Genomic DNA, 110,761 nt, shown 5'->3' with positions numbered 1-110,761 from the left:
GGGAAGTCCTTGCGGAACGGATGGCCGATGAAGCCGTAGTCGGTGAGGATGCGACGCAAGTCGTCATGCCCGTCGAACAGGATGCCGTAGAAGTCGAAAGTCTCGCGCTCATACCAGTTGGCGGCGGACCAGATATTCATGAGCGAGGCCACCAGCGGCATGTCGTCGTCCGGCGCAAAAACCCGCACGCGAACGCGCCAGTTATGCGTCAGCGACAGCAGATGCGAGACCACCGCAAAGCGCGGACCGTCCCAGACGCCGTCGCCGTACGTCGAGTAGTCGACGCCGCACAGGTCCATCAATTCTTCGAAACGGGTATCGGCGTGATCGCGCAGAACGCGCATCGCCGAAAGATAATCGGCGGACTTGACCACTACCGTGATCTCGCCCAAAGACACTGTCAAATTCTGAAGATACCCTCCAAGCGCGTTGCGCAAGGCAGCTTCGAGAGTTTCCAATTTTGTCGTCATACTGACCCTTCCACTCTCTTAGCGCGCAATGGTATTGGTGCGCTTGATCTTATTTTGCAGCTGGATCACGCCATACAGCAGCGCTTCGGCTGTCGGCGGGCAGCCTGGAACATACACGTCGACCGGCACGATACGGTCGCAACCGCGCACGACGGAATACGAATAGTGATAGTAGCCGCCGCCGTTGGCACAGGATCCCATCGAGATCACCCAGCGCGGCTCGGCCATCTGGTCGTACACCTTGCGCAGCGCCGGCGCCATCTTGTTGCACAGCGTGCCGGCAACAATCATGACATCGGACTGACGCGGCGACGGGCGGAACATGATGCCAAAACGATCCAGGTCGTAACGCGAGGCGCCGACGTGCATCATTTCAACCGCACAGCACGCCAGACCAAAGGTCATCGGCCACATGGAACCGGTACGGGTCCAGTTGATTACCTTATCCAGCGAGGTGGTAACAAACCCTTCGTTTAATACGCCTTCAATTGACATGGCTCACTCCCAATCCAGGGCACCCTTTTTCCAGATGTACCAAAAACCGACAACAAATTCAGCGATGAAGACCATCATCGTGATGTAGCCAGACCAGCCCAGGTCGCGCATGGAAACGCCCCACGGGAAGAAAAATGCAGTTTCGAGATCGAACAGAATGAACAGGATGGCGACGAGGTAATACCGCACATCGAACTTCATGCGGGCATCTTCAAAAGCTTCAAAGCCGCATTCGTAAGGAGAGGTCTTTTGCGCATCAGGCCGGTGAGGCCCGAGCAAACGACCGAGTAACTGAGGAGCGACACCGACACCGATGCCAACTAGGATAAACAACAGAACTGGAAAGTAATTTTCGAGGTTCACGATTTGGCGTAGGTTTGTTGATAATTAGCGGAATGATTCTCAATATCAAACAGCTTTTTCCTCGACAAAAAGCCAGCTCGGGACTTGGTCCTTTGCTGGCTTTTCTCGGTATTTCATGGTGCCGACGACGAGACTCGAACTCGTACAGCTTTCGCCACTACCCCCTCAAGATAGCGTGTCTACCAATTTCACCACGTCGGCTTGAGACTGCAATTGTAACCCGTTTTGATGCTCTTGTTCAATGCACAATCACACTAAAACTTCACAATCTGCTTTAAGTTTTGCGCATTATTACACTCTGCGCAAAAGACTATTTCGGAATCTGATTTGATTGATCTGCAGGATTTGCAGGAGCTGCTGCAGGAGCGCCCGATGCAGCGGGAGTTGCCGGAATTGCGGCAGCCGGAGCAGGCAAATTATCCATAACGCCACCAGATTGCGAAACATGATGATTGCCGACGAATGCCAGCGCAAGAGTCGCCGCAAAAAAGATCGCAGCAGCGATGCCGGTCGACTTCGACAAGAAGTTGGAAGAACCCGTGGCGCCGAACAAGCTGCCCGACGCGCCCGAACCGAACGCAGCCCCCATATCCGCCCCTTTGCCGTGCTGCAGCAGAACCAGACCGATGATAGTCAGCGCCGCGAGCACCTGAATCACAACAATAACAGTAAATAAAGTATTCATATAGCCATCTTAAATTAAAACAACAAACAATCAGTTGCCCTGGGCAGCCTGGACAATCGCCAGGAAATCCGCTGCTTTCAGAGCCGCGCCACCGATCAGACCACCATCAATATCCGACATGGCCAGCAGTTCTTTGGCGTTATCGGGTTTCATGCTACCACCGTAGAGGATTTGCACCCTGACGGCGGCGTCAGCATTTTTTGCGGCCAGTCGCGCGCGCAACATCGCGTGCACATCCTGCGCCATGTCGGGCGTGGCCGTCTTGCCTGTGCCGATGGCCCAGACCGGCTCGTATGCCACCACAATCTTTTGCACGTCGGCCGCATCCAGCGCAGCCAGCACGACATCGAGCTGGCCGCCGACGACGGCGTTGGTGCGCCCTGCCTCGCGTTCGGCCAATGTTTCACCCACGCAGACGATAGGCGTCAATCCGGATTTCAGCGCCGCAGCGGCCTTGGCCGCAACCGCCGCGTCGTTTTCGCCGTGATAGGCGCGACGCTCGGAATGGCCGACGATGGCGTATTTGCAAGCGAATTCGGCCAGCATGGCCGCCGACACTTCACCGGTGTACGCGCCGCTTGCATGCGCGGAGACATCTTGCGAACCCAAAGCCAGCGCGGAGCCGGCAACAGCCGCCTGCACTTGCGCCAGGTAAGGCGCCGGCACGCACACGGCGACGTCGGCATTGACGCCGACGGCAGCCAGACCGGCTTTGACATCGGCGACCAGCGCGGCGTTGGCGGCGAGGCCGCCATTCATTTTCCAGTTACCGGCAACTAATTTACGGCGCATAAAAGGGAGAGCCAAAGGACGAATTAAGGGGAGAATTCTGAATAACCCCGCATTCTATCGCGCCGCGGCAAACCCGGTCAAACCAAACACCCCGGCATCTGGCGCCTGCCCGATATTCTTCAGTCCAGCGTCAGCATGATCTTGCCGACATGCGCACTCGATTCCATCAGTGCATGGGCCTCTGCCGCCTGCCCCAGCGGGAACGTCTTGTAGATCACCGGCTTGACCTTGCCGCTGGCCAGCAGCGGCCAGACGCGCTCCTGCAACTGCTGCGCGATGAAGGCTTTGAACTCCACCGGACGCGGACGCAGGGTCGACCCGGTGACGGTCAGGCGGCGACGCAGGATCTGGCTCATGTCCAGCTGCCCCTTGGCGCCGCCCAGCAAGGCAATGATGACCAGCCGGCCATCGTCGGCCAGGGTCTTGATTTCGCGCGGCAGGTAGTCGCCGCCGACCATGTCCAGGATGACATCGACGCCGCGGCCTTCGGTGGCGGCCTTGAGGACTTCTTCGAAATCTTCAGTACGGTAGTTGATGGCGAGCTCAGCCCCCAGCTCTTCGCAGGCGCGGCATTTGTCATCCGAGCCGGCGGTAGCAAAGACACGATGCCCCAGTGCGGCTGCGATCTGGATCGCGGTCACACCGATACCGGAGGAGCCGCCCTGCACCAGCAGGGTTTCGCCCGGCGCCAGTCGCGCCCGCTCGAACACGTTGCTCCAGACGGTGAAGAAATTTTCCGGCAGCGCCGCCGCCTGCAACGCGCTCAGACCTTGCGGCACCGGCAGGCATTGCGCCAGCGGCGCTGCGCAATATTCCGCATAGCCGCCGCCCTGCACCAGCGCGCACACCAGATCGCCCTTTTTGAAGACGCTGCCGCTCAGATCGCCGTCGACGATTTCGCCGGCCACTTCCAGCCCCGGCAGATCCGAGGCGCCCGGGGGCACCGGATAATTGCCCTGGCGCTGAAATACGTCTGGACGATTGACGCCCGCCGCATGAACCTTGATCAGGATTTCGCCGGTTTTCAGCTGCGGCAGCGGGCGTTCGCACAACTGCAGCACTTCCGGCCCGCCGAATTCGGTAATTTCGATTGCTCGCATGATTTTCCCTCTGCGCCCCCAGTGGGAGACGCCGTCGATGGCCGACGGTTGCTTACAACGATGCGGCCGCGCGCGCGGCGGTATCGTACAAACCGGAGGCGCTGCGCAACAATTGCGCGGCCTCGCCGATGGCCTGGTTCTGGATGCCGCTGTCGACCTGCACTTCGATCAGGCAGCGCTCGCGCACTTCCTTGTAGCGCATGCACAGTTGCTGGCCTTCGTCGGTGGTCGAAAACAGCAGTTCCTTGCCGGCCTTCTCGCTCTTCACGTAACCCGCCTTGACCAGTTTCTTGAGCGCATAGGTGACAACGTGCGTATCCTCAATATTCAGGACAAAGCAAATGTCCGCGAGTTTCTTTTTGCGCTCGCGGTGGTTCACGTGATGCAACAAAGAGACCTCGATTGCCGTCATATCTTTGGCGCCTGCGGCCATCATGCAACGCATCATCCAGCGATTGAATGCATTACCTGCCATGATGAGGGCATATTCCAGCTCCGACAGCTCGGCGCTGCGCTCGGAAACGAGATGATTGGAGGAGACGATTTTGGTCGGAGATTTTTGTGTCACGGCCTGTTCCGGCGTGTTTTTCAAGGATTTGTCACTCATAAGCTTTTTTCTGTCATGAAAATGTTCGTACAACTACGACACTATATAGCAATCTTAAATAAATAATTTATCTATATATTGTCTATACCTTGTCCGAAATGTATGATCCCTCGGGATTAACGGGCGCAAGCCTTCCAGCCAGATCCGGATGACAATGATTCAACCTCAACTCCACTTTCTCGGCGACGGCGCACTATTGTGCAATCTGCCGCCGCCGGCCACCCTGTCACATCAGCAGCGCATCTGGAGTCTCGCCGACACCGCCGCGGACTGGCCCGAAGTTGCCGAAGTCGTCCCTGGCATGAACAACCTGACGCTGATCCTGCGCCGCCCCATTGTCGATATGGATGCCGTCTCAAAGCGCATCCTCGACAGCTGGAAATACCTCGACGTAGGCCAGCTGAGCGGCCGCAACATCGACATCCCTGTCGTGTATGGCGGCGCCGGCGGTCCCGACCTCGACGTCATTGCGCGCCATACCGGCCTCTCGACGGCGGAGGTCATCCGCCGTCACAGCGAAGGCGAATACGTCGTCTACTTCATCGGCTTCATGCCCGGCTTCGCCTACATGGGCGGCCTCGATCCGCAACTCGCGACACCGCGCCAGGATGAACCGCGCCTCTCGATTCCCGCAGGCTCGGTCGGCATCGGCGGTGAACAGACCGGCATTTATCCGCTGGCCTCGCCGGGCGGCTGGCAATTGCTCGGACGCACCGCGCTGCCGCTGTTCGATCCGACGCAAAATCCGCCAACCCTGCTGCGCCCGGGCGACCGCGTCCGCTTTACCGTGGAACGGATCGCCAAATGATCGATATCATCCAACCCGGCCTGCTGACTTCGGTGCAGGATCTCGGCCGCCCCGGTCATCGGCAGCTCGGCATCAATCCAGGCGGAGCACTCAATCCGCTGGCGCTCAGCACTGCCAACCTGCTGGTCGGCAACGACGTCAATGCCGCTGGCCTTGAAATCACCATGGGCGCCTGTGAGCTGCGGTTCACCACCGACACGCGTATCGCGCTAGGCGGTGACGATTTCGACGCGCGGATCGACGACAAACCGCTGGCGCCTTACTGGAGCACGCCGGTACGCCCAGGACAGACGCTGCGCCTTGCCCACGTCGGCCGCAGCGGTGCGCCAGGCATGCGCACCTGCCTGGCCGTCGCGGGCGGCATTGACGTTCCCGTCATCCTGGACTCGCGCAGCACTGACCTCAAGGCCGGCTTCGGCGGCCACCAGGGGAGGATCCTGCGCAAGGGCGACCGCCTGCCGCTGGGCGACGCCGGCGTCAAAGCGACCGGACCGGCCTTCGGCGTACGTTCACCGCAATGGAGCGGCCTTAGCGCACAGGCCAACGACAGCAGCAAACTGATCACGCTGCGAGTGCTGCCCGGGCCCGAATTCGAACAATTCACGGTCGCCGCCCGCAACACGCTGTGGCACGACAAGTGGCGCATCACGCCCAACAGCAACCGCATGGGCTACCGCCTGGAAGGTCCTGAACTCAAGCGCAAGCAAAGTCGCGACCTGCTGTCGCACGGCGTGGTGCCGGGCGTGATTCAGGTGCCGCCCTCCGGCCAGCCGATCATCCTGATGGGCGATGCACAGACCACCGGTGGTTACCCGAAGATCGGCGTGGTCATCGCGGCGGACATGTGGAAGCTCGCGCAGGCGCCGCTCAATGGCTTGCTGCAACTGCAACTCTGCGATCTGGAACAAGCCTTGCATGCATGGGAAGAACAACAGCGCTACCTCGCCCATGTCGAACAAACCGTCGCTGCGCTCGATTGGTCACGCGCGACGCAATACCGGAAATAAGGACAGCTCATGCACATCGATCTCAACGCCGATCTCGGCGAAGGCTGCGACAACGACGAGCTGCTGCTGACGCTGGTCAGCTCGGCCAATATCGCCTGCGGCTGGCATGCCGGCGACGCCAACACCATGCGCCAGAGCGTACGCTGGGCGATCCGGAATCAGGTCGCCATCGGCGCGCACCCGAGTTTTCCAGACCGCGAAAATTTCGGCCGCAGCGCCATGAATTTGCCGCCTGAAGAAATCATCAGCGGCATGCTGTATCAATTGGGTGCGCTCGATGCCATCGTACGTGCCGAAGGGGGTCGCATGGTGCACGTCAAGCCGCACGGCGCGCTGTACAACCAGGCCGCCAAAGATGCCGTGCTGGCGCAGGCAATCTGTTCAGCGATACGCACCTTCAATCCGGAGCTGGCGCTGTTCGGCCTGGCCGGCAGCGAACTCATCAGCGCAGCAAAACAGGCTGGCCTGACTGCCGTTGAAGAAGTGTTTGCCGATCGCGCCTACAACGCCGACGGCAGCCTGGTCAGCCGCGCGTTGCCCGGCGCCATGATCGAGGATGAAGCGCAGGCCATCGCGCAAACGATTTCATTCGTCAAGGACAAGCAAGTCACCGCCATCGATGGCAGCGTTGTGAAGGTCAACGCGCAGACCGTCTGCCTGCACGGCGACGGTGCGCATGCATTGGAATTTGCACGCCAGATCCGTGCTCGCCTGAGCAGCGAGCACATCGGCATCCGCGCCCCGTCCTAAGTTCATTTTGCCGTCCGTTCTTTTTGATTTTCCGTCGTCAGCAGTCAATTCACAATAACCATTCCTACTTGGGAGATAGTCCATGGATAGCTCGATTTTGCTACCGTTGATCGGGATTCCGATCGTCGTTGCAGGCTTTGCATTCCGCTTCAATCCGCTGTTGGTCGTTACCGTCGCAGGCCTTGCCACCGGACTTGCCGTCGGCATGGATTTCGGCATGCTGCTGGAAACCTTCGGCGAGAAGTTCATCAACAGCCGCTCGCTGGCTGTGTATGTACTGATCCTGCCGATCATCGGTCTACTGGAAAGCTATGGTCTCAAGGAACGCGCGCAAGACTGGATTTCCAGCATGGCCAGCGCGACCTCCGCACGCATCCTGATGCTGTACTTCATCCTGCGCCAGGTGTTTGGCGCGCTCGGCCTGACCTATATCGGCGGCCAGGCGCAAACCGTGCGGCCCTTGCTCGCCCCCATGGTCGAAGGTGCTGCGACAGCGCGCTATGGCGACCTGCCGCAACATATCCGCGACAAACTGCGCGCGCACTCCGCTGCCTGTGACAACATCGCCGTGTTCTTTGGCGAAGACATCTTCCTCGCCTTCGGTGCAGTGCTGCTGATCGACGCCTTCCTCAAGGAAAACGGCATCACCAACATCGAGCCATTGCATCTCGGCTTGTGGGCCATTCCGACCGCGATTGCGGCGCTGGCCATTCACATGTTCCGTCTGGTGCGTCTCGATGCCGGGATTCAGCGTGACGTCAATGCCTGGAAAAAATCAGAAGGAAAAGAGGTGGCAGCATGAGTACCCTTATCACCATCAACGAAATCTACTATCTCATCGGCGTCATCGTCATGCTGCTGGTCGGCATGACATTGCGCGACAAAGGCAACCCCAAACGCCTGACCACCGCGCTGTTCTGGTTCTTGTTCGGCGCGGTGTTCCTGTTCAGCGATCTGCTGGTTTCCTCGCTGGGCAAACCGCTGGCTTATCGCATCATCGGCGTCGTGGTCATCCTGATCTCGCTGATTGCCGGCTTCGGCCTGCTGTCGCTCGGCACGTACAAGCAGCGCAGCGCCGAGCAACGCCAGGCATCGGCCAATCAATACGGTAACTGGATCTTTGTCCCAGCCATCCTGATTCCGGTCGTGACCGTGTTGTGCACCATCCTGCTCAAGGGCGTGGCCATCGGCGGCATGTATATCCTCGACCAGAAACAACTGACGCTGGCGGCGTTGTGCGTCGGCTGTATCTGCGCCATCCTGGCAGGCTGGAAACTGACCGGCGGCACGCCGCTGCATGCCGTGCGTGAATCGCGCCGGCTGCTCGACGCCATCGGCTGGGCTGCGGTGTTGCCGCAAATGCTGGCGATGCTCGGCGGCGTTTTCGTCGCAGCCCAAACCGGCAAATCGGTGCAGCAGGTTGTCGGCCTGTTCGTCAATCCTGAAAATCGCTTCATGCTGATCGTGATCTACTGTGTCGGCATGGCGCTCTTCACGATGATCATGGGTAACGCCTTCGCGGCCTTCCCCGTCATGACTGCCGGTATCGCCCTGCCCTTCATCATTGTCGGACAGCACGCAGATCCTGCGCCCCTGGTCACCATCGGCATGCTGGCCGGTTATTGCGGCACGCTGATGACGCCGATGGCAGCCAACTACAACATCGTGCCGGCGGCGCTGTTGGAGCTCAAGGACAAGTACCAGGTCATCAAGGTGCAGATTCCTACCGGCATCGCGCTGTTGGCGGCCAATATCCTGCTGATGTATTTCATCGTGTTCCGTTAACTGTTCCGTCAATGTACGTCGCGGCCGGCGCTTCTGCACCGGCCGCAAACACGCTGCAACAACGCTGATCTGAAAACCGGAAAATTCTCATGCAACTCACTATCGAACTGGCCGCCGCATACACCGAGATGCCGCTGACCTACCTCCGCCAGGAATATCCCAATCACATCATGCACGTGCTCCACAGCGCCAACGACGTTTTGTCGCCACGCGCCATGCATCCGGTGTTTTACGGTTGCTACGACTGGCACTCGGCCGTCCATGGCTACTGGCTGCTGTTGCGCTGCGCGAAGCTGTATCCGACGCTGCCGACGCAGGACAAAATCACTGCGATCTTCGACGAACACTTCACGCCGGAATTGATGGAGCAGGAAACCGCCTACTTCCAGGTCGGCGGCCGCGCGTCTTTCGAGCGTCCTTACGGCTTCGGCTGGATCCTCGGGCTGGCGCAGGAATTGGCTGCCTCGTCGCATCCGCGCGCAGCCGCCTGGCACGCTGCGATGCAACCGCTGACACTGGAAATCCGCAAGCGCCTGCTGGAATACCTGGGCAAGCTGACTTACCCGATTCGCGTCGGCACGCATTACAACACGGCGTTTGCGCTGGCATTGGCGCTCGACTACGCCCGCGCCGCAAACGATGACGAGCTGGAAAGCGCCATCGTCCAGGCGTCGCTGGGCTACTACGGCAAGGACGTCAACTATCCGGCGCATTACGAACCGGGCGGTGACGAATACATCTCTGCGGCGTTGACGGAAGCGCTGTTGATGAGCAAGGTCCTGGACACAACCGCATTCCCGGCGTGGTTCGATACCTTCCTGCCGCAGATCGACAAGATCGAACGCCTGATGCAGCCGGCACAAGTCAGCGACCGCACCGATCCCAAGATCGCCCATCTCGACGGCCTCAACCTGAGTCGCGCCTGGTGCATGAAACACATCGCGCGGCATCTGCCGGCCGCTCACCCGGCGCAACCGGCATTGACTGGCGCGATCGAACGTCACCTGAAAGCCAGCGTTGATCACGTCGTCGGCAGCCACTACAGCGGCGGCCACTGGCTTGCCAGCTTTGCGCTGCTGGCGTTGGAAAACTGACGCGGCGGAACGAACCGCAAACAAAAAAAGCCGGCATATTGATGCCGGCCTTTTTATTTCGCAAATCAATTACTGCGTCGGCGCTTCATCATGCTTGTCATGCGGCTTGGCAGGCGGCGTGTTGATCGCACTGGAGATCACGCGTGCGCTGCGCTTGAAGGTCAGGTAAGCCCACGCCCAGTCCGTCATTACCATCAGGCGATTGCGGAAGCCGATCAGGAAATAGACGTGGATGAACAACCAGAACAGCCACGCCGGATAGCCTGAAAACTTCAGCTTGCCGACCATCGCCACGGCGGCCTTGCGACCAATCGTGGCCAGCGATCCATAGTCCTGGTAGACGAAGTTTTCCGGCGTCTTGCCCGCCATGTGGGCGAGCACATTGCGCGCAGCGACGCGGCCCATCTGCTTGGCCGCCGGCGATACACCCGGCACCGGCTTGCCGTCGGAAGTCGCAGCGGCAAGATCACCGATGACAAAGACTTCCGGATGGCCGGGAATCGATAGCCCGCCGCCCACCGGCACCCTGCCCGCACGATCGAGCGGCACATTGAGCGCCTTGCCCAGCGGCGACGCCGCCACGCCGGCCGACCAGATCACGGTGCGTGACGCCAGCCGTTGCTCGCCGTCCTTGTCGGTGTAGCGCACGCATTCTTCATCGATGTCAGTAACGCGGCTGCCCGTACGCACGTCGACGCCGAGCTTGACCAGCTGCGTGCGCGCCTTTTCCGACAGGTCGGGTGGAAAGGCCGCCAGCACGCGGTCGGAGCCTTCCAGCAACACCACCTTGGCATGGTGCGGATCAATGCGGCGGAATTCCCCGCTCAGCGTATGTCGGGCGATTTCGATCAGCGTGCCGGCCATCTCGACGCCGGTGGCGCCGGCGCCGATCACGGTGAAGGTGAGCCATTCGGCGCGGCGCACGGGGTCGTCTTCGCGTTCCGCATATTCGAACGCCATCAGGATGCGGCGGCGGATGTCGAAGGCGTCTTCCAGCGTTTTCAGTCCGGGGGCCAAGGATGCCCATTCGTCGTGACCGAAATAGCTATGGGTGGAACCTGCGGCAACGATCAGGTAGTCGTAGGCAATTTCGCTGCCGTCTTCCAGCGCGACCGTCTTGCGCGTCACATCGATGTCGGCGACCGCCGCCATCAGGCTGGTGATATTGCGTTGTGTCGCAAGGATGCTGCGGATCGGCGCGCTGATGGCGGGCGCCGACAAGCCGGCGGTGGCGACCTGGTACAGCAGCGGCTGGAACAGGTGGTGGTTGCTGCGGTCGATCATGGTGATGTCGACCTTGGCGTCGGCCAGTGCGCGAGCTGCGGCGAGGCCGCCGAAACCGCAACCGACGATGATCACGTGAGGCATGGAACTCCTTTCAGATTCGAATGAAATGACGCTCCCAAATTGTCCTGAATAGTTTGCGCCTGCATTGTCTCAAACGACTACCCCGAGGGTAATGCCAGTTGCAGGCATGGGCAAGGTGTACAGACGCGAATCGGCGCGCGTCCGACAGCTGCATGCGGCGCTTTCCGACAAACCAGGCAAAGCAAGGAAGGACAAGACACGCCAAAAACAAAAATCCCCCAGGACTTTCGCCCTGAGGGATTCGACACTACCTGACTGCAGCTGGCGAATGAGGCGATGCCTGCATCCGCCATGCCAATACGGCGATTACTGCGCGTCTTGCGAAGCAGGCGCTTCCGTGCCTTCTTGCGCTGCCTTCATCGACAGTTTCAGACGGCCGCGGTCGTCGGTTTCCAGAACCTTGACGCGGACTTGCTGGCCTTCCTTCAGGTAATCGGCAACGGCGTTGACGCGCTCGTTGGCGATCTGGCTGATGTGCAGCAAGCCGTCTTTGCCTGGCAGGACCTGAACGATCGCACCGAAGTCCAGCAGCTTCAGGACGGTGCCTTCGTAGACCTTGCCCACTTCGACGGAAGCGGTCAGTTCTTCGATACGGCGCTTGGCTTCCTGGCCTGCACCAGCGTCAACGGAAGCGATGGTGACCACGCCTTCGTCGCTGATGTCGATCTGGGTGCCGGTTTCTTCGGTCAATGCGCGGATGACTGCGCCGCCCTTGCCGATCACGTCACGGATTTTTTCCGGATTGATCTTGATGGTAATCAGGCGTGGAGCGAAATCGGACAGTTCGCCGGCGCCGGCTGGAACGGCTTCCTGCATTTTGCCCAGGATATGCACGCGGCCTTCCTTGGCTTGTTCCAGTGCGACCTGCATGATTTCCTTGGTGATGCCCTGGATCTTGATATCCATTTGCAGTGCGGTGATGCCGTTGGCAGTACCCGCCACCTTGAAGTCCATGTCGCCGAGGTGATCTTCATCGCCCAGGATGTCGGTCAGGACGGCGAACTTGCTGCCTTCCTTGATCAGACCCATGGCGATACCGGCCACGTGTGCTTGCATCGGCACGCCGGCGTCCATCAATGCCAGGCAGCCGCCGCAGACCGAAGCCATCGACGAGGAGCCGTTGGATTCAGTGATTTCCGACACCAGACGCACCGAGTAGCTGAATTCTTCAGCTGGCGGCAAGGCGGCGATCAGTGCGCGCTTGGCCAAACGGCCGTGACCGATTTCGCGGCGCTTTGGCGTACCAACGCGGCCGGTTTCGCCGGTTGCGAACGGAGGCATGTTGTAGTGGAGCATGAAGCGATCGGTGTACTCGCCCATCAGCGCGTCGATCTTTTGTTCGTCGCGTGCAGTGCCCAGGGTCGCGATGACCAGGGCCTGAGTTTCGCCGCGGGTGAACAATGCCGAACCGTGGGTGCGTGGCAGCACGCCGGTGCGGATGCTGATCGGACGGACGGTGCGGGTGTCGCGGCCGTCGATGCGTGGCTCGCCGTCGAGGATCTGCGAGCGGACGATCTTGGCTTCCAGATCGAACAGGATGCCGCCGACTTCTGCGGAGTCAGCTGCCGATGTACCTGCCGCTGCTGCATCTGCCGCCAGCGCTGCGTTGACTTCGGAAGTGACGGTCTTCAGCTTTTCGGTACGGGCTTGCTTGTCCTTGGTTTGATACGCAGCGCGCAGCTTGCCGTCAGCCAGTTCGGTGACGCGTGCGATCAGCGGTTCATTCTTGGCAGGCGCAGTCCATTGCACTTCAGGCTTGCCGCCGTCGCGCACCAGTTCGTGGATCGCGTTGATGACAGCCTTCGATTGATCGTGACCGAACACGACCGCGCCCAGCATGATTTCTTCGGACAATTGCTTGGCTTCCGATTCGACCATCAGCACGGCGGTTTCAGTGCCGGCGACAACCAGATCCAGTTGCGAAGTCTTCAATTGCGTTGCGGTTGGGTTCAGGACGTACTGGCCGTCAATGTAACCGACGCGTGCGGCGCCGACCGGGCCGTTGAATGGAATGCCGGCGATCGACAGAGCAGCCGACGCACCGATCATTGCCGCGATGTCCGGATCGATTTCCGGGTTCACGGACAGAACGTGAATGATGACCTGGACTTCGTTCAGGTAGCCTTCAGGGAACAGCGGACGAATCGGGCGATCGATCAGGCGCGATGTCAGTGTTTCCTTTTCGGAAGGCTTGCCTTCACGTTTGAAGAAGCCGCCGGGGATGCGACCCGCAGCGTAAGTCTTCTCGATGTAATCGACGGTTAGTGGGAAAAAGTCCTGACCTGGCTTGGCATCCTTGCGGGCCACAACCGTTGCCAGCACAACAGTGTCTTCAATCGAAACGACGACTGCACCGGAAGCCTGGCGAGCGATTTCGCCGGTTTCCAGAGTGACCTGGTGTTGTCCATACTGGAAGGTTTTAGTAACTTTATTGAACACGGTATTTCCTTTCTATATTGAACCTCCGCGTTGCCTTGCTTGGCGGGGATTCTTTTTTGCCGACAGATTTTCAGGCGCTGTCGTTCACCTCACCACGGATGCTTGTCACCGGCAAAAACAGCACCGCTGCAAGACATCTTACGAATCACGATCATTGGATGGGATCGCGGTACTGCAAAGAAGTTTTGCGAACCGGGAAAACATCGAGAACCACACGAAGCGGAATCGCAAAAAACAAAATGCCCGCGTCAGAAACTGACGCAGGCATTTTGGCTATGAACCCTGAACCTGAATGGTACGAGGGAACAAAATTACTTACGCAGACCGAGTTTTTCGATCAGTGCGCGGTAACGGTCGGCGTCCTTGCCCTTGAGGTAGGACAGCAGGCTCTTGCGACGGTTAACCATCTTGATCAGACCACGACGGGAGTGGTGATCCTTGCTGTGTTCTTTGAAGTGACCATTCAGGTCGTTGATGCGTGCTGTCAGCAGCGCAACTTGAACTTCCGGGGAGCCGGTGTCGTTTTGACCACGGGCGTTATCAGTAATAATGGCAGCCTTGGCTGTTTTTTCGATCGACATGCTATACCTTTCACAAGCGGTATGCGGAGTGGCTACCCTGCATACCGTGAACAAAAATAAAAACTGGCCGAAATGACCAGAGGCGCAAGTATATAGCAAAAGACCAGCAGATTCAAATACTTACCTGAAAAGCGTAGAATCACAGACCTCTCGGGATATTTTTCTTACAAACATCTCTCCAACTGCTCATGAAACGACTCCTTCTCCCAGTTTTAGCTGCGGCCGCCTTGTCTTTGAGCGGCTGCGCCAGCGTGTTCGCCCCGCCGCCAGCCGCCGGCGACTCCGAAGAACAGGTCGTCACGCGCCTGGGGCATCCGACCGCCGTCTATCCCGACGGCAACACCCATCTGCTTGAATATGCGCCAGGTCCTTTCGGCCAATACTCTTATATGGCCCGTATTGGTCCGGACGGACGCCTGATTTCCTATGAGCAAGTGTGGACAGTCCAGAAATTCCAGTCAATCAAAGTCGACCAGGCCACCAAGAACGATGTATTGCGTATCGTCGGTCAGCCGACCGAAGTAACGCGTTATGCGCGCATCCCTTACGAAGCCTGGAACTACGGCTTCAAGGAAAGCGGCGTCTGGAACTCGCAGATGACGGTCTACTTCGATGGCAACGGCATCGTCCGCAAAGTCGAAAATGGTCCCGATCCGCGTTACGACGACAGCCGCATGCGCTTCTGATCATTCACGCTCCAGCCTCGCCATAAAAAAAGCCGCTTGAAAAAGCGGCTTTTTTCTTGGATCTCATAGAATTCAGACAACTCAGACCACGGTCGACAGCGCCAGCGTGAACAACAGGGCCAGCACCGAGATCAGCGTTTCGCAGACGGTCCACGTTTTGAAGGTTTGCGGCACAGTCATGTTGAAGTACTCCTTGACCAGCCAGAAACCGCCGTCGTTGACGTGCGACAGGATCAGCGAACCGGCGCCGGTGGCCAGCACCATCAATTCCGGACGCGCGCCGCCGCCCGCCATCACGATCGGCGCCACGATACCGCAAGCGGTAGTCATCGCGACAGTAGCCGAACCCGTCGCTACACGAATCAGCGCCGCCACGAACCAGCCCAGCAGCAACGGCGACAAATGCGCATCGGTCGCGATACCGACGATGGCCTTGGACACGCCGCCATCCATCAGGATACGACCGAAACCGGCACCCGCGCCCACCACCAAGGTGATGCTGGCGATCGGGCCCAGGCATTCGTTGGTGAATTTGAGGATGGCTTCGCGGTTGAAACCGCGCATTTTCCCGAAGGTGTAGAAGCTCACCAGCGTGGCGATCAGCAACGCGATCACCGAATTGCCGATCAGACGCAGGAAGTCGTTGGCGAAGGTCTTCGGTGTGAAGAACACGTCCGCCCAGCTGCCGATCAGCATCAGCGCCACCGGCAACAGGATGGTGAACAGCGTGATGCCGAAGCCAGGCAGTTCACGCTTGGTCCCACCATTTGCGCCTTGATCGACAAACTGGCCGATCAGGGGATTGTCCGGATTGGGGATCACCACTTTGGACATCAGCTTACCGAAGATCGGGCCGGCAATGATGGCGGTCGGAATACCGACGATCAGCGCGAACAGGATGGTGCGGCCGATGTCCGCGTTATACGCGGTCACCGCCAGCAGCGCCGCAGGATGCGGAGGAATCAGGCCGTGCACCACCGACAAACCCGCCACCATCGGGATACCGACCAGCACCATCGACGTGCCGGTGCGCTTGGCGACGTTGAAGGCGATCGGAATCAGCAGCACGAAACCGACTTCGAAGAACACCGGCAGACCGACGATAAAGGCCACCGTCATCATTGCCCAGTGCACGTTCTTTTCACCGAAGGCGTCGATCATCGTCGTCGCGATGCGTTCGGCGCCGCCCGACTCCGCCATCATCTTGCCCAGCATGGTGCCGAGACCGACCACCAGCGCGATGTGACCAAGGGTGTTGCCGACGCCGGTTTCAAACGATTTGACGATCGCGCCCATCGGCATGCCGACGGCCAGACCCAATATCAGCGAGACCACGATCAGCACGATGAACGGATTCATCTTGAATTTCGCGATCAGCACGATCAATGCGATCACCGCCACCAGTGCGTAGATCAGCAACATGCTTCCTTGTACTGCTTCCATTTCCTTCTCCTCACCCCAATTCGGGTTTCATTCAACCCCGGGTTTCATTGAACCCCGGGCCTCATTCAACTCAGCGCTTGAACGCCACGCAATCCACTTCAACCTTGCAGTCGACGACCATTGCCGACTGCACGCAGGCGCGCGCCGGCGGGTTGGCGCCGAAGTATTCCTTGAACACTTTGTTGAAGGACTGGAAGTCGCGTGTGTCGTCAAGCCAGACGCCGCAACGCACCACGTGCTCAGGGCCGTAGCCGGCCTCCTTGAGGATGGCCAGCACGTTCTTGATGGCTTGGTGCGACTGCGCCACGATGCCGCCGTCGATCACTTCGCCATCAACCATCGCCACCTGGCCGGAGACGTACAACCAGCCATCCGCTTCCACTGCGCGGGCGAAAGGAAGATGCTGTCCGCCAGTACCTTTGCCGCCGTCGACGCCATATCGTTTGATGCTCATTGTGTTTCTCCTTCAAGAAATGAAATCGGGATACTGCTCGACCATCGATGCATCCCGCTATTGCAATTGTTGGTTGTGAATTATTTGTGAATTACTTCTGAATTACGCCGGGGCGGTGTCTTCCGCCTGAATCCGCTGACGCGCCAGGAAACGACCGGCGCGTTCGCCGGTGGCCTTCTTGCCGTCGCCGCGATAGGACAGCACGCCGTTGACCCACACGGCATCGATGCCGTGCGCCGGCTGCATCGGATCGGTGAAGGTAGCGGCATCGCGAATGGTGGCGGCGTCGAACAGGACCAGATCGGCCCAGTAACCGGTTTTGACCAGACCGCGTTCGTGCAGGCCGAAACGCTGCGCCGACAAACCGGTCATCTTGCGCACCGCCGCCGCCAGCGAGAACAATTTCTGCTCGCGGCTGTAGTAACCGAGCACGCGCGGGAAAGCTCCCCACAGACGCGGATGCGGCAGCGGATCGTTGGGCAAGCCGTCGGAACCGATCACGGTCGCCGGATGACGGAGGATGCGATTGACGTCATCGTCGGCCATGCAGTGGTACACGGCGCCTGCCGGCATCAGGCGGCGCGCCGCTTCCGTCAAGTCGACCTGCCATGCCGCGGCGATGTCGGATAGCAGCTTGCCGCCCTGCTCCGGATGCGGTTCGGACCAGGTGACCTGGATGGGGTAGGTATCGGTGACTTGCTTCAGATCCAGCGTTGAGGAGCTGGCGGTATAGGGATAGCAATCGCAGCCGACGTGCTGATGTTTTTCGGCCTGTTCCAGCGCGGCCAGCACCTCGCTGCTGCGGCCCCAGTTTTCGACGCCGGCGCATTTGAGATGCGAGATCACCACCGGCACGCGTGAATGCTTGCCGATGTGGAAGGCTTCGTCCATGGCGTCGAGGATGTCGGCGAATTCGCTGCGCAGATGGGTCGCGTACATCGCGCCGTACTCCGCCAGCGGCTCGGCCAACGCCAGCACTTCTTCAGTCGGCGCGTTGATGGCATTGCCGTAGGCCAGGCCAGTGCTCAGGCCGAGCGCGCCATGCTCCAACGCTTCGGTCAGCTGGTCGCGCATGCCGGTGATTTCAGCATCGCTGGCGGCACGGTCGAGGCGGTCCATGTGATTGCTGCGCAAGGCGGTGTGCCCGACCAGCGCGGCGACATTGACCGAGGGCTGGGCGGCATCAATGGCGGCGACGTAGCTGGCGAATGTCGGGTAGGAAAATACCGCCGACTGACCGAGCAGATTCATCGGGTCCGGCGGATCGCCCCTGAGCGTGACCGGCGAGGCGCTGATGCCGCAGTTGCCGACCACCACGGTGGTGACGCCTTGCGACAGCTTGGGAAACATGTCCGGCATGCGGATCACGTTGGTATCGTCATGCGTATGCACGTCGATGAAGCCGGGGCTGAGGACTTTTCCTGAGCCGTCAATCACCTGCTTCGCCTGCCAGCCATCCAGCGTGCCGATGGCGGCGATGCGGCCGTCGGCAATGGCGACGTCGGCGACAGCAGGATCGCCGCCGCTGCCGTCAACCACCAGAGCCTGGCGGATCAGGGTGTCGCAGGCGCCTGCGGAATTTGCAACGCCGGATGCGTTGGAAGTGTTCGGGGTGGTCATATCAATCTCCCAGCGGCTGACGGTCGCCGCCGCCGCGATGCATGTCGAGCACATACTTCAGGCGCCGCAACTGCTCCTGGCTGCTATCTTTCTGCAGCAGGGCCAGCTCCAGCACCAGCATGTCCAGCGCCATCATCATGGCGTAGCGCGACGATGACGGTTTGAAAATAAAATCGGTTTCCAGCGCCTTGATCGGCAGCAGCACGTCGACCATCCCGGCCAGCGGCGAGCCCAGTGCGGTGATGGCGATCATCTTGACGCCATATTCCTTGGCGACTTCGCAATTGGTCAGCAACTCAGGCACGTTACCCGTGGTCGAAAAGACCAGCAGCACATCGTTCTTGTCCAGCGTCGCTGCAACCATGCGCTGCAACAACGCGTCATGGTAAGTCGCCACCGGGCGGCCCAGCCGCACCAGGCGGTAGCGCGCTTCGTCGGACATCATGGTGGAACCGCCGCCCATGCCGAATGAATAAATCATGCGCGCGTCGCGCAGCAGTTCGGCGGCACGTGCCAACGCGTCAGTGTTGATCAGTGCGCGATTGACTTCCAACACCGCGTGGATATCGTTGTAGACCACGTCGATCAACTCCGGAGGTTGTCCGGACGGAATGGTTTTGACGCCATCGAAGAAGCGTTGTCCGACCGCCACGGCCTGCGCCAGCATGAATTTGAATTCACGCACGTCGCGGCAACCCATGGCCTTGGCAAATCGCGTCACGCTCGCCAGGCTGACACCGGCCTTCAACGCAAGCTCGCCGATGCTCGCGCTGGCGGCAAAGGACAAATCGGTCAAGATCGCCTCGGCGACCTTTTGCTCCGCCAAGCGCAACTGACCGCTGCGCTCAGTAATGCGTGAAACGATGTCGAAAGCTTGTGCCATGGCTGTGGAATGAAGTCTCGAATTGTGAATGAGATCCTGACCGGAATCGCCGTTAAAAACTTACTGTCAGGTGCATCATAATTTTTTCGTGTTAGTTTATAACACACTTCCAACATAGTAAATTCAGGACTATGATTACGTCAAATCAAATTTTTGAGGAGAAATTCAAGATGAGTGATACAAACTACCAGAAAGAATGGCAAAGTGGCATCATCGATCCGCTCAACAAGGGAATCGGCACGCTGGCAGCCCCGCTGGCGCCGGATGCCGCCAACGCCCTGCCCTGGAATCTCCTCAAGGAAGACCTGAGCCTGCCGACCGCCGTGCTGTATGAAGAACGCCTGACGCATAACCTCGACTGGATGCAGCGTTTCGTCACCGAATACGGCGTCAAGCTGGCGCCGCACGGCAAGACGACCATGGCGCCGAAGCTGTTCGCGCGCCAGCTCGCCACCGGCGCCTGGGGCATCACGCTGGCCACCGCGCACCAGACCAACGTTGCCTATCACCACGGCGTGCGCCGCGTGCTGATGGCCAATCAACTAGTCGGCAAACAGAACATGCAGATCATCTCGCGCCTGCTGGAAGATCCTTCGTTCGAATTCTTTTGCCTGGTCGACTCCGCCGATCTGGTCGATCAGCTCGGCCGCTTCTTCTCGGAAAAGAAACAAACCCTCAACGTCCTGCTCGAACTGGGTCCTGTCGGCGGCCGCACCGGCGTGCGCGACAACGAACAACAGGCTACCGTACTGGCCGCCATCAAGCGCTGGGAAGGCAGCATCGCGCTGTCCGGCATCGAAGTGTATGAAGGCGTGCTCAAGGAAGAAGCCGATATCCGGCTGTTCCTGCAACGCGCGGTGCAATGCGCCAAGGACCTGGCGCAACAAGGCTACCTCAGCCATCGCACGGCGCAAAAGCCGGCGGTGCTGACCGGCGCCGGCTCGGCCTGGTACGACGTGGTCGCGGAAGAATTCGCCGGCGCCGACATCGGCGTACCGCTGGACGTGGTGCTGCGCCCGGGCTGCTATCTCACGCATGACGTCGGCGTCTATCGCGCCGCGCAGGAACAGATCCAGACCCGCAATCCGGTAGCACGCAAGATGCGCAGCGAACTGCTGCCGGCCCTGCAACTGTGGGCGTACGTTCAATCGATTCCGGAAGCCGACAAAGCCATCATCGCCCTGGGCAAGCGCGACGCCGCCTTCGATGCGGGCCTGCCGCTGCCGGTCAAGCGCTTCCGTCCGGGCCAGGACGCCACACCTGCGGACTCTCCTGCGCATTGGGAAGTGACCGGCATGATGGACCAGCACGCCTATCTCAAAATTGCCCCGGGCGACGACATCCGCGTGGGTGACATGATCGCCTTCGACATTTCGCACCCTTGCCTGACGTTCGACAAGTGGCGCCATCTGCCGGTGCTGGACGCTAAATTCAACGTTCTCGACATCGTCCAGACCTTCTTCTGAGCCTTTAATACATTGACATCATGAGCAAGAAAATCCTCGCCTACGGCGAAGCGATGGTGGAATTCAACCAGAGCATCGAAGACCCTCGCTATTACCTGGAAGGCTTCGGTGGCGACACCTCCAACTTCTGCATCGCTGCGGCGCGCCAGGGCGCCGACACCGCTTACGTCAGCGCGGTCGGCGACGACCATTTCGGCAAGAGCCTGCAGGCGCTCTGGAAAACCGAGCGTGTCAGCGATGCCCACGTCAACGTGGTGCAAGATACGCCATCAGGCGTGTATTTCGTCACGCACGACGATGCAGGCCATCACTTTACCTACCTGCGCTCCAACTCCGCCGCCAGCCGCTACACTTCGGCACAACTCCCGCTGCAAGCCATCGCCGACGCCAAGGTGCTGCACCTGTCCGGCATCAGCCTGGCCATCAGCGAAAGCGCCTGCGATGCCGGTCTGGCTGCCATGGCGCATGCACGCAAGAACGGCACGCTGACCTCGCTGGACACCAATCTGCGGCTGCGGCTGTGGCCGCTGGAACGCGCCCGCGTCAAAATGGCCGAAGCCTTTGCGCTGTGTGACATCTGCCTGCCGAGCTGGGAAGACGTCAGCGCCCTGACCGGTCTGGAAGACCGCGACGCCATCGTCGACAAATTGCTGGGATACGGCGTCAAACTGGTCGCGTTCAAGCTCGGCAAGGAAGGCTGTTATGTCGCGACGCCCTCTGAACGACGCATGGTGGCAGCCCATACGGTGGACGCCATCGACGCCACCGGCGCGGGCGACTGCTTCGGCGGCGCTTTCATTGCGCAACTGGTCGACGGCAAGGATCCGTTCGAAGCGGCACGTTACGCCAATGTAGCGGCAGCGATCTCCACCACCGGTTACGGAGCCGTCGCGCCGATCCCGACTGTGGAACAGGTGCGAGAAGTATTGAGCCGCCTGAACTGATGTGACTGCTAATCAGATGGACGCATGAGATGTAGAAACGAAAAGAGCGGCGAGGCTGAGGCCCGCCGCTCTTTTTTCGTCTGCCGTTTTGCGGGCAACGCTATGCTTTTTTCGCCACCACCAGCACGCCTTTGACCGGCTGGCGGATCTCTTCGCGTAGCGTTGCCTCAGTCATGCTGACCAGAGTGAGTCCGGCGTCCGCCAGGCAACGCATGACATAGTTGGCGCCGTGACGGTAACGGCCGCTCGGGTGCAACTGAAAACCATCGACTAGCCCTGCTTCCGGCATGACGGCCTCCACCGTGAACACGAAATGGCCGGCGCTCCTGAGTGCGACCGCCACGGCACCGAACACCTTCTCCAGGCCGCCAAAATAGATCATCGTGTCCGCCGCCAGCACGAGGTCGAACGCCTGCGACTCCGACGCCATGAAGTCGGTGATTTCCTGCTTGATCAGCCGGTCATAACCACCGCGTGCCCGCGCTTGATCAAGCATCTTGCCGGACAGGTCGACGCCGGTCAGCGAGCGCGCGTGCGCCGCCACGATGGGCGCGCACAATCCCGTACCGCAGCCGAGATCGAGTACGTCGTACTGTTTGCCGGCGGCGCCGATGATGTCCAACCCCTGCCCCATCAGTTGCGGACCGCGATAGCCGAGGCTGCCGACCAGATTGGCGTTGAAGGTCTCGGCATAGCGGTCGAAGTGTTTTTCCAGATAGCTGTCCGACGCCCGGCCGGGCACTTCGATCTGCGAGCAAGCGGCATACATGTGCGCAGCGATCGGATTGTCGGGTTCGTCTTCCATCCAGTCGCGATAGATGTCGGCTGCCTCTTGCAGGCGGCCGAGGAAGTAGAACGAAATGCCCAGCATCTCCTTGGACTTCCCTTCCAGCGGCGGCAGTACGAAGGCGCGGCACTGATAGTGCGAACTGGTCATCTTGTCGCCGGCGGCGTCGTAGATATTGCCGAGGTGGATCAGCGCCGGACCGAATTCCGGAGACAACGCGACGGCTTGCTTGAACGACGCGATCGCGCCTTCGCTGTCGTTGTGCTGCAGTTGGGACGAGCCCAGGTTGTTCCACACCACATGGTCGTGCGGATCAGCGTCGAGCGAGGCCTGATAGGCTTCGGAAGCTTCTTCGAATTCGCGCAGCGCAAACAGTACGTTGCCAAGGTCGTTGTGCCAGGCCGCGTTGTCCGGCTGCAGCGCGCATGACAGGCGGATGCTTTGCACGCCTTCGTCATGCTGACCGTTCTGATGCAAGAAAATGCCGAGGTAATGCAGGGCGATCGGATGCACCGGGTCCTGCGCCAGCACTTCACGATAGATCCGCTCGGCCCGGGCCAGATCACCGGCAGTATGAAAACTGATCGCCTGCTGCAGCAGCTGCAACAACGCCGCGTCCGCCCCGCCCTGAGAAAGAGACTGCATATGCTGTTCCTGTAATTTGTTTAGGAATACGCCTGTCCGGCAGCGACGTGGAAATCAGCACGGTGCGCCGGTCGGCAAGTGGTGCTTTGTCGCGGGGATCGAACGCAATCTTACAAGTTTTCTTCAGGGAAGCAAAAAAAAGCTTTCCGGCAGCAGCGGGAAAGCCTTTCGTCAATCGCATGCCGATGCCGTCAGCCGGGGAGGCGCTCGACAATCCCGCCCAGCTTGCGCAGAGCCTGATCCAGCTCGTGCGTAAACGGCTTGCCGCAGCACAGGCGCAGATAGTGGTCGAAACGGTCGGAGTTGGAAAAGATCACGCCGGGCGACACGCCGATGCCCTGATCAAGCGCGGCGGCAAACACGGCTTTTGACGACAGCCCGCGCGGCAACTCCACCCACAGGCCAACGCCGCCGTCGGGCACGCTCAGACGCGTTTCCGCGGGGAAGTAACCGGCGATTGCTTCCGCCATCTGCTCGCGCTGCTCCTTCAGGCTGCCGCGCAAGCGCCGCAGGTGACGGTCGTAGGCCGGCGAGCCCATGTAGTTGGCGGCAGTGATCTGGGTCCATTCCTCATTGGCGCGGGTATAGGCGAACTTGAGCATCTTGACGCGTTCATGCCATTTTCCGCTGGTCATCCAGCCCAGCCGCATGCCCGGCGCCAGCACCTTGTTGAGCGAGGCGCAGTAAATCACATTGCCGCTGCGGTCCCATACCTTGGCCGCGCTAGGCGCGACGTCGCCGTCGGCCAGTTCGCTATAGGCGTCGTCTTCGATCAGCGGCACCGCGCAGCGCTCGCACAGCGCCACCAGGCGTTCCTTGTGGCTGTCCGGCATGATGCAGCCGAGCGGATTTTGCAGCGTCGGCACCACCACGACCGCCTTGATGTTGCCGTAAGTCTGGATCGCCAGTTCCAGCGCCTCGATCGAAATGCCGGTCTGCGGGCTGGTCGGAATTTCCAGCGCGCGCATGCCCAGGCTTTCCAGCGTCTGCAGCAAGCCGAAATACGTCGGCGACTCCACCGCGATCGTGTCGCCCGCCTGGGCCACCGCACGCAACGCAAGATTGAGCGCCTCGATGCAGCCGTGCGTGACCACCACGTCATCGGCGCCGATACGAATGCCGGCATTGAGCGCCCGCCTCGCGACCACCTGGCGGAAGGTGGCGTTGCCGTTGATCGGCATCGCACTGGTGAGCAAGGAAGGCTGCTCGCGCAAGGCGCGGATGGCGGCGTTCTTGAGCGCTTCGACCGCATACAGCTCGGGCGCACAGGTCATGCCGCTGAGGTCGATGGCGGGCGCCTGCAACTGCCGGCGTGCGATGAAATCGGAAACCTGCTCATGGATGCCGACATATTGCGCGGGATCGAGCGGCGCCAGGATGTTAGGCTCGCCCACCGGGCGGATGGCGGCGCGACGCGGCTGGCGCACGAAATAGCCGGAGCGCGGACGCGCCTCCAGCCAACCGCCCTCTTCCAGATGACGCAAGGTCTGCAACGCAGTCGACAGGCTGACATGATGCTGCCGCATCAGGTCGCGCACCGACGGCATGCGGTCGCCCGGCGCCAAGGTGCCCGACTGGATCGCCGACAGGTAGTGTTCGGCCAGGCGACGATAGATCGGCAAGGCCGGGGCCGGTGGCACCGGTGATATTGGCGACACTGATGCGATGGCCGCAGCAGCAGCGTTAGAGAAAGGGGGTGGTTGCATGTCCATGGGTGAATCTTCAGCTTTCCGCTGTGGCGGCGATAGATACAGAGCAGTCGAAAACAGACGATAACAGATCAAAAAAAGACACGCTGTTTCGATTCACATGGCAACCGCCTGTGCCTGTTTCGTAAGGCCGGTCCTGCCTAGACTATCCCTACGCCAACCAACAGGGAAAACATCATGCGCACAACCGACAGCCCTCAGACCGCCCCGACCCGGATCCAGCTCAGCGCCGGCCAAAGCTATTACTTGTGGAGCCGCCGCGATGCCGTGCTGGTGGTGGAAGCCGGCAGCATCCGCCTGCGCGAGTCGCCCGAATGGCTGTCCGACGCCGTGCTGAGGACCCTGTCGACCGTGCACGAAGGTCAGCACTACCAGATTGAGCGCGGCGGCTGGACTTGCCTGCATGCAACACGAACGGCTGAAGTGTTGCATTACGCCAGTGCGCCGACGCGTTACTTTTCGCTGGAATCCCTGGTTCGCCTGGCGACGGCGCCGGCCCGTCGTTTGCGCAACATGGCGGCGCAATTGCTGGCGCCGCGGTAGGAATTGCACGCGTCAAGCTGCTTAGTAAAATTGCATAATTTTCATCAAAAAATCTGCAAATTGACCTTGAAGGATGTGGGTGCATTGCATTAAAGGCATTACACTTATGCGTCACCCACCTTTCTTCACCGTTATGCAGAATCAAAGCAGCCCCCTCGACAATGCCGCCACCGACGGCGTCGGGTTTGTCAATGCGGAGATGTTTGAGCTGGCTCCCGTCTCCATGTGGCTGGAAGATTTCAGCGGCGTCAAGGATCTGCTCGATGCCTGGCGCGAAGCCGGCGTCACCGATTTGCGCAGCTACCTGCAAGCAGACTTGTCGCGCGTCCATGAATGCACCTTGAACATCCGCGTCCTGCAAGTGAACAGCAAGACGCTGCAATTGTTCGAGGCCGACAATCTCGATCATCTGATCGCCAACCTCGGCAAGGTATTCCGCGACGACATGCTGCACACGCATATCGAAGAGCTGCTGCAGGTATGGGAAGGCAAGCACGAATTCTCCAGCCACAGCGTCAACTACACGCTGTCCGGCAAGCGCCTCGACATCCAGCTGAATGCACGTATCCTGCCCGGCTACGAAGACAGCTGGGGGCGCGTGCTGCTGGCGGTGGAAAACGTCACCGAACGCGAAACTGCAAGGCGCAAGCTCACGCACAGCGAAGACTATGCTCGCGGGCTGTTCGAGTATTCGCCGATCTCGCTGTGGGTGGAAGATTTCAGCGCGGTCAAGCGCCTGTTCGGCGACCTGCGCCAGATCGGCATCAAGGATTTCCGCGTGTTCACCGATGTGCATCCGGAGTTCGTCGAACGCTGCATGCAGGAGATCCGCGTCATCGACGTCAACCAGCAGACGCTGACGATGTTTCACGCGCCGGACAAGCAGACCTTGCTGTCGCGCCTGAGCGAAGTGTTCCGCGACGACATGCGGCCGCATTTCAACGAGCAGCTGGGAGAACTGTGGCACGGCAATCTGTTCCACCAGCGCGAAGTGGTGAATTACTCGCTCAATGGGGACCAGTTGCACGTGCATCTGCAATTCTCGGTATTCCCCGGCCACGAAGAGAACTGGGACCTGGTGCTGGTCGCGCTGACCGACATCACTGCTCGCAAGAAGGCCGAAGCCTATCTCGAATTCCTCGGCAAGCACGACGAACTGACCAAGCTGCACAATCGCGCCTTCATGGTCGATGAAATGAATCGCCTGGAGCGCAAGGGACCGTTCCCGGTCAGTATCATCATGGCCGACCTCAACGGTCTCAAGGAAGTCAACGATCAGCTCGGTCACGCAGCCGGCGACGCCCTGCTGCGCCGTATCGGCGAAGTGCTCGGCAAGGCGGCCGACCGGCCGGTGCATGCGGCGCGCATCGGCGGCGACGAGTTCGCCATCCTGATGCCGGCCACCGACGAACGCGGCGCCGTCGCCATGATGGAAAACATCCAGAGCCTGATCGACATCAACAACCAGTATTACTCCGGCTCGCCGCTGAGCCTGTCGATGGGCAGCGCCACCAGCCAGCACGGCGAACGCCTGGAAGCCACGGTGCAACGCGCGGACGCGCTGATGTACGAAGACAAGCGTTCTTATTACGCCAAGACGCCGGGCAACGAACGGCGGCAAAATTCGCCTGAATGAACGAACGGCGCTTTGAACTGAACGTTGACGATGAGACCATCGTCGGCGACGTTCTCGGCACGGCGAATGCGCCGGGCGTACTGTTCCTGCATGGCGCCGGACAAAGCCATCGCCAACGCCAGCGCCCGCTGCGGGAAGACCTCGCGGCGCAGGGCCTTGGCAGCGTCGCCTTCGATTTTTCCGGTCATGGCGACAGCAGCGCCAGTACCCCCGGCTCGCTGAAAAAACGCCTGCATCAGGCCGGGCAGGTACGGCAGCATGTCGATCCCCAACACCATATCCACACCGTCGTCGGCACCAGCATGAGCGGCGAGATCGCCATTCGCCTGGCCTGCAGCGGAGCCAGCGGTATTGATCACGTGGTCCTGATGGTCGGTGCGATTTATGACCGAGCCGCCTTTGCCTTGCCATTCGGCCCAGAGTTCTCCGCCGCGATACGGCGGCCCGCCAGCTGGCGGGATGCGAAAACGCTGGAATTGATCCGCAGCTATCGCGGCGGCCTGACGATCATCCGCGCACTCGACGACGCGGTGATACCGCACGACGTTGCGGACCTGTTGATGGATGCAGCGCAGTCGGTGCGTTTCCGAAGACTGATCGACCTGCCCGGCATGGACCACCGCCTCAGCGAAAAAATCGCGCAGGACGGCGGGCTGCGACGACGCATCGCCACCGCCATCAGCGCGGACAAGCTGGAAAATCCGGAAGGAAAATAATCAGGCGCTGGTCGATACCAGCGTGCCGACGGCGCCTGACGCGAACGAGTCGTTAGCCGCGACAGCCGACAAGCCCGGATCGCTGCGCAGCGCCGCAGCGAATTGCGGCGAGATGCCGCTGGTCGGCGTGAACACGCCGCTGCCGTTGTAGACGCCATCCACTGCCGGTTCACTCTGCTCCGGCTGCTGGACGTCGTTGCCGGGAAAAGCTGCGGATGCCGAGTTGGCCGCTTGAGAGGATTGCCGTTCTTGCGGTACCCGTTCTTGCCGAACTACTTGCGGCGACGGTCTTTGCGTCGGCGCGCTTGCAAAAGAGATTTCACGCAACAAGCCGGCCGCCGTATACGTTACTGATCCGGCCGGCGCGCCGCTGATGCTGACAACCACCGATCCGGCATTGGTCAATGCCACCGCAGTACTGATCGCCGCCGGGCTCAGGCCGAGATCGATCACCGGCGTGCTGCCTCCATAGGCAGCCGGAACGCTGGCGGTAAACGAACTGTTGATTGCAATGGCCATGAAGGTCCTCGACGGGGGTATCAGCCTCTCCGTTTCAGCTTAGCAGCAATGTGGACGATTTTCGATGCAACAGTGACAACCCGGTCGACTCTGCAGCGCGTGACGAAAAAAAACCGCCGGGCTTTCGCTGCGGCGGTTTTGATCGGTTTCAGTTGCCCTGAAAACTACTTCTCTTCGTGTTCTGTCTGCACGATGCTGACGGGCTTGCCCTTGATCTTGCGCCAGGCATAGACGATATAGCCTGACAGGCCATAAAGGACGAACAGACCGAACAACACCTTGGACGGATCGCTGGAGATCACCACCAGAAGCACCACCACCAGCAGGGCCGCGATGAACGGCACCGGCTTGCGGAAATTGATGTCCTTGAAACTGTAGAACGGCACGTTGGTCACCATCGTGATGCCGGCATACAAGGTGATGATCCACGCCGCCCAGCTCAGGTCGGTGCCGGCGAAACGCAGGTCGTCCATCAGCCAGACGAAGCCGGCCACCAGCGCCGCAGCGGCAGGACTTGGCAACCCCTGGAAGTAACGCTTGTCGACCACCGCGATGTTGGTGTTGAAGCGCGCCAGGCGCAAGGCACCGCCGGCGCAATACACAAACGCCGCCAGCCAGCCCAGCTTGCCCATGCCGCGCAGGGACCACTCATACACTACCAGCGCCGGCGCCGCGCCGAACGACACCATGTCGGACAGGCTGTCGTACTGGGCGCCGAATTCGCTTTGCGTATTCGTCATGCGCGCCACACGGCCGTCCAGGCTATCCAGCACCATGGCGACGAAAATCGCGATGGAGGCATGGTCGAACTTCAGGTTCATCGCCATCACGATGGCGTAGAAGCCGCAAAACAGCGCCGCCGTCGTAAAGGCATTCGGCAGCAGGTAGATACCGCGCGAGCGCCGTGGACGCACGATGGGCGCACCGTCGACGTCTTCCAGCTGGGCCGGATACATCGGCGCCTTATGGCTGCGCAAGGATTTCGGAAACGGAATCGCGCCCTTGTTTTTGCGTCTGCGGAAAGTTGCCATAGGAAGTCAGTCCAATATGCGTCGGGTGATCAGAATTCAGCCAGGATGGTTTCCGTAGCCGAGACTTTTTCGCCGACGCTCACTTTGGGGGTTGCCGTCAACGGCAGGTACACGTCAACGCGCGAGCCGAAACGGATGAAGCCGTAACGCTGGCCGCGCGCCAGCACGTCGCCGGCTTTGACGTAGCACAGGATGCGGCGCGCAATCAGGCCGGCCACTTGCACGCACGTCACGCTTTGGCCGTTGGCCGTAGTGATCGCCAGTGCATTGCGTTCGTTTTCCAGCGAAGCCTTGTCGAGGTCGGCATTGACGAACTTGCCGGGGAAATACTGCACGGTCTCAATCTTGCCATCCACCGGGGCACGGTTGGAATGCACGTTGAACACGTTCATGAACACGCTGATTTTCAGCGCTTCGCGATTGGTGTAAGGATCGTGGGCTTTGGCGACCACAACGATGCGGCCATCGGCAGGCGACAGCACGGCGTTGGGATTCTGCGGAATGGTGCGCGGCGGATCGCGGAAGAATTGCAGTACGAACAAGGCGATGATCCAGAAAGGAATCGACCATGCTCCACCGATCAGGGTGACGACAACGGCGACGACAACGGCAATGCCCAGAAAAGGCCAGCCTTCGCGGGCAATAATAGGATGTGGATAGTGATTATTCAACGTTGCTCCGATAGTCGCTGATAGTTTTCAAAATGTTAAAGCGTGCTTATTCTAGACGAGCGCCTAAGAAATGTAACGCACCGCGAGTCAAATCGACGGATATTTACCCGTAGACAGCGAATGACAGCCAGAGATTCCGGCCGGAGGAAAACGGAGGGACCTGGTGGCCTGATAAAGCCATTCTTCTTCTGATGAGTGACTATTTTATCGCGATTAGCACGATTGACGCGAACAATGGCGTGGGTGGCGGACAGGACAAGGAGAACAGTCATGGCGCTGCGGCATGCTGGTGCACCGGCGCGCCGCAGCGTATCGGGCGACCTGCACGGCACGCCGCCCGATGGCATTCATTCAATTACTTGAACCGCACCTTCCCGACCAGATGCATGCCGATGGTAGTGTCACCCGGTTCAAAGCTCGGCTCGGCGACGGCTTCCTGCGCCGGCGCATCGGCCATCGCGCGCATCATCATCGCCTTGGGGGCCGCTGCGTTCTGGGCGTAGTTGCCGGAGCCTTCGAAATCCACCGTTTCCACCACTACGTCACTGCTACGGCGGCCCATCGCGCCGGCAATCGATGCAATGCGTTCATTGAGATTCTTGAAGGTGGCATTGATGAGATCTGCATCCAGTTTCTTGGTTGCGGCAGGGCTCAGTCCGAATTGCAGATTGTTGAGTCCCAGGATGCCCTGTGCTGCTGCCACGGTACGCGGCAGGCCTTCCAGATTGGTGGTTGTGACGTCAAGGTACTGCCCCACACGCCAGCCGACAATGGGGCGCGGCTTGTTGCTCGGGCGCGGATCTTCGGCGTAGACCGCGTAGGTGTAATAGCCGCGTGTCTTGAGCTGCGCCTGCGGGTCTTGCCGCTTCACGATGTCGATGCCCTGCTTCATCTTCTTGTTGACGCGCGACGCAGCGGCGGCCTTGTCCTTGTCCTGCTCTTCCACGTTCAGGGTGGCGCGGGCCTCATCGTTGGGCACGACGAGTTCGCCCGAAGCAGGGATGACCACCATGGTGCCGGTGGTTTGAGCTGATTGCGCATGTGCCGCCATCGTGGCTGTGGCAAGTACGGCGGCGAATAATAGTTGGCTTGAGCGCGACATGAATATCTCCAGAAATAAAACGGATTAATGAGTTTCGCACTGCCCTGCGCATGAAAGCCCGAAAGAAGCAGTAACGAAGACTGGCGTTGGACGCCTTGCAAGACGCTTAGTTCTTCGGAGGAACAATGCAATTGTGACAAGATGCAAGCGTTGCAACATCTTTGTTGCTGCAGATCGCGGAAAATAAAAAAGGACGCCGGAGCGTCCTTTTCGTCATCGATAGAAAGCGATTAGTTCTTCGACTGATCCACCAGTTTGTTGGCCTTGATCCAAGGCAGGCTGGACGGGGTTTCGCAAAGCAATGCTTTGCGCCGTCCTGCCCAGGGCACGCATGCTTGCGTGTCCTGAGATGATGCCCACGATCGCGGTCCGTGGTCGTGTTAGTTCTTCGACTGGTCCACCAGTTTGTTAGCCTTGATCCAAGGCAGGCTGGACGGGGTTTCGCAAAGCAATGCTTTGCGCCGTCCTGCCCAGGGCACGCATGCTTGCGTGTCCTGAGATGATGCCCACGATCGCGGTCCGTGGTCGTATTAGTTCTTCGACTGATCCACCAGTTTGTTGGCCTTGATCCACGGCATCATCGCGCGCAGCTTCTCGCCGACGATTTCGATCTGATGCTCAGCGTTGATGCGACGGCGCGACAGCAAGGTCGGTGCGCCGGCCTTGTTTTCCAGAATGAAGCTCTTGGCGTATTCGCCGGTCTGGATGTCGTTGAGCACTTGCTTCATGACCTTCTTGCTCTCTTCGTTGATGATGCGCGGGCCGGTGACGTATTCGCCGTATTCCGCATTGTTCGAGATCGAGTAGTTCATGTTGGCGATGCCGCCTTCGTAGATCAGGTCGACGATCAGCTTCAGTTCGTGCAGGCATTCGAAGTACGCCATTTCAGGCGCGTAGCCGGCTTCCACCAGCGTTTCGAAACCGGCCTTGATCAGTTCAACAGCGCCGCCGCACAGAACCGCTTGTTCGCCGAACAGGTCGGTTTCGGTTTCTTCGCGGAAGTTGGTTTCGATGATGCCGGCACGGCCGCCGCCGTTGGCGGTAGCGTACGACAGCGCGACGTCACGGGCAGTACCGGACTTGTCTTGATAGACCGCGATCAGGTGCGGCACGCCGCCACCTTGGGTGTAGGTCGAACGCACGGTGTGGCCTGGCGCCTTTGGTGCGATCATGATGATGTCCAGATCGGCGCGCGGCACGACTTGACCGTAATGGATGTTGAAGCCGTGGGCGAAGGCGACTGTCGCGCCTTGCTTGGCGTGCGGTGCGACGTTTTCTGCATAGACCTGGCCGATGTTTTCATCCGGCAGCAGGATCATGATGACGTCGGCGCCCTTGACCGCTTCGTTGACTTCGGCAACGTTCAGGCCGGCGTTCTTGGCCTTGTTCCACGATGCGCCATCCTTGCGCAATGCAACGGTGACTTTGCAGCCGGAGTCATTCAGATTTTGCGCGTGCGCGTGGCCTTGCGAACCGTAACCGATGATGGTCACGTTCTTGTTCTTGATCAGGGACAGGTCTGCGTCTTTGTCGTAAAAAACTTTCATGATTTTTCCTATTAACTAATTTTTAAAATATTCAATACTGAATTAAGTACAGAGAGAGCGATAGAACTACCAGCGATGGTCGTGCATCAGACCTTGAGGATCCGTTCGCCGCGGCCGATGCCGGAGCCGCCGGTACGAACAGTCTCAAGAATCGCCGCACGGTCGATCGAGTCGATAAACGCGTCCAGCTTGCCTTTGTTGCCTGTCAATTCGATGGTGTAGGTTTTTTCAGTGACATCGATGATGCGGCCGCGGAAGATGTCCGCAGTGCGCTTCATTTCTTCACGTTCCTTGCCCACGGCACGTACCTTGATCAGCATCAGTTCGCGCTCGATATGCGCGCCTTCAGTCAGATCCACGACCTTCACCACCTCGATCAGGCGGTTCAGGTGTTTGGTGATTTGTTCAATCACGTCGTCCGAGCCGCTGGTCACGATGGTCATGCGCGACAAAGTGGCGTCTTCGGTAGGTGCAACAGTCAGGGTTTCGATGTTATAGCCGCGCGCGGAGAACAGCCCAACCACACGGGACAGAGCGCCGGCTTCGTTTTCCAGCAGTACAGAAACAATATGGCGCATTACAGATCCTCCGAACCCAAGAGCATTTCAGTCAAACCCTTACCTGCCTTGACCATCGGCCAGACGTTTTCGGTTTGATCCGTAATGAAGTTCATGAAGACCAGCTTGTCTTTCATGCTGAACGCTTCCCTGAGCGCACCGTCCACATCGCCCGGCTTTTCGATCTTCATGCCGACGTGGCCATAGGACTCAGCCAGCTTGGTGAAGTCGGGCAAGGAATCCATGTAGGACTCGGAGTAGCGCGAACCGTAATCGATTTGCTGCCACTGGCGAACCATGCCGAGGAAACGGTTGTTCAGCAGAATGATTTTCGGCGTCAGGTGATATTGCTTGCAGGTCGCGAGTTCCTGGATGCACATCTGGATCGACGCTTCGCCTGTGATACAGGCGACGGTCGCGTCCGGATTGGCTTTCTGCACGCCCATGGCGTACGGCAAGCCGACACCCATGGTGCCGAGACCGCCTGAATTGATCCAGCGGCGCGGCTTGTCAAAACCGTAGTACTGCGCGGCCCACATCTGATGCTGGCCGACGTCGGAGGTGATGAAGGCGTCGCCCTTGGTGATTTCCCAGACATTCTTGACGACTGCCTGCGGCTTGATGAACTCGTCCGAGGTTGCGAACTTCAGGCAGTCGCGCTCGCGCCACTTGTTGATCTGCTTCCACCAGTTGGCCAGCGCAGGCGCATTCGGCTTGGTTTCGGCGGCGTCCAGCTGGGCCAGCAATTCCTGCAGCACATCCTTGACGTTGCCGACGATAGGAATGTCGACCTTGACGCGCTTGGAAATCGACGAAGGATCGATGTCGATATGGATGATTTTGCGTGCGTTGGAGGCGAAGTGTTTTGGATTGCCGATCACGCGGTCGTCGAAGCGCGCGCCGATGGCGATCATCACATCGCTGTGCTGCATCGCCATGTTGGCTTCGTAGGTCCCGTGCATGCCCGGCATGCCGACGAACTTGTCGCTGGTCGAGCGATAAGCGCCCAGGCCCATCAGCGTGTTGGTACAAGGGAAGCCGAGACGATCCACCAGCTTGTTGAGCTCGGGAGCGGCATTCGCGAGAATCACGCCGCCGCCGGTGTAGATCATCGGACGCTCTGCCGTCAGCAACAGTTGCAGCGCCTTGCGGATCTGACCGGAGTGGCCCTTGTCGACTGGCTTGTACGAACGCATCTCGACGGTTTTCGGATACTCGTAGGCACAGGTGTGCATCGAGATATCCTTCGGGATATCGACCAGCACGGGGCCTGGACGGCCGGTGGTGGCGATATAGAAAGCTTTTTTCATCGTTGCCGCCAGGTCCTTCACATCCTTCACGAGGAAGTTGTGCTTGACGCAGGGACGCGTGATGCCGACGGTGTCGCATTCCTGGAAGGCGTCCTGACCGATGGCGGTCGACGGCACCTGGCCGGAAATCACGATCATCGGGATCGAATCCATGTACGCGGTCGCCAGGCCGGTCACCGCATTGGTCACGCCGGGACCGGAGGTCACGATGCAAACGCCGACTTTTTCGGAGCTGCGCGAATAGGCATCCGCTGCATGCACCGCAGCCTGCTCGTGGCGTACCAGGATATGTTGGAATTTGTCTTGCTTGAAGATAGCGTCGTAAATATAAAGCACGGCGCCACCAGGATAGCCGAAGACGTGCTCAACGCCCTCTTCAGCCAGGCAACGGACGAGTATCTCCGCACCGGTGAGGTTTTCTGCACTCATTACTACTTCCTTTCAAGGTCCATTGGAGATTGATCGGATGTTCTCTCCTGGCGAAATCGCACTGATCGACCTGCGTCCTTCGGCATCCCTTCTTTGTGCGGTCACGTCATTTCTGCGCCCCAACCGTAGTGAGGTTCAAAATGCCGCTCAGCGCGACTCGTTCAGCCTTGGTGCAAGTACACCGTTACGAATTTCTCGCGCTTGTGGCGCGGGTTAGAACAAACAGCTTTTAAATAAAGCGCGTCTTTGACAATCGCTACATTATGCGTAACCACGGTAAAGACCATAGAACTTCATGTTGATGAAGCGGACTGACACGTTAATGCGTCGCATCATTTTGGTCAAGCTAATTTAGTGCGGCAGCCCGCAAAACCGCCCTGTAATTGTGCTTTTCCGATAAACACCACCACAAACAAGGGCTTTTTTGCTAGCATGCGCTCTGTTACAAATCCGTACACTCCTCCAACATACCCGTTGGAATTGCATTCGATTCATCTATTCCCGGCTGCACATCGACAAGCCGTATTGCATGGCAACTGACAAAGAACTCTCCGATTTTCTCGAAAATGTCGAACGCCGCGCCTTCAAGCAGGCGGTTTACGCCGTGCGAAAAGATGAAGCGGCGCTCGACATTGTCCAGGATGCGATGATCAAGCTGGCCGAGAAGTACGGCGACAAGCCGGCCAACGAACTTCCCTTGCTGTTCCAGCGCATCCTGCAAAACACCATCCATGATTTTTTCCGCCGGGAAAAAGTCCGCACCACCTGGGTCAGCCTGTTTTCCAGCATCGGCCGCGACAGCGAGAACCAGGAAGACTTCGACCTGCTCGAAAGCTACGAAGCTGAAGAAGGCACTCAGGCTTCGGAGTCCAGCGCAGACAAGGTTGAACGTGAACAAACGCTCGCCTTGATCGACGCCGAAGTACAAAAACTTCCAACCCGTCAACGGGAAGCCTTCCTCATGCGTTACTGGCAAGACATGGATGTCGCCGAGACAGCTGCCGCGATGGGATGCTCAGAGGGCAGCGTCAAAACTCATTGCTCTCGCGCAACACACGCCCTGGCTCAAGCTCTCAGGGCCAAAGGAATCACTTTATGAACAACAAAGAACTACAATTTGCTTACCGGGTAAAGCGCGCTCTGGACGCCAATCTGGAACACCTGCCCGAATCGACCACGCAAAGCCTTGCGGAAGCGCGTCGCGTTGCGCTTGCCCGCAAGAAAACCACCGCTCCGGTTCGTGCCGTGGCGCCGCAATTTGCACTGGCAGGCGCGTTGGGCGGCAACTTCACGCCTTCGTCGTCGTTCTCCTGGCTGGGTCGCCTTGGCGTCGCCATCCCGTTGCTGGCCGGTGTGATGCTGTTTGCCGGCCTGTATGAACACGAGCACAAACAGCGTATCAGCGCCCTGGCTGAAATCGATGCTGGCGTGCTGTCGGATGAACTGCCGCTGTCGGCTTATCTCGATCACGGTTTCAACGCCTATCTGGCGCAGCAAGGCGAATAATTGATGGCAGGCATCCGGACTTCCATGAGCACCACAGCACGCAACATGTTGAGCTTTACCGTTGCCGCAGTCGTCGCACTGGCCGGCCTGTCCGTCCTGACGTGCAAAGCAGTGCATGCACAAGGTCCGAACTCCACGGCGGCAACCCAGCAGCCGGCATCGGCGCCGACCACGCCGTCCAAGATCGCCAAGAAACCCGATTCCAAGCCGACCTGGAGCGAGCTGACGCCCGCTCAGCAGCAGGCGCTCGCGCCGCTGGCCGGCGAGTGGAAGAAGATGGAATTCAACAGCAAGGAAAAATGGCTGGTCATCGGCAACAAGTTCGCCGCCATGAGCCCTGCCGAACAGGAACGCCTGCAGGAACGCATGCGCGACTGGGTCAAGCTGACGCCGGTGCAGCGCCGTTCGGTGCGTGAAAGCTACACCCGCGCCAAGAAGCTGGATGCCGACAAGAAGTCCGCCCAGTGGAAGGAATACCAGCAGTTGTCGGACGAACAAAAGAAGAAACTGTCGCAAGCCAAGCTGCCCAAGCACGTCGCTGCGCTGCCGCCGACTCAGGCCAAGGCTGCGCCGACCATCCAGCTGCCTCCTGAGGCACTGGAGCAGACTCTGGTGCCGCCGCCGACAGTTGTTACACCGACAGCGGCGACACCGACCGAGATCAAGTAAAGCCGCCAGGGCCGACGCCTCCCAGAAAGACCAGGAAAACAAAAACGCCATGTCCGCGCATACACGCCGACATGGCGTTTTTGCATGACGCCGGCGTGTTCAGTTTACGCTCCCGTTTGCGCCTGATTCCCCTCCAGTTCGCGTATCATGCTTCCCGGCGCATCCAAGCCTCTGCGCCACGCCGACCAAAGAATACTTGCCCACACCAAGAAAAGAGACCGCCTTGAGCTCCCCATTGACGCCCGCAACCGCACCCATCACCACCTTGCCCACGCCCTCCCTGCGCCGCCGCCTGTTCAGCATGGTGTACGAATCCATGCTGCTGTTCGGCGTGGTGTTCATCTCGACCTTGATATTCTCGACCGTCCTCGAACAGCGCCACGCGCTTTATCTGCGCCATGCGCTGGAAAGCTGGCTGTTCGTCATCCTCGGCCTGTACTTCATCTGGTTCTGGAACCGCGGCGGCCAGACGCTGGCGATGAAGACCTGGCGCATCCGCCTGACCCGCGCCGACGGCGCACCGGTCAACGCATGGCGCGCGCTGCTGCGCTTCCTGCTCAGCTGGCTGTGGTTCCTGCCGGGATTGGCGCTGGCATGGGTGCTGGGCGCCAAGGGTTGGATGCTGATATGGATTCCCGCCGTCAATGTCGTGGTCTGGGCCGCATTGATCTACGCCGATCCGCAACGCCAGTTCTTACACGATCGTCTGGCTGGCACCCGGATCGTGGACCTGAATCCACCAAAAAAGAAACAATAAGCTGCGCTGCAATAAAACGGTCATGCAATCCTGTTACGCTAGTCGTTTCGCCCACAATCAAGAGGCCGTCACTGCATGATCGCCCGCATTGCCCGAACCCTGCTGCTGACCCAATTCGGCGTCGCCGCCCTGTTCTACCTCCTGCTCGTCAAGCTGCATGTCACCAACGTTCCGCTCGCCATCGTCCTCAGCCTGGCGATGGTCGGGCTGTTCCGCGCCTCGATCACGGCCAACAGCTTCTTCCTGACCTGGCCCAACCGCGCCAAATCGGCGCACACGCCTGAACTGAGCTGGCCCGGCATTTTCCGGCTGTTTGCCGGCGAATACTGCGCGACCATGCTGTGCTCTTCCTGGGGCATGCCGTTCCAGCGTTTCGACAAGCGCATCTACACCGACACTACCTCATTGCCGGTGCTGCTGATCCATGGCTACGGCTGCAACAGCGGCTACTGGCACTGGATGAGCAAGGCCCTGGAAGAAGCCCACATCACGCATTACGCGGTCGACATGGAGCCCGTCTTCGGCAGCATCGACGGCTACGCACCGCTGGTCCATGAAGCGGTGCAACGGCTGGTAACCGAAAGCGGCCAGGACAAGATCGTCATCGTCGCTCACAGCATGGGCGGCCTGGCGGCACGCGCATACCTGCGCGACCACGGCTGCGCCAATATCGCTAAAGTCATCACGCTGGGAACGCCGCATCACGGCACCACCATTGCCAACTTCGGCATTGGCATCAACTGCGGCGAAATGAACTGGCTCGGCCGCGCCGAAGAAGGCACCAGCAGCGAGTGGCTGCAAAAACTCGCCGCCACCGAAGAACCGGCCACGCGCGCCGTCATCCTGTCGCTCTATTCGCATCACGACAATATCGTCTCGCCGCAAATCTCCTCGCACTTGCCCGGCGCTGAAAACGTCGCCATCAGCGGCATCGGCCATGTCGCACTGGCGCTGGACCCGACCATCCAGGCGCGTGTCGTCGCAGAAATCCACAAGGCGGGGATATAAAAAAACCCGCATGGCGACATGCGGGTTTCCGGTGCTGCAAGCGGCAAATTACTTCTGCGCTTCTTTTGCCGTGTCCTGGATTTTCTGGCCTGCGGCTTCCATCTTTTCGCCGGCTTTCTGCGTCAGGTCCTTGGCGCCGTCTTTCATGTCGCCGACGGCCTTGTCCAGCTTCTGGCTGGCTTCAGCCGCCTTCTCTTGCGCCTTGTCCGCCACCACTGCGGCCTGATCGCCGGCGTTCTTCACCGCGCTGTCGATCTGTTTGCCCATGGTTTCCGCCGGTCCTGGCGTTTCCTCTTTCTTCTGGCAGGCGGAGATCGCCAGTCCTACCGCGCCTATAGCCAACGCAGCACCGATCACTTTGATCAATTTCATAGCATCCTCTCACAAGAAAACAGCGGAACAGTTCCGAAAAAACATCCTGCCGCACGATAGCATGATGAACAAACCATGCGGTATCCAAAACGTAAAAACGGTAATAATTCCCCGTCAAAATAACAAGATTTCCAAGCAGCCTTCGTCTTACATCAAGGCCAGCTCCGCCTCGGTAAATCCTGCTGCGCGACGCGCTTCCATGTTGAACGGCCCGCGCATTACCGGTGCCTTGAATTCGACCGTCAAGTGCGCGAACGTCGCAATCGGATCCAGTCCGCGCTGCTCGCACAGCCAGCCGTACCAGCGATTGCCGATGGCCACGTGGCCGATTTCGTCGCGCATGATGATGTCGAGGATGGCCGCCGCGGCGTGATCGCCGGCTTGCGCCAGTTTGTTGCGCACCGGCGGTGCGGCGTCGAGTCCGCGCGCTTCCATGGTCCGCGGCACCAGTGCGATGCGGGCAAGGATGTCGTCTTTGGTTTTCTCGGCCATATCCCACAGGCTGTTATGCGCGGTGAAATCGCCGTAGGCGCAACCGAGCACCTGCAAATGCGCCTCCAGCAAGGAGAAGTGATAGGCCTCTTCGTCGGCCACCTTGAGCCAGTCGACGTAGAACGCCTCCGGCATGTCCGGAAAACGCCAGATCACGTCGAGCGCGAGATTGATGGCGTTGAATTCGATATGCGCCAGCGCATGGATCATCGCGGCACGTCCCTCTTCCGTACGCATCGAACGCGACTTCACCAGTAGCGGCGACACCAGCTCCGGATGCGCCGGCCGTCCCGGCACCGCGGCATCGGTCGACAAGGCAGCGCCCCGGTCCAACGCCAGTGCGCCGGCATGCCAGGCCTGCGACATGGCGCGCACGCCGGCCGCCTTGGCGGCGCTGTCGGTATGCACCAGCCAATGCAGCGCGGCGCGACGCAGTTCGGTCGCGGCGGAAAACTTGTTTTCAGGAAAATCGGGGTTCGGCGATGGATTCACGTTGATTTATGACAGCAGCGGTAAAATGGCGGGTTGATGGAACACAGTTTGTCCCAATATGGATGTCTGTGTCCCCGAATAACCGAGGAGACAATTTTATTATGGCAATTTACAAGTTGGAAGAAAACACGCCGGAAATCGCGGAAACCGCCTGGGTGGCCGAGTCGGCCGTCGTGGTCGGCAAGGTCAAGCTCGAAGAACACGCCAGCGTGTGGTTCAACGTGAGCATCCGCGGCGACAATGAATTGATCACCATCGGCGAGAACAGCAACGTCCAGGAAGGCGCAGTATTGCACACCGACGTCGGCTATCCGATGCACATCGGCAAGAACGTGACGGTCGGCCACCAGGCCATGCTGCACGGCTGCACCATCGGCGAAGGTGCCCTGATCGGCATCCAGGCCATCGTGCTCAACGGCGCCAAGATCGGCAAGAACAGTCTGGTCGGCGCCGGCGCGCTGGTCACCGAAGGCAAGGAATTCCCGGAAAATTCGCTGATCATCGGTTCGCCGGCCAAGGCCGTGCGCACCCTGAGCGAAGAAGATATCGCCCGCATGCGCGCCGGCACCGACAGTTATGTCGAACGCGCGCAATTGTTCAAAACCAGTCTCAAGCGCATCGCCTGAAGCGCTATCGAAGCAAGGCAACAACGCAACTGCACGATGCGGCTTTGCGCCGCTTCTTGTGAGTTTGTGAGCAACAAGAAAGAAACAATGAAAGATACGCTGCAAAAATTCATGGTGGAAAACGCTCCGGTTCGTGGAGAACTGGTAGAGATTTCGTCGACCTGGCAACAGGTGTTGGCGCGTCGCGACTATCCGGTTGCGGTCAAGGCGTTGCTCGGCCAGATGCTGTCGGCGGCCGCGCTGCTGACGGCCAACCTCAAATTCAACGGCATGGTCGTCATGCAGATCCACGGCGACGGCCCGGTCCGCCTGCTGGTGGTTGAATGCGACTCCGAGCTGCGCCTGCGCGCCACCGCCAAGCTGGTGGAAGACGCTGAAGTGGCCGACGACGCCACCCTGACCCAGCTGGTCAACGCCAACGGCGAAGGCCGTTTCGCCATCACGCTCGATCCCAAGGACAAGATGCCGGGCCAACAGGCTTATCAAGGCATCGTGCCGCTGGATGGCGACACTGTAGCCACCGTCATCGAAAACTACATGCTGCGTTCCGAGCAGCTCGACACCAAGTTGTGGCTCGCCGCCGACGACAAGGTAGCGCGCGGCCTGCTGCTGCAAAAGCTGCCGAACCACGGCGGCAAGGACGTCGGCAAAGCCGCACCGGAGGAAGAACTGGAAACCTGGAATCGCCTGTCGATGCTGGGCAATACGCTGCGTGCGGAAGAACTGCTGAGCACCGACATCGAGACGCTGATGCATCGCCTGTTCTGGGAAGAAACCATCCGCGTCTTCGATCCTGCGCATCCGGAATTCCATTGCACCTGCTCGCGCGAGAAGGTCGGCAACATGCTCAAGATGCTCGGCCAGGCTGAAGTCGAAGATGCGCTTTCCACTCAGGAAAAGCTCAGCGTCGATTGTGATTTCTGCGGATTGCACTACGAGTTCGACGCAGTCGATTGCGCGCAGATCTTCCGTGCCGAAACACCGGCGGATGCAGTGCCGCAGACTGATACACGCCACTAATTCTCACTGCTCTTGACGCAAAAAATGGCCGCCGCTGGATTCCAGCGGCGGCCATTTTTCTTTGAAAGATCGTTGAAGGACTAGCGCGTCAAGCCGGCACCAGCAAACCCAGCTGCTCTGCATCGAGATAACACCATTCGCCCTCTTCCAATTCCAGTGCATCCAGCTGCAAACCGCCGATGGCGGTCCGGCGCAAGGCGCTGCAATGGTTGCCGGCGGCCGCCAGCATGCGTTTGACCTGATGGTATTTCCCCTGCTCCAGCACGATCTCCAGCAAATGCGCATCAAGCTTGCGGCAAGTCACCGCCGCCAGCGGCGCCGGCTCGTCGTGCAGTTGCACGCCGCCCAGCAATTGCGCGATCAGCTCGTCCGTCACCGCATCGTGCGTAGTGGCCGCGTAGACTTTCGGCACATGGCGCTTGGGCGAAGATTGCGCATGGATGAAGGCGCCGTCGTCCGACATCAGCAACAAGCCGGTGGTGTCGTGATCGAGGCGACCAACCGGCTGCACGTCGCGCCACGAAAACTGTTCCGGCAAAATCGTCAGCACGCCCGGATGATGGCTGGGCTTGCGCGAGCATTCGAAATTGGCCGGCTTGTTCAGGGCGATGTAGACGTGTTCGCGATAGATCCATTCTTCGTCGAACAGCGTGAACGCCAGTCCTTCGGTATCGGGGGCAAAACGGTAGTCGTCGACGACTTCGCCGTTGATGGCGACTTCGCCGTCTTCGATCAGCGAACGGCAATATTTGCGCGATCCGAAACCTTGCGACTGGAGGATGCGATCCAGGGTCAACTTGCTCATTGCTTGGGCTTTCTGTCTTGTTTGGGCGTCAGTATCTGGCGGGCGATGCCGCGCAGGATATTCACCTCTTCGGTTTCCAGCTGCGTGCGCGCAAACAGGCGTTTGAGGCGAGGCATCAATTTTTTGGGACTGTCGGGCTTGAGGAACTCAATCGCCACCAGCGCCTCTTCGAGATGGCGGAACATGCCCTCGATCTCCGCCACGCCGGCCATCTCGCCCTGGAAGCCGATATCGGTGGCTTGCTTGCGGTCGCCCAGTTCGGCCATGCGGCATTCGTAGGCCAGCACCTGCACCGCCTGCGCCAGGTTGAGCGAAGAATAATCGGGATTGGCCGGAATGTTGATCAGCACATTGCATTGCTGCACCAACTCGTTGGGCAGGCCGAAACGCTCGTTGCCGAAAATGAGCGCAGCGTTCAGTCCGACGTCGCCGGCAATCTGCTCGGCAATCGCACGCGGCGACACCACCGGCGGCGAAAACTCGCGCAGGCGCGCGCTGATGGCGGCGGCAAAATTGCAATCCTGCAACGCCTCCTCGATGCTGCTCACGATGCGTGCGCCGGACAGCACATCCTGCGCGCCGCTGGCGAAGGCCACGGCGGCCTCTTCCTCAACCGCATTGGGAAAGCGCGGATTGACCAGCACCAGCTCGCCGAAACCCATGGTCTTGATGGCGCGGGCAGCCGCGCCGATATTGCCTGGACTGCTGGTTTCCACCAACACGAAACGCAGGCGCTTGAAAACAGAATTATCGATTTTGGGCGTGTTCATTTAAAATAGCGGTATTCGCACGTCAGGAAAACATCGTAAGCCGGCCTGTAAGGGATCAAAACGATCCAAAACACGCCGGGCAATGCCGATTTGATGACAAACCGGCAATTTTCGGACAGTGCATCGCTCATTAATTTCATAGTTGTGCAAATTTCCGCCGGGTAGCGAACCGGGCGGCGAAGACGCCATTTTAACGGAACCCTCAGGATGCTTATCCCCCCAATGCTCAATACGGCCATCAAGGCCGCTCGCCGCGGTGCTGCCGTCATCAATCGCGCGTCGTTCGACGTGTCGCTGCTCAAGGTCACCAAGAAGCAACACAACGACTTCGTCACTGAAGTCGACAAGGCGGCGGAAGACGCCATCATTGAGGTCCTGAAGACCGCGTATCCCGACCACGCCATCCTGGCGGAAGAGTCCGGACCATCGGCCAACCTGCACGACGAAAATGAAAACGTCTGGATCATCGATCCACTCGACGGCACCACCAACTTCATTCACGGCTTCCCGCAATACTGCGTCTCGATCGCGCTGCAACAGCGTGGCCAGATCACGCAAGCAGTGGTCTACGACCCTACCCGCAACGACCTGTTCACCGCTTCCAAAGGCGCCGGCGCCTACCTGAACGAAAAGCGCATCCGCGTCAGCAAGCGCGACAAGATCGCTGACGGCCTGATCGGCACCGGTTTCCCGTTCCGCGACATGGACGGCTTGAACGAATACATGAAGATGTTCAAGATCATGACCGAAAGCTGCGCCGGCCTGCGCCGTCCGGGCGCTGCCGCGCTGGACCTGGCCTACGTCGCCGCCGGCCGCCTCGACGGTTTCTTCGAAAAGGGCCTGAAGCCTTGGGACATCGCCGCCGGCTCGCTGCTGGTGACCGAAGCCGGCGGCATCGTCGGCACCTTCAAGGGTGAAGCCGATTACCTGTACAAGGGCGACGTCCTGGCCGGCAATCCAAAGATTTTCTCGCAGCAAGTCAATTTGCTGTCTGAATTCGCATAAGATTCAGACTTCAGCTCCGCATCAGCATCAACCTCAGCAGCACGATCCGGTCGGAGAACCGGAGCAGTCACCAAGTCACGCCAGGGAGGCGATGTGAGTCAATTCAATTTGATTTGATCGGCACCGCTTCCCAGCCACCCAAGGAGACGAGCATGGCAGTCAATCCCATTCCTGAAGGCTACAGCAGCGTCACGCCTTATCTGATCGTCGCCGACACCGCCAGCGCCATCACGTTTTACGAGAAAGCCTTCGGCGCGACCGAAGTCATGCGTCTCGACGGCCCCCATAATAAAATCTGGCACGCCGAAATCCAGATCGGCAACGCCCGCATCATGCTCGCCGACGAGTTCATCGAAATGGGCATCCATTGCCCCAAGACGCTCGGCGGCGCCGGCGTCAGCATGCTGATTTACGTCGACGATGTCGATGCCGTGTTCACCCAGGCCATCGCCGCAGGCGCCGCCAAACTGCGCGCTGTGCAGGATCAGTTCTACGGCGACCGCTCGGGCATGCTGCGCGACCCCTACGGCCACATCTGGTCAATTGCCACACACAAGGAAGACCTGTCCAACGAAGAGATCCGCAGCCGCTCGCAGGCGCTGCTCCACAAGTGCAAACCCACCCAGGCCTGAGTCCTCTTTCCTTCCATCCCATGCCATTTGTCGTCAGCGCCGGACGGCGCATCCATTACGAAGTCAGCGGCCAGGGCCCTGACCTGTTCCTGCACCACGGTTTCACCAGCAGCTCGCAAGCCTGGCGCTTCTTCGGTTTTACCGAAGTATTGCAACAACACTACCGCGTCATTGCGCTCGATGCGCTGGGCCACGGCCTCAGCGACAAGCCGCACGAGTCGGACGCCTATACACTGCAGCAGCGCAGCGCCGATGTTGTTGCCGTACTCGACGATCTCGGCATCGACAAAGTGCATTACTGTGGTTACTCGCTCGGCGGCTGGGTCGGTTACGGCATGGTGCGCCACGCACGCGACCGCCTGCAATCGCTGACGTTGGGCGCGGCGCATCCGTATGCGGACACCAGTTGGGATGCCTTCAAGGGGCTCGACGGCACCGATGCCAACGCCTTCATCACGGCATTTGAAAGCGTGCTCAATGAGCGCATTTCACCCGAAGTAAAAATGCTGATCCGCGCCAACGACCTGCAGGCGCTGGCCGCCGCCGCGCAACAGCCGCGCGTCTCGATGGAAGAGTTGCTGCCGCTGATCGACCTGCCCTGCCTGATGTTTTGCGGCGACGCCGATGCGCGCCATGCGGCGGTCGAGCGCTGCGCCGGATTGTTGCCGCGCGCATGCTTCGTGTCGCTGCCCGGTGTGACGCATTTCGGCGGCCTGATGCAGAGCCAGCTGGTGTTGCCGCCGTTGCTGGAATTCCTCGCTGCACAAACGCGCAGCTGAGTTTTATTTGAGTTTGTGCACCAGCCGGCCGGCGACCTGTTCGTCGGTTTTTTCTTTGTCGAATTGCTCGCGCGCACGCTGCAAATCGGCGTGATGGCGTTCGGCCCAGTTGTCCAGCGCGATCAGCGTATCGCTGAGCGATTCCCCCAGCGGGCTCAGTTCGTATTCCACGTGCGGCGCCGCCGTCTCCAGGTTGCAACGTGTCACCAGACCATTGCGCTCCAGCTCCTTCAGAGTCTGCGTCAGCATCTTTTGCGAGATGCCCTCGATCTTGCGCAGCAGCGCGCTGTTGCGCATCGGTCCCGCCGCCAGCGCCGGGAAAATCAGCAAGGCCCACTTGCTGCCGACCAGTTCCAGCGCCTTGCGCGAAGGGCAGGCGAGACTGTAGATATCGGTTTGCGGTTCTTCGACTGGGAGTTTTTTTACCGGTTTCATGGTTACCAAAAAGTGCCTTCTTGTTGGGTCCGCCCTGCCTGCCTATGCTGAGCGCCTGTTCAATTCACGGAGAAAAATAATGGCCTGGGTATTCCTGTCATTGGCAAGTGTAGTGGAAATCATCATGGCGATCGCGCTCAAGTACGCAAACGGCTGGACCCGGCTCACGCCCAGCCTGATCGGCGTCGGCGCGGCCGCCTGCAGCGTGCTGTTCCTGACGTTGGCCATGCGCAGCCTGCCGGCCGGCACCGCCTATGCGATCTGGACAGGCACCGGCTCGGTCGGCGTCGCAGTGCTCGGCATTTACCTGTTCAACGACGCCCTGTCGCCGCTGCGCCTGCTGTGCATTGCGCTGATCATCGGCGGCACCATCGGCTTGCGCCTGCTGGACGCCTGACTCGCGGCAGCCAGAGGCGGCGTCGTGCGGCCTGTGCTGCACGACGCCTGCCAAGATTTATCCACGTCCCTTCCCCGCACCTGTTATACTGCGCCCCGTGCGGCACATTCTCCAGTCAAAGTCCGCTGTCCTCCCGACGTTTCAACCCGTTTGCCTGCGACTGGCGCCCACTGCGGCGACAGGCCGATATTTTTAAAATCCCACTATGTCATTCTCATCTCTCGGTCTTTCCGAGGAAATCGTTCGTGCCGTAACCGAACAAGGCTACACCACGCCCACGCCAATCCAGATGCAAGCCGTGCCTGCCGTACTCGGCGGCGGCGATCTGCTGGCCGGCGCACAAACCGGTACCGGCAAGACCGCCGGCTTCACTTTGCCGCTGCTGCAACGCCTGTCGTCCGTGGAACGCGTCAAGGTCAACGGCCATGTGCCGATCCGCGCGCTGATCCTGACTCCGACGCGTGAACTCGCGGCGCAGGTCGAAGAAAGTGTGCGCGTCTACGGCAAGTATCTGCCGCTGACTTCCGCCTGCATCTTCGGCGGCGTCGGCATCAACCCGCAAATCCGTCTGCTCAAGCAAGGCGTCGATATCCTGGTTGCCACGCCGGGCCGCCTGCTCGACCACATGCAGCAAAACACGGTCGACCTGAAGAGCGTGCAAGTCCTGATCCTGGACGAAGCCGATCGCATGCTGGACATGGGTTTCATCCGCGACATCAAGAAGATCCTCGCGGTCTTGCCGAAGAAGCGCCAGAACCTGCTGTTCTCAGCCACCTTCTCCGACGAGATCAAGGCACTGGCCGACGGCCTGCTGAACTCGCCTGCAATGATTGAAGTGGCGCGCCGCAACTCCACCGTGGAAGTGATCGGTCAAAAGATCCACCCGGTCGACCGCGACAAGAAACATCCGCTGCTGGCGCATCTGATCAAGACCAACCAGTGGAACCAGGTGCTGGTGTTCACGCGCACCAAGCACGGCGCCAACAAGCTGGTCGAACAGCTGGCCCGCGACGAGATCACCGCCATGGCGATCCACGGCAACAAGAGCCAGGCAGCGCGCACCCGCGCCCTGGCCGACTTCAAGGACGGCAAGCTGCAAGCACTGATCGCCACCGATATCGCTGCCCGCGGCATCGACATCGACCAGTTGCCGCACGTAGTCAACTATGACCTGCCGAACGTCTCCGAAGATTACGTCCACCGCATCGGCCGCACCGGCCGCGCCGGCGCCACCGGCTCCGCCGTGTCGCTGGTCTGCGTCGACGAACGCGACCTGCTGAACGACATCGAACGTTTCATCAAGCGTGAAATCCCGGTTGAAATCGTACCCGGCTTCGAACCCGATCCGAAGGCCAAGCCGCAACCGATCCAGTTGCGCAGCGAAGGCCATCGCGGCGGTGGCGGCGGCGGACGTCGCCCACAAGGTGGCGGCGGCGGTCGCAGCGCCAATGGCGGCGGTGGCGGCAATCGCTCCCAGCAACCGAAGACCGGCGGCCAGGGCCAGGCAGCAGCCAAGCCCCGTCAAGGCGGTCCGGCCAAACCGCAAGGTCCGGGCGCAGGTCCGGCGCAGAACCGCGGCCCTGCTGCGCGCCCTGCATCGACCCATCGCTCCGGCGGTCGCGGCAGGTAACATAGCCGTTTCCGATTGCATCTCGCAGAAAGGCATCCGAATTGATAACCGTCGTCAAAGCTGACCTCAACAATCCGCGACATGGCGTCGCTATCCTCGAGATGCTTGATGCGTATGCATCCGACCTGATGGGAGGCGGCGAAGGCATCAGCGATTTCGTCCGCGCCCATCTGATCGAGGAATTGCGCAAGCGTCCTGCGGTGCATGTGTTCCTGGCGTTCGACGGCGAGCAGGCTGCCGGCTTCGCCAATTGCATCGAAGGCTTTTCCAGCTTCGCCTGCAAGCCGCTGCTCAACATCCACGACTTCGCCGTGGCGCCCGCTTATCGCGGACGCGGCATTGCGAAGAAGTTGATGCAAGCGGTCGAGACCTGCGCACGCGAACTCGGTTGCTGCAAGATCACCTTGGAAGTCCTGGAAGGCAATACCGTGGCGCGTTCGCTCTACGCTGCCAGCGGTTTCGTCGGCTATGAACTGAATCCCACGACCGGCAAAGCGGTGTTCATGCACCGCTTGCTGTGACGTAAAAAAGCCCCGGAGATCCGGGGCTTTTTTATTGCCATTGCTTATCTCAAGCTGCCATCTTCTGGCCGCGCGATTTGCCCGAACTCAGGTAGTCGGCGATCGAATCCTGTGTCACTTCCCCGAGATATTTTCCCTCTGCGTCAATGACCGGCATCCAGCTGGCGCTGTGCTTGTACATCTTCGACAGCACCACGCGCAGGTTCTCATCCGGCGTTGCGTTGAGATTGAATGGCTTGACCTTGTCGCCGCTGACGCCGACCATGCCTGCGCTGCGGATGTCGCGCCGGCTGATGTAGCCGAGCGCACGGTTGTCGTTGTCGGTGATCGTCAGATAGCGTGCATCCTGATCATCCATCAAGCTCATCGCATCCTGCAGCGGCAAGCCGGGACGCGCGGTCGACGGCGTCGTCGCGGCATCGCCCGCGCGCACCAGCAGCAGGCGCTTGAGCGTATGGTCCTGGCCCACGAAGGCGCTGACGAAATCATCCTTGGGACGCGCCAGCAAGGTATCCGGATGATCGAACTGCACCAGCTTGCCGGCGCGGAAAATCGCCACCTGGTCACCCAGCTTGATGGCTTCGTCGATGTCGTGGCTGACCATGATCACGGTCTTCCTGAGCTGGCGTTGCATCTGGAAGAACTCGTTCTGGATCGATTCGCGGTTGATCGGATCGACCGCGCCGAACGGCTCGTCCATCAGCAGCACCGGCGCGTCGGCCGCCAGCGCGCGGATCACACCGATGCGCTGTTGCTGGCCACCCGACAGTTCGCGCGGATAGCGCTTGAGGAATTTCGCCGGATCCAGCGCCACCATCGCCATCAGTTCGGTCGCGCGCTCGCGGCAGCGTTTCTTGTCCCAACCCAGCAGGCGCGGCACGATGGTGATGTTTTCTTCAATCGTCATGTTGGGAAACAGGCCGATCTGCTGGATCACGTAACCGATGTGGCGGCGCAGGCTGACTTCGTCGATGCCGGTGGTGTCTTCGCCGTTGAGCAGTACGCGACCGGATGTCGGCGCGATCAGGCGATTGATCATTTTCAGCGTCGTGGTCTTGCCGCATCCGGACGGACCGAGGAAGACGCAGATCTCGCCTTCGGCCACCTTCAGGCTGACCGAGTCGACCGCCTTCACGGCCGTGCCGTCTTTTTGCGTATAGGTTTTGCTGAGTTGTTCGAGTTCAATCATTTTTGCAGTCCTTTCGGAGTCAGAATTCGTTGCAGGCCTTGCAGCAGCACGTCGGCGACGATCGCCAGCACGCTGATGAGCACGGCGCCCACCACCAGTTTTTGCATGTTGCTCTGACTGATCGCATGCAGGATCAGCACGCCCAGGCCGCCGGCGCCGATCACTGCGGCAATCGCCATCACGCCGATGTTCATCACCACCGCCGTGCGCACGCCGCCGAGGATCACCGGCAGCGCCAGCGGCAGATCAACCATGCGCAGGCGCTGCCAGAAGGTCATGCCGATACCGATGCCGGCTTCGCGGATGCCGCTGTCGATGTTGTCGAGCGCGAGGAAGGTGTTGCGCATGATCGGCAGCAGCGAGTACAGGAACACCGCCGTGATCGCCGGCAACGGCCCGATGCCGGCGCCGAATTGCGAGAACAGCGGAATCATCAGGCCGAACAATGCGATCGACGGCAAGGTCAACACCACCGTGGCGAGGCCGAGCAAGGGCGTGGCCAGCCAGCGATGCCGCGTGATCAGGATGCCCAGCGGCACGCCGATGACGATGGCCAAGCTGACGGCGACGCCGACCAGCCTGAGATGCTGCAGCGTCAGGTTGAGAATGTTGTGCCAGTCGCCGGCGAGGTAGTCGATCAGATTCATGGCCGGCTCCTCAGATCAGTCCCTGCTGCTGCAGGAATTCGGTGACGACCTTGCCGATCGGCTCCTGGTCGATGTCGACGCGCTTGTTCATGTCGGTCATTTTTTCGGTGTCGATGGCGGCGGACAAGGCGTTCAGCTGGTCAGCCAGCTGCGGATGCTGCTGCAACACTTCTTCGCGCACCACCGGTGTCGCCTTGTACGCAGCGAAGTAGCCCTTGTTGTCTTCCAGCAGTTTGAGGTTGAAGCCTTTGATGCGGCCGTCCGACGAATACGTCAGGCCGACATACAGCTGCTCGTTGCGCAAGGCGGTGTAGACCAGTCCCGGATCCATCTGCTTGACCTCGCTGCGATCGAGCTGGAAGCCGTAGAGCTTCTGCATCGGCTCGAGGCCGTCGGGGCGCGAAGCGAATTCGTAATCCACGCCCATCAGCTGCGGCTTGCCGCCGGCCTGCTGCTCCCGCGTAATGTGCTGCGCGAGGTCTTCCAGCGTGTTGATGCCTTGTTCGTCGGCCAGCTTTTGCGGCATGGCGAAGGCGTAAGTGTTGTTGAGGCCGGACTCGTTGAGCCAGGTCAGGCCGATTTTCTGGTCGAGCTCCTTGACGCGCGCATAGGTGGTTTCAGCGTCGAGCTTTTCGTCGACGTGGTTGTAGACGATCAGCGATGTGCCGGTGTATTCCCACACGATGTCGAGCTGCTTGCTTTCCTGCGCCTTGCGCATGAGCGTGGAGCCGAGGCCGTTCCTGAGATCGACGTCGTAGCCTTTGGCGCGCAGGTACTGCGCGGTCATCGACGACAGGATCAGTTGTTCGGTGAAGTTCTTGCCGCCGACGACCAGCGTGGCGCCCGTGGCCGGCAACATTGCCAGCAGGCTGAGCGCAAAGCCGAACGCACGTAAAAGATAAGAAGATTTCATGGCTGTTCCCTTGTTGTTGTTGTGTACCTGGCTCATGCGAGGCCGCGACGCGACAGATACCAGTGCGACAGCAGCGTGACGATCGCGTCCAGCAACAGCGCCAGCAAAGCGGTCGCGGCGGCGCCCAGCAACAGCTGGCCGTGGTTGTTCAGGTAGATGCCCGGGAAGATCAATCCGCCCAGGCTTTCGCCGCCGATCAGCATCGACAGCGGCGCGGTGCCGACGTTGATCACCAGCGCCGTGCGGATGCCGCCGACGATGATCGGCAAGGCGTTCGGCAGCTCGACGCGCAGCAACACCTGATAAGGCTTCATGCCGATGCCTTTGGCGGCTTCGCGCAGCGGCGCCGGCACGTTCTTCAGGCCTTCGAAGGTGTTGCGCACGATCGGCAGCAACGAAGCCAGCCACAGCGCCAGGATGGTCGGCCAGTTGCCGATGCCGAAGAACGCCAGCGCCAGAGCCAGCACAGCAATCGACGGGATGGTGTTGCCGATGTTGAAGACCTGGATGAAGTACTCGGCGCGGCGCGCCAGCGCAGGCCGGCTCAGCGCGATGCCGGCCGTAATGCCGGTGGCGATTGCCAGCAGCATCGACCACGCGACCAGTTGCAGATGCTTGCCGGTGTAGTAGATCAGATCGCTGCGGTACTGCGTGATGACGTCCATCCCGATCCACTGGATCAGGCCGGCGACGGCGAGCACTGAAACGGCTGTGACCGCGGCTGCGCCACCGATGACGTTGCGAAGACTTCGCGTCATGGTTCCCCCTGTGTGGCCGCCATGGTCGAGATCAATGAAATGCCGATATCGAAACCGCGACAGCGCTTTGACTATTTGTAGTGGTTCGTCGCCCTCGCAGGGCTAATCGTTTGGATTCGAACCGGTGCTGCCGAGGCAGCGATGAAATCGATCGCACGAAGGCGTAATCGATGATGTATGCATCCGGCGGCAATGAATCGGCGTGCCGGACAACGAGACGACCCGTGAACGGATCAGGAATTACTTAGTAGTTGAACAAGTGTTGTCGCTAGGACAGACGGCAGTATAACCGACTTGCTTAATGAAGTCCAGAAATGACAATTCCAGAAGTCATAACCGGCGAATCTGTAGAAACGAAAAACCGGCCAAAAAGGCCGGTTTTCAGGGGGTTTTGAAGCAAAAGCTGAGCTTACTTGAGTGCCCCAAAGACCTTGCCGATGATCGCGCTGCCGGCGCCGATCGGATCGGCGCGGATCGCCTTCTCTTCTTCGCCGATCATGTAGAACAAGCCGTCCAGCGAACGCTGCGTGACATAGCCCTCGACCGTGGCCTGGTCGCCCGACACCAGGCCGGTTTTGGCAACCTGACCCATGGTGCCGTTGTACTTGGCGGAGAGGCCGTTTTTATCGGTGATCTTCTTGACGATGGGGAGGAATTTTTCACCGAGCGGCGTGGCGGTCTTCTGGCGGAAGAAATCGGTCACGGAAGTCTCACCACCGGACAGGATGTTCTTGGCGTCAGTGACCGACATCGACTTGACCGCATTGATCAGCAGCGGCTTGGCCAGCGGTACGGCCGATTCGGCGGCGCGGTTCATCGACACCACCAGGTCGTCCAGCTTCTGGCCCTGGCCGGTCATCTTCAGCAGCGGCATGGCTTGCTGCAGCGGACCCGGCAACTGGATCTTGACCTTGTCGTTGTTGAGGAAACCGTTCTCCACGCCGAGCTTCGAGACGGCGACATTGGCGCCCTTCTCCAGCGCCGCTTTCAGGCCGCTGGTGGCATCCTGGTTGCTGAGGTCGGACAGCGACAGCGCGAACGCGAGCGTGCTGGTCAGCACCAGGGCTGCAGCGACGGGAGCGTATTTGAATTTCTTGAAGGGCAGCATGGGAACTCCGGAGTAAGAAGACGCGCCATCATAATACGCGCCTCGCCGCCTGCCTATCGAAGCACGTCGGTTTTATCTCACTTACCGCTACTGCTGCGGCTGCGCGTAAGTTCCAGCCCGGCGTTCTTCGGCAGGCGCGCCGTCACCGGCACCGACGCCACCGAGAACAAGCCCACCACCAGGAATGCCGGCCAGAAATCGGCCTCGACGATGGTCGCGTGGCCTTGCAGGTAATTCGATATCTGCAGCACCAGGCCGGCGATAGTCACGCCCATGCCCAGCGACAATTGCTGCACCACGCTGGCCAGGCTGGTGGCGCGGCCGGCATCGCGGTTGCTGATGTCGGCATAAGCGATCGAGTTGAGGCAAGTGAATTGCAGCGACGGGAAGAAGCCGCCCATCAGCACCACCAGCAGCATCACGTAGTAAGGCGTGTGCGACGAGAAGATGCCGTACGACGCGATCGCCATGCCGGCGAATACCGCATTGACCATCAACACCGTGCGGAAGCCGTAACGGCGCAGCACCATCGCCGCCAGCGCCTTCATGAACATGGCGCCAAAGGCCGAGGCGCAGGTGATCGTGCCGGCCTCGAACGGATTGAGCCCGAGGCCTTCCTGCAAGGCCAGGGGCAGCAGGAACGGCACCGCGCCGAGACCGACGCGGAAGAGCGAACCGCCAAGCACGCTGGCGCGCAAGGTCGGGATCTTCAGCAGACGCAGATCGAGCAAGGGATACTCGCTGCGCATGGCGTGGCGGAAGTAGAAGAACAAGGCCACCGAGCCGACCACGCACATGATGATCGGCCACGCCTGCTGCACCAGGTGGTTGCCGATCAGCGAAAAGCCCAGCATCGCCACCCCGCCGCCGCAGGCGGTCAGCAGGAAGCCCTTCACGTCCAGCGGCGCCGGATCTTCTTCACGGAAATTCTGGATGTAGCGCCCGGCCAGATACAGGCCGAGGATGCAGATCGGGATGTTGATCAGGAAAATCCAGCGCCAGTGGAAATACGTCGTGATGAAGCCGCCCAGCGGCGGTCCGATCACCGGCCCCATCAGCGAGGGCAAGGTGAGATAGCTGATGGCCTTGACGAGCTCGGCCTTGGTCACCGAGCGCACGATGATGATACGTCCCACCGGCACCATCATGGCGCCGCCGATGCCTTGCAGGAAGCGCGCCGCGACGAAGGTCAGCAGCGAGTCCGATAAGGCGCACAGGATGGACCCGGTCATGAAGGTAATCATCGCCGAGCGGAAAATCGTGCGCGCGCCGACCTTGTCCGCGACCCAGCCGGAAATCGGGATGAACACGCCGAGGCTGACCACGTAGGAAGTCAGCGCCAGTTTCAGGGTGATCGGATCCTGGCCGAGATCACGTGCGAGCGCTGGCAAGGAAGTGGCGATGACGGTGACGTCCATGTTTTCCATGAACAGCGCACAGCCGACGATGAGCGGAACGATAAGCGAGGGGGACACGATGATGCGGTACGACAGGAAAGAGTTCGGGCTGTTTCGGCGGGCGTTGTAGCCGGATACGTGCTTCTGACAGCCTTCTAAGGTGCGCCAAGTTTACACCACTTGCGGGTTGTGCGTTGCAGCGAGGAAATAGGCGCGTCCGCTTCAGCGAAAAAACCGGCTCGGCGCGATCCCGAAATGTTTCTTGAACATCGCCGCGAATGCACTCTGGCTGGTGTAGCCGTGATCAAGCGCGACGTCGATGATCTTGTCGCCGCGCGCCAGGTTTTCCAGCGCCAGCAACAGTCGCGCCTGCTGCCGCCAGTGGCTGAAACGCATGCCGGTTTCGCGCAGGAACAGGCGATGGAAAGTGCGCGTGGCGATGCCCAGCTGCTGCGCGTGCATGTCGACCGTGGCGTCATCATCGGGCCGCGCCATCAGCGCTTCACAGATCACGCGCAGGCCGCGATCCGCCGGCAGCGGCAGGTACAGCGGCAACACCGGCACCGAGCGCAGCTCGTGCACCAGCAGCCGCAGCAGGTGCCAGTCGCGGCCGTCGGCAACCAGCGCCGGGCCGATGCCGACGGCGGCGACGATCAGCTCGCGCAGCAAAGGCGGTATGTCGAGCACGCAGTTCTCCTGCGGCATGTTCGGCAACTCCTGCATGTTGACGAACACGGTGCGCATCTTGACGTCGCCGCGCATGCGCACCTGATGATCAACCTCTGGCTGCAGCCAGACGCCCCGCGTGGGCGGCACCACCCAGCGCCCTTCGGCGGTTTCCACCACCAGCACGCCCTCGATGGCGTACAGCAGCTGCGCATAGGCGTGCCGGTGCAACTCGATCACGTGGCCGTGCGGATAATCGATCGCGAGCGCCGCAGCGGGAGCGTTGGCGTTGATCATGTGGTGGTAGTTGGAGGTGTCCATGCGACCTGTTCGTCAATGTCACTTTTGCGACAACTTAAGGCATGTTAGCACGCGACGGACTTGACGATCCGCAGCAAGATGAGTGCCTCGCTGTATGCGATTCCTTGTCCAACGCTACCCAAACCGCCATGCCATTGACCTCTTATCTCTATCCTTTCCTCGCCATCGTGCTGTGGGCCGGCAACGTCATCGTCTCAAAAATGGCCGCGTCCGCCATCTCGCCTACCGCCATCACCTTTTATCGCCTGGTGCTGGTGCTGCTGCTCATGAGCCCGTTCATGCTGCGCACGCTCTGGCGCAACCGCGTCCAGATCCGCCGCCACTGGTGGCAACTGGCGTTGTCCGGACTGCTGGCGATGGCCTTGTTCCAGAGCCTGTCCTATCGCGCAGCCGAGAGCACCACCGCCACCAACATGGCCATCGTCACCGCGCTGATTCCGCTACTGACGGCGCTGCTGAGCGTCATCGTGCTGGGCGAAGCGGTCACGGTCGGCATGGCCGTGGGCGGCCTGCTGTCGTTCACCGGCTTGCTGTATCTGGTCGGGCACGGCGACCTCGGTGCGGCCATGCGTGAAGGCGTGCATCTGGGCGATGCGCTGATGCTGCTGGCAGCGTTCTCTTATGCGTTGTACGGCGTGCTGCTGCGTCGCTGGAAAATGAACGTGCCGGTCTGGCAAGCGGTGTACGTGCAGGCGGTCGCCGCGCTCGTGTTGATGCTGCCGCAATTCCTGTTGCTGCCGGCCGGCACCGCGGCGCTGGACGCGCGGACGTTGCCGCTGATCGCTTACTCCGGTATCGGCTCCTCGATCCTGCTGTCGTTCCTGTGGATCGAAGGCGTCAAGAAACTCGGCCCAAATCGCTGCAGCATTTTCATCAACCTGCTGCCCGTGCTGACGGCGCTGTTCGCTATCCTCTGGCTCAATGAAAGCATGCACGCCTACCATCTCATCGGCGGCGGCGTCAGCCTGGCCGGCGTGCTGCTGACGCAGATCGTGCAACGGCCCCTGTTCGGCGCACGCATCGGCTATCGCTGATTCAACGTTCATCATCTCGCAGACTGACATCATGATTACTCATCCCCATGCCAAATACCCCCGTCCTCCGACCGTCGATCTGCCCGATCGCCAATGGCCGTCACGCATCATCGACAAGGCGCCGATCTGGCTCTCGACCGATCTGCGCGACGGCAACCAGGCCCTGTTCGAACCGATGAACAGCGAACGCAAGCTGACCTTGTTCCATGAACTGGTCAGGCTTGGCTTCAAGGAAATCGAGGTCGGCTTCCCTGCCGGTTCGCAAACCGATTTCGACGTCGTACGCACGCTGATCACCGGCAAGCATATTCCGGACGACGTCACGCCCATGGTCATGACGCAATTGCGCGAAGAACAGATCGTGCGCACCGTCGAATCGCTGCAAGGGGCGCCGCGCGCTATCGTGCATTTCTACAATGCCGTGGCGCCCCTGTGGCGCGAAGTGGTGTTCGGCCTCAGCGTACCGCAGGTAATGGAACTGATCGAGCGCAACGTCCGCCTGCTCAAGAAACTGACCGCGCAACATCCGGAAACCGAATGGATCCTGCAATACTCGCCCGAGACTTTTTGCATGGCCGAACTCGACGTCTCGCTGCAAGCCTGCCGCGTCGCCATCGACACCTGGGGCGCCGGACCGGGCCGGCCCATCATCATCAACCTGCCCACCACGGTCGAAGTCAGCACGCCCAACGTCTTCGCCGACCAGATTGAGTGGATGCATCGCCGCCTGCCGCGCCGCGAGCATGTGGTGCTGTCGGTGCATCCGCACAACGATCGCGGCACCGGCGTGGCCTGCGCGGAGCAGGCGCTGCTGGCCGGCGCGCAACGCGTCGAAGGCTGCCTGTTCGGCAACGGCGAGCGCAGCGGCAATCTCGACGTGGTGACGCTGGCGCTCAACCTGTACACCAACGGCATCGATCCGCAGCTGGATTTCTCCGATATCGCCGCGGTTGCCCGCGTGGCCGAGAACTGCACCGCCCTGCCCATCCATCCTCGCCATCCCTACGTCGGCGATCTGGTGTTCACGGCGTTCTCCGGCTCGCACCAGGACGCGATCAGGAAGGGCTTCGCAGCGCAGAAACCAGACGGCTTGTGGCGCGTTCCCTATCTGCCGATCGACCCGCAGGACATCGGCCGCACCTACGACAGCATCGTGCGCGTCAACAGCCAGTCGGGCAAAGGCGGCATCGCCTTTCTGCTGGAACGCGATCACGGCATCGCCATGCCGCGCCGCATGCAGGTGGAGTTCAGCGCCATCGTGCAAAAGCACGCGGACGCCAGCGAAACCGAAATCAGCAGCGCCGCCTTGTGGGAATTGTTTGAAAAGACCTATCTCGGCTCGCCTCAGCAAGACGGGCGGGTACGCTACCTCAGCCATCGACTGAGCAATCCGGACGCTGCCCAGGACATCGAGCTTGAATTGATTGTCGGCGGCGTCGTGATGCAATTGAACGGCAGCGGAAACGGTCCTATCGCCGCCACGGTGGATGCCTTGCGCAGCCGGCTGACGGGGCTGGAAGGCCTGCGTATTGACAGTTATGAAGAGCGCAGCATCGGCAGCGGCGCACAGGCTCAGGCATGGGCCATCGTCGAGGCAGCAGCGCCGGGCGTGGCCGGAACGCGTTTCGGTGCGGCGCGGCACGTCAACATCGTGACGGCCTCCATCCTCGCGATCCTCTGCGCCGCCAATCGTCTGCAGTCCTGACGCGAACTACGCCGGCCCGGGCCCGGGCCTGGTCCTGGCCGGCGCCGGTTCAGGAACTAATCCCGTTTCCCGCTCCCCAAGACAATGACGACGGTGTCCAGGCCGTCCCATTCCATGAGAGGAAACTGCATGAACATGAATACAAACGCGGTCGCCCAAACCGGTTCCGGGATTCCGGTCCACGATACGCACAGCAAGACCATCGGCTACCTGCTGTGGATTTTCGGTTTCACCGGCGCGCACCGGTTCTACTACGGCAAACCGCTGACCGGCACCATCTGGTTTTTCACGCTCGGGCTGTTGGGCATCGGCTGGATCATCGACCTGTTCCTGATCCCCTCCATGGACAAGGAAGCCGACCAGCGCTTCAGCGGCGGCGCGATCAATTATTCGGTAGCGTGGCTGCTGCTGACCTTCCTCGGCTTCTTCGGCGTGCACCGCATGTACATGGGCAAATGGGTCAGCGGCATCATCTACCTGTTCACCGGCGGCCTGTTCCTGATCGGCGTGCTGTACGACTTCTGGACGCTCAACACGCAGATTTCCGAACGCAATCATGCGTCCGGCCTGCGCAGCTGATCACCTCAGCGGATCACCTCAGCAGATCACCGCAACTGATCATTCTTCCCGCACGCGCATGAACACCGCAAAGCGTGGAATACCGCTGTCGTTGAAGCCGCGATAGCGGTAGGTCACCAGCGCGCCGATGGCCGGCGGATCACGGCGCTGGGCGTCGCTCAGGCCGCTGCCGAGCTTGAAGCGCACTCCCTCCGGTGTTTCCACTTGCAAGGCGCCCAGCATGCCGACGTATTTTCCCTTGCCGGGAAGATACCCGATCACCCGGGCCTCGGTGTCTTCATACGGTTTGAATTTGAGCAAGTCGTCGTTGCGCTCGGCGCGGTACAGCGACGAGCCGCGATGCAGCATCAGACCTTCGCCGCCTTGCGCAACGGTGCGATCGAGCAGCAACTGCAAGGCGGCATGGTCCGCGACCTTGCGCTGCTCAACCACCTGCACCCAGGGCAGATTCATCTGCTGGACGGTGCTGCGCGTCGCGCGCAGGCGCAGGTTGAACTCCCCGACCTTGCCCGGCATGTCGAACACCATGAAGCGCATTTTGCTCCAGGCCTTGTCGTCGGGCGTTTGCTGACGCACGGTCGAGACTGCCTGCTGGAAGCCGCCCCGCCCTGCCCACAACTCGCCGTCCAGCGCCATGGCCGGCCAGCCGGCGACGAACCAGGCTGGTGCGTGGATCGTTTCGCCGCCACGGGTGAGCAGGCGACGACCATCCCACAGGGCGCGCACGCCGTCGTATTTTTCGCTGACCCAATAGTCGTCGAGCGCGATGCCCGGACGATAGACGTTGGCCAGCATGACCGGCGCGCGTTCAGCGCCGGCTTGCAGGGAGCAGAGGAATAGCAGGAAAAAACAGAGATGACGCGAGCGCGCGCCGATGATGGATGTGACGATAGCTGTAACGTGCTGCATGGGGCTCCTTGACGACGAAACCCCTCCCTTGTGAATGAAACCCGGCCGGTCCGATCAGACTTTTTCTTGTTCGGGCTTGTCGCTTTTTTCTGCCTTGTAGCGTGTCACCAGCAACTGGTTGATGCGGTTGCCTTCGATATCGACCACCTCAAACTTGTATTCGGAGAACAGTGCGAAATCGGTCTTCTTCGGGATCTTGCGCAGCATGTACATGATGAAGCCGGCCAGCGTTTCGTATCCCATCGGATTCGGATAGTCGTCGATGTCGAGGGCGTTCATGACTTCCGCCAGCGGCGTGAGGCCGTCCATGAGCCAGGAGTTCTCGTCGCGCTTGACGATCTGCTGCTCTTCCGAGGACAGGTTCAGCAGATTGCCCATCAGCACGCTGGTGACGTCGGTGATGCTGATGATGCCGACCACCAGCGCGTATTCGTTGACGACGATCGCGAGGTCTTCGTCGACCGCCTTCATGCGCTCCAGTACTTCCCACAGGTTGAGGCTGTCGGGGATCGACAGCGGCACGTGGATCAATCCCTTGTCCTGCAGCGAAAACTGTTCGCCCTTGAGCAGGCGCTTGAGCACGTCCTTGCTGTCGATGTAGCCGAGCACGTCGTCGATGTTGTTTTCGCAGACCAGGAAACGCGAATGCGGATGATCGATGATTTTCTGGCGCAGCATTTCCTCGGTGTCGGTGATCAGGAAGTACACGATGCTCTCGCGCTGCGTCATGGCCGACGGCACGTAGCGGCTCTCCAGCTCGAACACGTTTTCAATCAGGTGGTGCTCCTGGCGCAGCAGCGCACCGGCTTGCGCGCCGGCATCGACGATGGCGTGGATTTCGTTGGGCGTGATCACGTCATGGCGCACCTGCGGCAGGCCGAACAGAGTGAAGAACATCTTCGACAAGCCGTTGAAAAACCAGATCAGCGGCTTGAACAAACGCTCGAGCATCAGCATCGGGGAGACCAGCACGATGGCGGCGCGCTCCGGCGCCAGCATCGCCAGGCGCTTGGGCATCAGATCGGCGAACAGGATGAAGAACGACGTGACCAGCAGGAAGGAAATCGAGAAGCTGATGGTTTCCAGCATCGGGCCCTGGTAGAAGTTGCCGACCAGGTCGGCCATGTGCGGCGTCAACGCCGGCTCGCCGACCACGCCGCCGAGGATGGCGACCGCGTTCAAACCAATTTGCACGACCGTGAAAAAGTTGCCCGGCTGGGCCTGCAAAGCCAGTACCCGCAAGGCATTGGCGTCGCCTTCCTTGGCCAGCATTTCGAGACGGATCTTGCGCGACGCCGCCAGGGAAATTTCGGCGCAGGACAAAAAGGCGCTGATGACCACGAGCAAGAGGATCAATAAAAAACTGGCGAAAAAACTCATTTTTCTTATCTCTTGAAGTCGCTATGCACCCATTCTCGCCTGCCACGGGCGAAAAGTACACCCGCGCAACATCCGGATGCGTGTGTCGCGATCTCAGTAGACGTCGCGGCGATAGCGGCCGTTCGCGGCCATGCTTTCCAATATTTCTTCGCCCAACGTGTCGCGCAGGACCTGCGCAACGCCCGCCGCCATGCCTTCCAGGCTGCCGCAGACATAGATCGCCGCGCCGTCGTCAACCCAGCGCCGCAACTCGTCTCCGGCGTCGCGCAGTTTATCCTGCACATAGATGCGTTCGCTCTGGTCTCGTGAGAACGCCAGGTCCAATCGGTGCAGCATGCCTTGCGCCTGCCAGCGCTCGATTTCTTCGCGGTAAAAAAAATCATGCTGTTGTGAGCGTTCGCCGAAGAGCAGCCAGTTGCGTTTCCGGCGACCGACGATGCGTGCCCTCATGTGCGCACGCAAACCGGCAAGGCCGGTGCCGTTGCCGATCAGGATCAATGGCACATCGGATGCCGGTGAGTGGAAGCTGCGGTTTTCTCGCACGCGCAGATCGAGCTCGCCGCCTTCTGCCAGATGCGCGGTCAACCAGCCGGAGCCGAGGCCGAGGCTGCCGTCGGCCAGTACGGTCTGGCGCACCAGCAATTCCAGCCGGCCGTCCTGCGGCAATGAGGAGATGGAATATTCGCGATGCGGCAAGGGACGCAATTGCGCGACCAGCGTCTGCGGCGTCAATGCGCGCAATGCCGTCAACGCCTGCAAATCATCCGGCAGTAAACGGCGTGACAGCAACTCGTTCAGGGAGGTCTGGCGCGTCTCGTCGCGCACGGCCTGTAATCCGTCCATCTGCAATGCATTGAGCAGCGTGGTGACTTTCGCGGGCGCATTGCGCGGGCCGATCTCGGCGATATCGCCCGCTTGCCACGTCATGCGTTGTTTGCCGTCCGCGGGCGTCAGCGCGAGATGGAAAGCCGGTGCGCCGATGCTGCCCGGGTTGAGCAGGCGACGTTGCGTCAACAACCAGCGCTCATACGTCGGCGCGCTCCAGTCGGCCATGTCGGTATGGCCGCTCAATACGCCAAGATGATGCTGCCAGTGGCGCAAGGCGCCGTTATCGCCGGCGTCGACTTCGACCGTGTCGAACAAGCTTTGTGCGCCATGACCATGCAGCCAGACATCGAGTGCGTGGCCGAACGCGCAGTAATGTCCGTAGCTGCGATCTCCCAGCGCCAGCACGCCATAGCGCAAGCCATCGAAACGCGCCGGCTGTCCCATGACCTTGCGCGCAAAACCGGCGGCGCTGTCGGGTGCATCGCCCTCGCCCGTGGTGCTGACAATGAACAGGATGCGCGGCGTCGATTGCAATTGCGCCAGATCCAGGCGCCCCAGTTCGCACAGGCGCACCGCCATGCCTGCCGCTTGCAACGATTGCGCGGTCTGCAGCGCCAGCTGCTCCGCGAATCCGGTCTGGCTGGCGAACGCCACCACGACGTTGTCCGCATCTATATTTTTATCTACACCTGCGCCGCCGGACTCCCAGCGCGCAAAAGCTTGCTGCTTGCGACGATGTCCAATGAAGACGACCAGACAGAATACGCAATAAAACAGCAGCACCAGCGCCGCAGCGAACAAACGTCCGGCAGCCCCGTCGAGCAACTGCGTTTGTGCGATCGAAGCCGTCGCGCCAATCGCGCAAGCCAGGCCAAGCCAACCCGGTCCCGGGAAAAAATCGGAAATCGCGCGCTTGTTCATGACAGCATCGCCTGCATGGCCGGCGTCATGCTCTCACGAAACCCGGCGCCGTCGCGACGCACGAACAGCGCAGCCAGGTGGGCCTCAAGGGCAAGCGCCATGCCGTCTTCATCACCGAGCACCATGAGCGCAGTCGCCCAGGCGTCGGCCGTCATGCAATCGGCGTGCAGCACCGCCACCGAAGCCAGAGTGTGTGCAATCGGCCGGGCCGTGCGCGGGTCGATGGTGTGGGAATAACGCGTCCCTTCATGTTCAAAATAGCGCCGGTAATCGCCCGAACTCGCCAGCGCCAGGCCGTGCAGCGCAACGATGCTCTGCATGGCGGGCTCGCTGGCTGCCGGCACAGGCGGCTGCTCCAGGCCGACCCACCAAGGCTGGCCGTCGGCCTTGACGCCATGGCCGCGCAACTCGCCACCGATTTCCACCAGATGACTGTGCACACCGATGCTGCGCAAATAGTCGACCACCAGATCGACGGCATAGCCTTTGGCGATCGACGAGAAATCAAGGTACAAGCCGCCAGGCTGCAACACGGCGTTGCGCGCGCGATCGATGCGCACGCAACGCCAGCCGCAACGTGCGCGCGCCTGCTCCAGTGAAACCGCGTCAGGCGCCGTTGACCTTGCCGCATCAGGACCGAACCCCCACAAATTGACCAGCGGCCCGACGCTGGGATCGTAAGCGCCGCCGCTGCGTTCGGCGATCTGCAGCGCGCAATCCAGCACGCGCAGGAAATGCGTCGGCAGCACGTGCCAGCTACCGGCCTCGGCCTGGTTGTAACGACTCAGGTCCGAGCTCGCGCTCCACGTGCTCATCTGCGCGATCACCAGATCAAGCTGCCGCTGGACGCCATCGCGGATCGCCGGCAGATCGAGCTGCGGCGGACGGATCAGCTTGACCGACCAGGACGTGCCCATGGTCTGTCCAGCGAGGCTCTCAGTAGGCGCATCGGCGGGAACCGGATCGGGCTGGGACAGGCTTAACGGGATAAAGACGCGATTCATGAATATTGAAACATTCGATTCCAAAAAGAGAAAGCCGCCTCAGCTATGCAACCACGCTGTGACGGCCGGTAAAACAGCGTTCGCCGCCGGTACGGCGAACGCCTGCGTACAACTTATGGCGCCAGGACTTCCAGGGTGGCCGTGTAATTGGCGCGGCGATCCGTGGCCGGCTTGAGGTTGGGCTTGTTGTCCTTGACCGTGGCTTCCAGCCAGTACATGCCGGCAGCCGGCCAGGTCACGCTGAATTTTCCGTCGGCGTCAGTCGTCAGCGTCAGCTCGTTCAACTTGTCGCGATAGCGCGTGCCGCCCGGCACTACCGTGACCTTGAGGTTGGCGGCCGGCTTGCCGTCGAGCACCATGCGGAAGCTCGCGGCTTCACCGGCGATCAGGTCGGTCGGATGGGTAATCGCCTGCAGCTCCAGTCCCGTGCCGCTGAGCTCGAGCACTTTTTGGGACGGCTTGCCGGCGGTGACGAAGGTTTCGATGCGGCCCTGCATCTGCGTCACTTGCAACTCTTTGGCGTCAGCCGGGACGTCCTTGGCCAGCGTCTCGGCGCTGCCGCGCCAGCGTTTGGTCTGACCGGCGGCATCCTTGTAGCTGCCGAACAAGCCGTTGCTCAACAACGCGACTTTGTAGGTTCCGCTTTGCGTCAGGTGGACGTCAAAGCTGGTGCGCAGTTTACCGGTGTAGGCATTCTCCGGTTTGGCGAACGTGCCGTCCGGCGCCGTCACCTGCAAGCCATCGAGTTTCAGCGCGAAGCTTTCAAAGAAGAACAGGTCGTTGGACACTGCGGCGTCGACGCTGACCCAGGGATCATTGCCGGACAGGACGGTTGCCGACGGCAGCAGCCAGGTGCGGTGTGCGCTGGCCGACAACGGCAGGCCGATCGCCAGTGTCATCGCGACTGCCGCAAGTTTGAATGAGAGTTTCATGTCGTTCCCTGGTCTTATGGTTTGTAGTCGAGCGTGATCGCGCCGAGTTCGGATTCACCCTTGCCCCTGGCGGTTTGCGCCGTTTTTGGCGGCCATTGCAGCGGCACCTTGACCACTTCGCGGCCGCCGACTTCACGCGCCGCTTCGACCATCAGGATGTAGTCGCCGGCGGGCAACTGCGCCAGCGGGCCCTTGTCGCTGCTCAAGGTCAGCTGCTGGTCGCCGACGGGACGCGTGGCGCCGCTGACGCCATCGACCGGCATGTGGACTTCGCGGCCGGTGCGACGCCACCACTGGCGCAGATCCTTGAGCCACTTCTCGCCTTCCTTGTCCTTTTTCTTGACGTCGTACCACACGGCCAGCGTGGCCGCGACGCTCTGGTCGGGACGCTCCAGCCAGACGGCGACGTAGGGGCGGTGATACTCGGCCACGTTCAGGCGCGGGATTTCAACTTTGACATTCAGGTCCGCCGCAACCGCCGGCAACGACACCACGCCCGTCAGGGCAGCCGACAATGCCGTCGGCAAGAGACCAGGAACCAGCATGCGCATATGACTCAACCTCGTTCGTTAGTAAGGATTAATGAAAAATCAGTGGATGAAAATGATCGCCAGCACCAGCGGCACCACCAATCCAAGGCCAACCAGCGGCCAGGTAACAGGGCGATTGCCTGCATGCAGCTGCAGCAGGAACAAGCCCGTGATGCAAAACACCAGGCAGGCGACGGCGAAGATGTCGATGAACCAGCTCCAGGCCGCGCCGGTGTTGCGCCCCTTGTGCAAATCGTTGAAGTACGACACCCAGCCGCGATCGGTCTTCTCGTATTCGACCTTGCCGTTGCCGAGGTCCACGCGCAGCCAGGCGTCGCCGCCCGGGCGCGGCAAAGAAACGTACAGTTCTTCCGGCGACCATTCGCCGGGTTGCGGACCGACGTCAACGCCGAACTGCTTGTCGAACCAGGCCGCCAACGGTTTCGGCACGGCCTCCTTGTCCTTGTGTTCCTGCGCGGTCAGTTGCGCCAGCAAATCGCGCGGCAATTGCCCTTGCTTGGCGGAAACCTGCGGATGCGCCTCAATCTGCGCCGAATGGTTCAGCGTGATGCCGGTCGCCGCAAACAGCAACATGGCAATCAGGCAAATCGCCGAACTGATCCAGTGCCATTGATGCAGGTGCCTGAGCCAGAACGAGCGGCGCTTCTGGTCAGGCAATTTCCCGGCAATGGTGGCTTGCTTCATGATCTGTCGCGGGCGGCTGCAATCGCCTAAATGGTAATAATTCTCAATTATAACTGCGACTGCAAGAAAAAATACAGCGTCGGATCAAGGATTTACTTTGCGATACATGCGGCTGCATGCCGATACAAGACAGCCGCCCAATAAAAAACGCCGCAGGACCGCTGCGGCGTTTTTCAGGTAACGCTATCCGGCGCAGGTTCAGCGCAGCAACTCATACGGCCCGCCACGCTGCAAGGCTCGCTGGTAAGCCGGCCGCGCGTGAATCACCTCCAGGTATTTGAGCAGGTTCGGGTATTGCGCGTCCAGGCCGCCGCGCGAACGCGCGCCTTCCACCGGGAAACTCATCTGGATGTCCGCCGCCGAAAAGCTGTCGCCGGCAAACCAGCCGCCGCGCGCCAGCTCGCCCTCGAGATAATTCAGGTGCCGCTTCAGTTGCGGATCGACCATGCGACCCAGCACGCCGCCGCAGATCAGGCGCGCGACCGGCCGGATCAGCGCCGGCACCGATTTCGGCAGGCGGCTGAAGATCAGCTTGAGCAGCAGCAAGGGCATCGCAGAGCCTTCGGCATAGTGCAGCCAATAGCGATAGCGCAGGCGATCCGGGGTGCCGGCCGCGGGGATGAACTGGCCGTTGCCGTAGCGCTCGACCAGGTATTCGATGATCGCGCCGGACTCGGCGATGGTCAGGTCGCCATCGGTGATCACCGGCGACTTGCCCAGCGGATGCACCTGCATCAGCTCCTTCGGCGCCAGCATGGTCTTGGGATCGCGCTGGTAAAACTTGATGTCGTACTCCAATCCCAGCTCTTCCAGGAGCCAGAGTACGCGCTGCGAGCGGGAATTGTTCAAATGGTGGACAGTGATCATGTGCTGCGCCTTTCTGTAGAATGCGTCCCAAGAAGCATAACAGCACAATATAAAAAAGCATGCCGCGCACACCCACAACGCCCCAGGTCCCGCTCTACAAGAAATTCGCCGACGAACTGGCGGCGTCGATCCGCGCCGGCGTCTTGCAGCCCGGCGAGCGCGTAACCTCGGTGCGGGCCGCCAGCCAACAGCACAGCCTCAGCGTGACCACCGTGGTGCGCGCCTACGAATTGCTGGAAAGCCGCGGCATCATCGAAAGCCATCCGCAGTCCGGCTACTTCGTGCGCAAGACCGCGACGCCCGCAAGCGCGCCGGCCGCCATGACCCAGCTGCCGCCGTCCCATCCCGCCACCCAGCAGCCGCATGAGGTCGATGTCAGCCGGCTGGTGCTGGCCACGCTCCGGACCATCCAGCAGGACGGCACCATTCCGCTCGGTTCGCCCTATCCGAATCCGGCGCTGTTCCCGTCGCAGCGCATCGGCCAGTACGCCAGCCGCATCACGCGCAACAGCGACAGCTTCAGCGTCTTCACCGACCTGCCGCCGGGCCATCCCGACCTGCTGCGCCAGATTGCGCGACGCTATCTGGAAACCGGCCTGGCCGTCGATCCGGAAGACATCATCATCACGGTCGGCGCCACCGAGGCCATCAATCTCTGCCTGCAGGCCGTGGCGCAACCGGGCGACACCATCGCGGTGGAAACTCCGACCTTCTACGCCATGCTGCACGCGATCGAACGCATGGGCATGCGCGCCGTCGAGATTCCCACCGATCCGCTGACCGGCATGGACCTCGACGCCCTCGAAGAATTGCTCAAGACGCAAAAGATCTCGGCCTGCATGGTGATGCCGAATTTCCAGAATCCGCTCGGCTCGATGATGCCGGACGCGCACAAGAAGCGCCTGGTCGAACTAGCCCACCAGCACAACATGCCGCTGATCGAGGATGCGGTCTACAGCGAACTGTTCTACGGCGCCGCGCATCCGACGTCGCTCAAGACCTACGACCGCGACGGCCTGGTGCTGCACTGCTCGTCGTTCTCCAAGAGCCTGAGCTCGGCTTACCGGGTCGGCTGGGCGATCCCGGGGCGCTACCGCAATCAGGTCGAAAAACTCAAATTCCTCAACACGCTGGCCACGCCGACGATTCCGCAGCGCGCGATCGCAGAATACCTGACCCAGGGAGGTTACGAACGCCACCTGCGCCGCGTGCGCCGCGGCCTGCTGCAGCAGCGCGACCTGATGCGGCATTTCGTATTGCGTTTCTTTCCGGAAGGGACGCGCGTATCGGAGCCGGCCGGCGGCTACATCCTGTGGATAGAGCTGCCGCCGCGCGTGGAGGCGATGGAGTTGTACCGGCGCTGCCTGGTGCTGGGCATCACGATCGCGCCGGGGCGCATCTTTGCCGCGACCAATCGATATAGCAATTTCATCCGGCTCAACTACAGTTACACGTGGTCGGCTGAGATCGAAAAGGCGTTGAAGACGATCGGGAAAATCGTTGCAGAGTTAAGTTGAATTGAGTCGATACTGCACATTTTAACCGTGCAGCTTGAGTCCGGCAGCCGTCAGGACGGCGTTGCCGGTGCCGTCGTCATTGACCACCACGGTCGCAATCCCCGCCTCTTCCAGCGCCGTCAAAAATCGTCTCAACGTGCTCATGCGCAGTTCGGTGCGCTTGGACAGACGCGCCAGCGACAACGGCGCGCCGCTGCGCTGGTGCTCCTGGTACAGCTCATCCAGGATGCGCACCAACTCGGGAGGCAAAGATTCCGGATCGTGGTTCATGACGTTATTTACGCAGCCTTTGCGTGCTGCACGGCAGCGCGATGCAGCAGCACCGGAATCGACTTGGACGTCGGCGTGCGCGCCTTGTCGGCGAAGCTTTCCAGCGGCACCAGCGGATTGGTTTCCGGATAGTAGCTGCCCAGGCAACCGCGCGGGATGTCGTATTCAACCAGCAGGAAACCGTCGGCGCGCCGCTCGATGTTATCGTCCCAGACGCTGACCACATCGACCCACTCGCCGTCCTTCAGACCCAGCACGTCCAGATCCTGCTTGTTGATGAAGATCACGCGACGCTGGCCGAACACGCCGCGATAGCGGTCGTCCATGCCATAGATCGTGGTGTTGTACTGATCGTGCGAGCGCGTGGTCATCAGCGTCATCAGCTTGTCGCCGTGGATCTTGCGGGCGCGATGAATCGGCGTGTCCAGCGGGATCGCATGCACCACGAAATTGGCCTTGCCGGTGTTGGTCTTCCAGACGCGCTCGCGTGAAGCAACGCCGAGATGGAAGCCGCCCGGATTGGTGATGCGCTGGTTGTAATCCTTGAAGGAATCGTAGACCTTTTCGATGGCGTCACGGATGCGCGAATAGTCTTCGGCGTACCACAGCCAATCAATCTTCTTGCCGTTGTTGCGATGCTTCATGGTGGCTTCGGCGATATGCGCGACGATCGCGGTTTCCGACATGCACAGCTCCGAAGCCGGCTTGTTGATGCCGTAGGAGACGTGCACCATGCTCATCGAATCCTCCACCGTCACGCCTTGCGCGCCGCTGACCTGCTTGTCGATCTCGGTGCGGCCCAGCGTCGGCAGGATCAAGGCATCCTTGCCGTGCACCAGATGACTGCGGTTGAGCTTGGTGGTGATGTGCACGGTCAGGTTGCATGAACGCATGGCGTCGAAGGTGCGTGGCGTATCGGGCGTAGCCATGGCGAAGTTGCCACCGAGGCCGATGAAGACCTTGGTGCGGCCTTCCAGCATCGCCATCACCGAACCGACGGTGTCGTTGCCATGATGGCGCGGCGCCTTGAATTCAAACACTTGCTCCAGGCGATCGAGGAAAGCATCGGTCGGCTTTTCATCGATGCCGACGGTGCGGTCGCCCTGCACGTTGGAATGGCCGCGCACCGGGCATAGGCCGGCGCCTGGGCGACCGATGTTCCCGCGCAGCATCATCATGTTGGACAACAGCTGGATGGTGCCAACGGCATGCTTGTGCTGGGTCAGGCCCATGCCCCAGGTGGCGATCACGGCCTTGCCGCGTACATAGACCTGGGTCAGCTTCTCAATGTCGTCGCGCGACACGCCGGACTCGCCGATGATGTCTTCCCAGTTCTGGGCGCGCGCGTCGGCGGCGAATTCTTCAAAGCCCGAGGTATGCTCGGCAATGAAGTCGACGTCGAGCACGCGTTCGGCGCCTGCCGCCACGGCCTCGTCGTCGAGCTCGATGGTGCGCTTGATGACGCCCTTGATCAGCGCCAGGTCGCCGCCCAGCGTCGGGTGGATGAACATCGAACTGATCTGGGTGCTGCCCATGGTCAGCATTTCCATCTTGCTTTGCGGATCGGCGAAGCGCTCCAGGCCACGCTCCTTGAGCGGATTGATGGCGACGATGGTGGCGCCGCGCTTGGACGCATGGCGCAGTTCACCCATCATGCGCGGGTGATTGGTGGCGGGATTCTGGCCGAACAGGAACAAGGTGTCGCACAGGTCGAAGTCATCCAGCAGCACCGTGCCCTTGCCGACGCCGACGGTGCCCGGCAGGCCGACGCTGGTCGGCTCGTGGCACATGTTGGAGCAGTCGGGGAAATTGTTGGTGCCGTATTGACGCACGAACAACTGGAACAGGAAGGCCGCCTCGTTGCTGGCGCGGCCGGACACGTAAAAGTCGGCCATGTTCGGATCGGGCAGCGCATTGAGATGCCTGGCGATCAGTTCGTAAGCCTGGGTCCAGGCGATCGGCACGTACTTGTCGCTGACGGCGTCGTAGACCATCGGCGCGGTCAGGCGGCCATGATCCTCCAGCTCGTAGTCGGACTGCTGCATCAGCTCAGCGACCGTATGGCTTGCAAAGAACTCGTTGGTGACGCGCTTCTTGGTGGCTTCGGCCGCCACCGCCTTGACGCCGTTTTCGCAGAATTCGAAGGTGGACGTGTGCTCGCGATCAGGCCAGGCGCAGCCGGGGCAATCGAAACCATCAGGTTGGTTTTGCGACAACAACGTGCGCAGGCCTTTGCCGTCGGCGACATGCTCCTTGACCAGGTTGAGCGCGACGTACTTCAGCGCGCCCCACCCGCCTGCGGGATTGTTGTAGGTTTCGATCTTTGCTTTGCCAGCCTTAGCCATTTGTGCTCCACCAATACAATTTCAGATGGTGCCCAGTTTACGGCAAAGGGATCGGGGCGATGTACACAGTACGCCACGATTAAAAAGAGTACAGCAGCCTCAGAGCAAGACGTCTTCGCGCAGGCAGGCGCGCCAGCGGCCCGGTGCGACTTCCTTCACCTCCGGGACCGTTGCCGCGCACAGTTCCAGTGCATAAGGACAACGTGTGCGGAATACGCATCCCGAAGGCGGATTAGCCGGGCTCGGCAGGTCGCCTTGCAGCGGCTTGCGCAGCAGGGCCTGCTCGCGCGCATTCGACTCCGGTTTGGGCGACGCCGCCAGCAAGGCTTGCGAATACGGATGCAGGGGCCGCTCGAACAAGGCCGCGGCCGGGGCGATTTCCATCACCTTGCCGAGATACAGCACGACCACGCGGTCGCAAATGTATTCCACCACGTCCAGGTCATGTGAAATGAACAGCATCGCCAGATTGAAACGCTGACGCAGATCCTGCAGCAGGTTGATCACCTGCGCCTGGATCGACACGTCCAGCGCCGACACCGGCTCGTCGGCGACGATGAAACGCGGCTCCACCGCCAGCGCGCGGGCGATGCCGATACGCTGGCGCTGGCCGCCGGAAAACTCATGCGGATAGCGGGCGCCATGCTCCGCGCGCAGGCCGACCAATTGCAGCAATTCGGCGATGCGGGTCGCACGTGCGTCACCACGATGCAGGCCGTGGGTATCGAGCGCTTCGCCGATGATGTCGCGCACGCGCTGGCGCGGATTCAGACTGGCGTAGGGATCCTGGAAAATGATCTGCATCTCGCGACGCAGGGCGCGCATGCGTGCGGCGGACAGATTGGAGATGTCTTCGCCCTGATAGCGGATTTCACCGCCGCTGCTTTCCATCAGGCGCAGCAAGGTGCGGCCGACCGTGCTTTTGCCCGAACCGGATTCACCCACCAGGCCGAGCACCTCGCCGGGCATGATGCTGAAACTGACGTCATCGACCGCACGAATCGGCGCATCCTTTTGCTTGCCGCTGAAATACTTCTTCAGGTTGCGCACCTCGACCAGAGGCGTGGTCGGATTGTTTGTGTTGTTGGTGGCGGTGGTGCTCATGCCGATTCCCTCAGTATGCAACGTACATTGTGACCGTCTTCACCCAGCGTCAGCGACGGTATGGCAACCCGGCAGGCGTCTGAGGCGTGGGCGCACCGCGGCTCGAAAGCGCAGCCCGGCGGCGGCGCCAACGGACTCGCGACCTGGCCGGGAATGGCGGCCAGTCGCGGACGCTCGCCGGCGACTGCATGATTCTTGCTGCGGCCGGGCAGGCAATTGAGCAAGCCGGTCGTATAGGGATGTTGGGGCGCGTCGAAAATCTGCGGCACGCTGCCCTGCTCCACCATGCGTCCCGCGTACATGACAGCGACGCGATCGGCGATCTCCGCCACCACGCCGAGATTGTGCGTGATGAACAGGATGCCGGTGCCGGTTTCGCGCTGGAGCTTTTGCAACAGCGCCAGGATCTGTGCCTGAATCGTCACGTCGAGCGCCGTAGTGGGCTCATCGGCGATCAGCAGAGAGGGATTGCACGACAAGGCCAGTGCGATCATCACGCGCTGGCGCATGCCTCCGGACAACTGATGCGGATACTCGTACAGCCGGCGCGCCGCAGCGGGAATCTCGACCAGCTCCAGCATGCGCTGCGCGTGGATCATCGCATCCTTGTGACTCTTGCCCAGATGCAGGCGCACGCTCTCGGCAATCTGGTCGCCCAGCGTAAATACCGGATTCAGGCTGGTCATCGGCTCCTGGAACACCATCGCGATTTCATTGCCGCGCAACTGGCGCAGGCTGCGTTGCGGCAGACGCGTCAGGTCGACCATCTCGCCGTCGCGGCGCTTGAAGCGAATGCTGCCGCCGACCACGCGACCGGCATCGGCCGGAATCAATCCCATGATGGACAAACTGGTCACCGATTTGCCGGAGCCGGACTCGCCGACCACCGCCAGCGTCTCGCCAGCATTGACGGTGAAGCTGACACCGTCGACCGATTTCACCGTGCCCTGCTCGGTGAAAAAATGCGTCTGCAGGTTATCGACCTCCAGCAGCGGCGTCCCTTTTTGGACTCTCTGTTCTTGCATGATCTGTACTCTCTTTGCTGGAGGAATTAGAGGCTCTTGCGCAGACGCGGATCGAGCATGTCGCGCAAGCCGTCGCCCACCATCTGCAGCGACAACGCCGACAGCACGATGGCAATGCCGGGAAATACCACGAGCCAGATCGCCTGTTCGGCGTAGGCCTGGCCGGACGAAATCATCGTGCCCCAGGTCGGCAGCTCAGGCGGGACGCCCACGCCGAGGAAGGACAAGCCGGCTTCCGCCAGGATCGCGTAAGCGAAGATGAACGTTCCCTGCACCAGGATCGGCGACAGGATATTGCCCAACACATGGAAAAACACGATGCGCGCAGTCGACACGCCAAGTGCGCGCGCCGCCTCCACGAACAACAGTTCGCGCACCACCAGCGTCGAGGCGCGCACGATACGCGCCACCCGCGGCGTGTAGACGATCGCCAGCGCCAGCACCACATTGATCAGCGACGAACCGAGGATCGCCACCAGCGCAATCGCCAGCAGGATGTCGGGGAACGACATCATGGCGTCGACCACGCGCATGATCGGTGCGTCCATGCGCTTGAAGAAACCGGCGCACAGGCCCATCAAGACACCGGCAGCCAGCGCCACCACTACCACCAGCGCACCGATGGTCAACGAATAGCGGCCGCCGGTCAGCACGCGCGTGAAGATGTCGCGGCCGAATTCGTCGGTGCCGAACCAGTGCGCGCCGGACGGCGCCTGCAGGCGCGCCATGATGTCCAGCGCGGACGGATCGTAAGGAGAAGTCAGCGGCACGATGATCGCCAGCAAGGTCAGCGCCACCAGGGTGAACACGCCGAACATGACCAGCTTGCGCCGCATGAATTTGGAAAGAAAAGCGAACATGTCGAGTCCCCGGGATTAATAACGCACGCGCGGATCGATCAGCGTGTACAGCAAATCGATGGCCAGGTTGATCAGCACGTAGATCACGGCGATCGCCAGCAAGGCGCCCTGGATCACCGGGTAGTCGCGCCGCTGCACCGCCGACACCACCAGGTTGCCGACGCCCGGCAGGCCGAACACGGTCTCGGTCACCACCGCGCCGCCGATCATCAGCGCCGCCGTCAGGCCGATCACGGTCACCACCGGAATCAACGCATTGCGCAAGGCGTGACGCAGGATCACGCGGCGCTCGTTGAGGCCCTTGGCGCGTGCCGTGCGGACGTAGTCATCCGACAGGACGTCGAGCATCGAAGCACGGGTAAAACGAATGATCAGCGCCGAGTTGAGTACGCCCAGGACAACCGCCGGCAACAACAAGTGATGCAGGCGATCGAGCAACGGCGCGCCCGGGTCGCCATAGCCGGCCACCGGGAACCAGCCCATCTTGACCGCAAAAATCTGCATCAGGATCAGGCCGAACCAGAAGCTCGGAATACTCGCGCCCAGCATCGCGACGCCGGTGAAAATCTGGTCGACCATGCGACCGCGCCATACCGCGGAAACGATGCCGCACGGGATGCCGATCAGGCAGGCCAGCGCCACGGCAAAAATGGTCAGGAAAAAAGTCGGTTCAGTGCGAGACGCCAACGCTTCGGTCACGGGCATCTGCAGGAAAATGGATTGGCCGAGATTGCCCTGCGCCAGCTCCTTGAGCCAGAAGCCGAACTGCACCAGCATCGGCTTGTCGAGCCCGTATTGGGCGCGCAGTTTGGCGATGTCGGCAACGGTGGCCTGGTCGCCCAGCATGATCGCAGCCGGATCGCCCGGCGCCAGGCGTGTGATGAAGAACACCAGCACGGCGACGATCAGCATGACGATCACCATGCCGGTGAAACGTCCTGACAGGTAACGTAACATAAACGTGAAATCCGTTAAGGAATGAGGGATGCAGCTTGCCAACCGGCTTCATCGTCGATGAAACCGGTTGCGTCTGCGGTACAAAAAAATTTCAAGGGCACGGCAAAAAGGTATTGCAAAGGCAGTGCAAAAGCGCGTCGCGGTCCGGGTTCTGCCGATGGGCGGAACCCGGGGCTTGCTACGGCAATCAGTCAGCCAGCTTGGTGTTCCAGAAGTACGGCCATGGCATCGGCACATATCCCTGCAGCTTGGCCGATCGTGCGGTCAGGCTGTTGAAGCTGCCCAGGCGGATGTACGGCACCTCATCGTAGACCGTGCTTTGCACCTTGCCCCACAAGGCACCGCGATGGGTCGGATCCATTTCGTGCGAGAACACGGTGACCGAGACATCCTTGCCCGCGCTCTTCCAGCCGCCCGGCGCGCCGTCGCTCAACTGCGGCGGCGACAAGGTCGGTTCAGGCAGGAAGGCCGAGTGCGTCATGTAGATGTCCCACAGCGCCATGTCATTGCGACGCTGGATCAGCGTGGCCCAATCGACCACTTGCATGTCGACTTTGAAGCCGGCCAGCTTGAGTTCTTCACCCATGACCAGCGCCATACGGTAGTGGAATTCATATTGCTTGCTGGTCAGGATCTTGATCGGCTCGCCCTTGTACCCGGCCTTGGCGGCCAGGTCGCGCGCCTTGGCAGGATTGGCCTGGTTATATGACGCGACGCCGTCCATCGAATAGAACGGCGAACCCTTCGGGAAATGATTGCCCTCCACCGAGAAGAACTTCGGATCGCCAAAACCGGCTGTCATGATTTCCTTCATGTTCAATGCAGCCTGGATCGCCTGGCGCACGCCCTGCTTTTGCAGCGGACCTTGGACCGTGTTCAGCACCACATACGGGAAACCGAACGGCGCAGTGATCACCGGCACGACGTTGGATTTTCCCGCCAGACGCGGCGAGGCCTCGGCCGGCAGCAAGTCGGCGAACTGGTACTGGCCGGACAGCGAACCTTCGACGCGGGTGTTCGGGTTCGGCACGGGAATGAAGCGCAGCTCCGACAACAAGGCTTCACGCTTGCCCGCATAGCCGCTGGCCGCTTCCTTGCGCGCGCTGTAGCCGTCGAAGCGGGTCAGCAGCACGTATTGGTCGGGCTTGCGCTCCTTGAACTGGTAAGGACCGGTGCCGATGAAATCCTTGAGCGGATTGGCGACAGACTCTTTCGGCATGATCGCGGCGAAACCGGACGGCAATGCCAGATGCGCCAACAGCGGCGCATAGGCGTTCTGCATGTTCAGCACGATGGTGTAAGGACCTTTGGCGTCGAGGCTCTTGATCTCTTTCGAGACGGCCTTGCCGCGTGGCGCGATGTCCATCCAGCGCTTGAGCGAAGCGACCACGTCGTCGGACTTCATTTCCTTGCCGTTGTGGAACTTGACGCCCTTGCGCAATTCGATGGTGACGGTCTTGCCGTCGGCGCTCACCTTGGGCAGGCTTTCGGCCAGCATCGGTTGGATGACCCACTTGGCATCGAAGGTGTACAGCGGCTCATAGACGTGCTGCATGATGGTGGCGACCAAATCGGTGGTCGATGCCATCGGATCCAGCGTTTGCGGCTCGGCCACCATCGCCAGGTTGGCGACACCGCCGGGAGCAGCCTGCGCCAGTGGCGACACGCCCGCCGTAACCAACACGGCGGCGCTCACTGCACATTGAAATAGCAGACGCCTGCCCTTGTTGAACGACGGTAAAAAAGTTCGCACTGTCATCATCTTCTCCTCGATGCTGCTGGGTTAAAAATCCTGGCTTGACCAACTGTCGCGACACGCGCCTTGCGGCGGTCTCAGCGTCCGGCTGTTTATTCGTTGTTATTTGCTGTGGACTGCTTGCTGAAATTTTTTGGTAGTTTATATCACGATCTTTGTCGCAGCAATAAGTAAACACCGCCCCAAACAACTAAAACTCTTTACCCATGCACGATAAGAAGAAAAAGAAAGGACTGTTATTTAGTAACACAAATGCTGCACTGCTCCAAAATCGGGCGCGGATATTGCCCTCATCACCAAACTGAGGCGCACTGCGGGTTGGCGCGCGACAACCCCGGAAAGCCGCAAAAGCAGGCCCGGGGGATTATCGAAAACGGACGAGATAACGGTCGCAGGACGCGGCCGTGAGACGAGATGGTGCAACTGAAAATCGTAAAAACAACAGCAACAAAAATGACAAAGGCGACGAGGTCTTCAGCCCATTTTCATGATGAAAAAAACTTTGGAAAAGCACGTCGCGTTGGCAAATCGCCTCACTCTTCCAGCGGCAACGCCAGCGTCTCCTTGATTTCTTCCATCACCACGTAGCTCTTGGATTGCGCAGCGCCCGGCAGCTGCAGCAGGATGTCACCAAGCAGCTTGCGGTATTCCGCCATGCCGCGGATGCGCGCCTTGATCAGGTAGTCGAAGTCGCCCGACACCAGGTGACATTCCTGCACCTCCGGAATGCGCAGCACTTCGCGGCGGAACTGCTCGAACATGTTGCCCGATTTGTGGTTGAGCGTGATCTCTACGAACACCAGCAAGGTCGCGCCCAGCGTGGCCGGATCGATACGCGCGTAATAGCCGCTGATGACGCCGTCGCGCTCCATCCGTTTGACGCGCTCGATGCAGGGCGTGATCGACAGTCCGACCTGCTCTCCCAGGTCTTTCATCGAAATGCGGCCGTCCTTTTGCAGGACCGCCAGGATGCGGCGGTCGAGCTTGTCCAGGGTGCGTACTGAAAGCTGCTGTGTTCTCATGATTTATTCTCGTTTTATTCACTCAATACCAGAACAAATACTGGTCGATTGCCAATATCATGGTTTTATATTCTACATACTCATCATCATTTCGGGGAATCCATCATGCGCGTCGTCATTCTGGGTAGCGGAGTCATCGGCGTCACCAGCGCCTACTATCTGGCCAAGGCCGGCCATCAGGTCACCGTGCTCGACCGCCAGCCAGGCCCCGCGCTGGAAACCAGCTTCGCCAACGCCGGCCAGATCTCGCCCGGCTACGCCTCGCCTTGGGCTGCGCCCGGCATTCCGCTCAAAGCCCTGAAATGGATGTTTGAAGAACACGCGCCGCTGGCGATCCGCCCTGACGGAACACTGCAGCAATTGCGCTGGATGTGGCAGATGCTGCGCAATTGCAGCGCCGACCGCTATGCCGTCAACAAGGAACGTATGGTGCGCCTGGCCGAATACAGCCGCGATTGCTTCCGTGAATTGCGCGCCACCACCGGCATCGACTACGAAGGCCGCCAGCAAGGCACGCTGCAACTGTTCCGCACGCAGGAGCAATTCGACGGCGCCGCCAAGGATATCGCCGTACTGCGCCAGACCGGTGTGCCGTTTGAATTGCTGAGCCGCGAACAACTGGCCGGCGCCGAACCGGCATTGGCGAAAGTCAGCCACAAGCTGACCGGCGGCCTGCGTCTGCCCAATGACGAAACCGGTGACTGCCAACTGTTCACCACCAAGCTGGCGAAGATGGCTGAAGAACTCGGTGTGCAGTTCCGCTACGGTGTCGACATCCAGGATCTGGCCGTGGCCGGCGACGATATCGACGGCGTCGTATGCGGCAAGGAGCTGGTGCGCGGCGACGCTTACGTGGTGGCGCTTGGTTCGTATTCCGCCAACTTCCTGCGTCGCATCGTCGACATTCCGGTGTATCCGCTGAAGGGCTATTCGATCACCGTGCCGGTGCTCGACTCCCTTGCCGCGCCGGTCTCGACCATCCTCGACGAAACCTACAAGATCGCTGTCACCCGCTTCGACAATCGCATCCGCGTGGGCGGCATGGCGGAAGTGGTCGGCTTCAACAAGGAACTAAACCCGAAGCGTCGCGCCACGCTGGAACTGGTCGTCAACGATCTTTTCCCCGGCGCCGGCAATACCGCGCAAGCCAGCTTCTGGACCGGGCTGCGGCCAATGACGCCGGACGGTACGCCGATCGTCGGCGCCACGCCATTGAACAACCTGTTCCTCAACACCGGCCACGGCACGCTGGGCTGGACCATGTCGTGCGGCTCAGGCAGTTTGCTGGCCGACCTGATTTCCGGTAAACGCCCGGCGATCGCTTCCGATGATTTGTCGGTGGCGCGCTATCTTGGACAGCGGCAATTTTCCTCGACCGTCACTGCATAAATCGCTGCAAATCTTTTCGTACATTCCGATTACGCCTGACTTCAACGTCAACCTACCAGGCCGAAGCTTTTCGCTTCGGCCTTTTTTGTTGCAGTGCGTTTTCATACGTGTAGGAAAAGTCTCACAAGCGCTATCTGCGCGCACCGACATTGCCGTCCCGGCAATCAGTCGATAATCGATCCAGCCCCGGAATTCCTCGGTCCGCAAACGCAAGTCCTCTTGAAGAAAGACCTTCGTATGCACGCCCAACTTCATCGCCATGTCGACTGCGGCCCTGCCGCCAACCAATCTGTCCCGACCGCTAAACAGATCGCCCGCGACGGCGGCCTGCGCTACGTCAACGACGACACCCCCGGCATCCTGCGCGTGCGCGGCGACGGTGAATTCACCTACACCGACATGCACGGCAAAACCGTCAACGACGAAACCACATTGGCGCGCATCAAGGCCATGGCGATTCCACCGGCATGGGAAGAGGTGTGGATCTGCCCTTGGGCCAACGGCCATATCCAGGCCACCGGTCGCGATGCCCGGCAGCGCAAGCAATACCGCTATCACGCGCGCTGGCGCATCGTGCGCGACGAGGTGAAATACCAACGCATGATCACGTTCGCGCAAGCGCTGCCACAGATCCGCAAATGCCTGGAACACGATCTGAAGAAGCGCGGCCTGAACAAGCAGAAAGTGCTGGCTACGGTGGTGTACCTGCTGCAAGCCACGCTGATGCGCGTCGGCAACGATGAATACGCGCGCAATAACCAATCCTTCGGGATCACCACGCTGCGCAACCGTCACGTCAAGGTCGACGGCGGCGACATCAAGTTCCATTTCCGCGGCAAGAGCGGCGTGCAGCATTCAATCAAGTTGCACGATCCCTACATGGTGCGCATCGTCAGGAAGCTGCTCGACCTGCCCGGCCAGGATCTGTTCCAGTATCTCGACGAAGAAGGCGAAACGCACACCATCGGTTCCGGCGACGTCAACGACTACCTGCATGAGATTACCGGCGAGGATTACACCGCCAAGGACTTTCGCACTTGGGCCGGCACGGTGCTGGCGGCGCTGGCGCTGGATGAATTCCAGCAATTCGATACACACGCCCAGGCCAAGAAAAACATCGTGCAGGCGATTGAGCATGTCGCCAAGAAACTCGGCAACACGCCCACCATCTGCCGCAAATGCTACGTCCATCCGGATGTGATTTCATCGTATCTGGACGGCATGACGGCGGGTCGGCTCAAGGAGCAGGTGCGCGACAACCTGGTACAGGAAATGCACGCACTGAGTCCGGAAGAAGCGGCCGTGCTGGCGCTGCTGCAGCAGCGCTTGCAGCAGGAACAAAAGGATGCGAAGGCAGGGAAAAAGAAGGCGGGATAAAAAAGAAGGCTGGATAAAACAGGAACGCGTCCGGCTTTCACAGCAAAGCCGGACACGCCACGAAAGTACTACGCCGTGGCCGGCACCCTCTCCAGCTTGGGAAGGAACGCCGCCAGCAAACCGATCAGCGGCAGGAACGCGCAGACCTGATAAACGAAGAAAATATCAGTCACGTCGGCCAGCTTGCCCAACAGCGCAGCGCCGATGCCACCCATGCCGAACGCGAAACCGAAGAACAATCCCGAGACGGTGCCGACCTTGCCCGGCATCAGCTCCTGTGCGAACACCAGGATTGCCGAGAACGCCGACGCCAGAATCATGCCGATGATGACCGTCAGCACGCCTGTCCAGAACAGGTTGGCGTAAGGCAGCATCAGCGTGAACGGCGCCACACCCAGGATCGACGTCCAGATCACCGCCTTGCGGCCGACGCGATCGCCGATCGGGCCGCCGGCCACGGTGCCGATGGCGACCGCGAACAGGAACACAAACAAATGGATCTGCGCGTCCTGCACCGACAACTGGAACTTGCTGATCAGGTAGAACGTGAAGTAGCTCGACAGGCTGGCCATGTAGAAGTACTTGGAGAAGATCAGCAGCAACAGGATGCTGACCGCCATGATGACCTTGTTGCGCGGCAGCTCGACGAAGCCGTGCGACTTCTTCTTTGACTTGGTCTTGCCGGCCAGTTGCTGGCGTTGATACCAGTGACCAATCTGACGCAACACGACGATGGCGATCAGCGCTGCGATGGTGAACCACGCAATACTGCGTTGGCCACCCGGGATGATGATCCACGCCGCCAGCAAAGGACCCATTGCACTGCCGGCGTTGCCGCCGACCTGGAACAGCGATTGCGCAAGGCCGTGGCGACCGCCCGATGCCATGCGCGCCACGCGCGATGCTTCAGGATGGAATACGGAGGAACCGGTGCCGACCAATGCCGCCGCGACCAGCAGCACCCCAAAATTCGGCGCTACCGACAACAGCAGCAGGCCGCACAGGGTCGAGCCCATGCCGATGGCCAGCGAATAGGGTTTCGGATGCTTGTCGGTGTACAGGCCGACCAACGGCTGCAGCAATGAGGCCGTGACCTGGAAAGTCAGCGTGATCAGGCCGATCTGGGCGAAGCTCAGGTGGAAATTACCCTTCAGCAGCGGATAGATCGCCAGCAGAAGCGACTGGATCATATCGTTGAGGAAATGCGAAAAGCTGATTGCGCCGAGAACCCGGAAACCGGTCTTCTCAGCGGCCTGCTGTTCGTTTGCCTGCGGCATTTCCGGCGGGTTGAGCGCTGTCTCCATGATGGCCTGTCTAATAATTGGATGGGAAACCCGGAATTTTAGACCTGTTGGCTTTTCTTGTCTTTTGACGCCCCATTTTGGGTCATCCGTCCCATCCTGCTTCAGCCAGCCTTGCGGAAGGTAAGGTTGTACCGACACTCGCCGGTCAGTGCATGGGTGCCCTGCGCCAGCGTATCGACGCCATGGAAACGCAAGCGCGCCGGCCCGCCCCACACCACTACATCGCCGCTTTCAAGACGCATGCGCACCGGCCTGTCGGCGCGCTCGGCGCCGCCGAAGAGGAAGGTTGCAGGCAAACCCAGCGACACTGAAACGATGGGTTGCGCCATGTCGCTTTCGTTCTTGTCCTGGTGCAGCGACATACGCGCACCGGGCGCGTAGCGATTGATCAGACAGGCGTCCGGAAGGAAATCGTTGAATCCGGCTGCGGCCGCCGCCCGCACCGCCAGTTCCAGAAAAATGCCAGGCATCGTCGGCCACGGCTGCTGCAACAAGGGATCTTCGTGCTGGTAGCGATAGCCGCGCCGATCGGTCACCCAGCCAAGCTCACCGCAATTGCTCATCGCCACCGACATGGTGTAACCGCCCGGCGTCTGCATCTGGCGGAATGGCGATTGCGTGGTCACCTGCTCTATCGCCTGGATCAGAGCAACCGCATCGTCATCGGCATAAGCGCGCAGCCAGGTCGCGCCATCGGCGATGGGCTCGATCGCCGGTGCACGCAAGGCTGCAAACAAATCACCGGTCACGTTTTGCCGTCGCCTTCCCGGTCGAGCAAAGCCTGCTTGCGCTCCACACCCCAGCGATAACCGGACAGCGAACCATCCATGCGCACCACGCGATGGCAAGGAATCAGCACCGCAATCGCGTTCGAAGCGCAAGCGCTGGCCACCGCCCGCACCGCCGTCGGGCTGCCGATACGTCCGGCGATGTCCGAATAGGTCACGCGCTGCCCCGCCGGAATATCGCGCAAGGCTTGCCACACGCGTTGCTGGAAGGCAGTGCCGCGCACGTCGAGCGGCAGGTTGAGATCGCCCTGCGGCGACTCGATGAAGCCGATGACCTTGGCGATCAGTTTTTCGAATTCGGCGTCGGCGCCGATCAGCTCGGCTTGCGGAAACTGGTCTTGCAGATCACGCACCAACTGATCAGGATCGTCGCCCAGCGTGATCGCGCAGACGCCCTTTTCAGTGGTCGCCACCAGGATCGCACCGAGCCAGCATTGCGCCACCGCGAAACGGATCTGGGCGCCGCTGCCGCCACGACGATACGCGCTCGGCGTCATGCCGAGCCGGCCGCTGGATTCGGCGTAGAAGTGGCCGCTGGAATTGAAGCCCGCATCGTACATGGCGGTGGTGACGCTGTCGCTCTGGGCAAGTCCCGCACGCAGGCGCTGCGCCCGTTGCGCAGCGGCGTAGGCCTTGGGCGTAACGCCGGTTTTTTCCTTGAAGACGCGATGGAAATGGAAGCGGCTCATGCCGGCGATCTGCGCCAGTTCATCCAATGAAGGCAGATCCTCGGCTTGCTCGATGGCGCGACAGACGGTGGCGATGGCTTGCGCCTGGCGTTCACCCAGCGCCGCTTCATTCGGCTTGCAGCGCTTGCAGGCGCGGAACCCGGCCTGTTCGGCCTGCACGTCGGTATCGTAGAAGGCGACGTTTTCGCGGCGCGCCCGGCGTGACGGACACGACGGCCGGCAATAGACGCCGGTGGTGCGCACGGCGTAGTAGAACGTGCCGTCGGCCGTCTTGTCGCGTTGCATGACGGCCTGCCAGCGCCGGTCGTCGAGGCCGGCGGCGATGTTGGAAACGGCTGCGGAAGCAGAGCTCTTGCGGGTATTCATACTGAACATGATGACACCTTTTGGTTATACGGTCATCGCAGTATAGGAAGCGCTCCGCCTGCCCACACTCCCGCCCTTGCTTTCAAATCCGCTGTTGTTTTCCTGCCTGGAAATCAGGATGAAAACTTGATGCGCTGGCGGCTTTGCGCCGGTTGCGTGACATGGTCCAACGGTAGCACGTGCGAATGCTTGACCTGTTTCATCGTGATGTTGGACTTGACGTTGGTCACGCCCGGCAAACGCAGCAAGCGCGTCATCATGAATTCGGAAAACGCCGCCAGGTCGGGCGCGACGATGCGCAGGATATAATCGGCTTCGCCGGTGATCGAAAAGCATTCCATGATTTCCGGCATGTCCTGCACAGCCTCTTCAAACTGGATGCCGCGAGTTTCCCCCTGGCGGTCCAGCGTGACGTTGGTAAAGGCGGTGACGCCCAGGCCGATCACGGCCGGGTCCAGCACGGCGGTGTAGCGCTCGATGACGTGGGCTTCTTCCAGCCGCTGCACGCGACGGCTGATCTGCGAGGTGGACAGGTGGACTTTCTGTCCGAGGGCGCTGTTGGTGATGTGGCCGTCGCGCTGCAATTCAGCCAGCAAGGCCAGGTCAAACCGGTCTACGGTGATTGTGCTCATATCTCCCTTTTTTATGCATAAATTTGAACAATTTGTGCATGATACCGTGAAGAATGCGCGAATAACAATCACATTTTGCGTCTTTCCTGCAATAAACTGGCTTCACATACCACCCAGCACGGAGCGAGTGCAAGGGGTTCATTCCGACACCGCGCCGGTCCGCTCCGCACACCAGGAGACCATGATGGGCCAAGCCACGCCAACTTCTTCCACCCGCAGCAGCACCGACCTGTTCGACAACCCGATGGGCACTGACGGCTTCGAATTCGTCGAATACGCCGCGCTTGATCCTCTGCCGATCGCCGCCGTGCTGGAATCGATGGGCTTCGCGGCGGTGGCCCGCCATCGTTCCAAGAACGTCACACTATACCGCCAGGGCCAGATCAACTTCATCATCAACGCCGAGCCTGACAGCAACGCCACCGAGTTCGCCAAGGTGCACGGTCTGTCGGTCAATGCCATGGCCTTCCGCGTCAAGGACGCCGCCGCCGTCTACAAGCGCGCGCTGGAAATGGGCGCCGAAGGCGTGCCGGCCAAGCTCGGCCCGATGGAGCTGAACATCCCCGCCATCAAGGGCATCGGCGGTTCGCTGCTGTACCTGGTGGATCGCTACGGCGAGCGCGGCTCGATCTACGACATCGACTTTGAATTCTTCCCCAACGTCGAGCGCAACCCGGTCGGCGTCGGCCTGACCTATATCGATCACCTGACCCACAACGTGGTGCGCGGCGCGATGGATACGTGGTCGTCGTTCTACGAGCGGCTGTTCAACTTCCGCGAGATCAAGTATTTCGATATCGAAGGCAAGCTGACCGGCTTGAAGTCGCGCGCGATGACCAGCCCGTGCGGCAAGATCCGCATCCCGATCAACGAGAGCGCCGACGACAAGTCGCAGATCGAGGAATTCATCAAGCAATACAACGGCGAAGGCATCCAGCATATTGCGCTGGGCACCGACGACATCTACCAGACCGTGCGTGCGCTATATCAGCGCAAGGTGCCGCTGCAGGACACCATCAACACCTATTACGACCTGGTCGAACGCCGCATCCCCGGCCACAAGGAAGACCTGGCCGCGCTCCGCGAGCTGAAGATCCTGATCGACGGCGCGCCGACAGAAGGCCAAGGCCTGCTGCTGCAGATTTTCACGCAGACGCTGATCGGACCGATCTTCTTCGAGATCATCCAGCGCAAGGGCAATGACGGCTTTGGGGAAGGCAATTTCAAGGCCTTGTTCGAATCGATCGAGCTGGACCAGATCCGGCGCGGCGTGATTTAAGGCAGTATCAAAACAGCAATATCATGACGGCGTGCCTGCTTTTGCAGACACGCCGTTTTTCATTTCCCGGCCTCAAGAAATCGCGCCGCGCGCCGTAAAAGAAAGTACTACTTCTGCGAGGGAAATCCATGCCTGTCAGCGCTCAATCCGGAAAATACGCCCCCCACGCCGCTTCTGCCGTGGTGGAAGAGACCTCCGAGCGCATCGACCAGCTGACCCGCCAGATCCGGGATTTGCAGCGACAATCGCAGACCTTGCCGTCGTCGCTGCCTGAGCAGGAGCTGACGCAATTGCGCCAGCGCATTCAATCGCACTATCAGGAAATTTTCCGGCTCGAAAAGGAAAAGGCGCGCTCGCGCAATCGCAACGGCAGCTATCTCAGCGTAGTGCTGTCAGTGGCGACCGCCAGCGCCTGAAGGCGCCACGTCTCGCTCCCCAATCAGTCTTTCTTGCCAGCCACCAGCGCCGCCATCGCGGCAGCTTTGGGCTGCGCGCCACTGAGCAAGCCATCGACGACACCGGCGCGATTCTGCGCCGGCTGATTCTGGCTGACCTTCCACTTGCCGACCAATGCCGTGATCGTGATTTCAATCCCGACGATGGCGCCGATCATCTTGTCAATATAGTCCGGCGGCGCATCGCCGACCGACCACGGTTGCGCCATGGCGGCTTCATGATGCGTGGTCAGCCTGGTCACGAGGCTGCGCAGCCATTCAGCGTCGTCAATGATGCGCAAGGGTCCGCTGGCATGCACGACGGCGTAATTCCAGGTCGGCACGGCCTTGCCGTTTTCCTTCTTGGTGGGATACCAGGACGGCGAGATGTAAGCGTCCGCGCCCTGAAAGACCGCCAGCGCATCCGTCGTCGCCACGAAGTCTTTCCAGAACGGATTGGCGCGCGCCACGTGCCCGCGCAGGACCCCATGCTCGCCTTCGTCGGCGCTGAGGATCAGCGGGATGTGATTGGCGTCCAAGCCGGCCGATGTCCGCGTGACCAGCGTGGACAAGGGATAGTCCTGCATCAGGCGATGCAGGACGCTGCGGTCGGACTCGGCGAAATGGCTGGGTAGATACACGTGTTTTCCCTTGCTGTAAGCGGCACGACGCCGACTTTGTTCAAGCGATCTACTGTACCCGACCCTGCCGGTTTTTCACAGGAGGCAAAACACGCGACAATGCCGGCCGCACGTTGCGAAAAACTCGACAACGCGCAGCCGGCAATGCGGCTTAAGCATGGCCCAGGTAGGCTTTACGCACGGCATCGTTGGCCAGCAGATTGGCGCCGGTGTCGGCCAGCACGACATGGCCGTTTTCCAGCACGTAGCCGCGATCGGCCACGCCCAGCGCCTTGTTGGCGTTTTGCTCGACCAGGAACACGGTTACGCCCTGGTCGCGGATGGTACGGATGATCTCGAAGATCTGTGCAATCACCAGCGGCGCCAGGCCCAGCGTCGGTTCGTCCAGCAACAGCAGGCGCGGCTTGCTCATCAGCGCGCGGCCGATGGCCAGCATCTGCTGCTCGCCGCCCGACATGGTGCCGGCGCGCTGGCTGGCCCGCTCCTTGAGGCGCGGGAACAGGCCGAACACATGCTGCACGCCCTCTTCGATCTCGTCGTTCTTGGCGAAGAACGCACCCATCTTGAGGTTTTCCAGCACGGTCAGACTTGGGAAGACGCGGCGGCCTTCCGGTGAAATCGCCATGCCCAGCCGCATGATTTCATGCGTGGAACGCTGCGTGATGTCCTGGCCTTCGAAGATGATCTTGCCGCTCGAGGCGCGCGGATTCCCGCACAAGGTCATCAGCAAGGTGGTCTTGCCGGCGCCGTTGGCGCCGATCAGAGTGACGATCTCGCCCTTCTCCACATTCAGCGATACGCCATGCAGCGCTTCGATGGCGCCGTAGTGGGTATGTACCTGTTCAAACTGCAACATCATTCTTCTCCCAGGTAGGCTTTGATCACGCGCTCGTCATTGCGCACCAGCTCCGGCGTGCCGGTGACGATGGGCTTGCCGTGCTCCATCACCAGGATGCGGTCGGAGATGCCCATGATCAGGCTCATGTCGTGTTCGATCAGCAGCACGGCCACGCCGTGGTCGCGGCGCAGGCGGTCGATCAGTTGCTGCAGCTCCTGCTTCTCTTGCGGATTGAGGCCGGCGGCCGGCTCGTCCAGCAACAGCAGGCGCGGCTTGGTAATCATGCAGCGGGCGATTTCGACGCGCCGCTGCAGGCCGTACGACAAGGTGCCCGCTTCACGATTGGCCAACGCTGTCAGGCCGAGCTGGTCGAGCCAGTAGGCCGCGCGATCAAGCGCGTCCTTTTCGGCGCGGCGATAACCAGGCAACTTCAGCAACCCCGACACCAGATTGTTGTTGATCTGGTTGTGCTGCGCGACCAGCAGGTTCTCGACCACGCTCAAGGTCTTGAACAGCCGGATGTTCTGGAAGGTGCGGACCAGGCCCTGCTGCGCCACGACGTGGCTGGGCCTGCGCGCAATCGAAGCGCCGTCCAGGCTGATATCGCCGGAAGTCGGCTGGTAGAAGCCGCTGATGCAGTTGAACACGGTGGTCTTGCCGGCGCCGTTGGGGCCGATGATGGCGAACACTTCCTTGTCCATCACCGACAGCGACACGCCGTCGACCGCCAGCAGGCCGCCGAAGCGCATCGACAGGCCGGACACTTCCAGCAAGGTCTGATTGTTTGTCGTTGTCGTCATCATCGTGGCAGCTCCACGTGAGGGCGCGTCGCCGGCAGCAAGCCTTGCGGACGCCACATCATCATCAACACCATCACCAGGCCGAAAATCAGCATGCGGTATTCCGCAAAACTGCGCGCCACCTCAGGCAGGATGGTCAGCAGGATCGCCGCCAGGATCACCCCCAGCTGCGAGCCCATGCCGCCCAGCACCACGATGGCCAGGATCAGCGCCGACTCGATGAAGGTAAACGATTCCGGATTCACCAGTCCCTGGCGCGCGGCGAAGAAGCTGCCGGCCAGGCCGGCGAACGCTGCGCCCAGCGTGAACGCCGACAGCTTGATCTTGGTCGGATTGATGCCCAGTGAACGGCAGGCGATCTCGTCGTCGCGCAGGGCTTCCCAGGCGCGCCCCATCGGCATGCGGATCAGGCGGCTGGTCACGAAATACGTGAACAGCACCAGCAACAGCGCGACGAAGTACAGGAAGATCACCATGTGCCCGCCCTGGTAGGTCAGGCCCAGCATGTCGTGGAAAGTCGTGCCGCCTTCGACGCTGGCGCTGCGCGCCATTTCGATGCCGAACACGGTCGGCTTCGGAATGCCTGACACGCCGTCGGGACCGCCGGTCAGCGAGGTCATGTTGTTGAGCAGCAGGCGGATGATTTCGCCGAAGCCCAGGGTCACGATGGCCAGGTAATCGCCGCGCAGGCGCAGCACCGGGAAACCGAGAATGAAGCCGAACAGCGCCGACATGCCGGCCGCGATCGGCAGGCATTCCCAGAACGTGAATCCAAAGTACTGATTCAGCAAGGCATAGGTGTAACCGCCCACCGCATAGAAACCGACGTAGCCGAGATCAAGCAGGCCGGCGAAGCCGACCACGATGTTCAGGCCAAGGCCGAGGATCACGTAGATCAGCGCGAGCGTCACCACGTCGACGTTGCCGCGCGAACCGAAGAACGGCCACACCAGCGCAATCGCAAACAGGAACAGCAAGGCGTAGCGCTGCTGGCGCGGCTGCAGTTGCGGCAATGCCGGCAGGCGTATTTTCTTGGTGCTGCGCGTCAGCGCCGGCTTGATCAGCTGGAACACGAACACCACCAGCACGGCGATCAGCACCGGCGTCCAGTGCGCGTTGAGCACCACGCGATAGCCTTCGAGCTGCAGTTGCAGGCCGAGCATCGGCGTGGTCAGGATGGCGGTCAGGATCGCCGCCGCCACGGCGTTTTTGAGTGTAATCGGCATCAGACTTTCTCCACGTCCGGTTTGCCCAGCAAACCCGTAGGACGGAACAGCAGGATCAGCACCAGCAAGGCAAAGGACACCACATCCTTGTACTCGGCCGGCAGGTAGCCGGCGGCGAAGGTTTCAGCCAGGCCCAGCAGCACGCCGCCCAGCATCGCGCCGGGGATACTGCCGATGCCGCCCAGCACGGCGGCGGTAAATGCCTTGATGCCGGCGATGAAACCGATATACGGATTGAGCTTGCCGATGGTCAGCGCGATCAGCACGCCACCCACAGCCGCCAGCATCGCGCCCAGCACGAAGGTGAAGGAAATCACGCGATTGGTGTCGATGCCCAGCAGATTGGCCATGCCCATGTCTTCGGCGCAGGCGCGGCAGGCGCGGCCCATGCGTGAGCGCGCGATGAAGAGCGTCAGGCCGACCATCAGCGCCAGGGTGACGCCGACGATGATCAGGCGCGAATACGGAATCGTGACGGTGAAGTCGCTGCCCATCTGGAACTCGATGGCGCCCGAGATCAGCACCGGCACCGACATGTCGCGCGAGCCCTGGCCGATCTGCACGTAGTTCTGCAGGAAGATCGACATGCCGATCGCCGAAATCAGCGGCACCAGGCGCGGTCCGCCACGCAGCGGACGATACGCCACGCGCTCGACGGTCCAGCCGTACAGGCCGGTGACCACCACCGAGACGATCAGCGCGGCGCCCAGCAGCAGCGGCAACGGATAGCCCGCCTGCACGCCGATGGCGGTCAGCGTGACCAGTCCGATATAGGAGCCCATCATGTAGATTTCGCCGTGCGCGAAATTGATCATGCCGATGATGCCGTAGACCATCGTGTAGCCGATGGCGATCAGCGCATAGATCGCGCCCAGACTCAGCCCGTTGACAAGCTGCTGGGTCAGTTGAGGGAGCAGTTCATTCATAGGAAACCTGACAAATGTAGATGTGCAAATGCCCCATTCTTACCGCAATGGGGCATTTGCATGGTTGACGTCAGTGAGGACGACTACTGCAAGCCGGACTGGAAATTACTTGGCTTCAGTCTTCGTTGCGTCTTTGTGCCAGGTGAAGACCACGAACTTGAACGACTTCAGGTCGCCCTTCTTGTCGTATTCCACGGTGCCGATCGGTGTCTTGAAGGAATTGGCGTGGATGTACGCGGCAACCTTGGTCGGATCAGTCGACTTGGTGGCGGTGATCGCATCGGCGATCACCTTCACGCCCGAGTAGGCAGGCATCTGGAACGGACCGTTAGGATCACGCTTTTGGGCAGCGAAAGCCTTGACCAGTGCGGCATTGGCAGGATCGGCAGCGAAGTCGGCCGGCAGTGTGACCAGCATGCCTTCGGAAGCAGGACCGGCGATCGCCGTGATGTCCTTGTTGCCGACGCCTTCAGGGCCCATGAACACGGCCTTGACGCCTTGTTCGCGCGCCTGGCGCATGATCAGGCCCATTTCAGGATGGTAACCGCCGAAGTAGACGAAGTCCACGCCTTGCGACTTGAGCTTGGTGATGACTGCCGAGTAATCGCTGTCGCCGGCGTTCACGCCTTCAAACACGACCACCGGAATTTTTGCTGCTTCCAGGCCGGCCTTGACCGAAGTCGCCACGCCTTGACCATACGACTGCTTGTCGTGCAGGACGGCAGCCTTCTTCGGCTTCAGCTTCTCGACCACGTACTTGGCGGCGGCAGGACCTTGCTGGTCGTCGCGGCCGATGGTGCGGAAGATGTACTTGTGCGGCTTGGCTTCAGTCAGCTGAGGCGCAGTCGCCGACGGCGTGATCATCACGACGCCTTCGTTTTCATAGATGTCGGAAGCCGGAATGGTCGAACCCGAGCAGACGTGACCGATCACGAACTTGATGCCCTGGCTGACGATCTTGTTGGCGACCGCAACTGCTTGCTTCGGCTCACAGGCGTCATCCATCAGCACTGCTTCGAACTTGTTGCCGCCGGCGCCGCCGGCTGCGTTGATCTGCTCGATCGCGGTCAGCGCACCTGCCTTGACCATGTCGCCGTATTGGGCAACGGCGCCAGTCATCGGACCGGCAATGGCGATCTTCACGGTTTCAGCCTGAGCGATGCCGGCGAGGGAAACAGCGGACACGGCAACACCAACGGCCATGGCGATTTTTGTCAGGCGGTTCAAAGGGAATACGGATTTCATTGAATTTCCTCCAATTTATTTGTGCGTTACAGGTAAATAACGTGAGCAGGCAATAGGTAAGGTGCGGCATCTTTATAGATGCTGGCACCATGGGGCAGGAGTGTAACATTTCCGTCATATACGACAGATTTTTTTATACCGACACCCCCCCGTTCGCGTTTTTTGCGCATCTCGATAATATTCCACACACTTTTCGTTCAAAAAACGAAAAAACCTTTTCCGATATTTCCAAATCCTCGCTTGTTGCGGCGCACCCAATATGGCCGAAAGTGATCGAAAAGGACCGTGAAAAGCGTACCTGCCACGAAAAAACGCCGCCTGAATTGCTCAGTGCGGCGTTCTTCCCTGCGAGACGCGAATGACTTAGAACTGCTCCCAATCCGATTCGTTGTCCGGGGTCTTGGGCACCACCAGCCTTGGTGTGCTTCTAGGCTGCAGCGCTGTCGTGCGCGGCGTGACGTCGATGGAACGTTTGGCGGCAGGCGCCGGCCTTTTTACATCCTCCACGGCGCGGACTTGCGCCTGGCCGATGTTGAACACGCTGACCACTTCCGACAAGGTCGCGGCCTGGTCCTGCAGCGATTGCGCGGCTGCGGCGGCCTCCTCCACCAGTGCAGCGTTTTGCTGCGTGACTTCATCCATCTGAGCGATGGCCTGGTTGACCTGTTCGATGCCGGCGCTCTGTTCCTGGCTGGCCGAGCTGATCTCAGCCACGATATCGGTAACGCGCTTCACGCTGGCGACCACTTCCGCCATCGTTGCACCGGCCTGCTCCACCAGCTTGCTGCCGGAGTCAACCTTGCCGACGGAATCGTCGATCAGGGTTTTGATTTCCTTGGCGGCGGCGGCGGAGCGTTGTGCCAGGCTACGCACTTCGGACGCCACCACCGCGAAGCCGCGACCCTGCTCACCGGCGCGTGCAGCTTCCACAGCCGCATTCAGCGCCAGGATGTTGGTCTGGAACGCAATGCCGTCAATGACGCTGATGATATCGACGATCTTGCGCGAGGAGTCATTGATCGCGCCCATGGTGTCTACCACCTGGCCGACCACGCTGCCGCCCTGGATCGCCACGGCCGATGCCGATTCCGCCAGTTGGTTGGCCTGGCGCGCATTGTCGGCGTTCTGCTTGACGGTCGAGGTCAGCTCTTCCATCGACGAGGCGGTTTCTTCCAGCGAGCTGGCCTGCTCTTCCGTACGCGACGACAGGTCGAGGTTGCCGCTGGCGATCTGCGTCGATGCCGTGGCGATGGTGTCGGTGCCGGTGCGCACCTGCGACACGATGTTCAGCAAGCTGTCGTTCATGGCCTTGAGTGCGCCCATCAACTGACCCGTTTCATCGCGCGACTGGACATCGATACGCGCAGTCAGGTCGCCCGCGGCGACGCGCTGGGCGATCTCGACGGCGTTCGTCAGCGGACGCGACACAATCGCCGCGACCCAGAACGCCAGCATCAACCCGAGCGCCACGCTGATAGCCAGGATCACCACAATCCAGATGCGCGCAGCTTCATAAGTGCTGGTGGCGGTCTGGTCGGCGATGGCGCTGCCGGCTTCGTTGATGCCACTGAGGCGATCGAGCTGCTCGGTCATCGCCAGGTAGATCTTGGTCGAGTCGCCGCGAATCAGCAGGCGTGCCTCGTCGTTGAGGCCGCCGCGCGCCAACATCACGATCTTCTGGTTTTCCGCCAGATAGGCGGTGAGGTTCTTCTTGAATTCGGGATAGACAATCTTCTCATCCGGTTCCGAAATCAGCGGGGCATAAATGCTGTCGAATTTCTTGAGCTGAGCCAGTTGTCCTTCGATCGATTTCTCATAGCGTGAGAAATCCGCCTCGTTGTCGGACTGGATGTGCTGCAGTTCCGCCACGCGGATGCGGCTGAGTGCGGTCTTCATTTGCAGCGCTGCGCGCATGGCCGGCAGCCAGTTGGTGCTGATATCGGTGGAAGCTTGATTGACGCGTGCAATCTGGGCGATCGAGAAGGCGCCGAGAAGCGCCGTCAACAGCAGTACCGCTACAAACGACAGCAACAGTTTGTGGGCAATTTTCAAGTGGTAAAACCATTTCATGGGGTGCTCTTTGGGATCAAGGAAGTGCGGTTACCTCGCCCCGCGATGCCATGGGAGCGTGGAAGAAAGCAGAAGACAGCGTCGGGGCTATATTTGCCCCTGTGGCGTTGATGGCTTGCCGGCGGTATGGAAGAAATGCTTGCCGGCTTCCGTATGTGGTTTTCATTGCAATATTTTTTTTATTGCGTCACTGTCTGAACAGTGACGCCGTGAAACTGGAATGCATGATGCGAACTTGATTCTTTACGACAACTCATGCGATTTCTTGAGCGCTCTTTGTTACTCTTTACAGTTTTCCTGCATAACGTTATCTGCATGCCCCAGCCATTCCCCCCTGCCCGCCGATTGCCGCAACTGCTCGCCGCCGGCTTGTTCGCTTTCATCATGTTTGTCGTTGTTGCCGCCGGCGCCGCCGAACTGCGCCAATACCGTTATCAACAGATCAACATCAACACCTGCACGATCGACCTGCAGCAGGACACCTTGCGCATGTACTGGAAGGATCCCGCCGGCCAGGTGTTCGGCACCTTCTCGGCGCTGCGCAACTGGCTGCGTCCACAAGGCAAGGAGGTGGTCTGCGCCACCAACGCCGGCATCTACGACAAGGAGCGCCGCCCCCTCGGCCTGTACGTCGAAGGCGGCGTGGCGCTGCGCAAGCTCAACACGCGGCGCGACGCCTACGGCAATTTCTACCTGCAGCCCAACGGCGTGTTCATCGTCGAAGAAGGACGCGCACGCATCGTCGACACCGCCACGGTCGACAGCGACCGCGACCGCTGGCTGTCGCAGGCCGTGTACGCGACGCAATCGGGACCGATGATGCTGCGCAACGGCGAGATCAACGCCGCCTTCGATCCGGGCTCGATCAACCTGTTCGTGCGCAACGCCGTTTGCATTGATCCGGCGCAGAAAGTCATCCTGGCCATCGCCAGGAACCCGATCAGCTTCCATGATTTCGCGCTGTTCCTGCGCGACCGCTTGCGTTGCGTCGACGCGCTCTACCTCGACGGCAACATCTCGCGCATGTATCCCTCGCTGGAAGCCGATATCGGCCCGGCGTTCGGGGCCATCATTGCGGTAGTAAAAACAGCAGACAAGTAGACCAACCCGACATGGGGTTCCGACGTTGCAACGATGATGCGGCTTGCGCATATCGACATGCAAAATCCTTCGTTCTCCCGCGCCGGGCGATATGTGACCATCGCGCCTTGCTCGCCTCGCCCATCCAGGCGCCAGGCACTGCATATCATCACTACAATCATCGGGAGAAAAAATGCGTCGCTGGTCGGTTTCCGTATTATTCGCTTTGCTGGCGCTGGGCGCCAATGCCGTTTCGGCGCAGGACAAGCACAAGATCAAGGTAGGCGTTTCGGTCGGCAACGCCGAACAGACCTTCGAAGTGGTCAAGAAAGTCGCCGCGCGCGACGGTCTCGAGATCCAGATCGTCACCTTCAGCGACTACCTGCAGCCCAACGAAGCGCTCAACGCCGGCGACCTCGACGCCAACGCCTTCCAGCACCAGCCCTTTCTCGACAGCCAGATCAAGGCGCGCGGCTACAAGCTGACACCGGTCGGGCTGACCATCACGGCGCCGCTGGGCATCTATTCCAAGAAATACAAATCCGTCGATCAACTGCCGCAAGGGGCCAGCATCGGCATCCAGAATGATCCGTCCAATGGCAACCGCGCCTTGTTGCTGCTGCAAAAATACGGTCTGATCAAGCTGAAACCGGGCGTCGGTGAAAACGGCGTCAACGCCACCCCGCTCGACGTGATCGAAAATCCGAAGAAACTGAAACTGATCGAACTGGACGCCGCGCAATTGCCCCGTTCGCTGGACGACCTGGCGGCGGCATCGATCAACAACGATTACGCAGTCAAGGCCGGCCTGTCCCTGCAGCGCGACACCATCGCGGTGGAAGATGCCAAGGGCCGCTACGCCAACCTGATCGTGACGCGCACCGAAGACAAGGACAAGCCATGGGCCAAGAAATTGGTGAAGGCCTATCAATCGGCGGAAGTGCGCAACTTCATCGAAACCGAATTCAAGGGTTCGCTGGTGCCGGCGTTCTGATGTGATGCTGATGTGATGCTGATGTAATTGAGGTAATGCGGCAGACATCACAAACCGTCCGCTCATAAAAAAGACCCGCAGACTCTGTGCCGCGGGTCAAAATCCCTTTCAAGAGGGAGGTTGAAGGAACAGTTCAACCATTTTTAGGATTCCCTCTTGCGGACAAAGTTCGCATTTCTTCCAAACCCTTGTCCAATATCTTCAACTTTCGTTGAAGACTGCGCGTGCCGGGGATGATCCCGGCATCATCGCGTTCCCTGCTTCCCCAATTCCTTAGGGCTTCTTGTCGCCGGTGCCGCCTGCATCAGCCGGTGGCGGCGCAGCTGGCGTGGTCGCACTGCTGCTGCCCGCGTCCGGAGCCGGAGTAGCAGGTGCTGGTGGCGGTGTCATCGCCGGCGGGGTTGGCGTTGCCGGAGCCGGCGTTGCGCTCGAATCGGTTGCCGGCGGCGGCGTGGCGGGCGCTTCATCGCGCTTGTTGCAACCGGCCAGAAGAGCTGTGAACATGACTGAAGCTAAGACTGCATGGCGAACTAACATAGATGCCTCCAAGAGTTGTTTGAACAAGAATGGGTACGGCAGGGTCTGAGCAAGTCCCTGCTACCTCCACAAATTTAGATGCCCTTGAATTCAATCGTTCCCGCCCTGTCGCGGTCATCTTGTAGGAGAATTGCGCATCTTTGCGTAAGTATTCGCAACAAAACCTTCAGATAGTTTCTTTTCCCGCTCATGCCCTCTTGTTTCCCGCAGTCGTTGCGCCGTTTGTCTCTTCCCATTCTCTTCGCTGTTTGCGGCTTGTCGGCAAGCGGGATTGCGCTGGCCGGCGTCACACCGTTGACAAGCCGACAATGCGCAGCGATGCAAGAAAACCAGGTATTGAGCGCGACCAATCCTGTGCCCTGCGAACGCCTCTCGCTGGTGACCTTCTCGTATCGCGATTTCCACGGCAAGCAGCATGACGACGGCAGCCTGGTCGTGCTCGACGCCGTGGCGCCGCAAGTGCAGGCGATTTTCGATGAACTGCTGGAACGTAAATTCCCGCTGCAGCGGGCACAGCTGATGGAGCTCTATCACGGCGACGATGAAGCCTCGATGGACCACAACAACAGCTCGGCCTTCAACGGCCGTCCGATCACCGGCGGCGGCGCCTGGTCGAAGCATGCTTACGGCGTCGCCATCGACATCAATCCTGTGCAGAACCCATACATCGGCAAGGACGCCTCGGGACAGACCATGATGCTGCCGTCTGCGGCAAGCGCATATGTCTCACGCAAAGTGCGACCGGGCATGGCGGAGCAAGTGCTGGAAGTCTTCTTCCGGCACGGATTCCTGATCTGGGGCGGGTATTGGAAACAACCGATCGACTATCAGCATTTTGAAATCGGCAGCCGCGACTTCATCGCCCGCCTGCTGGCGCTGCCGAAGGACCAGGCGCGCGCTGAATTCGCCGCCTATGCGCAAGGATATGGCGCGTGCATGCAGCGCAGCGACATCGTCGCCATGCCGAACCTGGTGACGCGCGGCAAAGCTTGCGCGGGACAGAGCAAGCGCTGAAGACTATTCCAGCAACACGCGTACAGCCTCCGCGCGCACGGCGCCATTAGCGTCGTCACGCACCAGTACGCCGGCGCGCTGCTTCAAATAATGTTTGGCAGATGCCTGCTGCAACAATGGTCGCACCTGGCTCAGCGCGTCAATCAGCAGTGGCGTCAACCGGTCAAGCTCCGGACGGATATCGCGCGCCAGATCGGGTGGATTGGCGAAGCGCGCATGCGCTTCCTGCTTCCACTGTGCATGCAGCGCTACCTGGATGATTTTCCCCGCATCGAATTGCGCCTGGAAGAAGCGGCGCATGAACGACTTGTCTTGCGCATCTGCCGTCTTCAGCGACGCCGTGAGGTCATCCAGGATCTGTCGTTCGCGTGCAGGATCATTGATCGGCGCACCGGAATTCCACTTCGTTTGCGCCACCTTCACCGCCACATCGAGGCGCTGATCGATCAGCGTCAGCAAGCCGTCGATTTTCTGACGCGCCGCCTGGTCCGGCGTCGTCGACAGCGATTGACAGCCGGCCATCAGCAGTGTCAGTACAAAAGCCTGCAACAGCACATTCAGGCGCGCAGCGTAGCGCAATGAATTCATCGCGGTCTCTCTCGAAAAAATGGGAACCGCCATTGAAACACACTCATCGCGTCCTTGCCGCGTTGCAATGCGTTGCACCCCGGCAGCGCTGCATGTCAGTTTGAGATTTTTCCTATATTGCGCGACACGCCGACTCGCGACAATGCAAGACATCTCTTTCAAGCTCCGAGCATGTCATGCAATTCATTTTTCTGATCTGGCCAATCCTGCTGCTGCCGGTCTTCGTGACCTGGCTTACACGCCCGCGACCGGTTGCGCCGCCATCACGTTCATCTACGCAGCGTCGCGCCGCCGCCAACTCTGCAGCCGCGCCTTCTCCGGTCTTGCTCAAGCCTGTACAGCAAACCACCGCCGCCGAACGTTGCTGTAATTCGCCCGCCTATCGCCGCGCGGCGGTGCAAGCGTACGAAACGATACAGGCGCTGGACATGGAAGAAGAGAATGACGATGCGATCTCGTCTGCGGTGCAGTTGCAGAGAAAAGACGCAGCATCTTCACGCTCGTAAAGCTGTGTAAGTTTCCCCCGCGCGTCATCAAGCGTGCGTACTTCCTCCCCTATACTGGCTTCGCTGGAACTGAGCACAGAATTCGTCCGTCCGCTTTTCGTCCGTTAGTTTTTATAGGGGTGACCACATGACCAACACCGTATCTTCGAGCACTGCTGCCGCCAACGTCCACGCGCAACAGCAAGCTGCATCCAAACGCAAATCCACCGTCGACTTCGCCAAGCTGGTCGCCAACGCCGGCGGTGACATCAAGACCGACACCAACACCGCAACCAAGCAACCCAACGGCGCCACCGCCATCGTGCAAAGCGACGGCGCCAAAGTCACGGCATGATTATGTGCCGGCAGCGATGCCGGCGATGATGGATAGATCGGAAATAAAAAAAGCCACGTTCGCGTGGCTTTTTGTTTGTGCGGCGTAATGACCTTAATGACTTCATGACGGCGCAAGCGAATCAATATAGGCACCACAAAGCAAAAAGCCCCGATCCGTTTAGGAAGTCGGGGCTTTCGCCTGAATCTTGGTTGCGGGGGCAGGATTTGAACCTACGACCTTCGGGTTATGAGCCCGACGAGCTGCCAGACTGCTCCACCCCGCGTCTGAAGAAATAGATTATACGACATATCCACCTTCCGTGCAAATTTCCACTGAGAATACTTTCTTTGCGCGCGTGCGTCATGCTGCGCGCGCCTTACGGAGGCATCACGATTTGCACAGGGACGCATGCATGCATAAAAGAGTGACCCTGATGGCGACAGTGATACACTTCTACCTCGCATTTGCCGTGAATCACCATATAGACGATGGCGCGTTATTCGCCGTCGGACATTCCTACAAAAACACGCCTACCGCCTTTTATGAAATTTTGTTCTGAATGCGCTCATCCGGTTTCGTTGCAGATTCCTCCCGATGACAATCGCCCGCGCTTCGTGTGCGGCAATTGCGGCGCCATTCATTACCAGAATCCAAAAATGGTGGTCGGTTCCATCCCGGTCTGGGAACGTGACGGCGAAGTGCGCGTGCTGCTGTGCAAGCGCGCCATCGAACCACGTCATGGCTACTGGACCTTGCCGGCCGGCTTCATGGAAAACAATGAAACCACCAGCGAAGCCGCCGAACGCGAAACCGAAGAAGAAGCCGGCGCACACATCAAGCTGGGCGCGCTGTTCTCCCTGATCAACGTGCCGCACGTGCACCAGGTGCACTTCTTTTACCTGGCCGAGCTGCTCGATCTCGATTACGCCGCCGGCACCGAAAGCCTGGAAGTCGCGATGTTCAGGGAAGATGAAATCCCCTGGGCCGACATCGCCTTCCCGACGGTGGAATACACTTTGCGCTCCTTCTTTGCCGATCTTGCCAAGGTCAGGACCGGCGACGGCGTGTTCGGCCTGCACACCGACGATATCCGCAAACGCATGGTGCAGCCGGAACAGCCTGACTAAACGAACGTAAACGGAACTGCGCATGATTTCCTGGCTGGATGTCGATTCGCCCTTCCCCGATGTGTCCAAGGCGCTGGCCGAGCCGGCCGGTTTGCTTGCCGCCGGCGCCGACCTGTCGCCGCAACGGCTGCTCGAAGCCTACCGCCACGGCATCTTCCCGTGGTTCTCCGAAGGCCAGCCCATCCTGTGGTGGAGCACCGATCCGCGCATGGTGCTGTACACCGACCGTTTCATCATTTCCGACAGCCTTAAAAAGACCCTGCGCAAGATCGAGCGCAGCCGCCATACCGACCAGCGTTGGGAGATCCGTTTCGATTCCGCCTTCCGCGACGTCATGCGCGCCTGCGCCGGGCCGCGCCGCGACGACGCCGGCACCTGGATTTCCAAGGACATCGTCGACGGCTATTGCGGCCTGCATCGCGCCGGCTATGCGCATTCGGCGGAAGTCTGGCTGGAAGGGAAACTGGTCGGCGGCGCCTACGGCGTGTCGATCGGCCAGATGTTCTACGGCGAATCGATGTTTGCGCGCGTGACTGATGCCTCCAAGGTGGCGCTGGCCTACCTGGTGCATTTCCTGCGCCGGCACGGCGTGCAGATGATCGATTGCCAGCAGGAGACGCCGCACCTGGCGTCGCTGGGAGCGATCCCGATCCCGCGCAACGACTTCATCAAACATCTGCGCCTGGCCATCGAGGCGCCGCAGATTGGTTTCTGGCATCCACTGGACTTGTTTCCGCCGGCCTGACGCCCCGCGTTGAAGCCCTGCCGACGGTGCAGTTACTGCGGCCCCAAAGTAGTGTAAATTACAGGGAATCGTGACGAAATCGTTACATCGCCGCGCATAGCGAAGCGACTGCCAATGATTGCACCTCAGGACGCCCATGACGCATCTTAAAGACCTGCCGTTTTCCACGTTGCAGTTTTATGCAACGGCTCCCTATCCCTGCAGTTACCTGGATAACCAGCAAGCCCGCTCGCAAGTCGCCACGCCGTCGCACCTGATCAACGCCGATGTCTATTCCGAACTGGTCAAGACCGGTTTCCGCCGCAGCGGCATCTTTACGTATCGTCCCTATTGCGACGGCTGCCAAGCCTGTACGCCGGTGCGTATCAAGACCGCCGAATTCAGCCCCAACCGCAGCCAGCGCCGCGCCTGGAGCAAGAACAGCGGCCTGGTCACGCTGGTCACCAACCTGACCTACGCCTACGAGCATTACGAGCTGTACCTGCGCTACCAGTCGGTGCGCCACGCCGGCGGCGGCATGGACCAGGACAGCCGCGACCAGTACGCGCAATTCCTGCTGCAGAGCAAGGTCAACACGCGCCTGGTCGAATTCCGCGAAGCCGACGGCACGCTGCGCATGGTCAGCATCATTGATGTGCTTGATGACGGCTTGTCATCGGTCTATACCTTCTACGATCCCGATGTCGAAGGCTCGTCCTACGGCACCTACAACATCCTGTGGCAGATCGAACAAGCCCGCCAGCTCGGCATCCCCTATGTCTATCTCGGCTACTGGATCAAGGAAAGCGCCAAGATGGCCTACAAGACCAACTTCCAGCCGCTGGAAGCATTGCAGGACGGCAACTGGGCCGAATTGCGCGAATAGCTTCGCCCCACGCACGCCGTTTAGCGCGGAAAAGCACCCCGGACACGTTAAAATAGCGGCACTTTTTCCTCCAGCCCATCACCGTGTCCGATAAATTCCTCTACGCCCTCGCTCGTCCCCTGCTGTTTTCGCTCGACGCAGAATCCGCCCACCACCTGACCCTGCCCGCCTTGCGCCGCGCCGCCGCGCTCGGCCTGACCGGCTTCATCAGCAAACCGGCCGCCGATCCGCGCACGGTCATGGGCGTCACCTTTCCCAATCCGGTCGGCCTGGCCGCCGGCCTGGACAAGGACGGCTCCTACATCGACGGCCTGGCGGCGCTCGGCTTCGGTTCGATTGAAATCGGCACGGTCACGCCGCGCGCGCAGCCGGGCAACCCGAAGCCACGCATGTTCCGCCTGCCCGCCGCCCACGCCATCATCAACCGCATGGGCTTCAACAACGGCGGCGTCGACGCCTTCGTCGCCAACGTGCAGGCCTCACGCTTCTACCAGGCCAAGCAAGGCGTGCTCGGCCTGAACATCGGCAAGAACGCCGATACCCCGATCGAACGCGCCGCCGACGATTACCTGCACTGCCTGGAAAAAGTCTATCCCTACGCCAGCTACGTGACCGTCAACATTTCGTCGCCCAACACCAAGAACCTGCGCCAACTGCAAGGCGCGTCCGAACTCGACGCCCTGTTGTCGCAACTGAAGGATGCGCAACTGCACCTGGCCGACCAGCACAAGCGCTACGTGCCGGTGGCGCTGAAGATCGCACCCGATATCGACAGCGAGCAGATCAAGAATATCGCCGACGCGCTGCTGCGCCACAAGCTCGACGGCGTCATCGCCACCAACACCACCATCACGCGCGACGCCGTCAAGGGCCTGCAATACGGCGAAGAAGCCGGCGGCCTGTCGGGTGCGCCGGTGTTCGAATTGTCGAACCAGGTGGTGCGCGGCCTCAAGGCCGAACTGGGCGACGCGCTGCCGATCATCGGTGTCGGCGGCATCCTCAGCGGCAGCAACGCCAAGGCCAAGATGGAAGCCGGCGCCTCGCTGGTGCAGCTGTATTCGGGCCTGATCTATCGCGGCCCGGCGCTGGTCAAGGAATGCGCCGACGCCTTGCGCTGAACCGGTCTTGCATAAAAAAACCGCCGTTGCATTTGCGTGCAGCGGCGGCTTTTTATTGGGCGTTCAATGTGAGGCTTACAGCACCTTGCGCAAGAAATCACGGGTGCGCTCATTCTTCGGCTCGCCCAGCACCTGCTGCGGCGGACCTTCTTCCATGATCACGCCCTGGTCGATGAACAGCACACGATCCGAGACTTCGCGCGCAAAGCCCATTTCATGGGTGACCACCACCATGGTCATGCCTTCTTCGGCCAGCGTCTTCATCACGGTCAGCACTTCGCCCACCAGTTCCGGATCGAGCGCCGAGGTCGGTTCGTCGAACAGCATGACCTTGGGCTCCATCGCCAGCGCGCGGGCGATCGCCACGCGTTGCTGCTGACCGCCGGACAACTGGTTCGGAAACGCGTCGATCTTTTCCAGCAAACCGACTTTCTGCAGCAGCTTTTCGGCCACCAGCACCGCCTCGCGGCGCGACAGTTTCTTGACCTGCATTGGCGCCATGATCAGGTTCTCCAGCACCGACATGTGCGGGAACAGGTTGAAGCGCTGGAACACCATGCCGAGGCCGGCACGCAGCGTGTTCAGGTTGACGTGCGGATCGTTGACCTTGACGCCGTCGATGAAGATCTCGCCGTCGGTCGCTTCTTCCAGGCCGTTGAGGCAGCGCAGGAAGGTGCTCTTGCCCGAACCCGAAGGCCCGATCACGCACACCACTTCGCTCTCCCTGATCTCGCAATCGATGCCGCGCAGGATGTGTGCATCGCCGTACTGTTTCTGCAATTGCTTGACGATGATCATCGTGCATCTCCTTTGCCGTAGCGGGTTTCAAGATGCCGCACGAACGCCGACAGCAGCAAGGTAATGCCCCAATACACCAGCGAAATGGTCAGGTACGGCTCCCAGTAGCGCGCATACGCGCCGGAGACCGTGCGCGCGGCATAGGCCAGTTCAGCCAGGCCGATGGCCGAGGCCAGCGACGAATCCTTGACGATGGCGATGGCGTTGTTGCCCAGCGGCGGCAGCATGCGGCGGAACGCCTGCGGCAGCACCACCTTGCGCAGCGTCTGCATGTAGGTCATGCCGAGCGAACGCGATGCTTCGCTCTGGCCGCGGTCGATCGACTGGATGCCGGCGCGGAAGATTTCCGACACATAGGCGCCCGAGTTGAGCGTGATGGCCAGCACCGCCGACGCGAACGCGCCGTACTGCGAGCGGATCTCGCGCGCGATGTCGCCGCTCAGGATCAGGCCGCCGCTGGGATTGATCAGCATCGGCATCAGCGCGAAGTGGATCAGCAGGATCTGCACGAACAGCGGCGTGCCGCGCAGGAAGCTGACATAAAAGCGCACCGGCAGCTGCACCGCGTAACGCAGGAAATATTTCCAGAAACCGTGGCGTGCTTCAGCCAGCCGGCCGACGCCCAAGGCCAGGCCCCAGCAGGTGCCGGAGATCACGCAGATAAACGCGACCTTGATGGTCATCCACGTGCCCTCGATGAACAAGGGCAGGTACTCGCCGATGATTTCCCATTGGAAGAAAGAATTCATGAATGCAATCCGGGTAAAAATCTGCCCACGTCTCGCAAACAAGACGTGGGCATTGAGAAGAAATACTTAACTGCGCGGATTGCTGATTATTGCAACGGCAGCGTCGGCACGTTGGCGTCGAACCATTCCTTGTAGATCTTGGCGTAGGTGCCGTCGGCGACGATCTTCTTCAGCCCGGCGTTGATCTTGTCCTGCAATTCCTTGTTGCCCTTTTTCACCGCGATACCGAAGTATTGGCGGGTGAACTTGGCGTCGCCGACCACCTTGAATTGTTTTTCAGGATGGCTCTTGATGTAGAACTTGATCACGCCGACGTCGCCGATGGCCGCATCAACGCCGCCGCGATACAGCTCTTCCAGCATCAGCGGGGTGTTGTCGAAACGGTGGATCGCGGTGCTGGACTTGCCGACTTCTTCCGACAGGATGATATCGCCGGCGGTCGAGTTGACCACGCCGACTTGCAGCTTCTTCAGGTCGGCCAGTCCGGCAACCTTGGAGCCGGCGCCGGTGATGATGACTTGTTCAGCGGGGAAATACGGCAGCGAAAAGTCGACCATCTGGGCGCGCTTCTCGGTGATGGTGATGCCGGAAATGATGATGTCGCGGTCGCCCTGGCCCAGGGTGGCGAAAATGCCTTCCCATGGTGTGCTGACCAGCTTGATCTGGAAGCCGGACGCCTTGGCGATGGCCTTGATGATGTCGATGTCAAAACCGACCAGTTCCTTCTTCGGCGTTTCGAATTCAAATGGACGGTAGGTGCCGCCGGCGCCGACGACGTAAGTCTGGTCTGCGGCCTGGGCCGAGATCGCGGTCAGCGACAGAGCCAGCACACTGCCCGCGAGCAGGACGAGTTTCTTGAGCGACATTGTTTTTCTCCCTGAGGTAAAGCTTGTAAATGAGCTTGTTGATGAATTGCTTACTGACGAATTGCTTGCGCTCCAAGACGGACTCGCATTTGCGCAAATGCGCTGCAAAGCCGCCCGGAGCGCGGAACCCGACATGATCCGGCGTATGCGGCGATCAGTCAACAGCCAATTTATTGATTTTTTGTTACTTCTTTATCGAATCAATGTTGATTTGCCGAACAGGCTCTCCACCAGCTCCACCACCAGCTCAGCCGTCTGGTTGCGCACGTCGCAGGCCGGATTGAGCTCCATGACGTCGAGCGAGGCCAGCCGTCCGGTGTCGGCAATCATTTCCATGCACAGCTGGGTCTCGCGGTAAGTCGGACCGCCCTGCACCGCGGTGCCCACCCCCGGCGCCACCGCCGGATCGAGGAAATCGATGTCGAAGCTCACATGCAGATGCGTGTCGGCATCGATGCCCGACAAGGCCTGCTCCATGGCAACGCGCATGCCATGCTCGTCGATGTGGCGCATGTCGTAGACGCGCAGCCCGAGTTCGTGCAGGTGGCGCTTTTCGTCGCGGTCGACGCTGCGGATGCCGATCTGGCGGATCGCATCCGGTTGCAGCGCCGGCACCTGGCCGCCGATGTGGGTAAGCGCGTCCGGCCCGGTGCCCAGCAAGCAGGCCACCGGCATGCCGTGGATGTTGCCGGTCGGTGTCGAGTCGCTGGTGTTGGCGTCGGCGTGGGCGTCCAGCCACAGCACCAGCAGCTTCTTGCCCTGCTCGCGGCAATGCTGCGCCACCGCCGCGATCGAGCCGATCGCCAGCGCATGGTCGCCGCCCAGCAGCACCGGAATCTGCCCATGGTGCAAGGCGCCGTGCACCGCTTCATACACCGCACGATTCCACGCCACCACTTGCTCCAGATGACGGAAACCCTGCACCGGCCCTTGCTGCGGATTCGGTGGGCCGCTGACGTCGCCGCCGTCGGTCACGCTGAGTCCATGCTGCTGCAAGGCTTGCTGCAGGTTGGCCACGCGCAGCGCTTCCGGTCCCATCGAGGCGCCGCGGCGACCCGCGCCGATGTCGGTGGGAGCGCCGATCAGCTGGATTTTCTTGTTGCGGTTTTCTGTCATTTATTTCCTTCAGCGGTTTTAGTATTCATTGTTCATTGTTCAGGCGTGCAGCAAGTTGAGCGCTGCTGTCAATGTATCCGTCGGCGCCCGCTCCACGGCGGCGCCGTACAAATCCTTGGGATCGGCAAGGTCTGGCACCAGGTCGATCTGCTGCGTGAATCGTGCGTCCAGTTGTTCGTCCAGATAGCGCAGCGCCGAAAAATCTTCCAGCGCAAATCCCACCGAGTCGAACACCGTCACGTCCTCGTTACCGACGCGCCCGCAGGCCTCGCCCGCCAGCACCTGCCACAACTCGGTCACGGCGAAGTCGGCCGGCATCTGCTGCAGCTCGCCCTCGATGCGCGATTGCGGCTCGAACTCGACCACCACGCGCGACCTGCTCAGGACTTCACACTGCAACTCCGTCTTGCCTGGACAATCTCCGCCGACGGCGTTGAGGTGCATGCCCGCTTCCACCATGTCGGCAGTGACGATCACTGCGCGGCGCTTGTCCGCCGTGACGGTGGTGACAATATCGGCGCCGCGCACCGCTTCGGCGACGCTGCCGGCGCGCACGACGCGCAAGTCCGGATAGGCGCGCAGGTTGCGACACAGCTTGTCGGTGGCCCCGACGTCAACGTCGTACACGCGTAATTCATCGATACCGAGCAGACGGTGGAAGGCAATCGCCTGGAACTCGCTCTGCGCGCCGTTGCCGATCAGCGCCATCACGCGGCTGTCCGGCCGCGCCATGTGCCGCGCCGCCAGCACCGAAGTCGCCGCCGTGCGCAAGGCGGTGGTCAGTGTCAGTTCGCTCAGCAGACGTGGATAACCGCTGCCGACATCAGCCAGCACGCCGAAGGCGGTCACCGTCAACAAACCATGTGACGTGTTGCGCGGGTGTCCGTTCACATATTTGAAGGAATACAGCCGCCCGTCCGAAATCGGCATCAGTTCGATCACGCCCACGGCCGAATGACTGGCCAGCCGCGCAGTTTTATCGAACTGTTGCCAGCGCAAGTAGTCTGCCTTGATATACGCCGCAAGCCCTTCGATGACCTGCTCCAGTGGGCGCGTCGCGAGGAAGGACTGCAATTCCCGGGTGCCGATGTACTTGACCATGATGAACGGTGCGGCTTGATGCCGCTTTTGCTGCGATGAAAGAAATTTTACAGATGAACATTGGAAATTTGCTTTCTTTATCCTATAAATAAAGACATGCTTATGCAGCTTTATTTCATAACTGGCGCTTAACGGGAGATTCCATGGACAAACTTGACGTCAAGATCCTTGAATTGCTGCAACAGGACGGCCGCATGAGCAATGTCGACATCTCGGAAAACATCCACCTGTCGCCGCCGCAATGCCTGCGCCGCGTACGCGTGCTGGAAGAACAAGGCGTGATCCGGCGTTACGCCGCGCTGGTGGCGCCGTCTGCGGTGGGGCTGGATGTCACGGCGTTTGTTGCGCTGTCGCTCGACCGCGCCCAGTTCAAGCAGGTGCGCGAGGTCGAAAGCGTGATCCGCGCCTTCCCGGAAATCATCGAGTGTTACACGATCTCCGGCGACTTCGACTATCTGCTGAAGGTGGTCTCGCACGACCTCAAGAGCCTGTCGCACTTCCTGACCGATCGCCTGATGCAGGTGCCGGGCGTGGCCGGCCTGCGCTCCATGATCTGCCTGGAAGAAGTCAAACCGCTATCGGGTCTGCCGATCAAGCTTGATAATCAGTGACGGTGGGAATATAGGAGCTCTGCTGCGCCACGAAACCGTCGAAAGCTTGCAGCAACGGTAAGTACTTTGTGTGCTCGTCTTCGAGTTGCGCCAGCGCATGGCAGGCGGCTTCCAGCGTCGACAACTGATCCGCGCGATGCGCCTTGCGGATGCGATATTGCGAGGCCGGGGGATCGATCAGCGGCAGGCGCGGCAAGGCCTGCAACAAGGGATTCAGATGCAGCATCTTGCGGCTCTTGCGCCAGGTGGCGTCAAGGATCACCAGCCGCAGCCACTCGGGTGCGGACAGATCGGGCACGGCGCTTGCCGGCTGGCCCGGCGTCTCCGGATACAGCAGCACCGGACGGAGGTCTCCCCCGAACAGCAAATCCCGCAACACCCTTTCATCGAATTGCTCGCCATGCGCCAGCACGCTGCCCGCCAGGCTCAGGTGCAGCAGGCGTCCGCTGCCCTTGGCCTGGGCGACTTCCAGCGGATGCTGCAGGATCAATACCTGCGCCGCCGGAGCCAGCGGCCGGATCCAGCTGCAGATGCAACTGCTCTGCGCGCGCAGGCAGCGCTCGCACATCGCACGTTTGGACGGCGCATCAACGCTCATTGTTTTATGTACTCCTGCAAGCCCGCCGCCAATGCATCAAAAGCCACGCGCACGCGCGCGCTGTTGCGCAGGTCTTCGTGCATCACCACCCAGGTTTCGAGCTTGAACGAAAACTGCTTCGTCAGCACGCGCACCAGGTTGGCGTCGCGTCGCGCCAGCGGTGTCTGGCAAAAGCCGATGCCGTAGCCGGCGCGGATCATCGCCAACTGCGCGATGTCGCTGCTGGTGCGCAGTGCGAACTGGCTGCGGCGCAAGGTCGGCATGTGCTTGGCGGCGCTGCGGATGAAGGCGGTTTCCTTGTCGAAGCCGATGATGGCGTGCTCGTTCAGTTGCGGGAGATCCTTCGGTGTGCCGTGCAGCGCCAGGTAATCCTTATGTGCATGCAGGCCCAGTTCGATGGCGCCGATGCGGCGCGCGACCAGTACTTCCTGGGTCGGCTGTAGCATGCGCACGGCGATGTCGGCTTCGCGTTTGAGCAAGTCCTCGATGCGGCTCGACAGAGCCAGTTCGATCACCAGTTCCGGATGGCTGCGTTTGAGCGCCAGCAGGATGGGCGGCAGTACTTCGACGCCGATCACTTCGCTGGCGGTGATGCGCACGGTCCCGCGCACCTGTTCTCCGGCGCCGCCATGGGCCGAGGCCGCGCGCATCAGCGCCGCCGTGGTGGCAGCCAGGCTCTCGGCGTACGGCTGCAGGCTGAGCGCCGCTTCGGTCGGCATGAAGCCGTGCTGCGACCGGGTAAACAAGGCAAAGCCTACCGCCTGCTCCAGCGCGTCGACGTGACGGCCGATGGTCGGCTGCGTCAGCCCCAGCGCGCGTGCAGCGGCGGACAGCGAGCCTTCCTGCAGCACCGCCAGGAAAGAGCGATACAACTCCCAGCCGGGATCGGCGACGATCTTTTTATCCATACAAATAAGTATAGCACCACCATACTTTTAACCAATTCCATTTACCCCCCGTTTGTCCGACACTGACTTCATTGCAACGAACAAACAGGAGCGAATCATGGCAAACGGAAAAAACGTATTGGTCCTCGGCGCCACCGGCGGCATCGGCGGTGAAATGGCGCATCGCCTGCACGCGCAAGGCTGGCACGTGCGCGCACTGCATCGCCAGGCCGAACAGGTCGCCGCCCGCCCCGGCATGCACAAGTTCGACTGGATCAGTGGCGATGCCATGCAGCGCGCCGACGTGGTAGCCGCCGCACGCGGTGTCGACGTGATCGTGCATGCGGTCAATCCGCCCGGCTACCGGCGTTGGGCCGAGCTGGTGCTGCCGATGATGGACAACAGCATCGCCGCCGCCCAGGCCTTCGGCGCCCGCATCGTGCTGCCGGGCACGGTCTACAACTACGGCCCGGACGCCTTGCCCGAGCTGCACGTCGATTCGCCGCAGCATCCGGTCACGCGCAAGGGCGCCATTCGCGTGCAAATGGAACGACGCCTGCAAACCGCAGCCGCCGACGGCGTGCGCAGCCTGATCGTGCGCGCCGGTGATTTCTTCGGCCCGCATGCCGGCAACAACTGGTTCTCAATGGGATTGGTAAAGCCGGGCAAGACGCCGGCCTCCATCATCTATCCGGGCAAGCGCGGCGTCGGCCATCAATGGACTTACCTGCCCGACCTGGCGGAAACCATGGCTCGTCTGCTCGAACAAGAAGCGTCGCTGGAAACCTTCGCGCGCTTCCACATGAACGGCCACTGGGACGCCGACGGCGCACAAATGACGGACGCGATCCGCCGCGTGCTCGGCAAGGCACGGCTGCCGGTGCGCAGCTTCCCATGGTGGCTGCTGGGCCCGGCCGCGCCGGTCGTGCCGCTG

Annotated in this window: 115 protein-coding genes and 2 tRNA genes (2 of these 117 only partly in view); 44 read left to right on the top strand and 73 right to left on the bottom strand. The window is 60.6% G+C overall.

Annotated elements, in window-relative coordinates; genetic code table 11:
- From ACIROY_RS13745 to ACIROY_RS13710, 8 genes are all read right to left on the bottom strand, one after another.
- Positions 1–470, bottom strand: the 5' portion of a protein-coding gene (locus ACIROY_RS13745) for an NADH-quinone oxidoreductase subunit C (RefSeq protein WP_402279685.1). The gene continues 127 nt to the left of window position 1, outside the view; 470 of the gene's 597 nt are visible here — the first part of the coding sequence; the start codon lies at positions 468–470; its stop codon lies beyond the left edge, outside the window.
- A gap of 18 nt (positions 471–488) precedes the next feature.
- Positions 489–965, bottom strand: a complete 477-nt coding sequence (locus tag ACIROY_RS13740) for an NADH-quinone oxidoreductase subunit B family protein (RefSeq protein WP_029363014.1) — start codon at positions 963–965, stop codon at positions 489–491.
- Between the two features lie 3 nt (positions 966–968).
- Positions 969–1,328: an NADH-quinone oxidoreductase subunit A gene (locus ACIROY_RS13735; RefSeq protein WP_029363013.1), complete on the bottom strand. Its 360-nt coding sequence runs from the start codon at positions 1,326–1,328 to the stop codon at positions 969–971.
- A 116-nt stretch (positions 1,329–1,444) separates the two neighbouring features.
- Positions 1,445–1,529: transfer RNA gene (locus ACIROY_RS13730), tRNA-Leu, on the bottom strand.
- Positions 1,530–1,638: 109 nt separating this feature from the next.
- Positions 1,639–2,013 (bottom strand): preprotein translocase subunit SecG, encoded by a 375-nt coding sequence (gene secG, locus ACIROY_RS13725; protein WP_402279682.1) that lies wholly within the window; start codon positions 2,011–2,013, stop codon positions 1,639–1,641.
- 30 nt (positions 2,014–2,043) lie between these two features.
- The gene (gene tpiA / locus ACIROY_RS13720; RefSeq protein ID WP_402279679.1) at positions 2,044–2,805 is read right to left on the bottom strand and encodes a triose-phosphate isomerase; all 762 of its coding nucleotides are present in this window, start codon (positions 2,803–2,805) and stop codon (positions 2,044–2,046) included.
- A 119-nt stretch (positions 2,806–2,924) separates the two neighbouring features.
- Positions 2,925–3,905: an NAD(P)H-quinone oxidoreductase gene (locus tag ACIROY_RS13715; RefSeq protein ID WP_402341990.1), complete on the bottom strand. Its 981-nt coding sequence runs from the start codon at positions 3,903–3,905 to the stop codon at positions 2,925–2,927.
- Between the two features lie 52 nt (positions 3,906–3,957).
- Positions 3,958–4,512, bottom strand: a complete 555-nt coding sequence (locus ACIROY_RS13710) for a winged helix DNA-binding protein (protein ID WP_053199273.1) — start codon at positions 4,510–4,512, stop codon at positions 3,958–3,960.
- A gap of 154 nt (positions 4,513–4,666) precedes the next feature.
- Between ACIROY_RS13710 and pxpB the strand changes: the two genes are divergently transcribed.
- From pxpB to ACIROY_RS13680, 6 genes are all read left to right on the top strand, one after another.
- The gene (gene pxpB, locus ACIROY_RS13705; RefSeq protein WP_402279674.1) at positions 4,667–5,320 is read left to right on the top strand and encodes a 5-oxoprolinase subunit PxpB; all 654 of its coding nucleotides are present in this window, start codon (positions 4,667–4,669) and stop codon (positions 5,318–5,320) included.
- Positions 5,317–6,327 (top strand): biotin-dependent carboxyltransferase family protein, encoded by a 1,011-nt coding sequence (locus ACIROY_RS13700; protein WP_402341988.1) that lies wholly within the window; start codon positions 5,317–5,319, stop codon positions 6,325–6,327. The genes pxpB and ACIROY_RS13700 overlap by 4 nt, the downstream gene beginning before the upstream one ends.
- 9 nt (positions 6,328–6,336) lie before the next feature.
- Positions 6,337–7,077 (top strand): 5-oxoprolinase subunit PxpA, encoded by a 741-nt coding sequence (gene pxpA, locus ACIROY_RS13695; RefSeq protein WP_402341986.1) that lies wholly within the window; start codon positions 6,337–6,339, stop codon positions 7,075–7,077.
- 82 nt (positions 7,078–7,159) lie between these two features.
- A complete protein-coding gene (locus ACIROY_RS13690; protein ID WP_116433149.1) occupies positions 7,160–7,879 on the top strand; it encodes a DUF969 domain-containing protein in 720 nt (239 codons plus the stop codon).
- Positions 7,876–8,862: a DUF979 domain-containing protein gene (locus ACIROY_RS13685; protein WP_402279665.1), complete on the top strand. Its 987-nt coding sequence runs from the start codon at positions 7,876–7,878 to the stop codon at positions 8,860–8,862. The genes ACIROY_RS13690 and ACIROY_RS13685 overlap by 4 nt, the downstream gene beginning before the upstream one ends.
- An 89-nt stretch (positions 8,863–8,951) precedes the next feature.
- Positions 8,952–9,956 (top strand): DUF2891 domain-containing protein, encoded by a 1,005-nt coding sequence (locus ACIROY_RS13680; protein WP_402341985.1) that lies wholly within the window; start codon positions 8,952–8,954, stop codon positions 9,954–9,956.
- A gap of 69 nt (positions 9,957–10,025) precedes the next feature.
- On the opposite strand, the gene ACIROY_RS13675 is transcribed toward ACIROY_RS13680, so the two are convergent.
- From ACIROY_RS13675 to rpsO, 3 genes are all read right to left on the bottom strand, one after another.
- Positions 10,026–11,324: an NAD(P)/FAD-dependent oxidoreductase gene (locus ACIROY_RS13675; RefSeq protein WP_402341983.1), complete on the bottom strand. Its 1,299-nt coding sequence runs from the start codon at positions 11,322–11,324 to the stop codon at positions 10,026–10,028.
- Between the two features lie 306 nt (positions 11,325–11,630).
- The gene (gene pnp / locus ACIROY_RS13670; protein WP_402279656.1) at positions 11,631–13,763 is read right to left on the bottom strand and encodes a polyribonucleotide nucleotidyltransferase; all 2,133 of its coding nucleotides are present in this window, start codon (positions 13,761–13,763) and stop codon (positions 11,631–11,633) included.
- Between the two features lie 311 nt (positions 13,764–14,074).
- A complete protein-coding gene (gene rpsO, locus ACIROY_RS13665) occupies positions 14,075–14,344 on the bottom strand; it encodes a 30S ribosomal protein S15 (protein ID WP_016832358.1) in 270 nt (89 codons plus the stop codon).
- A 188-nt stretch (positions 14,345–14,532) separates the two neighbouring features.
- Here rpsO and ACIROY_RS13660 point away from each other — a divergent pair, with 188 nt between their 5' ends.
- Entirely contained in the window at positions 14,533–15,030 is a 498-nt protein-coding gene (locus tag ACIROY_RS13660) for a hypothetical protein (protein WP_402279652.1), read from the top strand.
- A gap of 81 nt (positions 15,031–15,111) precedes the next feature.
- Here ACIROY_RS13660 and ACIROY_RS13655 read toward each other — a convergent pair whose 3' ends face one another.
- The 4 genes from ACIROY_RS13655 to ACIROY_RS13640 form a co-directional block, all read right to left on the bottom strand.
- Positions 15,112–16,473, bottom strand: a complete 1,362-nt coding sequence (locus tag ACIROY_RS13655) for a GntP family permease (RefSeq protein WP_116433155.1) — start codon at positions 16,471–16,473, stop codon at positions 15,112–15,114.
- A gap of 70 nt (positions 16,474–16,543) precedes the next feature.
- Positions 16,544–16,927 carry a RidA family protein gene (locus ACIROY_RS13650; protein ID WP_116433156.1) on the bottom strand — a complete coding sequence of 128 codons (384 nt, stop codon included), beginning with the start codon at positions 16,925–16,927 and terminating at the stop codon, positions 16,544–16,546.
- 102 nt (positions 16,928–17,029) lie between these two features.
- Complete coding sequence (locus tag ACIROY_RS13645; protein WP_402341981.1) at positions 17,030–18,547, bottom strand: amidohydrolase family protein; 1,518 nt, start codon at positions 18,545–18,547, stop codon at positions 17,030–17,032.
- 1 nt (position 18,548) lies between these two features.
- Positions 18,549–19,430, bottom strand: a complete 882-nt coding sequence (locus ACIROY_RS13640; RefSeq protein ID WP_402279645.1) for a MurR/RpiR family transcriptional regulator — start codon at positions 19,428–19,430, stop codon at positions 18,549–18,551.
- Positions 19,431–19,600: 170 nt separating this feature from the next.
- Here ACIROY_RS13640 and ACIROY_RS13635 point away from each other — a divergent pair, with 170 nt between their 5' ends.
- Together ACIROY_RS13635 and ACIROY_RS13630 are read left to right on the top strand one after the other, a co-directional pair.
- The gene (locus tag ACIROY_RS13635; protein ID WP_402341979.1) at positions 19,601–20,896 is read left to right on the top strand and encodes an amino acid deaminase; all 1,296 of its coding nucleotides are present in this window, start codon (positions 19,601–19,603) and stop codon (positions 20,894–20,896) included.
- 20 nt (positions 20,897–20,916) lie between these two features.
- Positions 20,917–21,840, top strand: coding sequence for a sugar kinase (locus ACIROY_RS13630; protein WP_402341977.1), 924 nt, complete (start codon positions 20,917–20,919; stop codon positions 21,838–21,840).
- A 100-nt stretch (positions 21,841–21,940) separates the two neighbouring features.
- Here the strand turns inward: ACIROY_RS13630 and ACIROY_RS13625 are convergent, their stop codons facing one another.
- Entirely contained in the window at positions 21,941–23,272 is a 1,332-nt protein-coding gene (locus ACIROY_RS13625) for a tetratricopeptide repeat protein (protein ID WP_402341975.1), read from the bottom strand.
- 191 nt (positions 23,273–23,463) lie between these two features.
- Positions 23,464–24,984 carry a PLP-dependent aminotransferase family protein gene (locus ACIROY_RS13620; RefSeq protein WP_402279635.1) on the bottom strand — a complete coding sequence of 507 codons (1,521 nt, stop codon included), beginning with the start codon at positions 24,982–24,984 and terminating at the stop codon, positions 23,464–23,466.
- Positions 24,985–25,158: 174 nt separating this feature from the next.
- Between ACIROY_RS13620 and ACIROY_RS13615 the strand changes: the two genes are divergently transcribed.
- From ACIROY_RS13615 to ACIROY_RS13605, 3 genes are all read left to right on the top strand, one after another.
- Positions 25,159–25,524 (top strand): hypothetical protein, encoded by a 366-nt coding sequence (locus ACIROY_RS13615; RefSeq protein WP_402279632.1) that lies wholly within the window; start codon positions 25,159–25,161, stop codon positions 25,522–25,524.
- A gap of 133 nt (positions 25,525–25,657) precedes the next feature.
- Entirely contained in the window at positions 25,658–27,160 is a 1,503-nt protein-coding gene (locus ACIROY_RS13610; RefSeq protein ID WP_402342032.1) for a diguanylate cyclase domain-containing protein, read from the top strand.
- The gene (locus ACIROY_RS13605; protein WP_402341973.1) at positions 27,157–27,876 is read left to right on the top strand and encodes an alpha/beta hydrolase; all 720 of its coding nucleotides are present in this window, start codon (positions 27,157–27,159) and stop codon (positions 27,874–27,876) included. The genes ACIROY_RS13610 and ACIROY_RS13605 overlap by 4 nt, the downstream gene beginning before the upstream one ends.
- On the opposite strand, the gene ACIROY_RS13600 is transcribed toward ACIROY_RS13605, so the two are convergent.
- The 7 genes from ACIROY_RS13600 to ACIROY_RS13570 form a co-directional block, all read right to left on the bottom strand.
- A complete protein-coding gene (locus ACIROY_RS13600; protein WP_402341972.1) occupies positions 27,877–28,395 on the bottom strand; it encodes a hypothetical protein in 519 nt (172 codons plus the stop codon).
- Positions 28,396–28,559: 164 nt separating this feature from the next.
- Positions 28,560–29,426: a CDP-diacylglycerol--serine O-phosphatidyltransferase gene (gene pssA, locus ACIROY_RS13595; protein ID WP_116433167.1), complete on the bottom strand. Its 867-nt coding sequence runs from the start codon at positions 29,424–29,426 to the stop codon at positions 28,560–28,562.
- Between the two features lie 29 nt (positions 29,427–29,455).
- Entirely contained in the window at positions 29,456–30,097 is a 642-nt protein-coding gene (locus tag ACIROY_RS13590) for a phosphatidylserine decarboxylase (protein WP_402279624.1), read from the bottom strand.
- 355 nt (positions 30,098–30,452) lie between these two features.
- Positions 30,453–31,199: an SIMPL domain-containing protein gene (locus ACIROY_RS13585; RefSeq protein WP_402279621.1), complete on the bottom strand. Its 747-nt coding sequence runs from the start codon at positions 31,197–31,199 to the stop codon at positions 30,453–30,455.
- Between the two features lie 530 nt (positions 31,200–31,729).
- Positions 31,730–32,746 (bottom strand): ketol-acid reductoisomerase, encoded by a 1,017-nt coding sequence (gene ilvC, locus ACIROY_RS13580; protein ID WP_016832337.1) that lies wholly within the window; start codon positions 32,744–32,746, stop codon positions 31,730–31,732.
- 86 nt (positions 32,747–32,832) lie between these two features.
- The gene (gene ilvN, locus ACIROY_RS13575) at positions 32,833–33,324 is read right to left on the bottom strand and encodes an acetolactate synthase small subunit (RefSeq protein WP_007882202.1); all 492 of its coding nucleotides are present in this window, start codon (positions 33,322–33,324) and stop codon (positions 32,833–32,835) included.
- Complete coding sequence (locus tag ACIROY_RS13570; protein ID WP_402279376.1) at positions 33,324–35,042, bottom strand: acetolactate synthase 3 catalytic subunit; 1,719 nt, start codon at positions 35,040–35,042, stop codon at positions 33,324–33,326. Before ACIROY_RS13570 ends, ilvN begins: the two co-directional genes overlap by 1 nt.
- A gap of 529 nt (positions 35,043–35,571) precedes the next feature.
- Between ACIROY_RS13570 and ACIROY_RS13565 the strand changes: the two genes are divergently transcribed.
- From ACIROY_RS13565 to ACIROY_RS13545, 5 genes are all read left to right on the top strand, one after another.
- Complete coding sequence (locus tag ACIROY_RS13565) at positions 35,572–36,141, top strand: RNA polymerase sigma factor (RefSeq protein WP_402279374.1); 570 nt, start codon at positions 35,572–35,574, stop codon at positions 36,139–36,141.
- Positions 36,138–36,548, top strand: coding sequence for a DUF3619 family protein (locus ACIROY_RS13560; protein WP_402279372.1), 411 nt, complete (start codon positions 36,138–36,140; stop codon positions 36,546–36,548). The genes ACIROY_RS13565 and ACIROY_RS13560 overlap by 4 nt, the downstream gene beginning before the upstream one ends.
- A 24-nt stretch (positions 36,549–36,572) precedes the next feature.
- Complete coding sequence (locus tag ACIROY_RS13555; RefSeq protein WP_402341970.1) at positions 36,573–37,217, top strand: DUF3106 domain-containing protein; 645 nt, start codon at positions 36,573–36,575, stop codon at positions 37,215–37,217.
- A 256-nt stretch (positions 37,218–37,473) separates the two neighbouring features.
- On the top strand, positions 37,474–37,974 hold the full coding sequence (locus tag ACIROY_RS13550) for an RDD family protein (RefSeq protein WP_402279400.1): 501 nt from the start codon (positions 37,474–37,476) through the stop codon (positions 37,972–37,974).
- A 75-nt stretch (positions 37,975–38,049) separates the two neighbouring features.
- A complete protein-coding gene (locus tag ACIROY_RS13545; protein ID WP_402279368.1) occupies positions 38,050–38,982 on the top strand; it encodes an esterase/lipase family protein in 933 nt (310 codons plus the stop codon).
- A gap of 48 nt (positions 38,983–39,030) precedes the next feature.
- On the opposite strand, the gene ACIROY_RS13540 is transcribed toward ACIROY_RS13545, so the two are convergent.
- Positions 39,031–39,354: a hypothetical protein gene (locus tag ACIROY_RS13540; protein ID WP_402279366.1), complete on the bottom strand. Its 324-nt coding sequence runs from the start codon at positions 39,352–39,354 to the stop codon at positions 39,031–39,033.
- 147 nt (positions 39,355–39,501) lie between these two features.
- A complete protein-coding gene (locus ACIROY_RS13535; protein ID WP_402279398.1) occupies positions 39,502–40,344 on the bottom strand; it encodes a ferritin-like domain-containing protein in 843 nt (280 codons plus the stop codon).
- Between the two features lie 95 nt (positions 40,345–40,439).
- Between ACIROY_RS13535 and ACIROY_RS13530 the strand changes: the two genes are divergently transcribed.
- Complete coding sequence (locus tag ACIROY_RS13530; protein ID WP_053198376.1) at positions 40,440–40,964, top strand: gamma carbonic anhydrase family protein; 525 nt, start codon at positions 40,440–40,442, stop codon at positions 40,962–40,964.
- 87 nt (positions 40,965–41,051) lie between these two features.
- The gene (gene hslO, locus ACIROY_RS13525; RefSeq protein ID WP_402279363.1) at positions 41,052–41,984 is read left to right on the top strand and encodes an Hsp33 family molecular chaperone HslO; all 933 of its coding nucleotides are present in this window, start codon (positions 41,052–41,054) and stop codon (positions 41,982–41,984) included.
- Between the two features lie 88 nt (positions 41,985–42,072).
- Here the strand turns inward: hslO and ACIROY_RS13520 are convergent, their stop codons facing one another.
- Complete coding sequence (locus ACIROY_RS13520) at positions 42,073–42,789, bottom strand: pseudouridine synthase (RefSeq protein ID WP_402279361.1); 717 nt, start codon at positions 42,787–42,789, stop codon at positions 42,073–42,075.
- Positions 42,786–43,559, bottom strand: a complete 774-nt coding sequence (locus ACIROY_RS13515; protein WP_402341969.1) for an RNA methyltransferase — start codon at positions 43,557–43,559, stop codon at positions 42,786–42,788. The genes ACIROY_RS13520 and ACIROY_RS13515 overlap by 4 nt, the downstream gene beginning before the upstream one ends.
- 207 nt (positions 43,560–43,766) lie before the next feature.
- Here ACIROY_RS13515 and ACIROY_RS13510 point away from each other — a divergent pair, with 207 nt between their 5' ends.
- The 3 genes from ACIROY_RS13510 (at position 43,767) to ACIROY_RS13500 (ending at position 45,975) form a co-directional block, all read left to right on the top strand.
- On the top strand, positions 43,767–44,564 hold the full coding sequence (locus ACIROY_RS13510; RefSeq protein WP_029362996.1) for an inositol monophosphatase family protein: 798 nt from the start codon (positions 43,767–43,769) through the stop codon (positions 44,562–44,564).
- 152 nt (positions 44,565–44,716) lie between these two features.
- Positions 44,717–45,196, top strand: a complete 480-nt coding sequence (locus ACIROY_RS13505; RefSeq protein WP_402279355.1) for a VOC family protein — start codon at positions 44,717–44,719, stop codon at positions 45,194–45,196.
- A 20-nt stretch (positions 45,197–45,216) separates the two neighbouring features.
- A complete protein-coding gene (locus ACIROY_RS13500) occupies positions 45,217–45,975 on the top strand; it encodes an alpha/beta fold hydrolase (RefSeq protein ID WP_402342030.1) in 759 nt (252 codons plus the stop codon).
- 3 nt (positions 45,976–45,978) lie between these two features.
- Here the strand turns inward: ACIROY_RS13500 and ACIROY_RS13495 are convergent, their stop codons facing one another.
- A complete protein-coding gene (locus ACIROY_RS13495) occupies positions 45,979–46,410 on the bottom strand; it encodes a winged helix-turn-helix transcriptional regulator (protein ID WP_402341967.1) in 432 nt (143 codons plus the stop codon).
- Between the two features lie 79 nt (positions 46,411–46,489).
- On the opposite strand from ACIROY_RS13495, the gene ACIROY_RS13490 reads away from it, so the two are divergent.
- From ACIROY_RS13490 to ACIROY_RS13480, 3 genes are all read left to right on the top strand, one after another.
- Positions 46,490–46,807: a multidrug efflux SMR transporter gene (locus ACIROY_RS13490; RefSeq protein ID WP_029362995.1), complete on the top strand. Its 318-nt coding sequence runs from the start codon at positions 46,490–46,492 to the stop codon at positions 46,805–46,807.
- Between the two features lie 205 nt (positions 46,808–47,012).
- Entirely contained in the window at positions 47,013–48,437 is a 1,425-nt protein-coding gene (locus ACIROY_RS13485; RefSeq protein WP_402341965.1) for a DEAD/DEAH box helicase, read from the top strand.
- Between the two features lie 41 nt (positions 48,438–48,478).
- Positions 48,479–48,958, top strand: coding sequence for a GNAT family N-acetyltransferase (locus tag ACIROY_RS13480; RefSeq protein WP_402341964.1), 480 nt, complete (start codon positions 48,479–48,481; stop codon positions 48,956–48,958).
- A gap of 49 nt (positions 48,959–49,007) precedes the next feature.
- Here ACIROY_RS13480 and ACIROY_RS13475 read toward each other — a convergent pair whose 3' ends face one another.
- From ACIROY_RS13475 to ACIROY_RS13445, 7 genes are all read right to left on the bottom strand, one after another.
- Complete coding sequence (locus ACIROY_RS13475) at positions 49,008–50,147, bottom strand: betaine/proline/choline family ABC transporter ATP-binding protein (protein ID WP_402279346.1); 1,140 nt, start codon at positions 50,145–50,147, stop codon at positions 49,008–49,010.
- Complete coding sequence (locus ACIROY_RS13470; RefSeq protein ID WP_402279343.1) at positions 50,144–50,794, bottom strand: ABC transporter permease; 651 nt, start codon at positions 50,792–50,794, stop codon at positions 50,144–50,146. The genes ACIROY_RS13475 and ACIROY_RS13470 overlap by 4 nt, the downstream gene beginning before the upstream one ends.
- Positions 50,795–50,804: 10 nt before the next feature.
- The gene (locus ACIROY_RS13465) at positions 50,805–51,707 is read right to left on the bottom strand and encodes a glycine betaine ABC transporter substrate-binding protein (protein ID WP_402279341.1); all 903 of its coding nucleotides are present in this window, start codon (positions 51,705–51,707) and stop codon (positions 50,805–50,807) included.
- Between the two features lie 32 nt (positions 51,708–51,739).
- A complete protein-coding gene (locus tag ACIROY_RS13460; RefSeq protein WP_402279339.1) occupies positions 51,740–52,465 on the bottom strand; it encodes an ABC transporter permease in 726 nt (241 codons plus the stop codon).
- Between the two features lie 409 nt (positions 52,466–52,874).
- Positions 52,875–53,573, bottom strand: a complete 699-nt coding sequence (locus tag ACIROY_RS13455) for a DUF4197 domain-containing protein (protein ID WP_402279336.1) — start codon at positions 53,571–53,573, stop codon at positions 52,875–52,877.
- Positions 53,574–53,650: 77 nt separating this feature from the next.
- A complete protein-coding gene (locus tag ACIROY_RS13450) occupies positions 53,651–55,000 on the bottom strand; it encodes an MFS transporter (protein ID WP_402279393.1) in 1,350 nt (449 codons plus the stop codon).
- 192 nt (positions 55,001–55,192) lie between these two features.
- Positions 55,193–55,957, bottom strand: coding sequence for an AraC family transcriptional regulator (locus ACIROY_RS13445; RefSeq protein ID WP_402279334.1), 765 nt, complete (start codon positions 55,955–55,957; stop codon positions 55,193–55,195).
- 128 nt (positions 55,958–56,085) lie between these two features.
- Here ACIROY_RS13445 and ACIROY_RS13440 point away from each other — a divergent pair, with 128 nt between their 5' ends.
- The 3 genes from ACIROY_RS13440 (at position 56,086) to ACIROY_RS13430 (ending at position 59,275) form a co-directional block, all read left to right on the top strand.
- On the top strand, positions 56,086–56,991 hold the full coding sequence (locus tag ACIROY_RS13440; RefSeq protein WP_402279391.1) for a DMT family transporter: 906 nt from the start codon (positions 56,086–56,088) through the stop codon (positions 56,989–56,991).
- Positions 56,992–57,022: 31 nt separating this feature from the next.
- Positions 57,023–58,696 (top strand): 2-isopropylmalate synthase, encoded by a 1,674-nt coding sequence (locus ACIROY_RS13435; RefSeq protein WP_402341962.1) that lies wholly within the window; start codon positions 57,023–57,025, stop codon positions 58,694–58,696.
- A 129-nt stretch (positions 58,697–58,825) separates the two neighbouring features.
- Complete coding sequence (locus ACIROY_RS13430) at positions 58,826–59,275, top strand: NINE protein (protein WP_402279329.1); 450 nt, start codon at positions 58,826–58,828, stop codon at positions 59,273–59,275.
- Positions 59,276–59,314: 39 nt separating this feature from the next.
- Here ACIROY_RS13430 and ACIROY_RS13425 read toward each other — a convergent pair whose 3' ends face one another.
- The 8 genes from ACIROY_RS13425 to ACIROY_RS13390 all read right to left on the bottom strand — a co-directional run bounded on the left by ACIROY_RS13425 (position 59,315) and on the right by ACIROY_RS13390 (position 67,351).
- Positions 59,315–60,070, bottom strand: a complete 756-nt coding sequence (locus ACIROY_RS13425; RefSeq protein ID WP_402342028.1) for a DNA ligase — start codon at positions 60,068–60,070, stop codon at positions 59,315–59,317.
- Between the two features lie 168 nt (positions 60,071–60,238).
- Positions 60,239–61,564 carry a hemolysin family protein gene (locus tag ACIROY_RS13420; protein WP_402279327.1) on the bottom strand — a complete coding sequence of 442 codons (1,326 nt, stop codon included), beginning with the start codon at positions 61,562–61,564 and terminating at the stop codon, positions 60,239–60,241.
- Between the two features lie 93 nt (positions 61,565–61,657).
- The gene (locus tag ACIROY_RS13415) at positions 61,658–63,313 is read right to left on the bottom strand and encodes a flavodoxin domain-containing protein (protein ID WP_402341960.1); all 1,656 of its coding nucleotides are present in this window, start codon (positions 63,311–63,313) and stop codon (positions 61,658–61,660) included.
- Positions 63,310–64,317 carry an FAD:protein FMN transferase gene (locus ACIROY_RS13410; protein WP_402341959.1) on the bottom strand — a complete coding sequence of 336 codons (1,008 nt, stop codon included), beginning with the start codon at positions 64,315–64,317 and terminating at the stop codon, positions 63,310–63,312. Before ACIROY_RS13410 ends, ACIROY_RS13415 begins: the two co-directional genes overlap by 4 nt.
- 113 nt (positions 64,318–64,430) lie before the next feature.
- Positions 64,431–65,249, bottom strand: a complete 819-nt coding sequence (locus ACIROY_RS13405; RefSeq protein ID WP_402341957.1) for a DUF4198 domain-containing protein — start codon at positions 65,247–65,249, stop codon at positions 64,431–64,433.
- 14 nt (positions 65,250–65,263) lie between these two features.
- Complete coding sequence (locus ACIROY_RS13400) at positions 65,264–65,800, bottom strand: DUF2271 domain-containing protein (RefSeq protein ID WP_402279386.1); 537 nt, start codon at positions 65,798–65,800, stop codon at positions 65,264–65,266.
- 39 nt (positions 65,801–65,839) lie between these two features.
- Positions 65,840–66,484, bottom strand: coding sequence for a PepSY-associated TM helix domain-containing protein (locus ACIROY_RS13395; protein WP_402279319.1), 645 nt, complete (start codon positions 66,482–66,484; stop codon positions 65,840–65,842).
- 198 nt (positions 66,485–66,682) lie between these two features.
- Entirely contained in the window at positions 66,683–67,351 is a 669-nt protein-coding gene (locus tag ACIROY_RS13390; protein ID WP_402341955.1) for a glutathione S-transferase, read from the bottom strand.
- 59 nt (positions 67,352–67,410) lie between these two features.
- Between ACIROY_RS13390 and ACIROY_RS13385 the strand changes: the two genes are divergently transcribed.
- Positions 67,411–68,868 carry a PLP-dependent aminotransferase family protein gene (locus ACIROY_RS13385; RefSeq protein ID WP_402341953.1) on the top strand — a complete coding sequence of 486 codons (1,458 nt, stop codon included), beginning with the start codon at positions 67,411–67,413 and terminating at the stop codon, positions 68,866–68,868.
- 21 nt (positions 68,869–68,889) lie between these two features.
- On the opposite strand, the gene ACIROY_RS13380 is transcribed toward ACIROY_RS13385, so the two are convergent.
- From ACIROY_RS13380 to ACIROY_RS13345, 8 genes are all read right to left on the bottom strand, one after another.
- On the bottom strand, positions 68,890–69,138 hold the full coding sequence (locus tag ACIROY_RS13380) for a helix-turn-helix domain-containing protein (protein ID WP_402341951.1): 249 nt from the start codon (positions 69,136–69,138) through the stop codon (positions 68,890–68,892).
- A gap of 8 nt (positions 69,139–69,146) precedes the next feature.
- Positions 69,147–71,483, bottom strand: a complete 2,337-nt coding sequence (locus ACIROY_RS13375) for an FdhF/YdeP family oxidoreductase (protein WP_402341949.1) — start codon at positions 71,481–71,483, stop codon at positions 69,147–69,149.
- Positions 71,484–71,582: 99 nt separating this feature from the next.
- Positions 71,583–72,587 carry an ABC transporter ATP-binding protein gene (locus ACIROY_RS13370; RefSeq protein ID WP_402341947.1) on the bottom strand — a complete coding sequence of 335 codons (1,005 nt, stop codon included), beginning with the start codon at positions 72,585–72,587 and terminating at the stop codon, positions 71,583–71,585.
- Complete coding sequence (locus ACIROY_RS13365; RefSeq protein WP_402279305.1) at positions 72,584–73,612, bottom strand: ABC transporter ATP-binding protein; 1,029 nt, start codon at positions 73,610–73,612, stop codon at positions 72,584–72,586. Before ACIROY_RS13365 ends, ACIROY_RS13370 begins: the two co-directional genes overlap by 4 nt.
- A gap of 26 nt (positions 73,613–73,638) precedes the next feature.
- Complete coding sequence (locus ACIROY_RS13360; protein ID WP_402279303.1) at positions 73,639–74,472, bottom strand: ABC transporter permease; 834 nt, start codon at positions 74,470–74,472, stop codon at positions 73,639–73,641.
- 15 nt (positions 74,473–74,487) lie between these two features.
- Positions 74,488–75,429, bottom strand: coding sequence for an ABC transporter permease (locus tag ACIROY_RS13355; protein WP_402279300.1), 942 nt, complete (start codon positions 75,427–75,429; stop codon positions 74,488–74,490).
- A 187-nt stretch (positions 75,430–75,616) separates the two neighbouring features.
- Positions 75,617–77,188: an ABC transporter substrate-binding protein gene (locus tag ACIROY_RS13350; RefSeq protein WP_402279297.1), complete on the bottom strand. Its 1,572-nt coding sequence runs from the start codon at positions 77,186–77,188 to the stop codon at positions 75,617–75,619.
- Positions 77,189–77,718: 530 nt separating this feature from the next.
- The gene (locus ACIROY_RS13345) at positions 77,719–78,207 is read right to left on the bottom strand and encodes an Lrp/AsnC ligand binding domain-containing protein (protein WP_053198436.1); all 489 of its coding nucleotides are present in this window, start codon (positions 78,205–78,207) and stop codon (positions 77,719–77,721) included.
- Between the two features lie 105 nt (positions 78,208–78,312).
- On the opposite strand from ACIROY_RS13345, the gene ACIROY_RS13340 reads away from it, so the two are divergent.
- A complete protein-coding gene (locus ACIROY_RS13340; RefSeq protein ID WP_402341945.1) occupies positions 78,313–79,596 on the top strand; it encodes a D-amino acid dehydrogenase in 1,284 nt (427 codons plus the stop codon).
- A 237-nt stretch (positions 79,597–79,833) separates the two neighbouring features.
- Complete coding sequence (locus ACIROY_RS13335) at positions 79,834–80,973, top strand: DNA topoisomerase IB (RefSeq protein ID WP_402341943.1); 1,140 nt, start codon at positions 79,834–79,836, stop codon at positions 80,971–80,973.
- Between the two features lie 68 nt (positions 80,974–81,041).
- Here ACIROY_RS13335 and ACIROY_RS13330 read toward each other — a convergent pair whose 3' ends face one another.
- The 4 genes from ACIROY_RS13330 to ACIROY_RS13315 form a co-directional block, all read right to left on the bottom strand.
- On the bottom strand, positions 81,042–82,277 hold the full coding sequence (locus ACIROY_RS13330; RefSeq protein ID WP_402279289.1) for an MFS transporter: 1,236 nt from the start codon (positions 82,275–82,277) through the stop codon (positions 81,042–81,044).
- A gap of 101 nt (positions 82,278–82,378) precedes the next feature.
- Positions 82,379–83,026, bottom strand: coding sequence for a DNA oxidative demethylase AlkB (alkB, locus tag ACIROY_RS13325; protein WP_402341941.1), 648 nt, complete (start codon positions 83,024–83,026; stop codon positions 82,379–82,381).
- Positions 83,023–84,129, bottom strand: coding sequence for a bifunctional DNA-binding transcriptional regulator/O6-methylguanine-DNA methyltransferase Ada (gene ada / locus ACIROY_RS13320; protein WP_402341939.1), 1,107 nt, complete (start codon positions 84,127–84,129; stop codon positions 83,023–83,025). The genes alkB and ada overlap by 4 nt, the downstream gene beginning before the upstream one ends.
- A gap of 104 nt (positions 84,130–84,233) precedes the next feature.
- Complete coding sequence (locus ACIROY_RS13315) at positions 84,234–84,752, bottom strand: Lrp/AsnC family transcriptional regulator (RefSeq protein WP_016835679.1); 519 nt, start codon at positions 84,750–84,752, stop codon at positions 84,234–84,236.
- A 184-nt stretch (positions 84,753–84,936) separates the two neighbouring features.
- On the opposite strand from ACIROY_RS13315, the gene hppD reads away from it, so the two are divergent.
- Both hppD and ACIROY_RS13305 read left to right on the top strand, forming a co-directional pair.
- Positions 84,937–86,031 (top strand): 4-hydroxyphenylpyruvate dioxygenase, encoded by a 1,095-nt coding sequence (gene hppD, locus ACIROY_RS13310; protein WP_402279384.1) that lies wholly within the window; start codon positions 84,937–84,939, stop codon positions 86,029–86,031.
- A 128-nt stretch (positions 86,032–86,159) separates the two neighbouring features.
- The gene (locus ACIROY_RS13305; RefSeq protein ID WP_402279283.1) at positions 86,160–86,447 is read left to right on the top strand and encodes a hypothetical protein; all 288 of its coding nucleotides are present in this window, start codon (positions 86,160–86,162) and stop codon (positions 86,445–86,447) included.
- Between the two features lie 23 nt (positions 86,448–86,470).
- On the opposite strand, the gene ACIROY_RS13300 is transcribed toward ACIROY_RS13305, so the two are convergent.
- The 7 genes from ACIROY_RS13300 to ACIROY_RS13270 all read right to left on the bottom strand — a co-directional run bounded on the left by ACIROY_RS13300 (position 86,471) and on the right by ACIROY_RS13270 (position 94,211).
- The gene (locus ACIROY_RS13300) at positions 86,471–87,106 is read right to left on the bottom strand and encodes an FMN-binding negative transcriptional regulator (protein ID WP_402341938.1); all 636 of its coding nucleotides are present in this window, start codon (positions 87,104–87,106) and stop codon (positions 86,471–86,473) included.
- 151 nt (positions 87,107–87,257) lie between these two features.
- Complete coding sequence (locus tag ACIROY_RS13295; RefSeq protein WP_402279279.1) at positions 87,258–87,962, bottom strand: ABC transporter ATP-binding protein; 705 nt, start codon at positions 87,960–87,962, stop codon at positions 87,258–87,260.
- Positions 87,962–88,747 carry a high-affinity branched-chain amino acid ABC transporter ATP-binding protein LivG gene (gene livG / locus ACIROY_RS13290; RefSeq protein ID WP_402279276.1) on the bottom strand — a complete coding sequence of 262 codons (786 nt, stop codon included), beginning with the start codon at positions 88,745–88,747 and terminating at the stop codon, positions 87,962–87,964. Before livG ends, ACIROY_RS13295 begins: the two co-directional genes overlap by 1 nt.
- Entirely contained in the window at positions 88,744–89,970 is a 1,227-nt protein-coding gene (locus ACIROY_RS13285; protein ID WP_402341936.1) for a high-affinity branched-chain amino acid ABC transporter permease LivM, read from the bottom strand. The genes livG and ACIROY_RS13285 overlap by 4 nt, the downstream gene beginning before the upstream one ends.
- On the bottom strand, positions 89,970–90,896 hold the full coding sequence (livH, locus tag ACIROY_RS13280; protein ID WP_402341934.1) for a high-affinity branched-chain amino acid ABC transporter permease LivH: 927 nt from the start codon (positions 90,894–90,896) through the stop codon (positions 89,970–89,972). Before livH ends, ACIROY_RS13285 begins: the two co-directional genes overlap by 1 nt.
- 105 nt (positions 90,897–91,001) lie before the next feature.
- Positions 91,002–92,141 carry a branched-chain amino acid ABC transporter substrate-binding protein gene (locus ACIROY_RS13275; RefSeq protein WP_402279269.1) on the bottom strand — a complete coding sequence of 380 codons (1,140 nt, stop codon included), beginning with the start codon at positions 92,139–92,141 and terminating at the stop codon, positions 91,002–91,004.
- Between the two features lie 363 nt (positions 92,142–92,504).
- Positions 92,505–94,211 carry a methyl-accepting chemotaxis protein gene (locus tag ACIROY_RS13270; protein WP_402341932.1) on the bottom strand — a complete coding sequence of 569 codons (1,707 nt, stop codon included), beginning with the start codon at positions 94,209–94,211 and terminating at the stop codon, positions 92,505–92,507.
- 315 nt (positions 94,212–94,526) lie between these two features.
- Here ACIROY_RS13270 and ACIROY_RS13265 point away from each other — a divergent pair, with 315 nt between their 5' ends.
- Together ACIROY_RS13265 and ACIROY_RS13260 are read left to right on the top strand one after the other, a co-directional pair.
- A complete protein-coding gene (locus ACIROY_RS13265) occupies positions 94,527–95,312 on the top strand; it encodes a phosphodiester glycosidase family protein (RefSeq protein WP_402341930.1) in 786 nt (261 codons plus the stop codon).
- Between the two features lie 172 nt (positions 95,313–95,484).
- The gene (locus tag ACIROY_RS13260; protein WP_402341928.1) at positions 95,485–96,285 is read left to right on the top strand and encodes a MetQ/NlpA family ABC transporter substrate-binding protein; all 801 of its coding nucleotides are present in this window, start codon (positions 95,485–95,487) and stop codon (positions 96,283–96,285) included.
- A gap of 273 nt (positions 96,286–96,558) precedes the next feature.
- Here ACIROY_RS13260 and ACIROY_RS13255 read toward each other — a convergent pair whose 3' ends face one another.
- Complete coding sequence (locus ACIROY_RS13255) at positions 96,559–96,789, bottom strand: hypothetical protein (RefSeq protein ID WP_402341926.1); 231 nt, start codon at positions 96,787–96,789, stop codon at positions 96,559–96,561.
- Positions 96,790–97,140: 351 nt separating this feature from the next.
- Between ACIROY_RS13255 and ACIROY_RS13250 the strand changes: the two genes are divergently transcribed.
- Positions 97,141–97,836, top strand: a complete 696-nt coding sequence (locus ACIROY_RS13250; protein WP_402341924.1) for a M15 family metallopeptidase — start codon at positions 97,141–97,143, stop codon at positions 97,834–97,836.
- A 3-nt stretch (positions 97,837–97,839) separates the two neighbouring features.
- Here ACIROY_RS13250 and aroQ read toward each other — a convergent pair whose 3' ends face one another.
- Positions 97,840–98,424, bottom strand: a complete 585-nt coding sequence (gene aroQ / locus ACIROY_RS13245) for a gamma subclass chorismate mutase AroQ (protein WP_402341923.1) — start codon at positions 98,422–98,424, stop codon at positions 97,840–97,842.
- Positions 98,425–98,600: 176 nt separating this feature from the next.
- Between aroQ and ACIROY_RS13240 the strand changes: the two genes are divergently transcribed.
- Together ACIROY_RS13240 and ACIROY_RS13235 are read left to right on the top strand one after the other, a co-directional pair.
- Complete coding sequence (locus ACIROY_RS13240; protein WP_402341921.1) at positions 98,601–98,930, top strand: hypothetical protein; 330 nt, start codon at positions 98,601–98,603, stop codon at positions 98,928–98,930.
- Positions 98,931–99,057: 127 nt separating this feature from the next.
- Positions 99,058–99,264, top strand: coding sequence for a hypothetical protein (locus ACIROY_RS13235; protein WP_116433234.1), 207 nt, complete (start codon positions 99,058–99,060; stop codon positions 99,262–99,264).
- Between the two features lie 188 nt (positions 99,265–99,452).
- Here the strand turns inward: ACIROY_RS13235 and ACIROY_RS13230 are convergent.
- A tRNA-Met gene (locus ACIROY_RS13230) sits at positions 99,453–99,529 on the bottom strand.
- A gap of 259 nt (positions 99,530–99,788) precedes the next feature.
- On the opposite strand from ACIROY_RS13230, the gene ACIROY_RS13225 reads away from it, so the two are divergent.
- The 4 genes from ACIROY_RS13225 to ACIROY_RS13210 all read left to right on the top strand — a co-directional run bounded on the left by ACIROY_RS13225 (position 99,789) and on the right by ACIROY_RS13210 (position 103,101).
- The gene (locus ACIROY_RS13225; RefSeq protein ID WP_402279250.1) at positions 99,789–100,373 is read left to right on the top strand and encodes an NUDIX hydrolase; all 585 of its coding nucleotides are present in this window, start codon (positions 99,789–99,791) and stop codon (positions 100,371–100,373) included.
- A gap of 22 nt (positions 100,374–100,395) precedes the next feature.
- Positions 100,396–101,118, top strand: a complete 723-nt coding sequence (gene aat, locus ACIROY_RS13220) for a leucyl/phenylalanyl-tRNA--protein transferase (protein ID WP_402341919.1) — start codon at positions 100,396–100,398, stop codon at positions 101,116–101,118.
- A 136-nt stretch (positions 101,119–101,254) separates the two neighbouring features.
- Positions 101,255–101,983 (top strand): arginyltransferase, encoded by a 729-nt coding sequence (locus ACIROY_RS13215; RefSeq protein ID WP_402279245.1) that lies wholly within the window; start codon positions 101,255–101,257, stop codon positions 101,981–101,983.
- Between the two features lie 83 nt (positions 101,984–102,066).
- A complete protein-coding gene (locus ACIROY_RS13210) occupies positions 102,067–103,101 on the top strand; it encodes a quinone-dependent dihydroorotate dehydrogenase (protein ID WP_402341917.1) in 1,035 nt (344 codons plus the stop codon).
- A 75-nt stretch (positions 103,102–103,176) separates the two neighbouring features.
- Here ACIROY_RS13210 and ACIROY_RS13205 read toward each other — a convergent pair whose 3' ends face one another.
- From ACIROY_RS13205 to ACIROY_RS13185, 5 genes are all read right to left on the bottom strand, one after another.
- Complete coding sequence (locus ACIROY_RS13205) at positions 103,177–103,899, bottom strand: amino acid ABC transporter ATP-binding protein (protein ID WP_402279242.1); 723 nt, start codon at positions 103,897–103,899, stop codon at positions 103,177–103,179.
- The gene (locus ACIROY_RS13200; RefSeq protein WP_402279240.1) at positions 103,896–104,648 is read right to left on the bottom strand and encodes an amino acid ABC transporter permease; all 753 of its coding nucleotides are present in this window, start codon (positions 104,646–104,648) and stop codon (positions 103,896–103,898) included. The genes ACIROY_RS13205 and ACIROY_RS13200 overlap by 4 nt, the downstream gene beginning before the upstream one ends.
- An 86-nt stretch (positions 104,649–104,734) precedes the next feature.
- The gene (locus ACIROY_RS13195) at positions 104,735–105,514 is read right to left on the bottom strand and encodes a basic amino acid ABC transporter substrate-binding protein (protein WP_402341915.1); all 780 of its coding nucleotides are present in this window, start codon (positions 105,512–105,514) and stop codon (positions 104,735–104,737) included.
- 192 nt (positions 105,515–105,706) lie between these two features.
- Complete coding sequence (gene rocF / locus ACIROY_RS13190) at positions 105,707–106,630, bottom strand: arginase (RefSeq protein WP_402341913.1); 924 nt, start codon at positions 106,628–106,630, stop codon at positions 105,707–105,709.
- A gap of 39 nt (positions 106,631–106,669) precedes the next feature.
- On the bottom strand, positions 106,670–107,731 hold the full coding sequence (locus ACIROY_RS13185) for an ornithine cyclodeaminase (protein ID WP_402341911.1): 1,062 nt from the start codon (positions 107,729–107,731) through the stop codon (positions 106,670–106,672).
- A 143-nt stretch (positions 107,732–107,874) separates the two neighbouring features.
- On the opposite strand from ACIROY_RS13185, the gene ACIROY_RS13180 reads away from it, so the two are divergent.
- Positions 107,875–108,342 (top strand): Lrp/AsnC family transcriptional regulator, encoded by a 468-nt coding sequence (locus ACIROY_RS13180; protein ID WP_402341909.1) that lies wholly within the window; start codon positions 107,875–107,877, stop codon positions 108,340–108,342.
- On the opposite strand, the gene ACIROY_RS13175 is transcribed toward ACIROY_RS13180, so the two are convergent.
- Together ACIROY_RS13175 and ACIROY_RS13170 are read right to left on the bottom strand one after the other, a co-directional pair.
- Positions 108,323–108,940 (bottom strand): tRNA-uridine aminocarboxypropyltransferase, encoded by a 618-nt coding sequence (locus tag ACIROY_RS13175; RefSeq protein WP_402341907.1) that lies wholly within the window; start codon positions 108,938–108,940, stop codon positions 108,323–108,325. The genes ACIROY_RS13180 and ACIROY_RS13175 overlap by 20 nt on opposite strands.
- Positions 108,937–109,848, bottom strand: a complete 912-nt coding sequence (locus tag ACIROY_RS13170; protein ID WP_402279225.1) for a LysR family transcriptional regulator — start codon at positions 109,846–109,848, stop codon at positions 108,937–108,939. Before ACIROY_RS13170 ends, ACIROY_RS13175 begins: the two co-directional genes overlap by 4 nt.
- 97 nt (positions 109,849–109,945) lie before the next feature.
- On the opposite strand from ACIROY_RS13170, the gene ACIROY_RS13165 reads away from it, so the two are divergent.
- Positions 109,946–110,761, top strand: the 5' portion of a protein-coding gene (locus ACIROY_RS13165; RefSeq protein WP_402279222.1) for an SDR family NAD(P)-dependent oxidoreductase. It continues 180 nt past the right edge of the window; 816 of the gene's 996 nt are visible here — the first part of the coding sequence; the start codon lies at positions 109,946–109,948; its stop codon lies off the right edge, out of view.

Source organism: Herbaspirillum sp. NPDC101396, from assembly GCF_044767365.1.
Taxonomy (GTDB): domain Bacteria; phylum Pseudomonadota; class Gammaproteobacteria; order Burkholderiales; family Burkholderiaceae_D; genus Herbaspirillum.
Note: the sequence above shows the minus strand (reverse complement) of the source record. Positions and strands in the feature narration are given on the sequence as shown.

Bases quoted from the DNA above. Each gene is read 5' to 3' on its own strand.
- ACIROY_RS13630 (WP_402341977.1), top strand. From the start codon at position 20,917: ATGAGCAAGAAAATCCTCGCCTACGGCGAAGCGATGGTGGAATTCAAC.
- ACIROY_RS13240 (WP_402341921.1), top strand. From the start codon at position 98,601: ATGCAATTCATTTTTCTGATCTGGCCAATCCTGCTGCTGCCGGTCTTC.
- ACIROY_RS13365 (WP_402279305.1), bottom strand. From the start codon at position 73,612: ATGCAAGAACAGAGAGTCCAAAAAGGGACGCCGCTGCTGGAGGTCGAT.
- ACIROY_RS13715 (WP_402341990.1), bottom strand. From the start codon at position 3,905: ATGCGAGCAATCGAAATTACCGAATTCGGCGGGCCGGAAGTGCTGCAG.
- ACIROY_RS13685 (WP_402279665.1), top strand. From the start codon at position 7,876: ATGAGTACCCTTATCACCATCAACGAAATCTACTATCTCATCGGCGTC.
- ACIROY_RS13460 (WP_402279339.1), bottom strand. From the start codon at position 52,465: ATGACGCGAAGTCTTCGCAACGTCATCGGTGGCGCAGCCGCGGTCACA.
- ACIROY_RS13560 (WP_402279372.1), top strand. From the start codon at position 36,138: ATGAACAACAAAGAACTACAATTTGCTTACCGGGTAAAGCGCGCTCTG.
- ACIROY_RS13340 (WP_402341945.1), top strand. From the start codon at position 78,313: ATGCGCGTCGTCATTCTGGGTAGCGGAGTCATCGGCGTCACCAGCGCC.
- ACIROY_RS13485 (WP_402341965.1), top strand. From the start codon at position 47,013: ATGTCATTCTCATCTCTCGGTCTTTCCGAGGAAATCGTTCGTGCCGTA.
- rpsO (WP_016832358.1), bottom strand. From the start codon at position 14,344: ATGTCGATCGAAAAAACAGCCAAGGCTGCCATTATTACTGATAACGCC.
- ACIROY_RS13275 (WP_402279269.1), bottom strand. From the start codon at position 92,141: ATGAAATCCGTATTCCCTTTGAACCGCCTGACAAAAATCGCCATGGCC.
- ACIROY_RS13540 (WP_402279366.1), bottom strand. From the start codon at position 39,354: ATGAAATTGATCAAAGTGATCGGTGCTGCGTTGGCTATAGGCGCGGTA.
- livG (WP_402279276.1), bottom strand. From the start codon at position 88,747: ATGATGACGACAACGACAAACAATCAGACCTTGCTGGAAGTGTCCGGC.
- ACIROY_RS13660 (WP_402279652.1), top strand. From the start codon at position 14,533: ATGAAACGACTCCTTCTCCCAGTTTTAGCTGCGGCCGCCTTGTCTTTG.
- secG (WP_402279682.1), bottom strand. From the start codon at position 2,013: ATGAATACTTTATTTACTGTTATTGTTGTGATTCAGGTGCTCGCGGCG.
- ACIROY_RS13200 (WP_402279240.1), bottom strand. From the start codon at position 104,648: ATGAATTCTTTCTTCCAATGGGAAATCATCGGCGAGTACCTGCCCTTG.
- ACIROY_RS13285 (WP_402341936.1), bottom strand. From the start codon at position 89,970: ATGCCGATTACACTCAAAAACGCCGTGGCGGCGGCGATCCTGACCGCC.
- ACIROY_RS13355 (WP_402279300.1), bottom strand. From the start codon at position 75,429: ATGTTACGTTACCTGTCAGGACGTTTCACCGGCATGGTGATCGTCATG.
- ACIROY_RS13515 (WP_402341969.1), bottom strand. From the start codon at position 43,559: ATGAACACGCCCAAAATCGATAATTCTGTTTTCAAGCGCCTGCGTTTC.
- ACIROY_RS13375 (WP_402341949.1), bottom strand. From the start codon at position 71,483: ATGGCTAAGGCTGGCAAAGCAAAGATCGAAACCTACAACAATCCCGCA.
- hslO (WP_402279363.1), top strand. From the start codon at position 41,052: ATGAAAGATACGCTGCAAAAATTCATGGTGGAAAACGCTCCGGTTCGT.
- ACIROY_RS13425 (WP_402342028.1), bottom strand. From the start codon at position 60,070: ATGCTGGCCAACGTCTATCGTCCGGGCATCGCGCTCGACGACTATTGG.
- ACIROY_RS13420 (WP_402279327.1), bottom strand. From the start codon at position 61,564: ATGAGTTTTTTCGCCAGTTTTTTATTGATCCTCTTGCTCGTGGTCATC.
- ACIROY_RS13235 (WP_116433234.1), top strand. From the start codon at position 99,058: ATGACCAACACCGTATCTTCGAGCACTGCTGCCGCCAACGTCCACGCG.
- ACIROY_RS13335 (WP_402341943.1), top strand. From the start codon at position 79,834: ATGCACGCCCAACTTCATCGCCATGTCGACTGCGGCCCTGCCGCCAAC.
- aroQ (WP_402341923.1), bottom strand. From the start codon at position 98,424: ATGAATTCATTGCGCTACGCTGCGCGCCTGAATGTGCTGTTGCAGGCT.
- ACIROY_RS13395 (WP_402279319.1), bottom strand. From the start codon at position 66,484: ATGAAGCAAGCCACCATTGCCGGGAAATTGCCTGACCAGAAGCGCCGC.
- ilvN (WP_007882202.1), bottom strand. From the start codon at position 33,324: ATGCGCCATATTGTTTCTGTACTGCTGGAAAACGAAGCCGGCGCTCTG.
- hppD (WP_402279384.1), top strand. From the start codon at position 84,937: ATGGGCCAAGCCACGCCAACTTCTTCCACCCGCAGCAGCACCGACCTG.
- ACIROY_RS13510 (WP_029362996.1), top strand. From the start codon at position 43,767: ATGCTTATCCCCCCAATGCTCAATACGGCCATCAAGGCCGCTCGCCGC.
- ACIROY_RS13440 (WP_402279391.1), top strand. From the start codon at position 56,086: ATGCCATTGACCTCTTATCTCTATCCTTTCCTCGCCATCGTGCTGTGG.
- ACIROY_RS13170 (WP_402279225.1), bottom strand. From the start codon at position 109,848: ATGGATAAAAAGATCGTCGCCGATCCCGGCTGGGAGTTGTATCGCTCT.
- ACIROY_RS13520 (WP_402279361.1), bottom strand. From the start codon at position 42,789: ATGAGCAAGTTGACCCTGGATCGCATCCTCCAGTCGCAAGGTTTCGGA.
- ACIROY_RS13265 (WP_402341930.1), top strand. From the start codon at position 94,527: ATGCCCCAGCCATTCCCCCCTGCCCGCCGATTGCCGCAACTGCTCGCC.
- ACIROY_RS13620 (WP_402279635.1), bottom strand. From the start codon at position 24,984: ATGGACATGCAACCACCCCCTTTCTCTAACGCTGCTGCTGCGGCCATC.
- ACIROY_RS13345 (WP_053198436.1), bottom strand. From the start codon at position 78,207: ATGAGAACACAGCAGCTTTCAGTACGCACCCTGGACAAGCTCGACCGC.
- ACIROY_RS13385 (WP_402341953.1), top strand. From the start codon at position 67,411: ATGCCGCGCACACCCACAACGCCCCAGGTCCCGCTCTACAAGAAATTC.
- ACIROY_RS13255 (WP_402341926.1), bottom strand. From the start codon at position 96,789: ATGTTCACAGCTCTTCTGGCCGGTTGCAACAAGCGCGATGAAGCGCCC.
- ACIROY_RS13610 (WP_402342032.1), top strand. From the start codon at position 25,658: ATGCAGAATCAAAGCAGCCCCCTCGACAATGCCGCCACCGACGGCGTC.
- ACIROY_RS13455 (WP_402279336.1), bottom strand. From the start codon at position 53,573: ATGCTGCCCTTCAAGAAATTCAAATACGCTCCCGTCGCTGCAGCCCTG.
- ACIROY_RS13675 (WP_402341983.1), bottom strand. From the start codon at position 11,324: ATGCCTCACGTGATCATCGTCGGTTGCGGTTTCGGCGGCCTCGCCGCA.
- livH (WP_402341934.1), bottom strand. From the start codon at position 90,896: ATGAATGAACTGCTCCCTCAACTGACCCAGCAGCTTGTCAACGGGCTG.
- ACIROY_RS13655 (WP_116433155.1), bottom strand. From the start codon at position 16,473: ATGGAAGCAGTACAAGGAAGCATGTTGCTGATCTACGCACTGGTGGCG.
- ACIROY_RS13500 (WP_402342030.1), top strand. From the start codon at position 45,217: ATGCCATTTGTCGTCAGCGCCGGACGGCGCATCCATTACGAAGTCAGC.
- ACIROY_RS13625 (WP_402341975.1), bottom strand. From the start codon at position 23,272: ATGCAGTCTCTTTCTCAGGGCGGGGCGGACGCGGCGTTGTTGCAGCTG.
- pxpA (WP_402341986.1), top strand. From the start codon at position 6,337: ATGCACATCGATCTCAACGCCGATCTCGGCGAAGGCTGCGACAACGAC.
- ACIROY_RS13295 (WP_402279279.1), bottom strand. From the start codon at position 87,962: ATGTTGCAGTTTGAACAGGTACATACCCACTACGGCGCCATCGAAGCG.
- ACIROY_RS13635 (WP_402341979.1), top strand. From the start codon at position 19,601: ATGAGTGATACAAACTACCAGAAAGAATGGCAAAGTGGCATCATCGAT.
- ACIROY_RS13680 (WP_402341985.1), top strand. From the start codon at position 8,952: ATGCAACTCACTATCGAACTGGCCGCCGCATACACCGAGATGCCGCTG.
- ACIROY_RS13215 (WP_402279245.1), top strand. From the start codon at position 101,255: ATGACGCATCTTAAAGACCTGCCGTTTTCCACGTTGCAGTTTTATGCA.
- ACIROY_RS13700 (WP_402341988.1), top strand. From the start codon at position 5,317: ATGATCGATATCATCCAACCCGGCCTGCTGACTTCGGTGCAGGATCTC.
- ACIROY_RS13505 (WP_402279355.1), top strand. From the start codon at position 44,717: ATGGCAGTCAATCCCATTCCTGAAGGCTACAGCAGCGTCACGCCTTAT.
- ACIROY_RS13205 (WP_402279242.1), bottom strand. From the start codon at position 103,899: ATGATCATCGTCAAGCAATTGCAGAAACAGTACGGCGATGCACACATC.
- ada (WP_402341939.1), bottom strand. From the start codon at position 84,129: ATGTTCAGTATGAATACCCGCAAGAGCTCTGCTTCCGCAGCCGTTTCC.
- ACIROY_RS13710 (WP_053199273.1), bottom strand. From the start codon at position 4,512: ATGAGTGACAAATCCTTGAAAAACACGCCGGAACAGGCCGTGACACAA.
- pxpB (WP_402279674.1), top strand. From the start codon at position 4,667: ATGATTCAACCTCAACTCCACTTTCTCGGCGACGGCGCACTATTGTGC.
- ACIROY_RS13185 (WP_402341911.1), bottom strand. From the start codon at position 107,731: ATGGTCAAGTACATCGGCACCCGGGAATTGCAGTCCTTCCTCGCGACG.
- ACIROY_RS13690 (WP_116433149.1), top strand. From the start codon at position 7,160: ATGGATAGCTCGATTTTGCTACCGTTGATCGGGATTCCGATCGTCGTT.
- ACIROY_RS13565 (WP_402279374.1), top strand. From the start codon at position 35,572: ATGGCAACTGACAAAGAACTCTCCGATTTTCTCGAAAATGTCGAACGC.
- ACIROY_RS13260 (WP_402341928.1), top strand. From the start codon at position 95,485: ATGCGTCGCTGGTCGGTTTCCGTATTATTCGCTTTGCTGGCGCTGGGC.
- ACIROY_RS13475 (WP_402279346.1), bottom strand. From the start codon at position 50,147: ATGATTGAACTCGAACAACTCAGCAAAACCTATACGCAAAAAGACGGC.
- ACIROY_RS13305 (WP_402279283.1), top strand. From the start codon at position 86,160: ATGCCTGTCAGCGCTCAATCCGGAAAATACGCCCCCCACGCCGCTTCT.
- ACIROY_RS13600 (WP_402341972.1), bottom strand. From the start codon at position 28,395: ATGGCCATTGCAATCAACAGTTCGTTTACCGCCAGCGTTCCGGCTGCC.
- ACIROY_RS13360 (WP_402279303.1), bottom strand. From the start codon at position 74,472: ATGTTCGCTTTTCTTTCCAAATTCATGCGGCGCAAGCTGGTCATGTTC.
- ACIROY_RS13330 (WP_402279289.1), bottom strand. From the start codon at position 82,277: ATGGAGACAGCGCTCAACCCGCCGGAAATGCCGCAGGCAAACGAACAG.
- ACIROY_RS13445 (WP_402279334.1), bottom strand. From the start codon at position 55,957: ATGGACACCTCCAACTACCACCACATGATCAACGCCAACGCTCCCGCT.
- tpiA (WP_402279679.1), bottom strand. From the start codon at position 2,805: ATGCGCCGTAAATTAGTTGCCGGTAACTGGAAAATGAATGGCGGCCTC.
- ACIROY_RS13430 (WP_402279329.1), top strand. From the start codon at position 58,826: ATGAACATGAATACAAACGCGGTCGCCCAAACCGGTTCCGGGATTCCG.
- ACIROY_RS13490 (WP_029362995.1), top strand. From the start codon at position 46,490: ATGGCCTGGGTATTCCTGTCATTGGCAAGTGTAGTGGAAATCATCATG.
- ACIROY_RS13435 (WP_402341962.1), top strand. From the start codon at position 57,023: ATGATTACTCATCCCCATGCCAAATACCCCCGTCCTCCGACCGTCGAT.
- ACIROY_RS13555 (WP_402341970.1), top strand. From the start codon at position 36,573: ATGAGCACCACAGCACGCAACATGTTGAGCTTTACCGTTGCCGCAGTC.
- ACIROY_RS13495 (WP_402341967.1), bottom strand. From the start codon at position 46,410: ATGAAACCGGTAAAAAAACTCCCAGTCGAAGAACCGCAAACCGATATC.
- ACIROY_RS13380 (WP_402341951.1), bottom strand. From the start codon at position 69,138: ATGAACCACGATCCGGAATCTTTGCCTCCCGAGTTGGTGCGCATCCTG.
- ACIROY_RS13350 (WP_402279297.1), bottom strand. From the start codon at position 77,188: ATGACAGTGCGAACTTTTTTACCGTCGTTCAACAAGGGCAGGCGTCTG.
- ACIROY_RS13400 (WP_402279386.1), bottom strand. From the start codon at position 65,800: ATGCGCATGCTGGTTCCTGGTCTCTTGCCGACGGCATTGTCGGCTGCC.
- ACIROY_RS13640 (WP_402279645.1), bottom strand. From the start codon at position 19,430: ATGGCACAAGCTTTCGACATCGTTTCACGCATTACTGAGCGCAGCGGT.
- ACIROY_RS13530 (WP_053198376.1), top strand. From the start codon at position 40,440: ATGGCAATTTACAAGTTGGAAGAAAACACGCCGGAAATCGCGGAAACC.
- ACIROY_RS13195 (WP_402341915.1), bottom strand. From the start codon at position 105,514: ATGTCGCTCAAGAAACTCGTCCTGCTCGCGGGCAGTGTGCTGGCTCTG.
- rocF (WP_402341913.1), bottom strand. From the start codon at position 106,630: ATGACAGAAAACCGCAACAAGAAAATCCAGCTGATCGGCGCTCCCACC.
- ACIROY_RS13605 (WP_402341973.1), top strand. From the start codon at position 27,157: ATGAACGAACGGCGCTTTGAACTGAACGTTGACGATGAGACCATCGTC.
- ACIROY_RS13545 (WP_402279368.1), top strand. From the start codon at position 38,050: ATGATCGCCCGCATTGCCCGAACCCTGCTGCTGACCCAATTCGGCGTC.
- ACIROY_RS13415 (WP_402341960.1), bottom strand. From the start codon at position 63,313: ATGAACAAGCGCGCGATTTCCGATTTTTTCCCGGGACCGGGTTGGCTT.
- ACIROY_RS13650 (WP_116433156.1), bottom strand. From the start codon at position 16,927: ATGAGCATCAAACGATATGGCGTCGACGGCGGCAAAGGTACTGGCGGA.
- ACIROY_RS13470 (WP_402279343.1), bottom strand. From the start codon at position 50,794: ATGAATCTGATCGACTACCTCGCCGGCGACTGGCACAACATTCTCAAC.
- ACIROY_RS13175 (WP_402341907.1), bottom strand. From the start codon at position 108,940: ATGAGCGTTGATGCGCCGTCCAAACGTGCGATGTGCGAGCGCTGCCTG.
- ACIROY_RS13315 (WP_016835679.1), bottom strand. From the start codon at position 84,752: ATGAGCACAATCACCGTAGACCGGTTTGACCTGGCCTTGCTGGCTGAA.
- ACIROY_RS13225 (WP_402279250.1), top strand. From the start codon at position 99,789: ATGAAATTTTGTTCTGAATGCGCTCATCCGGTTTCGTTGCAGATTCCT.
- ACIROY_RS13740 (WP_029363014.1), bottom strand. From the start codon at position 965: ATGTCAATTGAAGGCGTATTAAACGAAGGGTTTGTTACCACCTCGCTG.
- ilvC (WP_016832337.1), bottom strand. From the start codon at position 32,746: ATGAAAGTTTTTTACGACAAAGACGCAGACCTGTCCCTGATCAAGAAC.
- ACIROY_RS13270 (WP_402341932.1), bottom strand. From the start codon at position 94,211: ATGAAATGGTTTTACCACTTGAAAATTGCCCACAAACTGTTGCTGTCG.
- ACIROY_RS13390 (WP_402341955.1), bottom strand. From the start codon at position 67,351: ATGATCACTGTCCACCATTTGAACAATTCCCGCTCGCAGCGCGTACTC.
- ACIROY_RS13615 (WP_402279632.1), top strand. From the start codon at position 25,159: ATGCGCACAACCGACAGCCCTCAGACCGCCCCGACCCGGATCCAGCTC.
- ACIROY_RS13645 (WP_402341981.1), bottom strand. From the start codon at position 18,547: ATGACCACCCCGAACACTTCCAACGCATCCGGCGTTGCAAATTCCGCA.
- aat (WP_402341919.1), top strand. From the start codon at position 100,396: ATGATTTCCTGGCTGGATGTCGATTCGCCCTTCCCCGATGTGTCCAAG.
- ACIROY_RS13465 (WP_402279341.1), bottom strand. From the start codon at position 51,707: ATGAAATCTTCTTATCTTTTACGTGCGTTCGGCTTTGCGCTCAGCCTG.
- pssA (WP_116433167.1), bottom strand. From the start codon at position 29,426: ATGGCAACTTTCCGCAGACGCAAAAACAAGGGCGCGATTCCGTTTCCG.
- ACIROY_RS13180 (WP_402341909.1), top strand. From the start codon at position 107,875: ATGGACAAACTTGACGTCAAGATCCTTGAATTGCTGCAACAGGACGGC.
- ACIROY_RS13585 (WP_402279621.1), bottom strand. From the start codon at position 31,199: ATGTCGCGCTCAAGCCAACTATTATTCGCCGCCGTACTTGCCACAGCC.
- ACIROY_RS13450 (WP_402279393.1), bottom strand. From the start codon at position 55,000: ATGGAAAACATGGACGTCACCGTCATCGCCACTTCCTTGCCAGCGCTC.
- ACIROY_RS13405 (WP_402341957.1), bottom strand. From the start codon at position 65,249: ATGAAACTCTCATTCAAACTTGCGGCAGTCGCGATGACACTGGCGATC.
- ACIROY_RS13250 (WP_402341924.1), top strand. From the start codon at position 97,141: ATGCAAGAAAACCAGGTATTGAGCGCGACCAATCCTGTGCCCTGCGAA.
- ACIROY_RS13370 (WP_402341947.1), bottom strand. From the start codon at position 72,587: ATGAGCACCACCGCCACCAACAACACAAACAATCCGACCACGCCTCTG.
- ACIROY_RS13570 (WP_402279376.1), bottom strand. From the start codon at position 35,042: ATGAGTGCAGAAAACCTCACCGGTGCGGAGATACTCGTCCGTTGCCTG.
- ACIROY_RS13410 (WP_402341959.1), bottom strand. From the start codon at position 64,317: ATGAATCGCGTCTTTATCCCGTTAAGCCTGTCCCAGCCCGATCCGGTT.